Origin of the sequence: Micromonospora sp. NPDC048835, from assembly GCF_040649995.1 — a bacterium.
Lineage (GTDB): Bacteria > Actinomycetota > Actinomycetes > Mycobacteriales > Micromonosporaceae > Micromonospora.
Genome location: NZ_JBEZGM010000001.1, coordinates 461,373 through 572,563 on the forward strand (window position 1 = coordinate 461,373; position 111,191 = coordinate 572,563).

At 71.1% G+C, this 111,191-nt stretch carries 97 protein-coding genes and 2 pseudogenes (1 of these 99 only partly in view); 56 read left to right on the forward strand and 43 right to left on the reverse strand.

Annotated features, from left to right (window positions below; all coding sequences use genetic code 11):
- Positions 1-882: the 3' portion of an SdrD B-like domain-containing protein gene (locus AB0C15_RS01930; RefSeq protein WP_357347674.1), read on the forward strand. 69 nt of this gene lie to the left of the window's left edge; the window shows 882 of its 951 coding nt (coding positions 70-951); its start codon lies beyond the left edge, outside the window; its stop codon occupies positions 880-882.
- Positions 883-1,009: 127 nt separating this feature from the next.
- On the opposite strand, the gene AB0C15_RS01935 is transcribed toward AB0C15_RS01930, so the two are convergent.
- A complete protein-coding gene (locus tag AB0C15_RS01935) occupies positions 1,010-2,077 on the reverse strand; it encodes an FAD-dependent monooxygenase (RefSeq protein WP_357347676.1) in 1,068 nt (355 codons plus the stop codon).
- Between the two features lie 66 nt (positions 2,078-2,143).
- On the opposite strand from AB0C15_RS01935, the gene AB0C15_RS01940 reads away from it, so the two are divergent.
- The 3 genes from AB0C15_RS01940 to AB0C15_RS01950 all read left to right on the forward strand — a co-directional run bounded on the left by AB0C15_RS01940 (position 2,144) and on the right by AB0C15_RS01950 (position 4,061).
- Positions 2,144-2,707, forward strand: coding sequence for a TetR/AcrR family transcriptional regulator (locus AB0C15_RS01940; protein WP_357347678.1), 564 nt, complete (start codon positions 2,144-2,146; stop codon positions 2,705-2,707).
- 116 nt (positions 2,708-2,823) lie between these two features.
- Complete coding sequence (locus AB0C15_RS01945; protein ID WP_357347680.1) at positions 2,824-3,336, forward strand: tetratricopeptide repeat protein; 513 nt, start codon at positions 2,824-2,826, stop codon at positions 3,334-3,336.
- Positions 3,337-3,473: 137 nt separating this feature from the next.
- Entirely contained in the window at positions 3,474-4,061 is a 588-nt protein-coding gene (locus tag AB0C15_RS01950; RefSeq protein ID WP_357347682.1) for a dihydrofolate reductase family protein, read from the forward strand.
- Positions 4,062-4,106: 45 nt separating this feature from the next.
- Here the strand turns inward: AB0C15_RS01950 and AB0C15_RS01955 are convergent, their stop codons facing one another.
- Positions 4,107-5,126, reverse strand: coding sequence for an RNA polymerase subunit sigma-70 (locus AB0C15_RS01955; protein ID WP_357347684.1), 1,020 nt, complete (start codon positions 5,124-5,126; stop codon positions 4,107-4,109).
- 128 nt (positions 5,127-5,254) lie between these two features.
- On the opposite strand from AB0C15_RS01955, the gene AB0C15_RS01960 reads away from it, so the two are divergent.
- Both AB0C15_RS01960 and AB0C15_RS01965 read left to right on the forward strand, forming a co-directional pair.
- A complete protein-coding gene (locus AB0C15_RS01960) occupies positions 5,255-6,040 on the forward strand; it encodes a maleylpyruvate isomerase family mycothiol-dependent enzyme (RefSeq protein ID WP_357347686.1) in 786 nt (261 codons plus the stop codon).
- Positions 6,041-6,095: 55 nt separating this feature from the next.
- Complete coding sequence (locus tag AB0C15_RS01965; protein ID WP_357347688.1) at positions 6,096-7,622, forward strand: hypothetical protein; 1,527 nt, start codon at positions 6,096-6,098, stop codon at positions 7,620-7,622.
- A 223-nt stretch (positions 7,623-7,845) separates the two neighbouring features.
- On the opposite strand, the gene AB0C15_RS01970 is transcribed toward AB0C15_RS01965, so the two are convergent.
- The 4 genes and pseudogenes from AB0C15_RS01970 to AB0C15_RS01985 form a co-directional block, all read right to left on the reverse strand.
- Positions 7,846-9,195 (reverse strand): cellulose binding domain-containing protein, encoded by a 1,350-nt coding sequence (locus AB0C15_RS01970; RefSeq protein WP_357347690.1) that lies wholly within the window; start codon positions 9,193-9,195, stop codon positions 7,846-7,848.
- A 71-nt stretch (positions 9,196-9,266) separates the two neighbouring features.
- A pseudogene (locus AB0C15_RS01975) lies at positions 9,267-9,818 on the reverse strand (glycoside hydrolase family 44 protein); the annotation flags it as partial.
- Positions 9,819-9,871: 53 nt separating this feature from the next.
- Positions 9,872-10,720, reverse strand: a complete 849-nt coding sequence (locus AB0C15_RS01980; RefSeq protein ID WP_357347692.1) for a PhzF family phenazine biosynthesis isomerase — start codon at positions 10,718-10,720, stop codon at positions 9,872-9,874.
- Positions 10,720-11,067 carry a helix-turn-helix domain-containing protein gene (locus AB0C15_RS01985; protein WP_357347694.1) on the reverse strand — a complete coding sequence of 116 codons (348 nt, stop codon included), beginning with the start codon at positions 11,065-11,067 and terminating at the stop codon, positions 10,720-10,722. Before AB0C15_RS01985 ends, AB0C15_RS01980 begins: the two co-directional genes overlap by 1 nt.
- Before the next feature lie 90 nt (positions 11,068-11,157).
- On the opposite strand from AB0C15_RS01985, the gene AB0C15_RS01990 reads away from it, so the two are divergent.
- Together AB0C15_RS01990 and AB0C15_RS01995 are read left to right on the forward strand one after the other, a co-directional pair.
- Positions 11,158-12,162 (forward strand): nitronate monooxygenase, encoded by a 1,005-nt coding sequence (locus AB0C15_RS01990; protein ID WP_357347696.1) that lies wholly within the window; start codon positions 11,158-11,160, stop codon positions 12,160-12,162.
- Positions 12,162-12,695, forward strand: a pseudogene (locus AB0C15_RS01995) (HAD-IA family hydrolase); the annotation flags it as partial. The gene AB0C15_RS01990 and the pseudogene AB0C15_RS01995, both read left to right, overlap by 1 nt.
- A 52-nt stretch (positions 12,696-12,747) precedes the next feature.
- On the opposite strand, the gene AB0C15_RS02000 reads toward AB0C15_RS01995, so the two are convergent.
- The gene (locus tag AB0C15_RS02000) at positions 12,748-15,885 is read right to left on the reverse strand and encodes a hypothetical protein (protein ID WP_357347698.1); all 3,138 of its coding nucleotides are present in this window, start codon (positions 15,883-15,885) and stop codon (positions 12,748-12,750) included.
- Between the two features lie 105 nt (positions 15,886-15,990).
- Positions 15,991-17,211 (reverse strand): MFS transporter, encoded by a 1,221-nt coding sequence (locus AB0C15_RS02005; RefSeq protein WP_357347700.1) that lies wholly within the window; start codon positions 17,209-17,211, stop codon positions 15,991-15,993.
- Positions 17,212-17,252: 41 nt separating this feature from the next.
- On the opposite strand from AB0C15_RS02005, the gene AB0C15_RS02010 reads away from it, so the two are divergent.
- Positions 17,253-18,110, forward strand: coding sequence for an SUKH-4 family immunity protein (locus AB0C15_RS02010; RefSeq protein WP_357347702.1), 858 nt, complete (start codon positions 17,253-17,255; stop codon positions 18,108-18,110).
- 142 nt (positions 18,111-18,252) lie between these two features.
- Here the strand turns inward: AB0C15_RS02010 and AB0C15_RS02015 are convergent, their stop codons facing one another.
- The 8 genes from AB0C15_RS02015 to AB0C15_RS02050 all read right to left on the reverse strand — a co-directional run bounded on the left by AB0C15_RS02015 (position 18,253) and on the right by AB0C15_RS02050 (position 28,620).
- Positions 18,253-20,148: a hypothetical protein gene (locus AB0C15_RS02015; RefSeq protein ID WP_357347704.1), complete on the reverse strand. Its 1,896-nt coding sequence runs from the start codon at positions 20,146-20,148 to the stop codon at positions 18,253-18,255.
- Positions 20,149-20,302: 154 nt separating this feature from the next.
- Positions 20,303-21,538, reverse strand: a complete 1,236-nt coding sequence (locus AB0C15_RS02020; RefSeq protein WP_357347706.1) for an iron-containing alcohol dehydrogenase — start codon at positions 21,536-21,538, stop codon at positions 20,303-20,305.
- A gap of 64 nt (positions 21,539-21,602) precedes the next feature.
- The gene (locus AB0C15_RS02025; protein ID WP_357347708.1) at positions 21,603-23,063 is read right to left on the reverse strand and encodes an NAD-dependent succinate-semialdehyde dehydrogenase; all 1,461 of its coding nucleotides are present in this window, start codon (positions 23,061-23,063) and stop codon (positions 21,603-21,605) included.
- A 173-nt stretch (positions 23,064-23,236) separates the two neighbouring features.
- The gene (locus tag AB0C15_RS02030) at positions 23,237-24,313 is read right to left on the reverse strand and encodes an ABC transporter ATP-binding protein (protein WP_357347710.1); all 1,077 of its coding nucleotides are present in this window, start codon (positions 24,311-24,313) and stop codon (positions 23,237-23,239) included.
- Complete coding sequence (locus AB0C15_RS02035) at positions 24,313-25,380, reverse strand: ATP-binding cassette domain-containing protein (protein ID WP_357347712.1); 1,068 nt, start codon at positions 25,378-25,380, stop codon at positions 24,313-24,315. The genes AB0C15_RS02030 and AB0C15_RS02035 overlap by 1 nt, the downstream gene beginning before the upstream one ends.
- Complete coding sequence (locus AB0C15_RS02040) at positions 25,380-26,291, reverse strand: carbohydrate ABC transporter permease (protein WP_357347713.1); 912 nt, start codon at positions 26,289-26,291, stop codon at positions 25,380-25,382. Before AB0C15_RS02040 ends, AB0C15_RS02035 begins: the two co-directional genes overlap by 1 nt.
- On the reverse strand, positions 26,291-27,238 hold the full coding sequence (locus AB0C15_RS02045; protein ID WP_357347715.1) for a sugar ABC transporter permease: 948 nt from the start codon (positions 27,236-27,238) through the stop codon (positions 26,291-26,293). The genes AB0C15_RS02040 and AB0C15_RS02045 overlap by 1 nt, the downstream gene beginning before the upstream one ends.
- Positions 27,235-28,620, reverse strand: coding sequence for an extracellular solute-binding protein (locus tag AB0C15_RS02050; RefSeq protein WP_357347717.1), 1,386 nt, complete (start codon positions 28,618-28,620; stop codon positions 27,235-27,237). The genes AB0C15_RS02045 and AB0C15_RS02050 overlap by 4 nt, the downstream gene beginning before the upstream one ends.
- 386 nt (positions 28,621-29,006) lie before the next feature.
- On the opposite strand from AB0C15_RS02050, the gene AB0C15_RS02055 reads away from it, so the two are divergent.
- The 3 genes from AB0C15_RS02055 to AB0C15_RS02065 all read left to right on the forward strand — a co-directional run bounded on the left by AB0C15_RS02055 (position 29,007) and on the right by AB0C15_RS02065 (position 31,249).
- Positions 29,007-29,750, forward strand: a complete 744-nt coding sequence (locus tag AB0C15_RS02055; protein ID WP_357347719.1) for a GntR family transcriptional regulator — start codon at positions 29,007-29,009, stop codon at positions 29,748-29,750.
- A gap of 88 nt (positions 29,751-29,838) precedes the next feature.
- Complete coding sequence (locus AB0C15_RS02060) at positions 29,839-30,408, forward strand: DJ-1/PfpI family protein (RefSeq protein ID WP_357347721.1); 570 nt, start codon at positions 29,839-29,841, stop codon at positions 30,406-30,408.
- Between the two features lie 19 nt (positions 30,409-30,427).
- Entirely contained in the window at positions 30,428-31,249 is an 822-nt protein-coding gene (locus tag AB0C15_RS02065; RefSeq protein ID WP_357347723.1) for an alpha/beta hydrolase, read from the forward strand.
- Positions 31,250-31,286: 37 nt separating this feature from the next.
- On the opposite strand, the gene AB0C15_RS02070 is transcribed toward AB0C15_RS02065, so the two are convergent.
- A complete protein-coding gene (locus AB0C15_RS02070) occupies positions 31,287-34,499 on the reverse strand; it encodes a BTAD domain-containing putative transcriptional regulator (protein WP_357347725.1) in 3,213 nt (1,070 codons plus the stop codon).
- Positions 34,500-34,607: 108 nt separating this feature from the next.
- Between AB0C15_RS02070 and AB0C15_RS02075 the strand changes: the two genes are divergently transcribed.
- Positions 34,608-36,344, forward strand: coding sequence for a BTAD domain-containing putative transcriptional regulator (locus tag AB0C15_RS02075; RefSeq protein WP_357347727.1), 1,737 nt, complete (start codon positions 34,608-34,610; stop codon positions 36,342-36,344).
- Here AB0C15_RS02075 and AB0C15_RS02080 read toward each other — a convergent pair.
- Positions 36,293-37,537 carry a hypothetical protein gene (locus AB0C15_RS02080; RefSeq protein ID WP_357347729.1) on the reverse strand — a complete coding sequence of 415 codons (1,245 nt, stop codon included), beginning with the start codon at positions 37,535-37,537 and terminating at the stop codon, positions 36,293-36,295. The two genes, AB0C15_RS02075 and AB0C15_RS02080, sit on opposite strands and share 52 nt — an antisense overlap.
- Positions 37,538-37,554: 17 nt before the next feature.
- Positions 37,555-38,907, reverse strand: a complete 1,353-nt coding sequence (locus AB0C15_RS02085) for a hypothetical protein (RefSeq protein WP_357347731.1) — start codon at positions 38,905-38,907, stop codon at positions 37,555-37,557.
- Between the two features lie 152 nt (positions 38,908-39,059).
- Between AB0C15_RS02085 and AB0C15_RS02090 the strand changes: the two genes are divergently transcribed.
- From AB0C15_RS02090 to AB0C15_RS02100, 3 genes are all read left to right on the forward strand, one after another.
- On the forward strand, positions 39,060-40,400 hold the full coding sequence (locus tag AB0C15_RS02090; RefSeq protein WP_357347733.1) for a peptidoglycan DD-metalloendopeptidase family protein: 1,341 nt from the start codon (positions 39,060-39,062) through the stop codon (positions 40,398-40,400).
- Between the two features lie 226 nt (positions 40,401-40,626).
- Complete coding sequence (locus tag AB0C15_RS02095) at positions 40,627-41,856, forward strand: cytochrome P450 (RefSeq protein WP_357347735.1); 1,230 nt, start codon at positions 40,627-40,629, stop codon at positions 41,854-41,856.
- On the forward strand, positions 41,853-42,080 hold the full coding sequence (locus AB0C15_RS02100; protein ID WP_357347737.1) for a ferredoxin: 228 nt from the start codon (positions 41,853-41,855) through the stop codon (positions 42,078-42,080). The genes AB0C15_RS02095 and AB0C15_RS02100 overlap by 4 nt, the downstream gene beginning before the upstream one ends.
- 91 nt (positions 42,081-42,171) lie before the next feature.
- Here AB0C15_RS02100 and AB0C15_RS02105 read toward each other — a convergent pair whose 3' ends face one another.
- From AB0C15_RS02105 to AB0C15_RS02115, 3 genes are all read right to left on the reverse strand, one after another.
- Positions 42,172-42,972, reverse strand: coding sequence for an IclR family transcriptional regulator C-terminal domain-containing protein (locus tag AB0C15_RS02105; RefSeq protein WP_357347739.1), 801 nt, complete (start codon positions 42,970-42,972; stop codon positions 42,172-42,174).
- A gap of 89 nt (positions 42,973-43,061) precedes the next feature.
- On the reverse strand, positions 43,062-43,805 hold the full coding sequence (locus AB0C15_RS02110) for a CoA-transferase (protein ID WP_357347898.1): 744 nt from the start codon (positions 43,803-43,805) through the stop codon (positions 43,062-43,064).
- A gap of 47 nt (positions 43,806-43,852) precedes the next feature.
- Positions 43,853-44,677, reverse strand: a complete 825-nt coding sequence (locus AB0C15_RS02115) for a CoA-transferase (RefSeq protein ID WP_357347741.1) — start codon at positions 44,675-44,677, stop codon at positions 43,853-43,855.
- A 225-nt stretch (positions 44,678-44,902) separates the two neighbouring features.
- Here AB0C15_RS02115 and pcaH point away from each other — a divergent pair, with 225 nt between their 5' ends.
- The 7 genes from pcaH (at position 44,903) to AB0C15_RS02150 (ending at position 51,286) form a co-directional block, all read left to right on the forward strand.
- Positions 44,903-45,619: a protocatechuate 3,4-dioxygenase subunit beta gene (pcaH, locus tag AB0C15_RS02120; RefSeq protein WP_357347743.1), complete on the forward strand. Its 717-nt coding sequence runs from the start codon at positions 44,903-44,905 to the stop codon at positions 45,617-45,619.
- Positions 45,609-46,163 carry a protocatechuate 3,4-dioxygenase subunit alpha gene (gene pcaG / locus AB0C15_RS02125; protein ID WP_357347746.1) on the forward strand — a complete coding sequence of 185 codons (555 nt, stop codon included), beginning with the start codon at positions 45,609-45,611 and terminating at the stop codon, positions 46,161-46,163. Before pcaH ends, pcaG begins: the two co-directional genes overlap by 11 nt.
- The gene (locus tag AB0C15_RS02130) at positions 46,156-47,277 is read left to right on the forward strand and encodes a lyase family protein (protein WP_357347748.1); all 1,122 of its coding nucleotides are present in this window, start codon (positions 46,156-46,158) and stop codon (positions 47,275-47,277) included. Before pcaG ends, AB0C15_RS02130 begins: the two co-directional genes overlap by 8 nt.
- On the forward strand, positions 47,261-48,028 hold the full coding sequence (pcaD, locus tag AB0C15_RS02135) for a 3-oxoadipate enol-lactonase (protein ID WP_357347750.1): 768 nt from the start codon (positions 47,261-47,263) through the stop codon (positions 48,026-48,028). The genes AB0C15_RS02130 and pcaD overlap by 17 nt, the downstream gene beginning before the upstream one ends.
- Complete coding sequence (gene pcaC / locus AB0C15_RS02140; protein WP_357347752.1) at positions 48,025-48,423, forward strand: 4-carboxymuconolactone decarboxylase; 399 nt, start codon at positions 48,025-48,027, stop codon at positions 48,421-48,423. The genes pcaD and pcaC overlap by 4 nt, the downstream gene beginning before the upstream one ends.
- A gap of 22 nt (positions 48,424-48,445) precedes the next feature.
- On the forward strand, positions 48,446-49,618 hold the full coding sequence (gene pobA, locus AB0C15_RS02145; RefSeq protein ID WP_357347754.1) for a 4-hydroxybenzoate 3-monooxygenase: 1,173 nt from the start codon (positions 48,446-48,448) through the stop codon (positions 49,616-49,618).
- Positions 49,619-49,780: 162 nt separating this feature from the next.
- On the forward strand, positions 49,781-51,286 hold the full coding sequence (locus tag AB0C15_RS02150; RefSeq protein ID WP_357347756.1) for an APC family permease: 1,506 nt from the start codon (positions 49,781-49,783) through the stop codon (positions 51,284-51,286).
- Positions 51,287-51,352: 66 nt separating this feature from the next.
- Here the strand turns inward: AB0C15_RS02150 and AB0C15_RS02155 are convergent, their stop codons facing one another.
- On the reverse strand, positions 51,353-51,976 hold the full coding sequence (locus AB0C15_RS02155) for a hypothetical protein (RefSeq protein WP_357347758.1): 624 nt from the start codon (positions 51,974-51,976) through the stop codon (positions 51,353-51,355).
- A gap of 607 nt (positions 51,977-52,583) precedes the next feature.
- Between AB0C15_RS02155 and AB0C15_RS02160 the strand changes: the two genes are divergently transcribed.
- Positions 52,584-53,795: a histidine decarboxylase gene (locus AB0C15_RS02160; protein ID WP_357347760.1), complete on the forward strand. Its 1,212-nt coding sequence runs from the start codon at positions 52,584-52,586 to the stop codon at positions 53,793-53,795.
- Here the strand turns inward: AB0C15_RS02160 and AB0C15_RS02165 are convergent.
- On the reverse strand, positions 53,769-56,678 hold the full coding sequence (locus AB0C15_RS02165) for a BTAD domain-containing putative transcriptional regulator (protein WP_357347763.1): 2,910 nt from the start codon (positions 56,676-56,678) through the stop codon (positions 53,769-53,771). The genes AB0C15_RS02160 and AB0C15_RS02165 overlap by 27 nt on opposite strands.
- 185 nt (positions 56,679-56,863) lie before the next feature.
- Here AB0C15_RS02165 and AB0C15_RS02170 point away from each other — a divergent pair, with 185 nt between their 5' ends.
- From AB0C15_RS02170 to AB0C15_RS02230, 13 genes are all read left to right on the forward strand, one after another.
- Positions 56,864-57,718, forward strand: a complete 855-nt coding sequence (locus AB0C15_RS02170; protein WP_357347765.1) for a hypothetical protein — start codon at positions 56,864-56,866, stop codon at positions 57,716-57,718.
- A gap of 414 nt (positions 57,719-58,132) precedes the next feature.
- Positions 58,133-58,912, forward strand: coding sequence for a hypothetical protein (locus tag AB0C15_RS02175; protein WP_357347767.1), 780 nt, complete (start codon positions 58,133-58,135; stop codon positions 58,910-58,912).
- 121 nt (positions 58,913-59,033) lie between these two features.
- Positions 59,034-59,387, forward strand: coding sequence for a hypothetical protein (locus AB0C15_RS02180; protein ID WP_357347769.1), 354 nt, complete (start codon positions 59,034-59,036; stop codon positions 59,385-59,387).
- Positions 59,384-61,885, forward strand: coding sequence for a hypothetical protein (locus tag AB0C15_RS02185; RefSeq protein WP_357347771.1), 2,502 nt, complete (start codon positions 59,384-59,386; stop codon positions 61,883-61,885). Before AB0C15_RS02180 ends, AB0C15_RS02185 begins: the two co-directional genes overlap by 4 nt.
- A 178-nt stretch (positions 61,886-62,063) precedes the next feature.
- Positions 62,064-62,825: a DeoR/GlpR family DNA-binding transcription regulator gene (locus AB0C15_RS02190; protein WP_357347773.1), complete on the forward strand. Its 762-nt coding sequence runs from the start codon at positions 62,064-62,066 to the stop codon at positions 62,823-62,825.
- A gap of 13 nt (positions 62,826-62,838) precedes the next feature.
- The gene (pfkB, locus tag AB0C15_RS02195; protein WP_357347775.1) at positions 62,839-63,747 is read left to right on the forward strand and encodes a 1-phosphofructokinase; all 909 of its coding nucleotides are present in this window, start codon (positions 62,839-62,841) and stop codon (positions 63,745-63,747) included.
- A 58-nt stretch (positions 63,748-63,805) separates the two neighbouring features.
- Positions 63,806-64,984 (forward strand): PTS mannitol transporter subunit IICB, encoded by a 1,179-nt coding sequence (locus AB0C15_RS02200; RefSeq protein WP_357347777.1) that lies wholly within the window; start codon positions 63,806-63,808, stop codon positions 64,982-64,984.
- 4 nt (positions 64,985-64,988) lie between these two features.
- A complete protein-coding gene (locus tag AB0C15_RS02205; RefSeq protein WP_179779917.1) occupies positions 64,989-65,297 on the forward strand; it encodes a PTS lactose transporter subunit IIB in 309 nt (102 codons plus the stop codon).
- Positions 65,290-65,724: a PTS sugar transporter subunit IIA gene (locus tag AB0C15_RS02210; RefSeq protein WP_357347779.1), complete on the forward strand. Its 435-nt coding sequence runs from the start codon at positions 65,290-65,292 to the stop codon at positions 65,722-65,724. Before AB0C15_RS02205 ends, AB0C15_RS02210 begins: the two co-directional genes overlap by 8 nt.
- The gene (locus tag AB0C15_RS02215; protein ID WP_357347781.1) at positions 65,721-66,761 is read left to right on the forward strand and encodes a zinc-dependent dehydrogenase; all 1,041 of its coding nucleotides are present in this window, start codon (positions 65,721-65,723) and stop codon (positions 66,759-66,761) included. The genes AB0C15_RS02210 and AB0C15_RS02215 overlap by 4 nt, the downstream gene beginning before the upstream one ends.
- A gap of 9 nt (positions 66,762-66,770) precedes the next feature.
- Positions 66,771-67,046 carry an HPr family phosphocarrier protein gene (locus tag AB0C15_RS02220; RefSeq protein WP_357347783.1) on the forward strand — a complete coding sequence of 92 codons (276 nt, stop codon included), beginning with the start codon at positions 66,771-66,773 and terminating at the stop codon, positions 67,044-67,046.
- Positions 67,039-68,712: a phosphoenolpyruvate--protein phosphotransferase gene (gene ptsP, locus AB0C15_RS02225; RefSeq protein ID WP_357347785.1), complete on the forward strand. Its 1,674-nt coding sequence runs from the start codon at positions 67,039-67,041 to the stop codon at positions 68,710-68,712. Before AB0C15_RS02220 ends, ptsP begins: the two co-directional genes overlap by 8 nt.
- 129 nt (positions 68,713-68,841) lie before the next feature.
- Positions 68,842-71,994, forward strand: a complete 3,153-nt coding sequence (locus AB0C15_RS02230; RefSeq protein WP_357347787.1) for a BTAD domain-containing putative transcriptional regulator — start codon at positions 68,842-68,844, stop codon at positions 71,992-71,994.
- Between the two features lie 21 nt (positions 71,995-72,015).
- Here AB0C15_RS02230 and AB0C15_RS02235 read toward each other — a convergent pair whose 3' ends face one another.
- Entirely contained in the window at positions 72,016-72,912 is an 897-nt protein-coding gene (locus AB0C15_RS02235; protein ID WP_357347789.1) for a hypothetical protein, read from the reverse strand.
- A 193-nt stretch (positions 72,913-73,105) separates the two neighbouring features.
- On the opposite strand from AB0C15_RS02235, the gene AB0C15_RS02240 reads away from it, so the two are divergent.
- Together AB0C15_RS02240 and AB0C15_RS02245 are read left to right on the forward strand one after the other, a co-directional pair.
- Positions 73,106-73,615, forward strand: a complete 510-nt coding sequence (locus tag AB0C15_RS02240) for a hypothetical protein (RefSeq protein ID WP_357347791.1) — start codon at positions 73,106-73,108, stop codon at positions 73,613-73,615.
- A 167-nt stretch (positions 73,616-73,782) separates the two neighbouring features.
- Positions 73,783-74,985, forward strand: coding sequence for a low temperature requirement protein A (locus AB0C15_RS02245; RefSeq protein WP_357347793.1), 1,203 nt, complete (start codon positions 73,783-73,785; stop codon positions 74,983-74,985).
- Between the two features lie 26 nt (positions 74,986-75,011).
- Here the strand turns inward: AB0C15_RS02245 and AB0C15_RS02250 are convergent, their stop codons facing one another.
- Complete coding sequence (locus AB0C15_RS02250) at positions 75,012-75,542, reverse strand: YfbM family protein (RefSeq protein WP_357347795.1); 531 nt, start codon at positions 75,540-75,542, stop codon at positions 75,012-75,014.
- Positions 75,543-75,783: 241 nt separating this feature from the next.
- Between AB0C15_RS02250 and AB0C15_RS02255 the strand changes: the two genes are divergently transcribed.
- Positions 75,784-76,536 (forward strand): SDR family oxidoreductase, encoded by a 753-nt coding sequence (locus AB0C15_RS02255; RefSeq protein WP_357347797.1) that lies wholly within the window; start codon positions 75,784-75,786, stop codon positions 76,534-76,536.
- Positions 76,537-76,547: 11 nt separating this feature from the next.
- On the opposite strand, the gene AB0C15_RS02260 is transcribed toward AB0C15_RS02255, so the two are convergent.
- Positions 76,548-77,993, reverse strand: coding sequence for a PLP-dependent aminotransferase family protein (locus AB0C15_RS02260; RefSeq protein ID WP_357347799.1), 1,446 nt, complete (start codon positions 77,991-77,993; stop codon positions 76,548-76,550).
- A gap of 123 nt (positions 77,994-78,116) precedes the next feature.
- Here AB0C15_RS02260 and AB0C15_RS02265 point away from each other — a divergent pair, with 123 nt between their 5' ends.
- Complete coding sequence (locus AB0C15_RS02265; RefSeq protein WP_357347801.1) at positions 78,117-78,929, forward strand: MBL fold metallo-hydrolase; 813 nt, start codon at positions 78,117-78,119, stop codon at positions 78,927-78,929.
- Between the two features lie 40 nt (positions 78,930-78,969).
- Here AB0C15_RS02265 and AB0C15_RS02270 read toward each other — a convergent pair whose 3' ends face one another.
- Positions 78,970-79,560, reverse strand: a complete 591-nt coding sequence (locus AB0C15_RS02270; protein WP_357347803.1) for a hypothetical protein — start codon at positions 79,558-79,560, stop codon at positions 78,970-78,972.
- Between the two features lie 52 nt (positions 79,561-79,612).
- Positions 79,613-80,413 carry a helix-turn-helix transcriptional regulator gene (locus AB0C15_RS02275; RefSeq protein ID WP_357347805.1) on the reverse strand — a complete coding sequence of 267 codons (801 nt, stop codon included), beginning with the start codon at positions 80,411-80,413 and terminating at the stop codon, positions 79,613-79,615.
- A gap of 101 nt (positions 80,414-80,514) precedes the next feature.
- Between AB0C15_RS02275 and AB0C15_RS02280 the strand changes: the two genes are divergently transcribed.
- Together AB0C15_RS02280 and AB0C15_RS02285 are read left to right on the forward strand one after the other, a co-directional pair.
- Positions 80,515-80,982 carry a VOC family protein gene (locus tag AB0C15_RS02280; protein WP_357347807.1) on the forward strand — a complete coding sequence of 156 codons (468 nt, stop codon included), beginning with the start codon at positions 80,515-80,517 and terminating at the stop codon, positions 80,980-80,982.
- Positions 80,983-81,029: 47 nt separating this feature from the next.
- Entirely contained in the window at positions 81,030-83,726 is a 2,697-nt protein-coding gene (locus AB0C15_RS02285; protein WP_357347809.1) for an AAA family ATPase, read from the forward strand.
- A gap of 66 nt (positions 83,727-83,792) precedes the next feature.
- Here the strand turns inward: AB0C15_RS02285 and AB0C15_RS02290 are convergent, their stop codons facing one another.
- The 7 genes from AB0C15_RS02290 to AB0C15_RS02320 form a co-directional block, all read right to left on the reverse strand.
- Complete coding sequence (locus tag AB0C15_RS02290) at positions 83,793-84,425, reverse strand: SRPBCC family protein (RefSeq protein WP_357347811.1); 633 nt, start codon at positions 84,423-84,425, stop codon at positions 83,793-83,795.
- Positions 84,425-84,898 (reverse strand): SRPBCC family protein, encoded by a 474-nt coding sequence (locus tag AB0C15_RS02295; protein ID WP_357347813.1) that lies wholly within the window; start codon positions 84,896-84,898, stop codon positions 84,425-84,427. The genes AB0C15_RS02290 and AB0C15_RS02295 overlap by 1 nt, the downstream gene beginning before the upstream one ends.
- Before the next feature lie 126 nt (positions 84,899-85,024).
- On the reverse strand, positions 85,025-85,744 hold the full coding sequence (locus AB0C15_RS02300; RefSeq protein ID WP_357347815.1) for a hypothetical protein: 720 nt from the start codon (positions 85,742-85,744) through the stop codon (positions 85,025-85,027).
- A 5-nt stretch (positions 85,745-85,749) separates the two neighbouring features.
- Entirely contained in the window at positions 85,750-87,360 is a 1,611-nt protein-coding gene (locus AB0C15_RS02305; protein WP_357347817.1) for a hypothetical protein, read from the reverse strand.
- Positions 87,357-88,223 (reverse strand): ATP-binding cassette domain-containing protein, encoded by an 867-nt coding sequence (locus AB0C15_RS02310; RefSeq protein ID WP_357347819.1) that lies wholly within the window; start codon positions 88,221-88,223, stop codon positions 87,357-87,359. The genes AB0C15_RS02305 and AB0C15_RS02310 overlap by 4 nt, the downstream gene beginning before the upstream one ends.
- On the reverse strand, positions 88,220-89,047 hold the full coding sequence (locus AB0C15_RS02315; protein ID WP_357347821.1) for a hypothetical protein: 828 nt from the start codon (positions 89,045-89,047) through the stop codon (positions 88,220-88,222). Before AB0C15_RS02315 ends, AB0C15_RS02310 begins: the two co-directional genes overlap by 4 nt.
- Positions 89,044-89,586, reverse strand: a complete 543-nt coding sequence (locus AB0C15_RS02320) for an RNA polymerase sigma factor (protein ID WP_357347823.1) — start codon at positions 89,584-89,586, stop codon at positions 89,044-89,046. The genes AB0C15_RS02315 and AB0C15_RS02320 overlap by 4 nt, the downstream gene beginning before the upstream one ends.
- A gap of 149 nt (positions 89,587-89,735) precedes the next feature.
- On the opposite strand from AB0C15_RS02320, the gene AB0C15_RS02325 reads away from it, so the two are divergent.
- The 3 genes from AB0C15_RS02325 to AB0C15_RS02335 are packed head-to-tail and all read left to right on the forward strand — an operon-like array spanning position 89,736 to position 92,238.
- Positions 89,736-90,851: an acyltransferase gene (locus AB0C15_RS02325; protein WP_357347825.1), complete on the forward strand. Its 1,116-nt coding sequence runs from the start codon at positions 89,736-89,738 to the stop codon at positions 90,849-90,851.
- Between the two features lie 35 nt (positions 90,852-90,886).
- Positions 90,887-91,456 carry a sigma-70 family RNA polymerase sigma factor gene (locus AB0C15_RS02330; RefSeq protein WP_357347827.1) on the forward strand — a complete coding sequence of 190 codons (570 nt, stop codon included), beginning with the start codon at positions 90,887-90,889 and terminating at the stop codon, positions 91,454-91,456.
- Positions 91,453-92,238, forward strand: coding sequence for a hypothetical protein (locus AB0C15_RS02335; protein WP_357347829.1), 786 nt, complete (start codon positions 91,453-91,455; stop codon positions 92,236-92,238). The genes AB0C15_RS02330 and AB0C15_RS02335 overlap by 4 nt, the downstream gene beginning before the upstream one ends.
- Before the next feature lie 67 nt (positions 92,239-92,305).
- On the opposite strand, the gene AB0C15_RS02340 is transcribed toward AB0C15_RS02335, so the two are convergent.
- A complete protein-coding gene (locus tag AB0C15_RS02340) occupies positions 92,306-93,661 on the reverse strand; it encodes a glycosyl hydrolase family 18 protein (RefSeq protein ID WP_357347831.1) in 1,356 nt (451 codons plus the stop codon).
- A 136-nt stretch (positions 93,662-93,797) separates the two neighbouring features.
- On the opposite strand from AB0C15_RS02340, the gene AB0C15_RS02345 reads away from it, so the two are divergent.
- On the forward strand, positions 93,798-94,247 hold the full coding sequence (locus tag AB0C15_RS02345) for a cupin domain-containing protein (RefSeq protein WP_357347833.1): 450 nt from the start codon (positions 93,798-93,800) through the stop codon (positions 94,245-94,247).
- Positions 94,248-94,540: 293 nt separating this feature from the next.
- Positions 94,541-95,020 carry a hypothetical protein gene (locus AB0C15_RS02350; RefSeq protein WP_357347835.1) on the forward strand — a complete coding sequence of 160 codons (480 nt, stop codon included), beginning with the start codon at positions 94,541-94,543 and terminating at the stop codon, positions 95,018-95,020.
- Here AB0C15_RS02350 and AB0C15_RS02355 read toward each other — a convergent pair.
- From AB0C15_RS02355 to AB0C15_RS02365, 3 genes are read right to left on the reverse strand one after another with little or no spacing between them, the layout of a single operon-like run.
- Positions 95,017-95,697, reverse strand: a complete 681-nt coding sequence (locus tag AB0C15_RS02355; protein ID WP_357347837.1) for a GPP34 family phosphoprotein — start codon at positions 95,695-95,697, stop codon at positions 95,017-95,019. The two genes, AB0C15_RS02350 and AB0C15_RS02355, sit on opposite strands and share 4 nt — an antisense overlap.
- Positions 95,694-96,413, reverse strand: a complete 720-nt coding sequence (locus AB0C15_RS02360) for an ABC transporter permease (protein WP_357347839.1) — start codon at positions 96,411-96,413, stop codon at positions 95,694-95,696. Before AB0C15_RS02360 ends, AB0C15_RS02355 begins: the two co-directional genes overlap by 4 nt.
- Before the next feature lie 26 nt (positions 96,414-96,439).
- Positions 96,440-97,321, reverse strand: a complete 882-nt coding sequence (locus tag AB0C15_RS02365; RefSeq protein WP_357347841.1) for an ABC transporter ATP-binding protein — start codon at positions 97,319-97,321, stop codon at positions 96,440-96,442.
- Positions 97,322-97,428: 107 nt separating this feature from the next.
- Between AB0C15_RS02365 and AB0C15_RS02370 the strand changes: the two genes are divergently transcribed.
- From AB0C15_RS02370 to AB0C15_RS02390, 5 genes are all read left to right on the forward strand, one after another.
- On the forward strand, positions 97,429-98,571 hold the full coding sequence (locus AB0C15_RS02370) for a histidine kinase (RefSeq protein ID WP_357347843.1): 1,143 nt from the start codon (positions 97,429-97,431) through the stop codon (positions 98,569-98,571).
- The gene (locus AB0C15_RS02375) at positions 98,568-99,170 is read left to right on the forward strand and encodes a response regulator transcription factor (RefSeq protein WP_357347845.1); all 603 of its coding nucleotides are present in this window, start codon (positions 98,568-98,570) and stop codon (positions 99,168-99,170) included. The genes AB0C15_RS02370 and AB0C15_RS02375 overlap by 4 nt, the downstream gene beginning before the upstream one ends.
- A gap of 63 nt (positions 99,171-99,233) precedes the next feature.
- On the forward strand, positions 99,234-99,815 hold the full coding sequence (locus AB0C15_RS02380; protein WP_357347848.1) for a hypothetical protein: 582 nt from the start codon (positions 99,234-99,236) through the stop codon (positions 99,813-99,815).
- Positions 99,816-99,951: 136 nt separating this feature from the next.
- Positions 99,952-101,190, forward strand: a complete 1,239-nt coding sequence (locus AB0C15_RS02385; protein WP_357347850.1) for a hypothetical protein — start codon at positions 99,952-99,954, stop codon at positions 101,188-101,190.
- A gap of 513 nt (positions 101,191-101,703) precedes the next feature.
- Positions 101,704-102,978 carry a hypothetical protein gene (locus tag AB0C15_RS02390; RefSeq protein WP_357347852.1) on the forward strand — a complete coding sequence of 425 codons (1,275 nt, stop codon included), beginning with the start codon at positions 101,704-101,706 and terminating at the stop codon, positions 102,976-102,978.
- Positions 102,979-102,981: 3 nt separating this feature from the next.
- On the opposite strand, the gene AB0C15_RS02395 is transcribed toward AB0C15_RS02390, so the two are convergent.
- Entirely contained in the window at positions 102,982-103,350 is a 369-nt protein-coding gene (locus tag AB0C15_RS02395; RefSeq protein WP_357347854.1) for a hypothetical protein, read from the reverse strand.
- Between the two features lie 305 nt (positions 103,351-103,655).
- Between AB0C15_RS02395 and AB0C15_RS02400 the strand changes: the two genes are divergently transcribed.
- The 3 genes from AB0C15_RS02400 (at position 103,656) to AB0C15_RS02410 (ending at position 108,466) form a co-directional block, all read left to right on the forward strand.
- The gene (locus AB0C15_RS02400; protein ID WP_357347856.1) at positions 103,656-106,856 is read left to right on the forward strand and encodes a penicillin acylase family protein; all 3,201 of its coding nucleotides are present in this window, start codon (positions 103,656-103,658) and stop codon (positions 106,854-106,856) included.
- A 146-nt stretch (positions 106,857-107,002) separates the two neighbouring features.
- Positions 107,003-107,842 (forward strand): TIGR02452 family protein, encoded by an 840-nt coding sequence (locus tag AB0C15_RS02405; RefSeq protein WP_357347858.1) that lies wholly within the window; start codon positions 107,003-107,005, stop codon positions 107,840-107,842.
- Between the two features lie 9 nt (positions 107,843-107,851).
- Entirely contained in the window at positions 107,852-108,466 is a 615-nt protein-coding gene (locus AB0C15_RS02410; protein WP_357347860.1) for a hypothetical protein, read from the forward strand.
- A gap of 164 nt (positions 108,467-108,630) precedes the next feature.
- Here the strand turns inward: AB0C15_RS02410 and AB0C15_RS02415 are convergent, their stop codons facing one another.
- On the reverse strand, positions 108,631-110,031 hold the full coding sequence (locus AB0C15_RS02415; protein ID WP_357347862.1) for a ricin-type beta-trefoil lectin domain protein: 1,401 nt from the start codon (positions 110,029-110,031) through the stop codon (positions 108,631-108,633).
- Positions 110,032-110,118: 87 nt separating this feature from the next.
- Positions 110,119-111,191 (reverse strand): non-reducing end alpha-L-arabinofuranosidase family hydrolase (locus AB0C15_RS02420; RefSeq protein ID WP_357347863.1); only part of this gene is annotated, 1,073 nt, incomplete at its 5' end.

The window sequence follows — 111,191 nt, forward strand, 5'->3', positions numbered from 1 at the left end:
GCCGCCGACCCGAAGCCGGACATCGCGGTGACCTCCGCCGCCGACAAGGCCAACTACGCCGAGGGCGAGACCTTCACCATCACGGTCACGGTGCAGAACAAGAGTTCCGTCGACGCCAAGCGCGTGCACTACACCGGCGGCGACAGCGAGGGCGTCGACGGTGTCACCTACGGTGTGCTGTCGACCGGCTTCGACCTCGCCGCCGGAGCCACCAGGACCGTTCAGCTCACCGGCAAGACCAACCATGTGGCGTGGCAGACCGGCCGCGGATACGTCGCTTTCGCACTCGCCGCCGACAACGGCGAGGCCAACGACGCCGACAACGACACCATCGCGCGGCTGCCGGTGGCGGGCGCCTTCGGTGATCTCGGCGGCTACGTCTACCAGGGTGAGTCCTTCGACGCCGAGTGGACGCCCCAGACGCCCGGCATCCCGGGTGTCAAGGTCGTCGTCAGCAGTACCGACGGCAAGACGACGTACGCCGACGCCGTCACGGACGCCAAGGGCCTGTTCCGTCTCGCTCACCTCCCCGCCGGCGACGTCGTGCTGACGTTCACTGTCCCGGCGGGCTGGAAGATCCTGGCCGGCGAGAACGGCGAGGACGACCACACTCGGACGCAGATCAGCGCCGACGACAGCGACGAGCCGCGCGTCTTCGTGCCGGCGAAGAAGGTCGCCGTGGGCTCGCCGTCGCCGTCCCCGTCGGCGTCGGCGTCATCGCCGTCAACGCCCGCGCCGTCGCCGTCGTCGAGCGCCGGTCCGGGCCTGCCGATCACCGGTGACAACACCATGCTGCTCGTCGGCGCGGCTGCGGTCGCCGTCGCGGTCGGCACCGTGCTGGTGCTCGCCGTACGGCGCCGCCGCGTACACCTGCAGGCCTGATCGACCGAGCACCCGCAGGTCGTACCGTTGTCGAGCAGAGCGACGGGCGTCGAGGCTTCAGCATCCTGCTGGAGCCTCGGCGCCGCGACTACGCCCTGAACGCGGATCCCCGGCGTCCAGGTGACGATCAACCGGGTGGGCCGGCCAGCATGCTCGCGCGCAGGAGTTGGTCGCGAACCGGTATCGCGTACCGCAGGTGAGTCATCCGTGCGGCCAGGCCAGCCATGCGGGCCAGCCTCTGCGTGGCTGGCCGACGCCGACGATCGTAATCGTGCAGGGCCTGCTCGACCGTGAGCGTCTCACGCAGGTGGGCGGCCAGCGCGACCGCATCGATGATCGCCTCGCACGCGCCGCGCCCCAGGTCGGGTGTCATGGCGTGGGCGGCGTCGCCGAGGAAAGCCACCGTGCCGTGGGTGAAGGACGGTAGCGGCGGCGTCACGTACACGTCGTGTCGCAGCACGGCGGACTCGTTGATCGCGTCCAGGACGGCATGGACCGGCGGCGCCCAACGGCCGAACATCTTCCGTAGTTCGGCAAGTTCCTTGCCCGGATGGAACTGGCCCTCCGGTGCCGCCGCGGACGCGTACCAGTTGGTGCGACCGCCCTCCTGCGGTGTCACGCCGAACTTGAGGCCCCGCCCCCACACCTCCACGAAACAGTCGGTGGGCATGTCTTCCACCACGCCGCGCCACGCCGTGCTGCCGGAGAACCGTGCTCGGTAGGCCGGGCCGAACACCTTTTCGCGGGCTTGGCTGAACACGCCGTCGGCCACCACGACCAGATCCACGTCGCCCACCTCGGTAGCGTCGTGCACCGGATCGCCGGTCCGTAGCTCGACCCCGGCCTCCGTCGCCGTCTCGTGCAGGATGGCGAGCAGTCCCGGCCGGGACAACAGGTAGACATGGTCGCCGGTGCGCCGGTGTAGCCGTTCGACGTCGATCGAAGCGATGCGGGAGCCGTCCGGACGAAGAAAGACCCCGGCCTGCTGTCGTCGCCCCGCCCGGCGGACCATGTCGCCGACCCCGATCGCGTCAAGCGCGCGCAGCGCCCCGGGCCACATGCCGAGCGCCGTGCCCGTGATCGGCAGGCTCCTGTCCCGCTCCCGGACGGTGATCCGCCAGCCTGCGCGCCGCAGCGCGATGGCCGCGGTCAGCCCACCAATGCCTCCGCCAATGATCACCGCACGTCTCTCCATTGTCGCCACGCTACAACATCTGTTGTTCTTAAACTACGGATGTTGTGTATCGAATAAGGTGTCGGCGTGCCATCCCGCGAAGAAGACCTGCTCGATGCCGCCATCGGCGTCCTCGGAAGCCAAGGCGTACGGGCGTTGACCCATCGTGCGGTCGACGCGGCCGCCGCGGTGCCAACCGGCTCCACGGCGAACTACTTCAAGACCCGCGACATGCTGATCAGCGCCGTGGTCGACCGATTCGCCGACCGCGATCGTGCCACCTGGCAGGCGATCGCGGGTTTCGTCCGCCCCACGACCGCGGTCGAACTGGCGGCTGCGCTCGCCGCATACGTGCACCGTGCGCTCGGCCCGGATCGCGCCCTGACCATCGCCCGATACGGTCTGTTCGTCGAGGCCGCGGTGCGCCCGAAACTGCAAGCGCGACTTGCCGAGGCGGCCGACTCGATCCGGATGTGGGGCACGGAGTGGCTGCGCGTGATCGGCTCCACCGACCCGGAGGGCGAATGCGCGGCAATCCTCGACTACCTGGAAGGTCTCATCTTCCACCAGCTCACGTTCCCCGGTCCGGTCGACCAGTTGGAGGCGGCGATCACGCAGACGGTGGGCCGACTGTGCACCACCGCGGCGTGACCAGCGAACGGCCCGCCGAATGACCATACGGGTGCCTCCCGGGGTGCGACACGGTGCCGACGAGGCTGCGATAGCGTGAGTGGATCTTCGAACTCGTACCTGTGGGGGACAGAGCGGTGGCCACCGACGTGACGCCCGAACTGGCCGAGGCGATCCAGCGCGGCTACGACCAGCGCGACCGGGCGAACATGGCGCCGACGATCGCCTACTTCCAGGCGCTGCTCGCCGAACACCCTGACCACCCCGTCCTGGTGTACGAGGTGGGTGGCGCCTACGACACCGCGGGCCAGGAGGAGATGGCGCGCGGCTACTACGAGCGGGCGCTCGCTCTCGGCCTCGACGGCGACGTCAGACGTCGGTGCCTGTGCCAGTACGCCAGTACTCTGCGGTGGCTGGGCGAGTTGAGCGAATCACTCGCGGTGCTCGACCGGGCCCGCAGCGAGTTCCCCGACTCCGACTCCGTACGCGTCTTCCGGGCGCTGACCCTCAACGACGCCCACCGGTCGGACGAGGCGGTGGCCGAGTTGCTCACCGTCGTCACCGGGCACGCGGAGGTCACCGACCTCGGGCGGTGGGCGGTCGGGCTGCGTGGCCTGGCCCAGTGGCTCACCGACGGCCGCCCCGAATAGCCGTTTCGGGAGCCCGCTCGCGATGGGACGGGCTCCGGGAACGCGAGGAGTACCCGCTGGTGTAGATCGCGCACCGATGAGGTTTCCGCGCCGCGCCCGTCTGTACCTGTGTCATCGACGTACGGGAGGCTGGCAGGATGCGGAAACTGACCTTCGGCATGAATGTGACCCTGGACGGCTACATCGCCGCGCCCGGCGACGACCTCGGCTGGAGCGGGGGTGACGGGCCGGACGGATCGGCGAACGACGAGTTGTTCCAGTGGTGGTCCGACCGGGTGGGGGCGACCGGCCTGGCGCTGTACGGGCGTAAGCTGTGGGAGACGATGAGTTCCCACTGGCCGACCGCCGACCAGCAGCCCGGCGCCACACCGGCAGAGGTCGAGTTCGCCCGCCGCTGGCGGGACATGCCGAAGGTGGTGTTCTCCTCGACGACGCGCACTGTCGACTGGAACACGCGCCTGGTCACCGGAGACGCGGTCACCGAGATCACCCGGCTCAGGGCCGAGGACGACGGCGGGCCGATGGACATCGTCGGCGCGACGCTTGCCGCGGCGGTCATGCGGGCCGGGTTGATCGACGAGTACGCCCTGGTCACCCACCCGGTCCTGGTGGGCGGCGGCACGCCGTTCTTCACGACACTGGACACCTGGGTGAACCTCAACCTGGTGGAGACGCGGGCCTTCCCCGGCGGCCAGTTGCTGACCCGGTACGAGACGAGGCGATGACGCCGGCCCGTGCGCCGGGCTCGACGACGGTGGTGGCGTGGGCGATCACAGTGTCGGGGGCAGGTCCAGCCATGGTTTGTCGGTGGCGTCGAATCCGGTCAGCTCGGCGATCTTCCCGTCGACGATGCGCAGGACCGCCATGGTGAACAACCGGTACGTCGGGTCGTCGGGGGTGCGGAGGTACAGCACGGCCGCGGGCATCCGGTTGACTGTCGTGGTGGTGCAGCGCCAGTCGTCGAAGCCGCGCTTGAAGAGCCCGTGGGAGACCCAACCCTGCACCGCGTCGCTGGCCGTGACGATCGGGGTGATCTGCCCGGGGAGCATCACGAAACGCAGGTCGTCGCGGAGCAGGGCCTTCAGCCCGTCGAGGTCGTTGCGCTCATGAGCGTCGGTGTACGACTTCACCACCGCTCGCTCGTCGTCCGACAGCTCGTGCGTCGCCGGGATGCGCCAGTCGAGGCGGCGCTCGGGCAGCCGCTCGCGCATCGTCACGCGCGCCCGCTGCAGTGCACTTGTCACCGACGCGACGGTCAGCTCGAGGGCGTCGGCGACCGTCGACGCCGGCCAGCCGAGGACGTCGCGCAGGATGAACACCGCCCGCTGCCGTGGCGGCAGGTGCTGGACGGCGACGATGAAGGCCAGCTCGATCGTCTCCCGCGCCACCACCGACTCCTGCGGGTCCTCCGGGAGCATCCGGTCCGGGTAGGGCTGCAGGTGTCGCAGTTCCGAGCCCGAGCCCGGATCCGCGCCCGGCAGCTCGGCGGTCACGAGTGTGCGGTCGTTGCGCTTCCTGAGGAAGTCGAGGCAAGCGTTCGTCGCGATCCGGTAGAGCCAGGTCCGCAGGGTCGCGTTCCCCTTGAACGACTCTCGCCTGCGCCATGCCCGCAGGAACGTCTCCTGCGTCATGTCCTGCGCGTCCTCGTAGTTCGCGAGCATCCGGTAACAGTGCAGCTGCAACTCGCGGCGGTGACGCTCCGTGAATCGTGCGAACCGTGCCGCGTCGCCTGAGCGGGCCGCCGCGATGAACGTGGCCTCATCGGTGCCCAGCAGTCCAGCGTCGGTCATGGTCAGCGATCCTTCCATCGGTACGAGGGGTCCACCAGGACCGACGACGTGGCGCAGGATTTCCAATCGGTGAGCGCGACTGCGAAAACCGCTGTCCGACCACCGGAGCGCGGTGGTAGACAACCCGCGTGGAAGCGAATCTTGAGTTCCCGGACCTGCTGCGACTGATCGACGAACGGTCGACCGCCTTCCGTGCCGCGGTCGCCGCCGCGCCCAGCCTCGACGCGCAGGTGCCGACCTGCCCCGAGTGGACGCTCTCCGACCTGGTGAAGCACCTGGGTGGGGGAGACCGCTTCTGGGCCGCCATCGTCGGTGCGGGGCCGGCCGACGCTCCGCCGGCCGACGCCGCCGCCGCGCGCGCCGCGCTGGAGGTGCCGCAGGAGCGGGAGGCCCTGCTGGCCTGGCTCGCCGCGTCGACGCAGCTACTGCTCGGCGCCCTGAGCGAGGCGGGACCGGGGCGCGGTTGCTGGACGTGGTGGCCGGCGTCGCAGTCACCGCAGACCTCCGGCGCTGTCGCCCGCCACCGGGCCCAGGAGAGCGCGGTGCACACGTACGACGTCCAGCTCACCGCGGGCGCCCCGCAGCCGCTGCCGGTCGAGGTGGCGCTCGACGGTGTGGAGGAGTTCCTGTTCACCGTCTGCGCCACGTCGAGTGCGTGGCCGCACCAGCCCACCGCCTTCGACTTCCACAGCGCCGAGGGCCGCTCCTGGCGCCTCACCGTCGACGGTGCCGGCGCACGCGCCGCCCGTATTTCCGCCACCGGCGGGGGCCTGGACGCAGCCGGCGTCGCCGTCCGTGGCACAGCCAGTGAGCTGGTCCTCTACCTCTACGACCGCATCCCGGCCGGGTCCCTACACGTTGACGGGGACGCAGGGCTGCTCGACCTGCTCCGTGCCTGGGAGCCGGAGGCGTAGCACGCACGGGCCCCGGGCGTGGTGCGGTCGGCCATAGGATCCGGGAGTGGCCGATGTGACTGACGCAGATCACCGGAGTCCGGCACCCGGGGGCCTGTGGACGGAGCTGTCCGTCAGCTACTGCCAGTACGACGTGTCGGCCGTGCCGGGCGCGTCCGGCATGGGGATCTACGTTCTGGGTGACGACCTCATCCACGTCGGCGGGCCATTTCAGTTCACCGGCTTCTGCGGCACACACACCGGCTCGGTCGAAGCACGCGTCCGTGTCCTGCCCGGGCCACCGCTGGAGGTGGACAGCGGTTGGGACGCGATCAGTGAGGCACCCCTGTGGAGCCCCAGCGGCAGGCTGTCGGTCGTCGGCCTGATGGGCGGCGCCGCGGAGGGCCTCACCGACATCGCTGTGCCGCGCGGGCTGATCCGGGTGCGGGTGCACGCGCGCAACCGCCTGCACGAGTCCGTACGCACCGACGACGACCCGCCCGAGCAGCACGAGCTGCACATCTGGGCGGTCACCGAGGAGACGCCGTGGCGCACGGTGCTGGCCGACCCGGCTGGCCGCGCCTTCGAGCAGAAGCCGGCGAAGGCCGCCGAGTGGGGGATGTTGTCACTGGTACCGCGCCCGTCTGGTCGTCCGTCGACCCTGCCACCTGACCCGTACGAGGACGACGCCGGCCTGCCCCGGGTGGCGGTGGTCCGTCACTGGCCCGCACCTGTCGACGTCCCGGTGGGTGTGCTGCCCGCCGGCGACCTCGAGGTCCGGCTCGAGCGGGTCGACGACGAGACCCGGCGGTGGTCGTGGTCCAGCGCCGACGAACCGATCTTCCCGCACCCGCTGACGACGCTGCCGGACGACGAGCCGAGTGCCGTACGGCTGACGTCCGGCCCCGATGGTTTCGTCCTGCGGCACGAGGGCGTGCTGGGCCGGCACGCCTTCGCCCTCGGCCTGATCTGGGACCACCTGCTCGACGGTGCCGGCTCGCATCCGTGGGCGACGACGTTGCACAGTCAGGCGGCCGAGGCGACCGCCTTGGCCGAGAAGCACCGCCGCCTGCAGGCCGAACGCGGTGCCAAGCGGTGGGGCGGCCCTCCACCGTCGGATCGTGTCCGCGCACTCCGCGGGCAGGCGAAGTCCCTGGCCCGCCTCGACCGGCGGCTGCTCGACCGCATCGACGCGCTGCCCGCCACCCGTCAGCGGCAGGCAGCCTGCTGGGCGGCCCGCCGCGCGATGCGGGTGGCGGGGCTCGAGCAGATCGGGTGGGTCGCCGACGCGCTCGCCGACGCCGAGGCCGACCGTCCGCTGCCCCGGTCCTTCACCGAGCAGGGCGGCGCCGCCGCGTTCCAACGGCTCCTGGCCGACCCCGAGGTGCCCCGGACCACCGTGACGCTCGGCCCGGACCCACGGGTCTTCAGCACGATCGCCGCCACCGAGATGCTCCAGCAGGCCGCCGCGTTCCCCGCCCTGCTCGCCCTGACGAACGACGACCCGCTGGCCGCGGCGATCGACGCCGTCTACAACGCCGCGATCGCCCACGGCGACGAGAAGGACCGCTTCCTCACCGACGCCCACCTCGCCCTGCGCTGAGCCCTCGGGGTCCCGGCGGGGCCCGCCGCGCGCCGAGTCGCAGGAGGCCGCCCCCGGGACCACAGCTCACCGGATGACCGGGAGTCGTGGGACCACCAATGACCCTCACCCGCGCAGGTCGTCGTGCACCTGGTGGTCACCCACGAGCGAGGGGGCCGGTGCCCATGCGGCCCGGCCCCCTCCGGCTGCTCCGCCGGGGTGCGGCGGCGGAGGGTCGTTCAGGTCACCCGCAGCGTTGACCGTTGAGGGTGAAGGCGGTCGGCGCCGGGTTGGTGCCACTCCACGTGCCGTTGAAGCCGATGCTCGTGGACGCGCCGGCGGCGAGTCTGCCGTTCCAGCTCATGCTGTCAGCGGTGACGCTCGTGCCGCTCTGTCTCCAGGTGGCCGACCAGCCCTGGTCGACCTTCTGGCCGGCGGTGGGGAAGTCGAAGCCGAGTTTCCATCCGTCGATCACGGAGGTACCGGCGTTCTTGATCGTCACCGTCGCGGTGAAGCCGCCCGGCCAACTGTTCGCCGTGTAGGCGACCGCACAATGGCCGGTCGGGGTGGTGGGCGCGGTTCGCACGGCCAGGCCGGGAGAGGCCGCCGAGACGTTGCCCGCCGCGTCGCGGGCGGTCACCACGAAGGTGTACGGGGTGTCCGGCGTCAACCCGGCCACGGTGTACGTGGTGCCGGTGGTGCTGCCCACCTTCACCGGGCCGGTGGTGTCGACCCGGTGCACGTCGTAGCCGGTGACGGCGGTGTCGTCGGTGGACGGGGTCCAGGCCAGCGCGACGCTGTCGGCGGTGATGGTGCCGGCGGTCGGCTTGCCCGGCGCGGTCGGCGCCTGGGTGTCGCCGGGACTGGTGTCGCGCGGCAGCACCAGATGGGTGATCGAGTTGGCCGGGAAGGTGGCCGTGAGGCCGCTGGCGCTGACCGGCTGGTCGGCCTCCCGGACGACACCGGTGAGGTTCGCCCCGCTGTAGCGGTAGACCTGGGCGGTGCGGGCGGAGGCGCCGGTGAGGGCGACCTGGCTGGTCAGGTCGTCGCCGGTCTTGTTGACGACCACCACGGTGAGCGCCTTGTCGGCGCTGCGCTCGGCGGCGTACACGGCCAGCTTGCCCTGATCGGCGCTCGTCGCCCGGACGGAGGTCTCGCCGAACGCGCCGCCCCTGCCGTCGTAGTTGCGGTAGACGCGGAAGGCGTTCGCCACCGGCTGGTCGGCAGTGGGCGCGGTCCAGAGGGTGGCCAGGTCGAGCCCTTCGCGGCCGAAGATGCCGAGGACGTCGGCCTGGGCGAGCGCGCCGTTGAGCGACCCGAATCCACCCCAGTTGTATTCGGTCATCGCGACCTTCGTGCCCGGGTAGTGCTGGTCGACCAGTTCACGCAGGCGCGGGATGAACCGGACCGGGCTGTTGATCCAGCTCTCGTCCACGTAGGTCGGGTCCCAGAGCTGGCGGGTCGAGCGCAGTCGCAGCGCCTGGGTGGCGGCGTCGCCGGCCGCGTCGCCGAGCACGCCGGACTGCTGCGGGTAGAGGTGGACGTCGAAGTAGTCCAGGATGCGGGTGCCGTGCTGCTGCTCGTACTCCCGCATCCGGTCCAGGTGAACTGCCCCTTGAGGTGGTCGACGAAGTCGGTGACGTACTCCGGACCGACGGCGATGCTGGTGTCCGTCGGATCGTTGCCGGTGACCAGCGACCCGTCCGGCTTCTTGCCGTTGCCGCAGTCCGGCGCCCACTGGTCGGTGGACTCCTGCGGGCCGTACTTGGCGACGCTGAAGCCACACGCCCGCGACCGATCCTTGGCGATCCAGCCGAGCATCGGCACCGTCATGACGGTGGCCGCGCCGGTGGCCTTGTTCCGCTGCACGAAACGGTCGGTTTCCGAGCCCTGTGGGAGGTCTTGCGGGCTCGGGTTGTCGTTGGGGATGTTCTCGAAGTACCAGTCCGCCGCACGGTTGGTGGTGTCGGCACGGAAGTTGTAGCGGGTGGTGGCGTTGCCGCCGTAGCGGTGCACGGGCAGCCGCAGGTCGCGGGCGAGGGCCTCGTCGGCGAAGTTCATGCCGTAGACGTACGGGCTGATCTGGTGTCGGGCGGCGGTGGTGTCCACGGCCAGCGCCGGGCCGGCCGCGGCCAGGGCGGGCTGCGGCAGGGCCAGGCCGCCGAGGGCCGTGGCGAGCACGACCGGGAGTAGAGCGGTGGTGGGTCGCACGAGCATTCCTTTCGGATAGAAGCTCGACGATGGGAGCGCTTCCAAAGGATTGCGTTTTCCTAGCAACGAGTCAACGCTCCCACCACTCCGCCGATTCTGGCGACGATGCCCTCCGCGGTGTGTGTCGCGCTTGCGGACACGGATGATGGGCTCTGCAGCCGGTCGCCCTGATGGATGTCGATCGCGCCGCTGCCGGTCGTGTCGAGCAGGTGTGCGGCGAGGCAGCCGACGCTGTTGGCGTTCGCGATGTCCTCGTCGACGCCGATCGCCGGGGCGAACATCCGGGCGACGCCAGTCCTTCCGGTCGGCGACAGCGCGTAGGCGAAGCAGCCGAGATAACCGAGTCGCCGACACTCGGCGGCCAGCCGAACGTGGTCGGGCTGTATGGACAGCAGCTTCAGGCGATCCCGGACGGGGACGAGGAGTCGTGGCGCGCCGCTCGACGCGACCCGTAGGTCGGCGGCGATGTCCGTACGTTGCAGGCCGAGGGCGGCGATGATGCCACCGCCGGTCGCGTCGGCGCCGTCCGGCAGGGCGATGACGCCCTGGTCGAACCAGACCTCGATGCCGTCGTGGCGCCGAATGGCGCTCGTGGCGAAGACACGGCCCGCGGTGAGCTGGCGGCCGTGGTGCTCGGTGCCGCCGCTGCGCTGTAGCAGGACGGCCTGCGCGGCGATGGTGCCATGCCCGCAGTTCGTGAGTTCTCCGGCGCTGGTGAAGAACCGCACCCTGGAGACATCGGCGGTGCCGGTGTCGACGAAGGCGGTATGGGAGGTGCCGGCCCTCCGGGCGATGGCGTGCCGGTCGTCGTCGGTGAGCACGGCATCGTCGATCACGACCGTGGTGGGGCTGCCGCCCGTTCCGTGGCGGGTGCAGGCGTTCACCACCGTCAGCGCCGGCCCGGCCATCAGCAGGCCCTGTCGTCCGCGCTCTGGACCGCGGCCCAGGCGTCGGACCAGCGAACGAGCGGCCGCAGGGCCTGGTAGGCGCCGAGGCCGAGGTCGGTGAGCGCGTAGGCCGTGTCTGGCTGCTGGGCGACGAGGTGGGCGTCGACAAGTTCGGTCAGCCGCTGCCGGAGGACGCTTGACGACATGTTGTCGCAGCGCTGCTGTAGCGCGCGGAAGCCGACCGGCCCGTGTCGCAACTCCCAGACGATGCGTAGGTTCCAGCGACGCCCGAACAGGTCGAGGGCGGCCATGAGGGGTTGTCCGGTGCTCGATCCGCGTACCGGCTGGCCCGGTCTGGGTGCCGTCATCGCCTGTGCCGCCCCTCTTGATGCTTCGATATCCGATACAGTACCGTCCGGTGGAACGATTCGATTTTCGAAGCGATCGGGGGAGGCTTCGTGAGGCGACTACGCACTGCGCTGTGTGACCGGTTGGGCGTCGATCTGCCAATCATTCAGGCGCCTGTGGGTTCCGCCGCCGCACCGGAACTGGTGGCGGCGGTGTCCCAGGCCGGCGGTCTCGGCATGCTGGCGTTGACCTGGCAGGGCCCCGATCAGGCACGGCGGAGCATCAGGCGGACCCGGCAGCTCACCACCCGGCCGTTCGGCGCGAACCTGGTTCTCGACTTCCCGGTGGACGATCTGCTCGCGGTGTGCCTGGAGGAGAATCTGCCGATCATCTCCACCTTCTGGGGCGACCCGTCGCCGGTGCACGGCCGGATCGAGCAGGCCGGCGCGCTGCACCTGCACACGATCGGTGACCTCGCCGAGGCCGTACACGCCGTCACGGCCGGCGTGGACGTCGTGGTGGCGCAAGGGTGGGAGGCGGGCGGTCACGTCCGCGGCGGCACGACAACCATGTCACTGGTGCCGGCCGTCATCGACGCGGTCGGGCCGGTGCCGGTCGTGGCCGCCGGTGGGATCGCGGACGGGCGCGGCGTGGCGGCCGCGCTCGCGCTCGGCGCCCAGGCCGCCATGCTTGGCACCCGCTTCCTCGCCGCCACCGAAGCAGCCACCCATGAGGTGTACCGGCAGCACCTGATCGCGGCCACCGCGGCGGACACCGCGCACACTCTCTGCTTCGACGGCGGATGGCCGAACGCCACCCATCGCGCGCTGCGCAACACGACCCTGCGGCGTTGGCAGGCGGCCGGCTCGCCGCCCGCCCCACTGCGGCCCGGCGAGGGTGACGTCGTCGCCGCTGACGCGTCCGGCAAGGGCCATCGCCGATACGAGGACCTGATGCCGCTGCCCGGGATGACCGGTGACCTGGCCGCCATGGCCCTGTACGCCGGCCAGTCCGTGGGCCTCGTCCGCGACGTCTCGCCCGCCGCCCGCCTGCTCCGCGACATCGCCGGCCAGGCCGCTGCCACCATCGACAGGCTGCAGAGCCCGGTGATCTGATGTCCCTCCAGTCCGCGGTGTTGTTCGACGTCGACGGCGTGCTCGTCGACTCCTACCCGGCATACCGCCGGATCTGGAGCCGGTGGGCGACGCTGCGCCACCTCGACCCGGACCTCGTCTGGTCCCACACCCACGGCCGCCGGCCCGTCGACACCATCACCGTGGTGGCCCCGCACCTCGACGCTGACACCGAGTACTCGCTCGTCCGAGAGATCATGGCGGCCGAAGGCGACGCCTTCCCCGTCTACCCCGACGCCGCGGCCGTGTTGAGGCTGCTCGACGGTCACCTGTGGGGTGTCGTGACATCGGGCCGGACGTCGACGGTGCTGCAGCGGCTGCGCGCGGGCGGGCTGCCGGACCCTCCCGTTCTGGTGGACAGCAGCCAGGTCCGGCGCGGCAAGCCCGGCCCCGAATGCTATCTGCGCGCGGCGCACCTTCTCGAGACCACCGCGGCGAACTGCCTCGTCGTCGAGGACGCTCCCGCCGGCATCGAAGCGGCCCGGGCTGCCGGCATGACGGTCATCGCCGTCCGCACCACACACCCCGCCCACGAACTGACCGCCGCACACCACTGTGTCGACACCCTCAGCGACACGGTTCCCCTCTTGACGGACTGGCTGAACAGGGCTCGACCCGGTGCGCCTGAGGCTCCGGCCCGCCCCGGCCGAGGGACAGGAGCAGGCCGGCGGTGGCCAGCGCGGTTCCGGCGGCGGCCGTGTAGGCGGGAAGTTGAGTGGGGACGCCGAGGTGGACCGTGATGCCGAGGATGCGGGACAGGCCCCAGGGCAGCAGCGCGAGCTGGTCGTTCCACACCGTCAGCGCGCGTTCCAGGCCCACCGCCGCGACCACCGCGGACAGCACGCCGAGGGGCACACCGGCGGCGGTGAGGGTCAGCCCGACAGCGCTGCGCCGGCGCAGACCGTACCGGTCCCGCAGAACCACGGCGACCGCCACGAACAGCCAGCCGAACGCCGCGAACGCGACGGTGACGTACGCCGCCCGCAGCCCCGGCTCAGTCCAGAAGGCGAACCAGTACCCGCCCGGTCCGCGTCCGGCGAGCGCCGCCAGCAGCAGCACGCTGCGCAGCAGCGCGACCCCGCCGACCACGGCCCACAGGTGGAACGGATCACGGCGGCCGACGACGAGGCGTACGACGAGGGCGAACAGCGCCCACCCACCGACCGTGAGCAGCAGGTGCGCCGGTGCGGCGAACCAGGTCGACACGAGCCGGCTCGCCACCAGCACCACGCCCGGGACCAGCCACACCAACACCCGGTCCGCCCGCGTCCCGGGCGTCGGCAGCGCGGCGACCCGCCAGGGCCGCAACGCGCCGAGCAGCAACCCGCGTGCGGCGGCTGCCCCGAACCCGCGCCCGTACCGGCCGAGCAGCACAACCAGCAGGATCGCGCCGAGCAGCACCCGGGCCGCCCACGCCATCGCCGGGTCCCGGTCGGCGCGCTGTGCGCCGAGGTCGGCGGCGGTGAAGTTGTACGCGGGCAGGTCCAGGTCGGCGCCGTAGCGCTGCCGGTGCGCGTCGCGTGCGTCCCGGTACGCCGCGGTGGCCAGCCGCCAGTCGTGCCGGGCCGCCGGGGCACCCGTGTCCAACCACTGCGCGTGCCGCAGCACCATGGTCCGGTAGGCGCTGAGCGTCTCGAACAGGTCGACCTGGTAGTCGAGCGTCGCGGTGAAGCGCCCGCGCAGTTCGGCGTCCCGCCAGGTCGCCGGGTTGGTCGCGGCGACCACGTCGCGCATGCGTCGGGCCAGCACCACGGCCTCCGTGCCCTCCTCGATCGCCTCGTCGACCCGACCGCCGGTCACCGCGTAGATGCTGCTCAACGCGGCGGAGTCACCGGTCGGGATGTCCCACTCGAAGATCCACATCATGGGTGGCGGTTCCAGCCCGAGCGCCCGCACCGACCGGTCGGCGTACGGGCCGATGTAGAGGCCCTTGGTGACCGCTTGCCGGGACAGCGCCATGGCCTGCCCGATCGCCGCGACGGTGTCTGGGTCGCCGGAGAAGGTGCGGTACGCCCAGTCCGCCGTGACCTGCGCCGGGTCGGTGTCCGGATCCCCGGCCAGCCGGCCGACGGCGTACGTGTTGAGGTCGTAGAGCTGCCAGAACCCGGCGCGCAGGTACAGCGACATGGGCCCGGCGTGCAGTGGCCCGCCGTCCTGGGTCCAGTTCCAGACACCCTCGACGTTCGGGTTGGCGGCGAGGAACGCGCGCAGCGCCTGGCGGTGCAGCGGGCCGAGGTCGTTGGGCAGCGAGCCGAACCCCTCGAACTCGCGCCGGGCCTGGAACTCCACGATCCGGCGGTGACCACCACCGAGCAGGGTGGTGTTCAGCGGTAGGTGGCTGTAGAAGTCGCCAAGCGCGTACTTGGTGGACACGATCAGGTGCGGGTCGTCGAGCCCGTCGAGGACCTGGGCGTACGAGTCGGGGTTGGTGTGCAGGTCGCCGACCGCGCCGACGCCCACCGTCCACGTACGGAAGATGATCTCTTTCCCGGCGGGGCCCGCGGTGTCCAGCAGCGCCCGCAGCATCGCGCGGACGGACGCCGCCGTGGTGACCGCGAGCCGCGACGAGTAGTCCCAGCCGGTCCCCGCGTACACCTCGCCACCCTCGCCGACGCGGACCATCAGACCGTCGACGAACGGCATGGTCTCGAACAGCTCGGCCAGCCCGGCCTGGTAGATGGCCCACAATCGAGGGTCGGCGACGTCGAGGCCGCCGACGGTCCGGATCAGGTACGCCTGCAACGGCGGCGACACCGCGAGCATGTCGGTCAGCAGGAAGACGCGCACGCCCATGTCCTCGGCGTACCTGAAGACGGGGCCGAACGCCGCGACCATCGCCCGTGCCCGGTCGACGTGCGGGTCGCCGGGTGGGTAGACCGCGCGCCCGTCGCCGACCCTCGCGAAGGTGACGTACTCCAGGAAGCCGGGCACGACGACGCCGTTGAACCCCTGCGCCACGGAGTGGTCGACGAACTGCCGAAACTGGGTGTCGATGCGGGCCACCGCGTCGGCGTCCACCCACGGCGCGTCAGGCAGCACCGCCGACCTGACCACGTCGGTGTTCAGGCCGTAGTCGTCGCCGGCGGCGAAGACGGCCGGGTCGGGCTCGCGCCCCACCGAACCCGCGTCGGTCAACCGCAGGCCGAGCCGGGGGACGACCACCCGACCCGCATCCGCGGCGGGGAGCACGTCGGCACCGGAGCGGATCCGGTCGGCCAGCCGGTACAACCCGGCCGTCACGCCCGCGACGTCGCCGCCCTGGACGGCCAGTTCGGCGCCGCGCACGTCCAGCCGGTACGACTCGGGCGACGCGCTCAGGGTGGCCAGCACGCCCGCGCGTAGCGTGGTCACCGCCGACAGGTCCCGAACCGCCCCGGTGCCCGACACGGCCGTCGCGGACCCGCCCGGCTTCGCCGGGGCGAGCACCGGCCGGGGCAGACCGCGCAGGACGACCGCGTCGGCGACGGCGGCGGCCGCCTTCCTGACCCGCACATCGTCGGGTACGACGAGGGACGCCAACGGCGGGACCGGCGCGGGCGTCCGTGCTGGTGCGGCGACGGTCTCCTCGCGCGGCACGGCGGCGGGGGAGTGGCTCAACCCCAGCGTGTCACCGACGGCCCAGGCCGTGGCGGCACCGAGCGCCACCAGGACCGCCAGGGCGGCGAGCAGCGGGTACGGTCGGCGAACCTGGGCAACGTGAGCCACGCTCGGATGGTAGTGGCCCCACCGGACTTCGTCTGCGACGTGCGCGGGCGGGCGTGGTGGCTGTTCATCGCCCGGGTTCGGTGGCGGCATCGGCGGATGGGTGCGTCAGCGGGCGAGCTCGTCCTCGACGAACGCGGGCCTGGCGAGCGTGATCGCCGGGATGGTCGACACGAGGGCGACAGCGAGCAGAAACAGCAGCGGGAGGGTCCACCCGCCGCTCGCGTCGTGCAGCAGCCCGACGAGCAGCGGACCGAGCGCGCCGAGCGCGTACGCGACGCCCTGGGCGAAGCCGCTCAGCGCGACGGTGCCGCCCTGGGATCGGGTGCGAACGTTGATGAGCACGAGGCAGACCGGGAACAGGATCGACCCCGAACCGATGAGCAGCACCCAGAGCAGTGTGAGTGTCACGGGTGCGAGCAGCAGGCCGAGGTAGCCAAGCACGAAGCTCGCGATTCCGGCGGCGATCAGCCAACCGACGTTGCGCAGCCGCGCGACGAGCAGAGGCGCGATGAGTGCGCCGGGCACGCTGATGATGCCGGTGACGGCGAGCAGCACGCCGGCCTCGGTCGGTGTCGCGCCGGCGACGTCGCCGAGGATCTCGGGCAGCCACGCGAAAGCCGCGTAGGTGCAGATCGTGCTTGTCGAGAACACGACGGTGATCGACAGGGCCACGCGTGACCGCCACAGTCGCCTGACGACGGCGGGAGGCGAGGACCCGCCAGCGACGTCGTCCGAGAGTCGCTTGCGGCGCTCGCGCGCGACGACGACGAGCCACGGAGCGAGCGCGACCACCGAGGTCACCGACCAGATACCCAGCGAGAACCGCCAGCCGATCCGCTCGGCGACCGGAGCGGCGACCGCAGCGGGCACGGCCGTGCTCACGCCCACGACGCAGACGTAGACGGCGGTCAACAGCGCTACCCGGTCGGGGAAGTAGCGCCGCACGATCGGCGGCAGCAGGACGTTGCCGATGCCCGTCCCGGCGAGCGCGACGACACTGCCGACGAGCAGCACCGCAAAGCCCGGGGCGACGGCGCGCACGAGATGGCCAAGGGTCATGAGTAGCAGCGCGAGCATGATGCCGCCGTCCAGGCCGAGGCCGCGGGCGACGCGCGGCGCGATGAACCCGGACGTCGCCAACAGGATCGGAGGCAACGTGCCGAGCAGCCCGACGCCGATGTCCGATATCGGGATGTCCACCCGGATGTCGTCGAGGATCGGCGATATCGCCGCGACAGCCTGGCGCAGGGTGAGTGCGACGAGCACGATGCCCAGCAGCGCGGCCGTGCGTCCCGCCCACAGCGGCAAGGGCCGGTGCTCGGACATCCGCCGAGCCTAGTACTCCAGCAGGGGATCGTGATCATGGCGTGGCGGCTGAACATCACCTGGGCCCGGTGGCGGCGTTGGCGGAGGGATCCGAAGAGGACGACGGGCCGGTGGACGGTGGACGAGCCGTACGCTGGGTGGCCCGCCGACGGGCCCGCCCGTGGGCGGTCGAGGAACAGGGCGGCGGCTACGATTCTCTTCCAGCCGAAGATGGGGTTGCCGAGGTGCCAAGCCTGCACGACGCAATGGTGGCCATGCTCGCTGCGCCGCTGTCCTCCTTGATCGAGTTACAGGCTCAGGTTCGATTCGGTGCGGTCACTGATCAGTGGGATCTGCCGACGTCAGATCGCTTGACGCTGCGGAGGTTCGGCCTGCCTGTCGGTCCGTTGCTACGCGCAGCGCCGCAGGCCGAGACGAGCCCGGCGTTGACGCCCAACGTCGCTGGCGATCTCGAACGTCGGCTCATCTCAGCAGATCACAGGCTGTATCTCCTAGGCGTCTACGGAGCCGCCTTCGACACCAACCTCTCGATTCGCGTGGGAGCTGTTGCTGGTACCGGACGCGTGCTGGGCATCCGAGGTCGGCCGCTGACCACCGATGACATCCCCGAACAGTTGCGCCCCTACCACCCGAACCTCTATCACCCGGCCGTGTGCTACTTCAACTCCTCCGTGGCGGCGTTTGTGGAGATCGCCTGGCGGTGGCGTGCGGCCGTCGAACTGCTTCGCGCATACCCCGAACCGCACTACACCGCTCCTCTGCACGAGCACGAACACCACCACGCCGAAGTGGACCGCTTCCGCGCCACCTTCCTGGAGAACATGACCAGGATTGATCCCACGCTCGGCGACCGAGACCTCGACTCCCCCTGGGTAGAAACGATCACCGAGGACCTCTGACGAGGCCAGCGCATGGTTCGTCCGCTGTCCGCAGCGCAGGCCCTGGCCGCCGCGATGGCCGCACAGTTCGAGCGGATCCAGCGTGAGGCGACCGGCGGCTAGCGCTTCGAATGCGGGTGACGCCGCGCCCCGGCGAGGAGACCTACGGACCCGTGATGGCGACGTCGCCGTCGCCGGGTCGGTACATCAGGAGCCGGTCCGGGCGACCCTCGTGGTCCATGTCGTAGCTGATCATCTGGTCCGAGGCGTCCCCCAGGTTGAACCCTGCCACGCCCTGACGTGCCCGAAACACGGCCGCGAAGGTGTCGTCGGGTCGGTGTTGGACGACGAACAGGATGCCGGTTTCGGGCCGGTAGAGCGCCAGGTGGTCGGGGTTGCCGGTGTGCTGGTGGTCGAAGGCGACGATCCGGTCCTGCGGTTTGTTCAGGTTGAAGCCGCCGATGCCGCCGGAGGCGCTGCGGTGTACGGGCCACATGGTGCCGTCGGGTGCGCGGGTGACGATGAAGACCGCGCCCTGTCCGGGCCGGTAGAGCACGAGCGTGTCCAGCTTGCCGGTGTGGTAGTAGTCGTAGGCGATCACCTGGTCCTGTGGCCCCTTGAGGTCGAAGCCCCCGATGCCGGTCGTGGAGGTGAACACGGGCGCGAAGGTCCCGTCGGGTCTGCGTTCGACGATCCACACGATGCCGGTGCCCGGCCGGTAGATCAGCAGGTGATCGAGTTTCCCCCGGTGCAGGTAGTCGAAGGCGACGATCCGGTCCTGCGTCTTGTTCAGATCGAAGCCGCCGATGCCCGAACCCGCAGAGGTGAACGAGGGCCGCCAGTCCGGGTAGGTCAGCGTGTCGGAAACCGCGTCATAGAGTTCCTGGTCCTTCGGGACGTACTCCTCGTCGACGATGCCGTACTCGCACGCCGGTTCACCGGGGCACCCCGACACATCGCTGAACGTGAACAGGAACAGCGGCCCGGTGTACGGCAATGAGCGCCAGAGCTTGATTCCGTTGACCATCCAGTCCCGGAACAACGCGGCGGGCTGGTTGAGATCGCCGCGTTTGCCGATGTTGTAGCCCCACTCGGTGGCCCAGATCTTCCGCGTCGTGTCACCATGTCGGACCATGACGTCGTGAAGCCGGGCAAGCTCGCCGCAGAGCCGGCCCTGCGCGTCGGGGTATGGCGGGCCGAATGCGTTGAGCCACGGCTGGGCGCAGTTCGGCTCGTCGGCGGCGTGGAAATCCGAGTAGGGATGGTGGGCCACCGCGTCGAACGAGTTGCCGAAACCGTTCTCGTACGCCCAGTCGAGCCAGGCCGAAGACGTCCGGTCCGGGTGCCCCGTCATCTCATGGAGCCCGCCGGACCCACCGGCCACCACGACACAGCTCGCGCATCGTGCGTGCACGGCCCGGTAGGCGACATCGACCAGCTGCCAGTACCGCAACCGGATGGCGTCGTAGTCGGCGCTGTCGAACGTGCCGTCGCCGTTGCCGTCCCACTTGCCGAAACCAGTCAGGTTCGGCTCGTTCCACACCTCGAAGGCGTCGATAAGTGGCGTTCCGTCCGGCGCGGTCAGGCGCGCCATGGTGCGGTCGATGATGCTCCGCCAGTCCTCGTCACGGAGTGGGAGCCACAGCTCCGGCTGCTTCTCGTCGTTGCGGTGGCCGTTGGCCCAGGGCGCGGAGAGGCCGAACATCAGCATCACCCGCATACCGCGGGCCCGCGCCATTGCCACCTGGCGCTCGACGCGGTCCCACCGTAGTTCACCCGGGGCCCCCTCGACGTACCACCAGTCGAACCACACCCGCACGATCGGCGACCGCCCGGGCACGAACTCGGCCATCTTGTCGAGGTGCCGTGCGACCTCCTGGTCGCTGTCCACGTGGGGCATCAGGCTGGACTCGGCGAACCCGACGTCCTGGTTGGTGAAGGTGTCGGGCGTGGCCGCTGCGGCGGCCGGAGCCGACGCCGCCTGCGGCGCGACGACGAGACCGCACGCGATCAGGGACGCGGTGAGAACGGCGATCAGCCGTGCAGGACGCCATGCCATGAGTTGGTCCCCCGGTACCTCGGACGGTGCCAAGGCGCGAACGCGCTCTCGGTCCGCTTTCTCTGCTCCCGCACTTCGCTTGCAGATTGTTGATCCTAGGCCGCCGGGGTCAGCCGGTGGGGTTGGTCGGTCGGTCCGTTTCGATGGCGGTGGGTCAGCGGCGGTCGTCCGTCAGGACGTGTCGGCTCCGGTCCCCGGTCCAGGCCGCTTCGAGGATCGCGGTCAGGCTTGCGGTGTCGGTCGGACCAGGGTGGTTCTGGATCAGGCGGGTGACGCCGCTTGCCATCTCCGCGAAGCGGGGTAGGTCGGCGCGGGCCACCCCGATGTCCGCCAGGGTGGGAGGGATGCCGATGTCGGCGAGGAGCCCGTCGAGCCAGGTGAGGAACTCCTCGGCCGCCTCGGTGTCCGAGGCGTCGGTCACGTCGAGCCCGCACACCCTGGCGAGGGCGGCCAACCGGTCGTCGACGGCGTCCCCGGCCGCGCGCAGCGCGTACGGCAGGAGCAGCCCGACGCCCAGGCCGTGCGGCGTGTGCGTGGCCGCGCCGATGGGGTACTGGAGAGCGTGCGGGGCAGCGTTGCCCGCGTGCGAGAAGGCGAGCCCGGCGAGCATGGACCCGTAGGACATGTCCGCGCGAGCTTCCGTGTCGCCGCCGTTCCTGACCGCGCGACGCAGGCTCCGGGCGATGCGCTCCGCGGCCAGCAGCGCGTAGTGGTCGGTGATCGGGTTGCGGCCGAGAAAGACCTGTTCCACCGGGTCGCGCGGGCCGTGGGGCCGGGGTCGCGCGGTGTAGCTCTCCACCGCGTGACAGAACGCGTCGATGCCGGAGTGGGCGGTGACGGTGGCCGGGCAGGTGTAGGTGAGTTCGGGGTCGACGATGGCGAAGTCGGGAACGATGTGGACGCTCGAGACCCCCACCTTCAGCGCGCGGTCCGGGTCGGTCAACACCGAGACGGGTGTCAGCTCGGAGCCGGTGCCGGACGTCGTCGGGACCGCCACGAGGGGGATCGTCGGCCCGGGCACCTTCGACTCGCCGTAGAAGTCGCGCGGCGTGCCACCGTGACGTCGGATGACGCCGACAATCTTGGCGAGGTCGATCACCGTGCCACCCCCGATCGCGAGGATCACGTCGGCGTCCACCTTGGCGGCGGCCGACACGGCCAGGGCGACATCGGTCAGCGGCACATCGGGGGTGGCGTCCGAGAACACCTCGACGACGTCGACCTTCTCCCGCACGGCGGCGACGATCCCGGCCACGCCCGGCTGCCCCAGCAGAACCCGGTCGGTCACGATGAGGACCCGCGAGCCACTCTCGGCGACCACTCGGGGGATGTTCTGTGCGACCCCTTCGCCCACTATGAGCTGGCGTGGTCCGCGGACGGTCTCAAGCATGTCGGTGCCTCTCTCGGAACGTCGGCGACGATGTGCGGGGCGTGCGCTCAGAGCCGGAGGCCGGTCAGGGCAGGTCGATCGCCGCGTAGGTGACGTCGAGGTACTCGAGGATGCCCTCGTGCGACCCCTCCTTGCCGATCCCGGACTGTTTCACGCCTCCGAACGGCGCCGACGGGTCCGATATGAGACCACGGTTGATGCCGATCATCCCCGTCTCCAACCCCTCGGCGAACCGGAGCGCCCGCCCCAGGTCGCGGGTGAACACGTATCCGACCAGGCCGTGTTCGGTGTCGTTGGCCTTCGCCAGCACCTCGTCGTCGGACGTGAACGAGATGATCGGCGCCACCGGGCCGAAGATCTCGGTCTTGAGCATCCGCGCGTCGTCGGGCACGTCGACGAGGACCGTGGGCGGGTAGAAGTGGCCCGGCCCGTCCGGACGCTCGCCACCGACCAGGACCCGGGCGCCACGACCGACCGCGTCGGCGACGAGGTCGTCGATCGTGTCGACCGAGGCCTCGTCGATCAACGCCCCGACGTCCACGCCGTCGTCGAGCCCATGGCCCACCGACAGCGCCCCCATCCGCTCGGCGAAGCGCGCCGTGAACTCCTCGCGCACCGGTTCCTCGACGTAGATCCGGTTGGCCGCGATGCAGGACTCCCCGATGTTGCGCATCTTGGCCACCATCGCGCCGTCGACAGCGACGTCCAGGTCGGCGTCCGCACACACGATCAGGGCCGCGTTGCCGCCCAGTTCCATCGAGGTACGCAGCACGTTGTCCGCAGCCTGGCGGAGCAGCACGCGCCCGACCTCGGTCGACCCGGTGAAGGAGAGCTTGCGGGTCCGGGAGTCGGCGAGCAGCGTGGAGACCACCGCGCCGGAGCGCTTGGTGGTCACCACGTTGACGACCCCCGGGGGTACGCCGACCTCCTCCATGATGCGGGCCAGCAACAGCATGGTGAGGGGCGTCTGACCGGCCGGCTTGGTGATCGTCGTGCAGCCGGCGGCCAGCGCCGGAGCGATCTTGCGGGCACCCATGGCCAACGGAAAGTTCCAGGGCGTCACGAAGACACACGGTCCGACCGGCTTGGGCACGGTGAGGACGCGGTACCCACCGGCGGGAGCGGTGCTGTAGCGGCCCTCGACGCGTACCGCCTCCTCGGCGAACCACCTGAAGAACTCGGCGCCGTACGCGACCTCCGCCCGAGCCTCGGCGAGCGGCTTGCCCATCTCGAGCGTGATCAGCCGGGCGATCTCCTCGGATCGCTCGGTGAGGGCCCGGTACGTCGCGGTCAACAACTCCGACCGTTTCCGCGGCGGGGTCGCCGCCCACTGCGCCGCTGCCGCGCTCGCCGCGTCCAACGCGGCGAGCCCGTCGCCGACGTCGGCGTCCGCCACCTCGGCGATGGTCTTGCCGGTGGCCGGGTCCTCGACGGCAAAGGTGGCTCCGCTCGCGGCGTCGCGCCAGGCGTCGCCGATCCGGAGCCGCCGGTGCTCGGGGGCCAGGACGTTCATCGGGTCACTCACTGCGCCGCCTCCTGTGATCTTCTTGCTGATGTCCGGCGTGCCCGCACCATCGCGCGGTGCGCGTGGACGGACGGGTCACCCGCGCTCGGCGGGGTGAGGTCGCCGGGCGGCGACGGTCCGTCGAGGCTGTACCGCCAGGTGCGGACGCCTGGTCCCGTCACCGCCCGGCGCGGTTACCGCCCCGCCTCGGACAACGACAGCCCGGTGTCCGCGTCGAACAGGTGCGCACGGTCCAGGTCGACCGTGACGTGCAGCTGCTCGCCCGGCGTACCGGTGACGGTGGGTCGTGCCTTCACCTTGAGGATCTCCGTTCCCACTCGGACGTCGACCACCGTCCGGTCACCGAGCGGCTCGAGCCCGTAGAGCTCTCCCGACAGTGACGCGTGCCCACGCTGCTCGACGGACAGGTCCTCCGCGCGGAGGCCCAGCAGCAGCGCACGACCCTCCTCGGCAGTGCTCCAGTGGGGCCGAGGCAACGTCCAGCCGTCCGCACCGACCAGGCGATCTCCCTCGGCGCGGCAGGCGAGCAGGCTGATCGGCGGGCTCCCGACGAACCCGGCGACCCACTTGTTGGCGGGCCGCTCGTACACCTCGGTCGGTGTGCCGACCTGTTGCACGGTCCCCTCCTTGAGGACCGCTACCTGATCGGCCATGGACAGGGCCTCGACCTGGTCGTTCGTCACGTAGACGAAGGTCGCGCCGAGGCTGCGGTGGATGCGGGTGAGCTCGGTGCGCATCTCGACGCGGAGCTTGAGGTCGAGGTTCGTCAGCGGCTCGTCCATCAGGAACGCGCGCGGGCTGCGGACCAGCGCCCGGGCCAGGGCGACCCGCTGCATCTCACCGCCCGACAACTGCGCGGGGCGCCGTTGCAGCAGCCGTTCGATGTGCAGCAGGTTCGACATCCGCTCGACGGCGGTGGCGATCTCGCTCGACGAACAGCGGCGTGCCCGCAGCGGCGACGCGATGTTGTCGTACACCGTGTGCCGCGGGTAGAGGGCGTAGTTCTGGAAGACCATGGCCAGGTCCCGTGCGGCCGGGGTGTCCCCGGTGGCGTCCCGCCCGTCCAGGTGCACCGACCCGGCGTCGAGCTTCTCCAGGCCGGCGATCGCCCGCAGGGTCGTCGTCTTGCCCGCCCCGGATGGCCCGAGGACGACGAAGAACGAGCCGTCCGGCACGTCGAGCGTCACCCCGTCCAGGGCCTGGACCTTGCCGAAGGACTTCTTCAGCCCCTGTGCTGCCACGGTTCCCATCAGGCCACCAGCTCTTCCGTGCTCACGTCGTAGACCGCCGGGGTCCCGCCGGTGTGCCGCAGCCCGACCGATGCGTCAGCGGCGAAACGGACAGTCGGTGGCATCCGCACTCGGACGTCGCGCTCACCGCTGTGGTCGACCACGTAGATGATCTCGTCGCCCAGCCACTCCGCGGAGACCACGCGGGCCGGAACCGAGTGCTCCGCCCCGGGTGCGGTGACTTCGAGCGCCTCCGGGCGGACGCCCGCGACCAGGCGACGGTCGCGGGGCAGGCCGGGCGGTGGGGTGAGGACCAACCCGCCCTGACCGCGCAGCTTCCCGTCGGCCACCTCCACCTCGACCAGGTTCATCGGCGGAGAGCCGATGAACGCGGCGCAGAAGAGACTCGCCGGGCGGTCGTAGACCTCCAGCGGGGTGCCGATCTGCTCGACGCGGCCCTTGTTGAGGATGGCGATCCGGTGACCGAGCGACATCGCCTCGACCTGGTCGTGGGTGACGTAGACCATCGTCGTGCCGAGTTCCCCCTGCAGGTGCTTGATCTCCGTCCGCATGTCCGCCCTCAGCTCCGCGTCCAGGTTGGTGAGGGGTTCGTCCATGAGGAATGCGCGTGGTCGTCGCACCAGGGCACGAGCAAGCGCGACGCGCTGCTGCTCCCCGCCGGACAGGTGACGCGGTCGCCGGTCCAGCAGCGGCTCGAGGCGCATCAGCCGGGCGGCCTCGGCGACCCGCTCCTGCACCTCGGACTTGGGCAGCCCCTCGGCCCGCAGTGGGAACGCCAGGTTGTCGCGGGTCCTCAGGTGCGGGTAGAGGGCGTAGAACTGGAACACCATGGCGATGTCGCGCTCGGCGGGCGGCAGGTCGTTGACGAGCGTGTCACCGATGCGGATGTCGCCCGAGGTCTGCCTCTCCAGGCCGGCGATGGCCCGCAGCGTGGTCGTCTTGCCACAACCCGACGGGCCGAGCATGACGAACAGTTCGCCGTCGCCGATGGACAGGTCCACGTGTTCGACCGCGACCGTCCCGTCCGGGTAGCGCTTGTGCAACGCGGTTACCTCGATGCCCGCCATCAGCGTCGCACCGCCCCGAGCGTCACACCGGCGATGAGGTGCTTGCGGACCAGGTACGCGAAGACGAGCACCGGCAGGGCGAACACCACGGAGGCGGCGGCCACGAGGCCCCAGTCCGTGGTGGTGCCACCGATGAGCCCGGCGATGGCCGGTGGTGCCGTCCGCACTTCGTCGCTTGAGGTGAGGAAGATGGCGAACACGAACTCGTTCCAGGAGAAGATGAGTGCGAAGACCGCCGTCGCGGCGATGCCGGGCACGAGCAGGGGAAGGGTGAACCGCCAGAACGCCTGCAACCGGGTGTAGCCGTCGAGCATGGCGGCGTCCTCGTACTCCGCGGGCACCTCGTCGACGAAGCCCTTCATCATCCAGATCGTGAACGGGACGTTGAACGCGGCGTAGATGAGGATCAGACCGAGCTTGCTGTCGATGAGCCCGACCTGGCGGTACATGAGGAAGATCGGGATCACGACGACCACCGGCGGCATGAAGCGGGTGGACAGGATGAAGAAGAGCTGGTCCTTCTTGGCCTTCACGGCGAAGCGTGAGTAGGCCCAGGCCGCCGGCACCCCCAGGACGGTGGCCAGCACCGTGGAGACCCCGGCGACCACGGCGGAGTTGAGGAACGAGACGGACAGGGCCGAGCGACCGCCGCCGGGAGCGACGAACACGTCCTTGAAGTGCTCCAGGGTGACCTGGAAGCCGAAGAACTTGGCCGGAATGGCGTAGACGTCCCGGTTCTCCTTGATTGACGTCTCGATCATCCACAGCACCGGAAAGAGCATCACGACGGCCAGCAGGACCAGCAGCGCGACCTCCAACCCGGAGCGGCCCCGGCCACCCCGGCGGCGTGTGGGGGGTGAGTGGTCCCGGGCAGGACCTGTGGACACGGCCTCGTCGACGGAGACGGCCATCAGTCCTCCTTGAGCTTGTTCAGGTAGCGCAGGTAGAACTGCGTGAGGACGATGACGACGAGGACCATGAGGATTCCGTACGCCGAGGCGGTTCCGGTGTTGAAGCCCAGGAACGCGACCTTGTAGACGTGGAACGACAGCGTCTCGGTGGAGACTCCCGGGCCTCCGTTGGTGAGGATGTAGACGAGGTCGAACAACCGGAAGGCCTCGATCGCCCTGAACATCACGGCAATGAGGAGCAGCGGCCACACCAGTGGAAGGGTGATGGTGCGGAACTTGAACCACTCGGACGCCCGGTCGATCGAGGCCGCCTCGTAGAGGTACTTGGGAACCGCGGTGAGGCCCGCGAGCGCGATGAGCATGATGAACGGCGTCCACTGCCAGGTGTCGACCACGATCAGGGAGACCAGGGCCGTCCGCTGCCGGGTGAGCCACTCCACCTGCCCCAGGCCGACCGAGCCGAGCATGCTGTTGACCACGCCGAACTGCGCGTCGAGCATGAACCGCCAGAACAGCCCGACCACGACCGGTGACAGCATCATCGGCACCAGGAACAGCGTGGTCAGCACTCCTCGCCCGTGCGTGCGCCGGGAGATCAGGTAGGCGATGGTGAAGCCGAGCACGGTCTGCAGGCCGACCGCGCCGATCACGTAGATCACCGTGGTCAGGACCCTCTGGTGGACCTGCGCCGACGTCAGGATCGCGGTGTAGTTCCCGAACCCGATGAATTCCGCGGGCCCACCACGGGTGGCCGAGTAGTCGGTGAACGACAGGTACAGCGCCCACAGCAACGGGAACACCGACATGGCGAGCAACAGCAGCAGCGCGGGGGAGGTGAAGGCCACGGCGAGCCCGCGGTCGGTCAGCCGCCGGGACCGACCCGGTGCAGGTGGCGTCGTGGACGCCACCTGCCCGGGACGGTCCGTCGTCAGAGGGGCGTCACTCACAGTCCGCCGCCGCCCTTACGGCTGCTGGAGTCGAGCACGCTCTGCTGCTCCTTGGCGATGTCGTCGAGCGCGTCCTTCGGCTTCTTCGCGCCGTTGAGAGCCGCGTTGACGTTGGTGTTCTCGATGTCGACGAGACGCGCGTACTCGGGCACGTTCCACATGTCCCGCATCCGCGGGACCGAGTCGGCGTACACCTTGTTGAACGGCCCGGCGTTGAGGAACTCGGGTGACTGGATCGCGTCCGTACGCGACGGCACGCCACCGGCCGCGGCCCACTTCTTCTGGATGTCAGCCTGCTCGAACCACTTCATGAAGTTCAGGGCCTCGGCCTGGTTGTCCTTGGCCGAGTAGGCGGACACGTGCATCCCCATGCCGCCGAGCGGGACCAGGTTCGTCTTCTGGCTCGGCAGGGTGGCGAAGCCCAGCTTGCTGAGAATCTGCTCCCGCGTGGTGCCGAGCGTCGACTGCTTCGGGTCGAGCAGGCCGCCGCTCGCGGCGATCCAGTTGAACGCGATGCAGGCCTTGCCCTGGGCGACGGCCGCGTTCACCTCGTCGATGAACCAGTTGCCGGAGCCCTTGGCGGTCAGCGGCTTCATCTTGTTGACCAGGACGTCCATCGCCTCCTGGCCGGCAGCGTCGTTGAGGACACCGTCGATCTTGCGCGCCTTGGCGTCCCACAGGTTGCCGCCGTAGACGCCGTTGACGGTGTTGTAGGTGACGGCTGCGGCGTCGGAGCCGTTGGCCTGGTGGAAGGCCAGCCCGCTGACGCCGGGGTTGTCCGCCTGGCACTTCGTGGCGGCTGCGATCATCTCGTCCCAGGTCTGCGGCGGCTTGTCGCCGATCAGGTCCTTGCGGTAGATCATCGTCCAGGTGTCGCCGAGCAGCGGCAGCCCGTACAGGCTGGCGTTCTCGTCGCGCTTGCCGGTCTCCGCCTGGGGGAACTGGCCGTAGGCCGCCAGCAGGTAGGGGTCGTAGGCAGCGACCTCGATATTGCTCTTGACGAAGTCGGTGAGGTCGAGGATGTTGCCGTTCGTCACGGCCTCGCCGATGTGTTGCGAGTCCAGGATCGCGATGTCGAAGTCGGTCTTGCGCGCGGCGAACTGGGTGAACATGGCGTCGTGCCAGTTCGCGTTCGGCACGGTGTTGACCTTGATGGTCGCGTTCGGCCGCTCTTTCTTGTACTCCGCGTTCGCGAAGGCTTCCAGCGCCTTGGCGGGAGGCCAGTCGAACCAGATGAAGCTGAGGGTCAGCGGGTCCTTGGTGAGCTCCGGGATGGCCGCCGGCGCCTTGGGGGCGCTCGCCTTCTCGCCGTCGTCCTTGCTGTCGCCGCAAGCCGTCACGGTCGTGGCCAGCAGCAGCATGGCCGCCGCCGCCAGTTGCACCCTTCGTCCGGTACCGGACGCTCGCCCTGTTCGCTGGGTATACCGCATATTTTTGCCTGCTTTCTGGGTAGGAACTTCTAAGCCTCGCTATGTGCTTCGCCGAGCAGTTACCTGGTTGTTCAGACGTGTCGCCGGGCTGTCGCGGGGGACGACCCGCGGACCGGCGTCACGAGTGCGCCGCGAGGTACCGGGTCGCCATGCCGTCGAGCTTGCTCACGGACGCTCCAGGTGATCGGAGTAGAGCAGTGGCGGTGGTTCCGCGGTGGTGCAGGATGGCGGTCGTCCGACACTTTTCCTATACGATCGTGCGGGGGCGTCAGCATGTCGCAGTGGGGTGACTGATGTCAACAGGTTCCCGAAGGCGTAAGAGAGGACCTCACGTCACAATGGACGACGAAGCGATGGTCTCGCGGGGCCGGCGGGCCGTGACGGGTGGAACGTCACCGGGAAGAGCCGGCGGCCGACTTGCCGACGAGGTGTACGACACGCTGCTCGGACAGCTGATGTCGCTACGGATCGAGCCTGGCTCCCGCGTCACGATCGACGTCCTGGCGCGAGAGCTGGGGGTCTCGCAGACGCCGATCCGGGACGCTCTCAACCGGATGGAGGCCGAGGGTCTGGTCGTGCGGGTACCCCACGCCGGTTACCGGATCCCTCCGCAGATCACCCGGCACCGATTCGAGGACATGCTCGAGGTTCGCCTGCTACTCGAGCCCGCGGCGGCGCGCAGATCCGCCGAACGCGCGTCCGCCGATCAGGTGGCCGGCCTGCGGCGGATGCTCGAGGAGATGGCGGAGCTGGAGGGGGGCGACGGGCCCACGGCCTACGGCGCCTTCGGGCTCCGTGACGCCGCCTTCCACGATCTCGTCGCCCTGAGCGCGGAGAACCAGGTCATCCGTGAGGTGCTCGCCCGCCTGCACAGCCACGTGCACCTCTTCCGGCTGCACCACGACACCCAGGTCACCCACCTGGCCATGGCTGAGCACGAGGACGTGGTGGCCGCGATCGCCGCGCGTGACCCGGACGCCGCCGCCTACGCGATGCGTCGACACATCCTGCGGTCCGGCGAGCGGTTCCGTCGATTGTTCGACGAGGTCGAGGGCGCCGACGCAATGGCGACGAAGGCTTGACGGGCGGGCTGGGTCGAGGAATGCTATCGCCACCGAATCGGATCGGATTGGATCCACCACCCCAGCCCCCACATGCGAGGAGAAGCAGGTGCCCAGAGCGCTGCTCCTGACCGGCGACGCAGCCGAGGAACTCGACACCATGTATCCCTACTACCGCGTGCAGGAGGGCGGCTGGGACGTCGACGTCTCGTCCCGGACGATGCGTGACGTGCAACTGGTGATCCACGAGTTCGACCCCAACTCCGACGCCTACGTGGAGAAGAACGGCCGGAAGCTGCCGGTCGACGTGCCCTGGGCCGACGTCGACGTCGAGCGCTACGACGCCCTCATCATTCCCGGCGGGCGTGCTCCCGAGTGGATCCGGGTCGACGCCGAGGTCAGGCGCATCACCGAGCACTTCTTCGCCCGCAACCTGCCCATCGCGCTGGTGTGCCACGGCGCGCAGGTGCCAGCGGTGTACGGGCTCCTGAAGGGCCGCAAGACCGCGTGCTTCCCGCCCATCACCGGAGACATGGAGAACGCGGGCGCGACGGTCATCGACGCTCCCGACGTGGTCGACGGCAACCTCGTCTCCTGCCGGGGATGGCCCGACATGCCGCAGTTCGGCCGGGCGATGATGGAGGTCTTCTCGAAGTCCGTCGACCCCGCATCGGCATGAGCACGTCCGGCCTGCCCCGGTGACGACACGTCGGACCGTCACCGTCGACGACTGTCCCGTCCACGTCCTGGAGAGCGGTGCCGGCCCCGCGGTGCTGATGCTGCACGGCTCCGGACCCGGTACGACCGGGTCCGGAGCCTGGGCGACGACGGCGCAGGCGCTGGGCACGTCCTGGCACGTGGTGGCCCCGGACCAGGCGGGCTTCGGCAGCACACCCGTCCCGGCGGGGTCCCGGGGCGGGCTCGCACTGTGGACGGAGCAGGCCGCCGGTCTGATGGATGCTCTCGGTGTCGAGGAGTACGCCGTGGTGGGGCACTCCATGGGTGGTGCCGTGGCGCTGGCGTTGGCGGCCGCGCGCCCCGAGCGGGTCACCCGTGTCGTGGCCGTCGCGACGATGGGCGCCCCGGGCGCCCCGCTCTCCGCCGATCTCGACGCGCTCTGGGCCGCCCCCGCCGACCCCGCCGGGGCACGAGACATGCTGAGTCGCCTCGTCCTCGACCAGGCGCTCGTGACCGAGGCGGCAGTCGATGCCCGTGCGACCGCGATGCGGGCCGGAGCGGCAGCCTTCGCGTCACTGTTTCCCGCACCCAGGGCACGATGGGTCGACGATCTGACCCTCTCGCCGCGGACCCTCGCCGCGGTCCGTGCGCCCGTGCTGCTCGTGCACGGCAACGAGGACCGCGTCACCCCGCTCGGGACGGCAACCGGGCCTCTGCTCGAACACCTCGCCGATGTCCGTCTGCACGTGCTCGCCCGATGCGGGCACGTGCCGGCGATCGAGCACCCGCACGAGTTCCGGCAACTGCTGTCCGCATTCCTTCGCCAGGGCCGGGCTCACTGACACCTGCGCCCACCGCCCGGGCCGCGCCGGTGAGTGCTCAGCGCACGGCAGTGCCCAGAATCTGATCGGCCTCCTCGGCAAGCGTGGTGAAGCCGGCCGTCACCGCCTCCTCGCGCATGGTTCGCGCCCGCCGCACGGCCTCGGCTTCCCGTCCGGTCCGCACCTCGACGTGGGCCAGCTTGAGGCCGGCCCGGATCCGTGGCATCGGATGACTCAGCTGCTCGCACAGGGCGTACGCCTCGACGAAGCAGCGCTCCGCCTCGGCCAGCGATTCCACGCTGAGCAGCGCGTTCCCCAGCGTCAGCAGCAACTCCGCCTGGGTCCGCTGGTCCCGGGTCGACCTGGCGAGCGCCAGCGCCCGACGGGCCGTGTCCACCGCGGCGTCGTGTTCGCCGAGCGTCGCGTGCATCTGGCTCAACTCGTCCAGCACGCAGAGCTGGCCGGTTGGTGAGTGGGCCTCGACGAAATAGGCCAACGCCTCCCGCAGGTGCTCCCGGGCCTCCGTCATCCGCCCCAGCATCCGCAGCGTCATTCCCAGGTTCGATCGGTTGCCCGCGGCGGACTGCCGACCGGCTGGCCGGCCCTCGTTGATCCGCAGGGCCGCCGCGAACAGCGCGGCCCCGTCCTCGATCCGGCCCTCGTCGACAAGCATCGTGCCCAGGTCGTTGAGGGTGGCCGCCTCGACATGGGTGCAGCCGTACGCCCGGCTGACGGTCAACGCCCGCTGATACCACGACCGGGCCTCCGGAAGTCGGCCCAGCAACTTCTGCACCAGGCCGATGTTGTGCAGCAGGTACGCCTCTCCTTCCGACCACCCGTGCCGTTCGGCGAGGGCCAGGGCACGCTCGTACTCCGTCAGCGCCTCGACGGCCTGACCGACCGACCAGAGTGCCTGCCCGATGGTCTGGTGCATCGCCGCCCGACCTCGTCCGTCCCCGGCCGCCTCGGCGGCGGCCAGGCCGGCCCGCCCGGTGGCCAACCAGGCGTGCGAGTGCCGGCGGACGAAGAAGTAGCCCCGCAACTGGTCGGCCAACTGCCAGGCGTACGCACGGTGGGCCCCTCGCGCGGCCGCTTCCTCGACCGCCGCGACGAGTGCGGGCAGCTCGGTGTCCAACCACGCGGTGGCATCGGCGGCGTCGCGGAAGGCGCCGACGTCCGCGCCCGACACCGGCAGTCGGACCATGCTCGGGTAGATCAGATCAGCGGCAGCGGCCACCCGGCCGAGGTAGCCGTCGAGCATCTTCCGCAGCGCCTCGGCCCGCCGGTCGGTGGGCTCCTCGGCGTCCACCCGCCCGAGAGCGAAGATCCGGAGCAGGTCGTGGTAGCGGTAGCGGGCGTCGGCGGCCGGTTGGAGCAGGTTCGCGTCGATCAGGTCGTCCAGCTCACGCACGGTGTCCGGGACGTCGAGGCCGAGGGCGGCGGCAGCGATCGGAGCGCCGAAGTCGGTGCCGGGCAGCAGAGCCAGCAGCCGGAAGGCGCGAGCCGTGCGTACCGGAAGCTCCAGATAGCTCAGCGCGAAGCTGGCCGCGACGCCGACGTCACCGACCTGGAACTCCGCAAGCCGGCCACGCTGGTCGTCCAGCCGGTCCACCAGGTCGCGAACCGTCCACGCCGGGCGGTTGGCCAGGCGTGCGCCGGCCACCCGCAGCGCGATCGGCAGCCCCGCGCAGGCGCTGGTCAACTCGGCGACCGCCTCCGGCTCCGCGGCCACCCGCTCGGCGCCGGCGGTCGCCGCGAGCAGCCTGACCGCCTCGTCCGGCGAGAACGGCACCAGGTCGATGACGGCAGCCCCGGCCAGGTCGGGCAGCCGCCACCGGCTGGTGACGACGGCGACGCTGCCGCCGGCGCCGGGCAACAACGGGCGGATCTGCGCCGCGTTCCGCGCGTTGTCCAGGATCACCAGCACCCGTCGCTCGGCGACGATGCTCCGGAAGAGCCCGGCACGTTCCTCCTGGTGCTTGGGGACGCGGCGGTCCTCGACACCGAGCGCGCGCAGGAAGCGCGCCAGCGACTCGGCCGGGGAGATCGGCCGGGCCCCCGCGCCGGCCAGGTCGATGTAGAGCTGGCCGTCCGGGTACGCGGAGCGGACCAACTGCGCCACCCGCAGCGCAAGCGTGGTCTTTCCGACTCCGGCCACCCCGGACACGAGGCAGACCGGCGCCGGCTGTAGGGACAGCAGCTCGAGGAGGGTGGTGACCTCGTTGGTCCGGTCGGTGAAGTCGGCGGGCGGCGCGGGGGCCTGCCACGGGCGGGGCGTCGCGTTCACCGCCGCCGTCTCGTCCGGTTCCTGTCGCAGTACCGCCCGATACGCCTCCACCAGCTCGGTCCCCGGGTCGACACCGAGTTCCTCGCTGAGCCGTCGCCGGATGTCGTGGTAGGCGGAGAGCGCTGCCGCCCGCCTACCGGTCGCGCCCAGCGCGGTGACCAGCCGGGCGTGCAGTGGCTCGTCGAGTGGCCGCCCGTGGGCCACCGCGGTCAGCCTCGGCAGCGCCAGGTCGCTGCGGGACAGTGCGTCGGCCAGGTCCGCGTGCCACACCGCGGCCCTCGCCCGTTCCTCCTGCAACGCTGCCGCGGCCGGGTGTCCCCGCACCTCCTCGATGTCCGCGCACGGCTCTCCGCGCCACAGCTCAAGCGCCTGGTCGAGCACGGTGAGCGCGGCCTCCGGCCGGTCGGCCGTCCGCGCGGCGCCGGTCAGTGCCCGGAACTTCGCCTGGTCGACGTCGTCGCCGCCCAGGTCCAGCCGGTAACCGCCGGCGGTCAACACGACGGCGCCCGGGAAGAGCAGCCGGCGCAGCCGGCTCACATGTGTCTGCACCAGATTGACGGCCGAGGGCGGCACCCGGTCGCCCCAGAGCAGGTCGATCAGCTCGTCGCGGGGTACCGCGACGCGCGGGGTGAGCGCGAGCCGGGCGAGCACCACCCGATGCCGTCCGGTGCCCAGCGCCACCTCGGTCGTGCCCCGATGCACCACCAGCGGCCCGAGCACACACACTCCGACTGGCGCGTGCGGATCGGCCGTACGCGCCGCCGGCCGGGCCGAACCGGCGGCGGCGCGAAAGGCCCTGGCCTCGGCCTGGTTCAGGCCGAGCGCGACGGCTATCGCGCGAGTCGACCCGCTTCGTGGTGTACGGCTACGCCGCTGCTCCAGGTCACAGATCGCGGCGGCACTCAGGCCGCTGCGGTCAGCGAGTTCTCGCTGGGTCAGACCGGCCGATTCCCGGTACGCCCTGAGCAGCGCAGCGAAGTCCACGGATGGGGACCTTAGTACGGCTGCGCTACGGGTAGCGACCCTCCAGCCCGGAGTCAGGTGATCACCGCAAGCTGTCCGTCTACTTAGGTGTGACGCTGGGGGGCGGGCATGGAGGTACGGGTACTGGGTTCGGTCGAGGTGGTGCTGGCGGAGGGGCCGGTGCCGCTGACCGCAGCCAAACAGCGGGCGCTGCTGGCGGCCTGCGCGCTCAACGCTGGCCGCGTGGTGAGCACCGCGCGGCTGGTGGACGCGGTGTGGGGGGAGGAGCCGCCGGCGACCGCCGAGGCACTGGTGCAGACGTACGTCTCGGCGTTGCGCCGGATGATCGGCCACCCCGAAACGATCGTCACACAGGCGCCGGGCTACCGGCTCGCGCTGTCGCCCGAGCGCTGCGACGCGCACCGTTTCGAGGCGCTGCTGGCCGAGGGGCGGGCGGCGGCCACGGCCGGCAACGACGAGGTCGCGGCCGACCGGCTGCGCCGGGCACTGAAGCTGTGGCGTGGCCCCGCGCTTGACGGCCTGCACAGTCCCTATCTGCGCGCGTACGGTGCCCAGTTGGACGAGCTGCGGCTCACCGCGATCGAGGACCGCGTCGCCGCCGAGCTGCGCCTGGGCCGCCTGCACGAGCTGGTCGGCGAGCTGTCCAAGCTGGTCTGCGCACACCCCCTGCGGGAGCGGCTGCGGGAACAGCTGATCCGGACGCTGTGGCAGGTGGGTCGTCGGGCGGACGCGCTGGCCGTCTTCCGGGAGGGGCGCCAGGCTCTGCGCACCGAACTCGGCATCGAACCCGGCCCGGTGCTGCAACGACTGCACCGCGAGGTGCTGGCGGCCGATGGGACACCGGCGTCGGAGGGAGCCCTGCCGCCCGTGGTCAGCCCGCTGATCGGGCGGGACGCGGAGGTCCGGCGACTGCGTCGGAGCCTGGGCACACCGGCGGGTGGGATGGTGGTTGCCGCCGTCTCCGGAATGGCGGGCGTCGGCAAGACCTCGTTGGCCGTGACGGTCGCGCAGACGGTCGCCGCGGACTATCCGGACGGCGTGCACTTCGTCGGCCTGCCGGAGCCGGACCCGCTGCACGGTGGCGCGCTGCCCGACCCGCGGCTGCGCCAGACTCTCGCCGACCGACGGGCCCTGCTGGTGCTCGACAACGTCGTCGACGAGGACCAGGTACGCGCGGCCCTGCCGCCGGGATTTCGTGGCGCCGTCCTGGTGACCGGCCGGCGGATGCTCACCGGGCTGGACTGCCACACCCGGGTCGACCTCGACGTGCTACCGCCTGCGGCGGCGGTGGCGCTGCTCGCCGCGGTGGCCGGTCGCGCCCGGACGAAGGCTGAGCCGGCGGCCGCGGCCGAGATCGCGCAGCACTGCGGCGGTCTGCCGCTCGCCCTGCGGGCGGCGGGCGGTTGGCTGGCGGGACGTCGTCGCTGGCCCCTACTGGCCTGCGCGACCCGGCTCCGCGACGAGCAGGGTCGCCTCGACCGGCTGGCCACCGGTGGGTTGGACGTCCGTACCGCCCTGGCCTCGAGCTTCACCGGTCTGGACGATGCCGAGCGCCAGGCGATGGCCCGGCTGGCGGCGTCGGGTCGCACCGAGTTCACCTCGGCTCTGCTGGCCGAGGTGGTCGGTCTGCCGATGGCGACCGCGGAGCGGCTGGCCGACCGGCTGCTCGACGCCAGGCTGCTCGACGCCGCCGGGGGAGGGTCCCCCGGCGGCGTCTGCTACCGGCTGCACGAATTGGTCCGGCTCGTCGCCCTGGAACGGGCGGCGGAGGACCGCACCGGGCTACCCGCTGATCAGGTGATCGCCCCGCCGAGGTCCTGCCAGGTCCAGGCGCCCTCGGTGTAGTAGTTCTGCCACAGCGCGCCGTCGGCGCCCCGGGCGAACACCCGGAGCACGGATCCGTGCATCACCGCCGACGGCGCGCTGGTGATCAGGCCGCCCAGGTCCTGCCAGGTCCAGTGGCCGTCGACCAGGTAGTTCTGCCACAGCGCGCCGTCAGCGGCCCGTGCGAAGACCCGCAGGGTGTTCCCCTGGACGACGGCCGTGGGCCCGCTGGTGATGCCGCCGCCGAGATCCTGGGTCTTCCACTCGCCGCCGCTCCAGTAGTACTGCCACAGGGCGCCGTCCGTGCCCCGGGCGAACACCCGGAGCATGCCGCCGTAGATCGCCGCGGCCGGCTGGCCGACGATCGCGCCACCGATCCGTTGCCAGGTCCAGTGACCGTCGACCAGGTAGTTCTGCCACAGCGCGCCGTCCGTGCCGCGAGCGAAGACCCGCAGGGTCGCGCCGTCCACGAGCGCGGACGGGCCGCTGGTGATGGCGCGGCCGAGGTCCTGCGTACGCCACGCCGTGCCGTCCCAGTAGTACTGCCAGAGAGCGCCGTCGGCGCCCCGGGCGAACGTCCGCAGCATGCCGTCGTGGTAGACCGCGCCGACGCCGGAGTTGGTGACGTCGTCGACGACGTTCTTGTAACGGTACGGCTTGTAGAGGCTGCGGCTGTATCCGGCGGCCGACCAGGTTCGGTGCTTGGTGTGCGGCGGGGTCTGCTCGTGGATGTAGAAGTTGCCGCCGACCGCACCGACCCAGCCGCCGAAGATCACGACATGCCCCTCCCAGGGGTTGTCGATGTGGTACATCAGGATGTCGCCGGGGCGCAGGTCGTTGTAGGACGACAGCCGGTTGGCCACCTGGTCGAGGTTGCCGGTGTTCAGGCTGTCCGGCAGGTTCCAGGCCATCGAGACGTATCCCGAGCAGTCGGTCCGGTAGCCGTTGTAGTACTTCTCCTGGCTGTACGGCACCTCGTCCCAGGTGCGCGCCCGGGCCAGTATCTCGCTGCGGGTGATTGCCGGCCCGGGCTCGACGGCCTGGACAGCCATCCTGGAGCCGCCCTGCGGGGCCGCGCCGGTGATCGGGTCGGCCGTCGGTGCGGGGCGTGGTCCGGCCGTCGCCGGTGTGGTGAGCGCCGGCAGGGCGGTCATCGCCAACGCGGTCACCACCACCAGTCCGGCCGTACGCAGAAGGTGTCTTCTTGTCTTCATGCTCTTGTCCCCGATCATCAGGTAATCGATCCGCCAATGCGCTGCCAGGTCCAGGCACCGCCGGTCCAGTAGTTCTGCCACAGCGCTCCGTCGTTGCCCCGCGCGAAGGCCCGCAGCACGTCACCGTGCATCACCCCGGACGGGGCACTGCTGATCCCGCCGCCGAGGTCCTGCCAGGTCCACTCACCGCCGGTGTAGTAGTTCTGCCAGAGCGCACCGTCGTTGGCCCGGGCGAACACCCGCAGTACCGACCCGTGCAGCACCGCCGACGGTGAACTGGTGATCGTGCCGCCCAGGTCCTGCCAGGTCCAGTGGCCGTCGACCAGGTAGTTCTGCCACAGCGCCCCGTCGGTGCCCCGGGCGAAGACCCGCACCACCGAACCGTGCACCACCGCGCCGGGTGCGCTGCTGATCGCCCCGCCGAGGTCCTGCCAGTTCCATTCACCGTTGGCCCAGTACGCCTGCCACAGCGCCCCGTCGTTGGCGCGGGCGAAGACCCGCAGCATCGAGCCGTGCACGACGGCGCTGGGCCCGCTGGTGATGCCACCACCGATCCGTTGCCAGGTCCAGTGGCCGTCGACCAGGTAGTTCTGCCAGAGCGCGCCGTCGTTGCCGCGGACGAAGACCCGGAGCGTGTTGCCGTGCACCACGGCGGCAGGTGTTCCGACGAAGCCACCGCCGAGGTCCTGGGTCTTCCACTCGGTGCCGGTCCAGTAGTACTGCCACAGCGCGCCGTCCGTGCCCCGGGCGAAGACGCGTAGCAGGTTGTCGTACACCACCGCGCCGACTCCCACCTCCGGGAAACCCCACATGGCGGCGGCGATCCGTACCCCGTCGGGCGCCTCCTCGCCGTAGCGTGCCGGGAACCCGGAATTCTGGATCGCCTGGCAGATCGGGCCGATCGCCCCGGTCGTCCAGGAGTTGTTCGGGTACTTCCGCAGCACCGCGTCGAGGAACGCGTTCGTGGCGTACACCGGGTCCTGTAGCTGCGCCGGCGTTCCCCAGCCCTGGCTCGGTCGCTGCTGGAAGAGACCCAGGCTGTCACGGTCGCCGTGGTCCAGGTTGGTGATCCCGCTCTCGACGATCGCCGTGGTGATCGCGATCTCGGCGGCCCGTTGCGGCAGGTTGCGTTGGCGGACGACGTTGACGATCACCCGGGTGCACGCGGCCCGGGTCGCGGTGAAGGCACCTCTGAGCTGCTCGGTCAGGACCTGGTTCATTCGTGCCGCGAACGCGGAGTCGGCCGCGGTCGGTGCCGCGGCCGTGCAGTTGGGCACCACGGATGCGGTCGCGGCCGGTGCCACCAGCACCGTGGCGGTCACCGCCGTAACGGCGAGGAGGCTGAGCCACCCCGCCCGGAATTGTCTCATCAGGCTTCCCCTTCAAGATCGGTCAATGCCTGGCAAGAGGCTGCGTGGCGACGCTGTAGTCCTGCTGCAGTCGAGGTGCAGCGGGACTACAGCGCGGACCCGGATGGTTCCGGGCGGCGGTCAGACCGGCCGCCCGATTCGAGGGGGAAACCATGGCGAAGAGGCCACTGCTGGCCGTTCTTGCCGCGATCACCTGCGCTCTGGGGGGCCTGGCGGTGGTGGCACCACCTGCTCAGGCGGCGGGACCGCGTCCGCTGTTCCAGCTCCCGTTCCAGTGTGGACAACGGTGGCAGCTGAGTACCTATCCGGGCCACGACGACTACGACATCGACATGATCCGGGTCGGCGGTACGACCGCGGGTCAGGACATCCTCGCGTCCTACGGCGGCACCGTCGAGTTCGCCGGGTGGGACGACGGCGCGGGCAACTACGTGAAGATCAACCATGGCAGCGGCTGGCAGACCATGTACCTGCACATGGTCGCGCGGCCGGTGGTCAGCACCGGCCAGCGCGTGGTGCAGGGCCAGTTGCTCGGTCGGGTCGGTAGCACGGGCCGGTCCTCGGGTCCGCACATGCACCACGAGCAGCGCCGTGACGGTCAGAAGGTGGAGTCCTGGTTCGATGGCGTCCCGTCCGGCATCACCAGTGACGACACGTCGGACGAGGTGATCCGGACCAGCAACAACTGCCCGGAGTCCCAGAACGCGTCGCTCCAGCGCGGCGTCAGCGCGGTGATGCACGGCTCGGTGCTTCGTGCCTTCGCCCGCGGCAACGACGGTGCGCTGTGGCAGAACTACTGGGCCGACGGCACGTGGACGTGGCAGCGGATCGGTGGGGCGATCGTCGGCGCACCCGCCGCGGTGTACTACGACGGCCTGCTGCGGGTCTTCGCCCGGGGCACGGACGGTGCGCTGTGGCAGTACTACTGGACCGGCTCCGAGTGGAAGACGCAGGACCTGGGCGGCACCATCACCAGTGCGCCGGCCGCTGTCGTCCAGGGAGACATGCTGCGGGTGTTCGCCCGGGGCAACGACGGTGCGCTCTGGCAGAACTATCTGGTCGACGGGCACTGGACGTGGCAGGACCTCGGCGGCGGCATCAGCAGCGCGCCCACGGCGCTGATGCACGGCAATGTGGTGCGACTCTTCGCCCGGGGCAACGACGGGTCGCTCTGGCAGAACTATCTGGTCGACGGGCACTGGACGTGGCAGGACCTCGGCGGCGGCATCAGCAGCGCTCCCTCGGCGGTGCTCGACGGCTCGATGCTGCGGGTCTTCGCGCGGGGTGACGACGGCTCGTTGTGGCAGAACTACTACACCGGCGGTCAGTGGGCCTGGCAGGACCTCGGCGGCGCGATCACCAGCGCGCCGGGCGCGGTGATGCACGGAAACGTGCCCCGCGTCTTCGCTCGCGGCGCGGACGGAGCGCTGTGGCAGGACTATCTGGTCGACGGGCACTGGACGTGGCAGGACCTGGGCGGCGGCATCAGCTGACGGTGCTGCGGTAACCCGTGGGAAGGGCGGACCGGCCCTTCCCACGGGCGCCGGCCGTCGGCGGTTCCGCCATGGCGATCATCGACATCTGCCGCTACGATCCGACATCGAGACATCGCCCAGCGTCAAATATCGGTGCCCGAAAGCCGTGAACGCTGGCAATTCGGCGCCGCTGCGCGCGTGGTGCCGGCCCGAAGGCCACGCCGTCTCGACGAAGGGAATCCGGATGACGGAGAGCGCCCAGACCACCGAGAGCCGAGCCGTTCCACCCGCGCGACCGTACCCGTTCAGTGTGCCCGACCGCCTCGTCGTCGATCCGACCTACGGCGAGTTGCGCGAGAACGAGCCGATGACCCGGGTGAAACTGCCCTACGGCGAGGAGGCGTGGCTCGCCACCCGGTACGAGGACGTCCGCACGGTCCTCGGCGACGTGCGGTTCGGCCGCGCCCCGGCCGTCCAGCGCGACGAGCCCAGGCTCACCCCGCGCCAGCAGTACAGCGGCATGCTGACGATGGACCCGCCCGATCACACCCGGCTGCGCCGACTGGTGGCGAAGGCGTTCACGGCACGTCGGGTGGAGGCGTTGCGCCCACGTGCCCAGGAGATCGCCGAAACGCTTGTCGACGACATGATCCGACTCGGTCCTCCGGCCGACCTGGTGGAGCACGTCGCCACGCCGTTGCCGATCCAGGTGATCTGCGAGCTGCTCGGGGTCCCGTACGCCGACCGCGACCGCTTCCACCTCTGGTCCGAGGCGATCGTCTCGACCACGTCGCTGCCCCTGGAGACGATCCAGGAGTACCTGAACAATCTCTGGGGCTACATCGGTGCTCTGGTCGCGGAGCGCCGCCGGGAGCCGGGCATCGACGACCTGCTCGGCGCGCTGGTGCGGGCCCGCGACGAGAACCAGGATCGGCTCAGCGAGACCGAGCTGGTGGAGCTGGCCGGGGGGTTGCTCGCGGCCGGCCACGAGACCACGGTGACCCAGATCCCCAATTTCGTCTACGTCCTGCTGCAGCATCCGGACCAGCTCGCTCGGCTGCGGGCCGACCCGTCGCTGGTGCCGGCCGCGGTCGAGGAGCTGTTGCGGTACGTGCCGCTCGGCGTCGGCTCCTCGTTCGCCAGGTACGCCAAGGAGGACGTCGAGGTCGGCGGAGTGCTGGTCCGGGCAGGAGAGCCGGTTCTCGGCTCCCTGTCGTCGGCGAACCGGGACGGGACCGTCTTCGCGGACCCGGACCGGCTGGATCTCGACCGTGGGCAGAACCCACACCTCGGCTTCGGGCACGGCGTGCACCACTGCGTCGGCGCGCAGTTGGCCCGCATGGAGTTGCAGGTCGCCGTCTCCACCCTGGTGACTCGCCTACCCGGGCTGCGGCTGGCCGTGCCGGAAGGCGAGCTGAAATGGAAGCGGGGCATGTTGGTGCGGGGCCTGCTGGCCATGCCGGTGATCTGGTGACTGACGCGTGGCGGATCGGGGTGGACTCGCGCCGTTGCATCGGTACGAGCATCTGCGCCGGTACCGCGCCCGAGCACTTCCGCCTTGTCGACGGCCGTTCCGCGCCGCTGGTCGAGGTCGTCGCCCCGGCTGAGGTCGTCCTCGACGCCGCCGACTCGTGCCCGGTGGAGGCGATCACGGTCCGCGACACCAGCGATGACCGGTTGATCGCCCCGCAGGAGTGACCCGACGAACGCGACCCGGCCCGCTCCTGACCCGGGCCACCCGCTGTCGCTCGGCGGCCAGGGGCGGCGCGGGTGCGTCGGGCGCGACGGGTCAGGCGCGGGCCCGCGTCGCCGGACCGGGCATGAGGCGAAGGTCCGCCTCGATGCGGGAGGCCGCGGCCACCAGTGCCGGCACCAGGTCGCGCCGGATGGAGTCGATGGAGTTCCGGCTCGCGTGGACCGGGATGTTGACCGCGGCGACGACCCCGCCGTTGCCGTCCCGGATGGGGGCCGCGACCGACCGCAACCCCTCCTCCAGCTCCTGGTCGACGATCGCGTAGCCCTGGTCGCGGATCCGGTGCAGCTCGGTCCGGAGCATCGAGGTGGACGCGACGGTGCGCGCGGTCGGCCGCGTGAGCGGCACCCGTTTCAGGTAGAGCTCGACCTCCTGCTCGGGCAGGTGGGCCAGGAGGACCCGGCCGACCGAGGTCAGGTAGGCCGGGAAGCGGGTGCCGACGGTTATCGACACGGTCATGATCCGGCTGGTGGGTACGCGGGCGACGTACACGATGTCGTCTCCGTCGAGCACGCAGACCGAGGACGATTCGTGCACCTCGTGGACCAGCCGCTTCAGGTGCGGTTGGGCGATGTCCGGCAGCCCGATGCTGGAGAGGTACGCGTAGCCCAACTCCAGGATGCGCGGGCCCAACCGGAACATCCGGCCGTCGCTCTGCACGTAGCCCAGGTCGACGAGCGTCAGCAGGAAACGCCGGGCCGCGGCGCGGGTGATGTCGCAGGCGCGGGCCACCTCGCTGAGGGTCAGTTCGGGGTGCGCGGCGTCGAAGACGCGGATGACCGCCAGCCCACGTTCCAGGGACTGCACGAAGTGTGTCTCGCGTGCCGGGTCGGCCATCGGTGGTCCTCCATGGTATCTTACCGCTGGATCAGCCTAGTCACGCCCGAGACCTCTCCCGCCGGGCGGCGCACGCCGACGACCTGGTGCTAAGGGGCGCCCGAGCCGATGGTGGCCCGCAGTGTCCGCAGCGCCGTCAGTTCGGTGGGCGTGGGTGCCGTGCTGGTCGTGGGTGCGGTGGCCACCCGCAGCGGCCAACCGGTTGCGGCACACACCTGGTCGACGTCCACGCCCTCATGGACCTGGGTCAGGGTCAGCTCGCAGGTGGTCGGGTCGGGCTCCAGGACGCCGAGGTTGGTGATCACTTGGACCGGACCGCGACCCCTGAGGTTGAGCGCTTCCCGGTCGCCTGGACCGCGGCCGTACCCCACCGAGGTGACGAAGTCGACGCGGTCCACGAAGGTGCGCGGGTCGTGCCGGGCGATCACGAACACCTCGCGGCACGACGCGGCGATCTCGGGCGCGCCACCGGCCCCAGGCAGTCGTACGGTCGGGTTGCGATAGTCCGCGCCGATGACCGTGGTGTTGATGTTGCCGTAGCGGTCGATCTGCGCGGCACCGAGGAAGCCGACGTCGATCCGCCCGGGTTGGAGCCAGTAGTTGAACAGCTCCGGAACGGAGACCACCGCGTCGGCCGTCTCCGCGAGGATGCCGTCCCCGATCGACAGCGGAAGGCGCGTGGGTTTGGCGCCGATGGTGCCGGACTCGTACACGAGGACCAGGTTGGGTGCGTGGGTGCCGCGTGCCAGGTTGGCCGCGACGCTCGGTCGGCCGATCCCGACGAAGCACCGCGTGCCGTCGCGCAGCGCTCGCGCCGCCGCGACGATCATCATCTCCTCGTCGGTCCAGGTCGCCGCGGCCTGACCGCTTCCATCGACGGTCACGGTGCGACGCCTCCGGTCGTCGCGAACACGGCCTCGTCCAACCACCGCTGGAACGCCGTACGACTGCGGCTGATCGAATCCCACGTCACGTAGAAGTCGTTGTCCCGGTCGCTGTGGCCGTGTGCGTACGACGGGTGCGCGCCGCCCGGAACCTCGGCCACCATCGTCACCGTCCAGTGCGGCAGGACCACCGCCCCCGGGCGCTCCCGCAACCGGTCCACGATCTTCTCGACGGTGACGAGGGAGCGCTTGGCGGCGAGGACGACCTCCTTGTGCACACCGGTGATGCCCCAGAACTGGACGTTGCCCGCGCGGTCCGCGCGCTGGGCGTGCACGATGCCGACGTCCGGGTTCAACGCCGGCACCGCGGTCAGTGTCTCTCCGGTGAAGGGGCACGTGATCGGCTTGACGGTGTCGGTCAGCCCGGCCAGATCGGTGCCGGCGTAACCCCGCAGCACCGCGAAGGGGAGCCCCGAGGCACCGGCGACGTACCGGTTCGCCATGCCGGCGTGGCTGTGCTCCTCGATCTCCAGCGGCACGGGCCAGGCGTTCTGCACGGCGTCGCGAAACCGCGGCAGTGAACCGACTCCAGGGTTTCCCGCCCACGAGAACACCAGTTTCCGGGCGCACCCGGCGCCGATCATCTGGTCGTAGACGATGTCCGGCGTCATCCGGACCAGGGTGAGGTTCCGACGCCGCTGGCGAATGATCTCCTGACCGGCCGCGACCGGGATGAGATGGGTGAACCCTTCCAATGCCACCGTGTCGCCGTCGTGCACCAGGGCGGCGATGGCAGCACGCAGGCTTGCGACTTCCCCCATCGAAACTCCTCTGTGCGCCAGGTGAACATCTGTGCGCTACGGCGACAGTACGGACGGGGCTGATACCCGTCAAACGTCCCTTGTGGTCCCACCTTGCCGTTGACCTCGCTGCCCGTCCGGACGTCGACGTGCATCGTTGACTGAACCAGTGGGGACCCGTACGTTCCCTCTGAGAACGATCGTGCGCATGAGGCACGAGGAACCTGATTCCCGCTAGGAGGGTTCATGCGCCTGCGGCTGCCCTCGTACCAGCGAACCGAGGGGTTGCACCCACCCCTCTACAGCCCGGCGTACCGCAGCACGGTGCTCCGCGCGCCGAGCCGACAGTTGGTGCTCCTGCCCCAGAACCTGACGGAGGTGACCGGCCCGTTGCTCGGTGCGGGCCGGGTGAGCGACACCGACGCCGACCTGACCGCCGCGCCGGGCGGCGAGCCGCAGGGCCAACGGATCATCGTGCACGGCCGTGTCCTCGACGGCGACGGCCGACCGATCCCGCACACGCTCGTCGAGATCTGGCAGGCCAACGCCGCCGGCCGCTACCGACACGCCAGGGACACCTGGCCGGCGCCGCTTGATCCCCACTTCACCGGCGTCGGTCGCGTGCTCACCGACGAGGCGGGCAGGTACCGGTTCGTGACGATCCGTCCGGGCGCCTATCCCTGGGGCAACCACGACAACGCCTGGCGGCCGGCGCACATCCACTTCTCGCTCTTCGGCCGGGCATTCACCCAGCGGCTGGTCACCCAGATGTACTTCGCCGACGACCCGCTCTTCCCGTACGACCCCATGCTCAACTCGATCCCGGACGAGAGGGCCCGCAAACGGTTGGTCGCACGCTTCGACCTCGACGCCACCGTCCCGCACTGGGCCCTGGGGTACGAGTTCGACATCGTGTTGCGCGGCAGCGCGGCGACACCGATGGAGGAGCCGCATGAGGAGTGAGCTGACCCCCTCCCAGACCGTGGGTCCCTTCCTGCACATCGGGCTGCCCTGGCCGGACGGGCCCGACGTGGTGCCACCGAACACACCGGGCGCGATCCTGATCAGCGGCAGGGTCACCGACGGCAACGGTGAGCCGGTCACCGACGCGCTGATCGAGACCTGGCAGGCCGACCCGGACGGCCGGTTCGCCCACCCCGACGACCCACGCGGCCCGGTCGGTGGTTTCCGAGGCTTCGGCCGCTGCCCGACCGACCCGGACGGGCTCTACCGGATCCGCACCGTCAAGCCCGGACCGCTGCCGACCCCGGACGGCGCGACCGAGGCCCCACACATCAACGTCTCCATCTTCGGCCGAGGGCTGCTCGACCGCCTCGTCACCCGGCTGTACTTCCCCGACGAAGCGGCAAACTCCACCGACCCGGTGCTCACCACCCTGCCCGACCCGGATCGGCGGGGGACGCTTGTCGCCGCCGCCACGTCCGACGGATACCTGTTCGACATCCGGCTGCGCGGCGCCTCCGAGACCGTCTTCTTCGATGTTTGACGCGATGTTCTGCACCCCGGCGGTCCTCTCGGCCACCGACGCCGACGCGTGGTTGCGGGAGATGCTGCGGGTGGAGGCGGCGCTGGCCCGGGCTGGGGCGACCGTCGGGCTCATTCCGGCAGATGACGCTGCGAGCATCGGGTCCGCCTGCGTACCGGAGCTGTTCGACGCCGCGGAGCTGGGTGCCCGCGCCGTCGCCTCGGCCACCCCCGTCGTGCCGTTGCTGCTGGATCTGCGGGCGCGGGTGCCCCAGGCGTCGGCCCGCTTCGTCCATCTCGGCGCGACCAGCCAGGACGTCATGGACACCGCCCTGGTGCTCATCGCCAGGCGCTGCGCGGATCTGATCCTCGGCGACCTGTGGGCGGTCGGTGACCTGTTGGCCGACCTCGCCGACCGGCACCGGGGCACCGCCCAGATCGGGCGTACGCTCCTGCGGCAGGCGGTACCGACAAGCTTCGGTGTGGTCTGCGCGGGATGGCTGGCCGGGGTGGACGAGGCGGTCGCCGGGCTCGTCCGCGCGCGCGGACGACTGCCCCTGCAGTACGGCGGACCGGTCGGCGTCCACGACACACTCGGTGCGGCGGGACCGCGGCTGGCCGAGGCGCTGGGGGAACTCCTCGGGCTGCCGGTGCCAACCCTGCCGTGGCACACCCGCCGGGGTCCTCTCGCGGAGCTGGGCGCCGCACTCGGCGCCGTCGGCGGCGCGCTCGCGACCATCGCGACGGCGATCGTCCTGCTGTCCCAGGACGAGGTCGCCGAGGTGGCCGAGGGGGCAGCCGGCGTCTCGTCAGCCATGCCGCACAAGCGGAACCCGGCCCGGTCCGCCCTGGTCCTCGCCTGCACCCACCAGATACCCGGCCTGGTCGCCACGGTCCTGGCCAGTCAACCTGTCGAGTTGCAGCGATCGGCCGGCCGTTGGCAGGCCGAGTGGCCGACACTCACCACGCTGCTGCGGCTGACCGCCGCCGCTGCCGGGCACGCCCGTGCCGCGCTGGGCTCGCTGAGGGTGGACGCGGAGCGCATGATCACCACCGCTGGGCGGCCGGTCCTGCCGGAGGCGGCAGATCTGCTCGTCGACCGCGTACTCGAGGAGCACCGTGCTGCTCGCCCATGAGGTCACCGGGCCGCCGGACTCCCCGGTGCTCGTGCTTGGCGGCTCGCTCGGCACGACCCGCGCCGTGTGGCGACCGCAGGTGACCGTGCTGTCCCGCTGGATGCGGGTCGTCGTGTACGACCACCGGGGCCACGGCCTCTCACCGGTCCCGGCGGGCCCGTACGACATCGCCGACCTCGGCCACGACCTGGTCGACCTCCTCGACCACCTCGGGCTCGACCGGGTCCACTACGGCGGCCTGTCCCTCGGCGGCATGGTGGGGATGTGGCTGGCCGCTCATCGACCCGAGCGGGTGGACCGGCTGGCGCTGCTCTGCACCGCCGCGTACCTGCCACCGCCCGAGGTGTGGCTCGCCCGTGCCGCCCACGTCCGCGCGCACGGCCCGGGGAGCCTGGCCGAGACGCTGGTGGACCGCTGGTTCACCGCCGACTTCGTCCGCAGTCGCCGCGCCGACGTGATCGCGCCGCTCGTCGCGGATCTGACGTCCACGCCGGGGGAGGGCTATGCGGGCTGTTGCGAGGCGATCGCGGCCATGGATCTGCGCCCGGTCCTGCCGGCGATCACCGCGCCGACGCTGGTGATCGCCGGGGCGGACGACCCGGCGACGCCACCAGAGCACGCCAGGGTCGTCAGTGCGGCGGTGGCCGACGCCCGACTGGAGATCCTGGGGCGGGCGGCGCACCTCGCCAACGTGCAACGGCCGACGGCGGTGACCGCACTCCTGCGCGAACACTGTCTGGGGGAACGATGAGCGAGCAGCACACGCGGGGGATGGCCGTGCGGCGGGCGGTCCTCGGTGACGCACACGTGGACCGGGCGGTCACCGACACCGACGCGTTCACCGCCGACTTCCAGGACCTGATCACGCGGTACGCCTGGGGCGAGATCTGGACCCGGCCGGGGTTGGACCACCGGACCCGCAGTTGCATCACGCTCACCGCGCTGGTGGCGCAGGGGCACCTGGCGGAGCTGGCGATGCACGTCCGGGCGGCGCTCCGCAACGGTCTCACTCCGGCCGAGATCAGCGAAGTGCTCCTACAGTGCGCGATCTACTGCGGGGTGCCCGCTGCCAACGCCGCTTTCGCCGTCGCCGCCGGGGTGCTGCGGGAGGAAGCCGCCGCGGAGCAGCCGAACGCGGGTGACTGAAGTGCCGAGACGAGGAGTGGACGTGCGTACCCAGGTCGCGATCGTGGGCGCGGGCCCCGCCGGGCTGCTCCTGTCCCACCTGCTGTACCTCAACGGCATCGACTCGGTCGTCGTCGAACGCCGTAGTCGCGACCACGTGGAGAAGCGGGTCCGCGCAGGTGTCCTGGAGCAGGGCACCGTCGACCTGCTCCGGGAGATCGGCCTCGCCGATCGGCTGGACCGGGAGGGGCTGGTGCACCGTGGCATCGAGCTGCTGTTCGACGGGGGGACGCACCGGATCCCGATGAGCGACCTGACCGGAGGTCGGGCCATCACCATCTACGGCCAGCAGCACGTCGTCCGGGATCTGACCGAGGCGCGGCTGGCCACCGGAGGCCAGGTCTTCTTCGAGGTGGACGACGTGGCGGTCGTCGACGTCGGGACGGCGGCACCGCGACTCCGCTTCACCGTCGAGGGTCGGCAGACCGAGCTGGCCTGCGACTTCGTCGCCGGCTGCGACGGCTCTCACGGCGTATCCCGCAGCGTGCTGCCCGCCTCGAGCCGTCAACTCCTGGAGCGTGACTACCCGTTCGCCTGGCTCGGCATTCTCGCCGAGGTCGCGCCCTCCTCCGACGAATTGATCTACGCCTACCACGAGCGGGGATTCGCGCTGCACAGCCTCCGCTCACCGACAATCAGTCGCCTCTACCTTCAGGTCGACCCCGACGAAGACCTCGCCAATTGGCCGGATCACCGTATCTGGGATGAACTCGGTACCAGGCTGGCACACGGCGGGTGGTCGCTCAATGAAGGGCCAGTCCTGGAGAAGGGCATCACCCCGATGCGCAGTTTCGTCTGCGAGCCGATGCGATTCGGTCGGCTGTTCCTCGCCGGGGACGCCGCCCACATCGTGCCGCCCACCGGCGCCAAGGGCCTCAACCTCGCGGTCCACGACGTGCACGTACTTGCCGACGCGCTCACCGATCACTACCGGACCGGGAGCGAGGCGTCGCTCGACGCGTACTCGGCCACCTGCCTCCGCCGGGTGTGGCGGGTGCAGCAGTTCTCCTGGTGGATGACCTCTATGCTGCACCGTTTCCCCGAGCACGACGCGTTCGAGCAGAACCTGCAGCTCTCGCAGTTGGAGTATCTGGTCGGCTCACCCGCGGCGGCGACGAGCCTCGCCGAGAACTACGTCGGACTGCCCTGGACCTGACGAATCAGACCTACCGATCATTGGCGGCTGACGCAATCACGTACCGCTGCGTGGGAGCGCTCAACTTCGCTCCTCATCGCTCTATCAACAGTGGAATGACCCTGTAAGGTCATCGAGTCCTGTCACCCGATCGATCTGCCTTAGGCATGGGGAGGCTCAGCTATGGTCACATCTCCTGTGACCCCCCTGACGGTGTCCGCCGAACGAGGGCTGGCACGCAAGACACTGCGGACGAGTTCGCTGGTGACGTTCGGGGCGACAGCATCGTCCCCAATGGCCGTTCTCGTCGGCGGTATCGTCGCCACCTATGCGACCACCGGCAATACCGCAGTAGCCGCGAGTTTCCTGCTCCTGGCCGCGGTGATGCTCCTCTGGGCACCGGGGTACATCGCCATCGCGAGGTACGTGCAGCCCAGCGGAATCTTCTACACCGCCCTCGCCGCCGGACTGTCCCGGCTCGTCGGTGTCGCGGGCGCGCCGGTCGTGCTGCTCGCCTACAACACCATTCAAATCTCGCTGTACGGTCTGCTCGGCTCGGTGGTCAGTGGCCTGGTCGGCGGTCCGTGGTGGATCGGGGCTCTCGTCGCGTGGGCCATCGTGGGGGCGTTCGGCCTGCAGCGTACGGGCGTCAGCACCGCCATGTTCGGCACCATCCTGATCGTCGAGGTCGCACTGCTGATCGTGTTCGTGCTGGTGGGCCTCGCCCACCCGGCCGGCGGTAACCTGACGGTCGAGGCGCTGAACCCGACGCAGTTGTTCAGCACCGGGGTGGTGGCCGGGCTCGCGGTCCTTCCGCTCGGCTTCGCCGCGTTCTTCGGCACCGAAACCATCGCGGCCTACGGTGCCGAGGCGCGCTCACCGCGGGCGGTCTCGCGCAGCATCATCTACGTGATCATCGGCCTCGGCCTGCTCTACGCCCTGTGCGCCTGGGCGATGGTGGCCACGGTGGGCGCCGACCGGGTCGTCGAGCTGGCCCGGGACCCGGCGGCGCCACTGCCGTTCGAGGTCTTCTCCGGCTCCCGCGCCGGCAGCGCCGGAGTGCTGTTGATGGCACTGGGCGGCCTGCTGTTGGTCAGCAGCGTCCTCGCGGCGATGATCAGTTTCCACAACAGCGTGGCGAGGTACCTGTTCGCCCTCGGCAAGGACCGGCTGCTGCCCGCCCGCCTCGCGACGATCCGGGAGGGCGGGTCCGGTGCGCCCCAGGGTGGATCGATCGCCCAGTCGGTCACCGCTCTGATCGTCATCCTGCTCTTCGCGGTCAGTGGCGCTGAGGCGCTGACCATGTTCACCTGGCTCTCCAACATCGCCGCGGTGAGCCTGATGCTGTTGATGGCGGTGAGCTCACTGGCCACCGTCCGCTTCTTCGCTCGCGGCGGCGGCCGCAGTGAGTCGCTGTGGGCGCGGGCGATCGCACCCACTCTCGGTGGGATCGCCATCGCGGTGATCCTCCTGCTCACACTGATCAACATCAGCGCGGCGCTCGGCACGCCACCGGGATCTCATCGAGCCTGGCTGGTGCCCGGTACGGTCGGCGCGTTCGTCGTGATCGGGGCGCTGTGGGCGATCAGCCTGCGGACCCGTAACCCGGACCTGCTCGCTGGTGTCGGGGAGCGCGAGACGAACCCCACGCGGCAGGTCGACGAGGATCTGGGCCACCTCACGCTCTGAGGAACCACCCACGACAGTAAGCAGGCGGAGCCGCTCAGCGGCTCCGCCTGCTTACTGTGACAGCGTCTACGCCTTGGCGCCCCGGCCCTTGCCGAGCCGTTGCGCGCCAACGTGAACAAGCGTCGCCAACTGGGCGATCCCGGTCCAGATCGGCGTGTCCGCCGGGTGGCTCTGCAACGCCCGCCACGACTCGTACGTCGGTGTCGTGGACTGGATCAGCGGCTTCTCCCACGGGTCGGCCGGCCGGTCGACGACGATCCGCGTCTCTTCTGGGTCCATCAGTTGGATGTAGAATCGGCCGGGGATCCGGTCCTCACCCTCCACCCGGCGCATCGTCTGCTCCCAGGTGCCCAGCGGACCATCAAGCGAGCTGACCGCGACGCCGATGAACGTCGAGTCCGCGTTGACCCGTTCGTCGACGCGGTTGCACATCTGTGGGGGCTGACGAGGATCCAGCCCGCCGTTGTCGAGGTAGTACCGCGCCGTCTCGGCGAGGTCGTAGAGCATCTTGGGCAGGTGCGACACGTCCTCGCCGGCCTTGTCCAGACGCGTCGCCGCCCCCACCTCGAAGACCGGACGCTCCAGTGTGGTGCCGACGATCGGTACCGCGTAGAGGAACGCGAAGCCGTAGGCGCACAACGGGTTACGTCGACGCTGGGTCCACGCGTGGCGGCCGTGCATCGTGTTCATCAGGCCGACCCGACTCAGCGCGGAGGACCGCAACGAGGCCCAGATCCGCCGCGTCTCGGGATCGCTGATCGGAGGCGCGGGCGGCGACTCGTGCACAGCCGGCGGTGGTTCGTGTTGAGGAGGCGGCTGCGCGGCGGGCGCCGAGTGCCAGGAGGCCGGCGGGTACTGCTCGACCGCCGGCGCCGGCACCGCGGCCGGAGGCGCGACCCAACCATGCCGTCCGTCCGGCGCCGGTGGGGGTGGTGGGGTGTGGCTGCCCGGCTGCTGGTCCCAGGGTGTCGGCGCTGTCCTTCGGCTGCTCGCCGCCGATGTCCAGTCCTCAGGGGCCCTCTCGCGAGGACCCAAATGGGCCGCTGGCCTGTCGTACGCCACAGTGTGTCCTCCCCGGAAACGTCGCCATAGCCTCTCATCGAACACACACTGCGATCAACTGCGCACCACGAGTCGGCTCGATCATTCGATGCGGAGGGCGGTTGCCTGGGCGTCGCCGTCATGGTCCACTTTTCGCTTAGTTGCCTATCGACGGAGTACCCGTGACCATCCCCTGCCAACGGCGATACCGCCTGCTGGTGCGTGATGCCGTGGACGCCACAATGGAACGTCCACGATGACCTCTCCCACGAGCATCCCCGACGACCTGTCGCTCGCCGCTCAGCTCGAGCAGCTGCACGCCACCCTGGCGGCGCACAGGTCGATCGGCTTCCCGGCCGCAATGGACATCGACTACGGGCCGGTCACGCCACTGTTCGGCATGCTGATCAACAATGTCGGCGACCCGGACACCGACCCCGACACCAGCCACACCAAGGCCTACGAGCGGGAGGTCGTCGACTGGCACGCGAACCTCTTCGGTGCCCCCGCCGACGATCGGTGGGGATACCTGACCAGCGGCGGCACCGAGGCGAACCAGGCGGCTGTCCTGCTCGCCCGCGACAGGTTCGCGGGCGCGAACCCCGTGCTCTACTACAGCGAGGCCACCCACGACTGGGTCCGCAAGACGGCCGGCATGCTGGGGCTTCCCGAGGTCGTCATCCGCACCGACGCCAACGGCGAGGTCGACTACGGCGATCTACGGGGCGAGTTGGCACGGCGACGGGACCGGCCAGCCATCGTCGTGGCCAACGCCGGCACGACCGTGACGGAGGCGGTGGACAATCCCGCCCGGGTTCGCCGAGTCATGTCCGAACTGGCGATCCGCAACTCTCACCTGCACGTCGACGGCGCGCTCGCCGGCGTCCCGTTGGCACTGCTGCCGGACCGGCCGGTGGCCATCGACCTCGGTAACGTGGTCGACTCTGTGGCCATCTCGTGCCACAAGTTCTACGGCACCACCATCCCCGGCGGCCTGGTGGTGACCCGCCGCTCGCTGCAGCGGGCGGCACGGCGAATCTCGTACACCGCCACGACCGACAGCACGGTCAGCGGCTCCCGCTGCGGCCAACTCGCCGTGCAGATGTGGTACGCGCTGCGACTGCTCGGCGAGGACGGGCACCGCGAGCGCGCCGAACGTGCCCGCGAGACGGCCCGCTTCGCCCACTCCCTGCTGGCGAGCGTCGGCTGGCCCGCCTGGCGCAACGTGCACGCCTTCACGGTGTACTTCACCACCCCGCCGGCGGCGATCGCCCGCCGCCACGGCCTCTCCAACGCCGACGGCGGCATCAGCCACCTGATCTGCATGCCGGGCGTCACCCGCCAGCAGATCGAGGCGCTCGCGGCCGACATCGCGACCGTCAAGGGCACCGAGCAGCCCAGCCCGAGCCGCGGCGTCCGGCGACTCGTGCCGGTCGCGCAGCTACCCCTCACCGCCGACCGGAGCTGACCGGCCCGCAGACGCCCGAGCGATGGTCGTACCCACGCCCTGCGCCTCGCCGCCCGTCGACGCCAGCGGGACGGCCGGCGCGGCCAGCTTGACCCGTGGACGGTCGGCGTCCGGATGGCGCAGCTCGTCGAAGATCGTCAGCGCCTCTCGCCACGCCCGGCGAGCGGCGGCGAGGTCACCGGCGGCCCGCAGACTGTCGCCCAGGTTGTCGAGCACCTCCGCCTCGTCGTACCGGTCGCCGAGTTCCCGGTGCAGCGCCAACGCCCGCCGGTAGCAGTCCGCGGCCCGGTCGTGGTCGCCCAGGCCGTGCCGGACGTAGCCGAGACTGTCCCAGGTCAGCGCCGCGCCGTGCCGGTCGCCGGTCTCCTCGTGCAGCCGCAGGGCCGCCTGGCAGCAGTGCAGCGCCGGCTCCGGCTCACCGAGCCGGGCGTGCATCCAACCCAGGTTGTTGAGCGCCTTGGCCTGCCCGACCCGGTAGTTGACCGCCCGGTACAGGTCGAGGGCCAACCGGGTCTCGTCGAGAGCCGCCCGCAGCCGGCCCTGCCTCGTGAGCACCCAGCTCACCCCGAGGTGGGTGTGCGCCCGTCCGGTGTCGTCGCCCAACTCGCGGTACAGCTCCAGGTCGCGTCGGTAGTGCTGGTGCGCCGCCTCGTGATCACCCGACCAGGTGCAGGCGATGGCGAGACCGCGGTGCGCCAGCGCCTGACCGGCCAGCTCACCCCGGCGCCGCGCCGCCGCCAGTGCGGTCCGCTGCGCGGCGGCCAGCTCCGGCCAGTGCCCGCTGCGATCGAGGTACGTGGTCAGGGCCGCCGCCAACGTCCACGCGTGGCGGTCCAGGCCGGTGCCCGCCGCCTGCTCCACACACGCCAGCAGCACGTGGTGCTCGGCGGCGAACCAGGCGGTGGCCCAGGCGTGCTCCGGGCGGTCGCCCACCGTCACCCCCGGGTCGACGGGAGGCAGCGCGGCCGGACGCGCCAACCGGTACGGGTCGAGCAGGTGGTCCGCCGCGTGCGTGGCGTGCAGGTAGTGGTCGAAGAGGCGACGTCGGGCGGCCTTCCGCTCGGCCTCGACGTCGGTGCCGTGACACAGTTCCGATGCGTACGCGCGAAGCAGGTCGTGCATCGCGTACCGGCCGGGAGCGCGTTCGGCGAGCAGGTTCGCCCGAGTGAGGTCGGCCAGCAGCGGGCCGACCCGGGCCGGCGGCAGGCCGGCGAGACTTGCCACCGCCACCCGTCCGGCGTCGGGGCCCGGGTGCAGCCCGAGGAGCCGGAACAGCCGGGCCGAGTCGGCGTCCAGTGCCCGGTACGACCAGGAGAAGACCGCCCGGACGTCGGTGCTGGGGTCGCCGGTGGCCAGGGCGCTGAGCCGGTCCGGGTCGGTGTCGGCCAGCTCGCCGGCGAGGGCCGCCAGCGGTATGTCGGGCTGCCCGACCGCGCGGGCCGCCACGACGGCCAGGGCCAGCGGCAGGCCGGCGCAGCGGAGCACGATCTCGTCGAGTGCCGCCGTTTCGCGCACGGCCCGCCGGCGTCCGAGCCGACCGGTCAGCAACTCCCGGGCCTCGGTCGGCGGAAGCACGTCGAGCGTCACCGGGTGGGCCCCGGCGTTGACCACCAGGCCGGTGAGCCGGTTGCGGCTGGTCACCACGACCAGGCTGGTCGAGGATCCCGGCAGCAGGGGGCGTACCTGCTCCTCGTCGCGAGCGTTGTCGAGCAGCACCAGCACGCGACGGTCGGCGAGCAGGGTCCGGAACAGGGCGGCCTGCCCGGGCAGGTCGGTGGGCACCCGTTGCGGTGGCACGTGCAGCGCCTCCAGGAAACCGCGCAGCGCCACGTCCGGCGACACGGCCCGGCCGTCAAGGTCGAATCCGCGCAGGTTGACGTAGAGCTGCCCGTCCGGGTAACGATGCGCGACCCGGTGGGCCCAGTGCACCGCGAGGGTCGTCTTGCCGACTCCTGCGGTGCCGGCGATTGCGGAGATGACCACCGCCCGGCCGGGGCCGTCGTGCCGGTCGGCTCCCGCCGGCCCGGTGGGCAGCAGCGCGTCCAGTTGCCGGAGCGCCACGGCGCGGCCGGTGAACCCGGCGGGGTCGCCGGGAAGCTGCGCCGGCGGCGGACCCACGGGCTCCGCAGGTGCGGGTTCGGCAGGTGTCTGCCCCCGCAGCACCCGCAGGTGGGCCCCGCTCAACTCGGGCCCGGGCTCCACGCCCAACTCGTCGACGAGGTGGCGGCGGGTCTCGGCGTAGAGCCGCAGCGCGGCGGCCTGCTGGCCGCAGCCGGCGAGGGCGAGCAGGTAACCGGCCACCAGCGGCTCCCGCAGGGGATGCTCGGCCACCAGGGGGCGCAGGGCGTTCGCGGTCGCGGCGTACCGGCCGAGGCCGAGTTCCACGGTGGCGAGCCGTTCGTACGCGAGCAGCCGCTGCTCGTCCAGACCGGCGGCGGCAGCGTCGACGAAGGCTCCGGCCGCGCCGGCCAGCGCCGGCCCCCGCCACAGCGCCAGGCCGTCGCGCAGCAACCGCGCCGCCTCCGCCTGCTGGCCCGCCGCCTCCGCGTCGCGGGCCCGCTCGACCGCCACGGTGAACTCGGCGAGGTCCAGTTCGCCCCCGCCTACGCCGAGCCGGTAGCCGCCGCCCTGCGTGGTCAGCAGCTCGCCCGCGCCCGCCTCCCGCAGGGCCGCCCGGATCCGGGAGACGCAGACCTGAACCTGGGTCCGGGCGCTGGTCGGAGGGTCGTCGGCCCAGAGCGCCGACACGAGCTGCCCGAGGGGCACCAGGCGGTCGGCGTTGAGGAGCAGCAGCGCGAGCACCGCGCGTTGCTGGGGGCGGTCGATGGGGAGGACCCGCCCCCCGGCGGTCACCTGGACGGGGCCGAGGAGGGACCACCGCATGGCTTTCCTCATCAGTCGTAATGGGACGACCACAGTCTATGGACGGTGGGACCGGCGCGGCCGGCGCCAAGCGGTCGGATAGCGGACGACAAGCGGCCCCGCCCAGGCTTTCCTCAGCCGCCGGACCCGCAGGTCCGGGGGGAGGGGGCTGGCTAAACGCCGGCCACTGTGGACAGGGGAGCGACATGCGAGTAACCAGGGGACGGGCAGTGCTGACCACCGTCGTGTCGACGGCCGCGGTGGTGGCCGGGCTGGGCTGGGCGGCGCCGGCCTCGGCGGTGCCGGCGGGGCTGGAGACGGTCACCCAGTCGGCGGCCGAGAGCAGCGCGGACAAGTCGGCGTTCGCGTCCTGCCCGGCCGGCAAGGTGGTCACCGGGGGCGGCGGCTTCCTCACCGCCGGCTCGTCGGCCGACGGACGGGTCGGGCTGGACCGGCTGGAGCCGCTGTCCAACGGCAGCGGCTTCTTCGTGACCATGCGGGAGGCGGGCCCGGTCAACTTCGCCGGCGACTGGGGGCTACAGGCCGTCGCCCAGTGCGCCACCACGCCGGCCGGGTACCAGGTCGTGGCTACGACCGGGGCGGTGGGGACGGAGTTCGTCACGGCGAGCTGCGGAACGAAGAAGGTCATCGGCATGGGTGGGCGGATCAACAGCGGCCTGGGTGATGTCGTGCTCGACCAGGTGGTGCCGTCGTCCGACCTGACGTCGGTGACCGTCCGGGCGGTCCCGGTGCAGGGCGCCTCGGCCACCGGCTGGAGCGCCACCTCCATCGCGGTCTGCGCCACCGGGCCCGCCGGGCTGGAGCGGGTCGCGTTGATCGGGACGAGCGCGAGCAACTCGTCGGACCACGCCGTCAAGTCGTGCCCGGCCGGCAAGGGCCTCTACAGCGCGGGCGCGGACATCAACGCCGGCAACGGTCAGGTGCTGCTGACCGCGATCAACATCACCGGGGGGAACACCGTGCGGGTGCGGGCGGACGAGGACGCCGACGGCTTCGCCGGCTCCTGGAGCCTCAACGGATACGGAATCTGCGGTAGCTGACCCAGGGCCGGGGTCGCCGGTGGCGGCCCCGGCCTTCGGCCGCCCCGGAAAGCACATCCCTGGCCTACCCCACGGCAGCGACGTCAGTCGATATTGCTGGAACGGCCACGGATGTGCTGGAATGGCTCCCATCGCCGCAGCACGGGGGCAACCGTGCTGGCAACGGGCAGCACGGGAGCAGCGCACTGCCGGCACAGCACCACGTCGGCGGACGTGCGCGCATCGCCGGGCCATCTCCACGACGACGGGCAGGTGTCTGTCGTACGTGCTCCGACAGGTATTCCCGCGACGCCGAAGAACCCCGCTCCTCACCACCTCACCGGACCGTGATCGGCGGAGCGGTGAGCAGCGGTAGCGGTGTCCGGGAAGGTATGCCGGCCCCGCCCACGCGGCAGGGGCCCAACATCATGGAGGATGACCATGCGCCGTTTCCTCGCGGTGTGCACCGCCGCCCTGATCCTCGGCACCACTGCCGGCAGCATCCCGGCCGCCGCGTCCGGTGCCTCCTCGCGCTCGTGCACCCGTGGCCTGCTCTTCTGTGAAGACTTCGAGCGGTTGCCGCGCGGCGGCGCCAGCACACTGGACTGGGGCGTCGACACCCGCAACGGCACGCTCACCGTCGAGCGGGCCCGTCACGGCAACCAGGTGCTGCACATCCACACGGTCGACAACGGTCGCGCCTTCCTGCGCGTCGACGACTTCGCCGCGCCGGGCAACCGTTTCTACGGCCGGATGCGGCTGCGCGTCGACGCGTTCCCGACCGCCCCCGACTGGGCGCACTTCACCCTGGTGGAGGCGACCGGCACCGGCAGCTCGGAGGTCGTCCGTCCGGTCGGTGGTCAGTACGCGCCGACCGTCCCGGGCATCTTCTGGGGTGTGGGCGCGGACGGCGGCCCGACCGGCGACTGGACCAACTGGCGCGAGTCCGCCCCGGTCACGGAGGACACCTGGCAGTGCGTCGAGTGGAAGCTCGACCCGACGGACAACCGCGTGACGACGTGGATCGACGGCGTGCCGAACCCGGAACTGAGCGCCTCCACGACCGAGCACGGCGGCAACGACGTGCCCTTCATCCTCCCGACGGTCAACACGGTGAAGGTCGGCTGGCAGCTCTACCAGGGCGGCACCACGCCCGGTGAGTTCGACCTCTGGATCGACGACATCGCCCTCTCTACCCGGAGGCTCGGCTGCTGAAGCCGTACCCAGGTCACGGCGGCCCACCACCCGGGGCCGCCGTGACCTGCCCGTCCGCTGGACGACAGGGGCCGCCGACAAACGCTGGCGCATTGCTTGACGCGCACGTCACGATGACACTATGAAGCCAAGTCGTCACGTGGTGCTGGTGGTGTCGGGTCTGCTGGTCGCCGTGCTGGCTACCGCCTTCGTCGTCCTGGGGTGGGACTCGGCCGACCGGATCGCGACCGCGGTGTCCGCGTTGGCGGCGCTTGCCGGTGTCGGGGTTGCCCTGTGGGCCGCGCTCCCGACAGCCCAGTCCGGAGTTCACGTCGGGCAGACGGGGACGACGCGGGCCCGGGGTACCGGTTACGCCAACTCGGGCATCGACGCCCCGGCCGGCGACGCCACGCCGATGGAGGTCCACCGCACCGGGGACGCCACGGCCGGCGACGGTGCACAGGCGATCAGCGGAATCGTTCGTCGCCCCCGATGACCCGCGATCACTCCGACGGCCCCGCCCCGCGCGGGTACGCCCTCACCAACACCGGCGACGCCTGGGCGGACGCCTCGGGCAGCATCGCCATCACCGGCTTCGTCGACGGTGACGTGACCCTCGGGCTGCCGCGCTATCGACTCACCGCCCTGGCCGACGAGGCGCCACGCCCGGCGGAGACCCTGCGCCTCGCCGAGCTGCTCGACGCACGACACCGGGTGGTCCCGTTCCTCGGCCGCGACGGGGAGCAGCGGCGGCTACAGGCGTGGTTGACCCCCAAGCACACCCGGACCGACCAGGCGGTGCAGCTGATCCACGCCCCGGGTGGCCAGGGGAAGACACGCCTGGCCGACCAGTTCGCGGACACCGCCCGCAGGGCCGGCTGGGAGGTGCTGCGGGGCAACCGTGATCCAGGCGAGCCGAACCGTTCCACGGTAGGTGGTCCGCGCCCCTCCACCGCCGGGCTCCTGGTGCTCGTCGACTACGGCGACTGGTGGCCCGCCGGCGACCTGCGGGCGCTCTTCACCGACCCGCAACTGCACCGCGAGGGCCCGGTCCGGGTGGTGGTGCTGGCCCGGTCGGTGGGGTACTGGTGGCAGGCGTTGCGGCACTGGCTGCGGGTCACCATGCGGATGGCCGTCGACGAGTTCGAGCTGGCCCCGTTGGCGCCCAACCCGGTGGCCAGGGAACAGCTCTTCCGCACCGCCGCCACCCGATTCGCCGCGCTCGTCCCGCACGCCCGACTCGATGCGGTGCGCGTACCGGAATTGACCGACCCGGCCTACGGGGCGGCGCTGAGCCTTCAACTGGCCGCGCTGGTCGCGGTGGCGGTCAGCCACGATCGGACTCTCCGGGCGCCGTCCACGTTGGTGGACATGTACGGATACCTGCTGGACCGGGAGGTCGGGCACTGGCAGCAGTTGCTGGCCGGGGCGGTCGTCACCAGCGCACCGGAGCGGCTCGACCGCGCCGTTCTCACCGCGGTGCTGGCCGGTCCCGTCCCGTACGGTCTGGGTCAGCCGGTCCTGGACTGCGCCGGTGTGGGCGGTGATCCGGGCAGGGTGTCGGAACTCCTGGCCGACCACTCGACCTGCTACCCACCCAGGGAGCCCGGGTGGGTGCTGGAGCCGTTGCAGCCCGACCGGCTCAGGGAGGCGTACCTGGCGCTGGCGCTTCCCGGTCACGCGTGGTCCTCGTACGCTCCGAGGCCCTGGGCGGTCGAGGTCGTCCGCGCACTGCTGCGCGGTACCGGCATGCCTTGCGCGCAGGCGGCCCGGGTCAGGGCTGCCACGCTCACGGTGCTCGTCGAGGTCGCGGCCGGCTGGCCGCACGTGGCCGCCACGGTGCTCCTCCCGCTCCTCCGGGACGATCCGGCGCTCGCCACCGCCGCCGGCGGGGCGGTGCTCACGAAGATCGTCGACCTGCCGGACGTCGAGGTCGGACTGCTGGCGCGGATCGAGCCCTTCCTGCCACCCCGACGTCATGTCGACTTCGACAACGTGGCACGCGAGGTGGTGGCCCGACTCACCGTGGAGGGCCTGGCCCGCGACCCGGACCCGGTCGAGCGGGCCCGGTTGCACATCGCGTACGGGCGCCGGTTGGCACATGTCGGCGACCGCGAGGCGGCGCTGGAGCAGGCAGATCTTGCCGTCGCGGCCGGCGAGGCCGCGGTTGCCGGCACCGCCTCGCCGGAGAGGGCCGCGCTGCTCGCCCTGGCGCTGCACCTGCGGGCGCACCGACTCGCCGCGCTGACCCGCTTCTCCGCGGCGTTGGCGAGTGCGCGGCGGGCCGTGGACCTGCTCACCCCACTCGCGCAGGGGCCGGGCGACGAGGCCGAGTCGTTCCGGTGGGCGCTCGCGGAGGCGCTGGACAATCTCGCCCTGCGGTTGTCGCACGTCAAGCAGCACGAGAAGGCCGAGGTGACAGGTCGACGGGCGGTCGAGTTGTTCACCGGTGGGCCGCGGTCGGCCCGCCGTGAGCGGGGTCTCGCCGGGGCGCTCACCAACCTGGCGGTGATCGAGGCACACCGGGGCCACGGCGCGCAGGCGCTGGCGACGGTCCGTGCCGCAGAGCGGATCTGGCGCCAGCTCAGCCACGACGAGCCGTCGGTGTACCGGCCCGAACTGGCACTCACGTTGAACACGGTCGGCCTGCGCCACGCCGAGCTGGGGCAGCTGGACGCCGCGGTGACGGCGGCCGAGGAGTCGGTGGTCATCTACCGCGACCTCGTCCGGGCCAACGCGGTGGCTTTCGAGCTCGACCTCGCCGCCGTGCTGGCGAACCTGAGCGGATACCTCTGGGAGTTGGGTCGGCGCGCCGAGGCGTTCCAGTACAACGCCGAGGCCGAGGAGGTCTTCGGCCGCTGGGGCGGGGCGAACCCGCAGGCGTTCTCCCTGCACCTGCGCCACCTTCGGGAGAACATCGCGGCGATGCGGGCCAAGCAGTCTCCGGTCGACCTGCGCCGCTGGGAGCTGGGCGCGCAGTCGTTCAACAGCTGACGACGTACCTCGCGCACCCGTACCGGACGCCAGACGAGGCCGCGGTGGCGCGACCCGGTTGATACCCGATCGCCCTACCGACCACGGTCCTATGTGGGTTTCTGTGGTCTGTCTCTTGACTTGCCCTGCAGTCGGGCGTAAACAAAGTAGAAGCAAAATGAAACGGCGGTGAAACAACATGTACGCCGAAGAGCGGCAGCAGGAGATCCTCCGCCTCGCCCGGGACGTGGGCCGGGTCGAGGTGGCTGGCCTGGCCGACGGGTTCAACGTCACGTCGGAGACGATCCGCCGCGATCTCACCATCCTGGAGCGGGCCGGGGTGCTGCGCCGGGTCCACGGTGGAGCGATCCCGGTCGAGCGGCTCGGGTTCGAGCCTGCGCTGGCGGCGCGGGACGCGGTGCTCATCGAGGAGAAGGAGCGCATCGCCAAGCTCGCCCTGAACGAGGTGCCGGAGGAGGGCGCGATCATCCTCGACGCCGGCACCACCACCGCCCGACTGGCCCGACTGCTGCCGGTCGACCGAGAGTTGACCGTCGTGGTCAACTCGCCGGTCATCGCCACGACCCTCGGCACCCATGCCAACCTCAACGTCCTGCTGTTGGGTGGACGGGTCCGTGGGAAGACCCTCGCGACCGTCGACGACTGGGCGCTGTCACCGCTGGCGAACCTCTACGTCGACGTCGCATTCCTCGGAACCAACGGCATCTCGGTCGAGCGCGGGCTGACCACCCCGGACCCGGCCGAGGCGGCGGTGAAGCGGGCGATGGTCCGGGCGGCCCGCCGCACGGTGGTGGTCGCCGATCACACCAAGCTCGGCAACGACTACCTGGCCCGCTTCGCCGAGCTGGCCGACGTCGACCTGCTCGTCACCGACAGCCGTGCCGACCTCGACCTGGTCGGTGACCTGGACTCCGCGGGCGTCCGGGTGGTACGCGCATGAGAGCCGGCCGGGCATGATCGTCACCGTCACCCTCAACCCCAGCCTCGACCGGGCCGTGGAGGTCGACTCGCTCACCCGGGGGAAGGTCATCCGGGCCGCCGCAGCCCACCTCGACCCCGGTGGCAAGGGCGTCAACGTGTCCCGTGCCCTGCTGGCCAACGGCGTGCCGTCGGTAGCGGTGGTGCCCTCCGGCGGTGACGAGGGCAACCAGCTCATCCGCCTCCTCGAGGCCGAGGGTGTGGAGGTCCTCGCCGTGTCGATCTCCGGAAGGACCCGTTCCAACATCACCCTGGCCGAGCCCGACGGCACGGTCACCAAAATCAACGAGCCGGGTCCGGCCATGTACCGGGCCGAGTTCGACGGGGTGATCGATCGGGTGCTCGCCAACGCCAGCGGTGCCGACTGGGTCGTGCTGTGCGGCAGCGTCCCGCCCGGCCTGCCCGCCGATGCCTACGCCCAGGTGTGCCGGAAGCTGCGCGCCGCAGGCGTCAGGGTCGCCGTCGACACCAGCGGTCCCGCTCTGCGCGAGGCGGCCCTGGCCGGGGCGACCCTACTCAAACCCAACCGCGAGGAACTGGCCGACGTGGTCGGCGCCCCGCTGACGGGCCTCGACGATGTGGTCGACGCCGCGCAGCGCCTGCGGGCGTGGGGAGCGGGCACCGTCGTGGTCAGCCTCGGCGCTGACGGCGCTGTCCTGGTCGACGCCGGAGGCGTCCACACCGGCACCTGTCCCGTTTCCCGGCCCCGTAGCACCGTCGGTGCAGGCGACGCGCTCCTCGCCGGGTTCCTCGCTGCCGGCGCAGAGGGTGCCGCCGCCCTCGCCGAGGGCCTGGCCTGGGGCGCCGCCGCGGTGAGCCTGCCCGGCAGCCGGATGCCCGGCCCCGCAGACCTGTTCCGCCACGACGTCACCATCCACACCTGATCGGACGAGCTTATTCCCCCTGCGGCCGTCTGGACCGCCCTCAAGAAGGAGATACCCCGTGACCTCCTCCTCCTACACACCAGAGGTAAAGGGCCAGGGCCTCAGAGCCACAGTGCAGCGACTCGGCGGCTACCTGGCCGCGATGGTCATGCCCAACATCGGCGCGTTCATCGCCTGGGGCCTGATCACCGCGCTGTTCATCCCGACCGGCTGGACCCCCAACGCGACCCTTGCCGAACTGGTCGGCCCGATGATCAGCATCCTGCTACCGGTGCTCATCGGCTACACCGGCGGCCGGCTGGTCCACGGCCAGCGCGGTGCCGTCGTGGGCGCGGTGGCCACCATGGGTCTCGTCGTCGGCGCGGACGTGCCGATGATCCTCGGTGCGATGATCATTGGGCCACTCACGGCCTATGTCCTCAAGCTGTTCGACGGCCTGGTCGAGGACAAGATCCGCCCCGGCTTCGAAATGCTCGTCGACAACTTCAGTGCCGGCATCATCGGCGCCGCCATGGCCATCGGCGGCGTCTACGGCATCGGCCCGGTGGTCGAATGGCTCACCAAGCAGGCCGGCTCGGGCGTCGACTGGCTGGTCGGCAAGGACCTGCTGCCGCTGACCTCGGTGCTCGTCGAACCCGCCAAGGTGCTCTTCCTCAACAACGCCATCAACCACGGCGTGTTCGGCCCGCTGGGCATTGCCGAGGCGGCCGACAAGGGCAAGTCGATCCTGTTCATGATCGAGTCGAACCCCGGCCCGGGCCTCGGTCTGCTGCTCGCCTTCATGGTCTTCGGCCCCCGCGCGCTGCGCCCCAGCGCCCCGGCCGCGATCATCGTGCAGTTCCTCGGCGGCATCCACGAGATCTACTTCCCGTACGTACTGATGAAGCCGAAGCTGATCCTCGCCATGATCGCCGGGGGCGCGGCCGGCGTCGGCACCTTCGTGATCACCGGCGCGGGCCTGGTCGCCACCCCCTCTCCGGGCAGCATCTTCGCCTACCTCGCCGTCACCCCCAAGGGCGGTCACGTCGGGGTCGTTCTCGGCGTCGTGATCGCCGCCGCCGTCACCTTCGCGGTCGCGTCCGCCCTGCTCGGCTTCGGGCGCGGCGAGCCCGCCGCGGACGCCGTCGGCCCGGACGAGGAGACGGTCGTCCGCCCAGCTCAAGAGAGTGCGGTCGACCCCGACACCGCTGTCGACCCCGACACCACCCCGAGCACGTCGGCGAAGCAGGAGGTCTGACCCCATGTCCACAATCAACGGCACCGAGATCAAGAAGGTGGTCGTCGCGTGCGACGCCGGCATGGGCAGCAGCGTGATGCTGGCGAGCCAACTTCGGCGGCAACTGGCGAAGAACGCGGTGACCGTCGAGCACACGCCGGTCAACTCGATCCCGGCGGACGCGGACGTGGTCATCTGCCACCAGGGGCTCGCCGCGCGGGCCCGGGTCAGCGCGCCCGACACGGTGATCGTGCCGATCCAGGTGTTCATCGGCGACCCGGCCGTCACCAGGGTCGTGAACGCGGTGCAGCGCGGTGGTGAGCTGAGTGGCTGAGCTGCTGGCCCGTGACGCGATCCGGCTCGACGAGCGGGCCGGGTCGCGGGACGAGGCGATCAGCCGTTGCGGCGCGGTACTCGTCGAGGTCGGCGCGGTCACCCCGGCGTACGTCGACGCGATGCTGGCCCGCGAGCAGAGCGTCTCCACGTACGTCGGGGAGGGCGTCGCCATCCCGCACGGCACGCTCGCGAGCAAGGAGTCGGTCCAGCGCGACGCCCTCGCGGTGCTGCGTTTCCCCGACGGCGTCGACTGGGACGGGTTCGACGTGCGGGTCTGCGTCGCCATCGCCGCGGCCGGTGACGGGCACGTGGACATCCTGGCCCAGCTCGCCTCGGTGCTGGTGGACCCGGCGCAGGCGCAGCGGCTACGGGGGGCGACGAGCGCCGATGACGTGATCACCATTCTTGAAGGGAAGCCCTCGTGAAGGTTGTCCGATTTCACGCACCCGGTGACGTCCGCTTCGAGGACGCGCCCGAGCCGACGCCGGGCCCCGCCGAGGTGAAGATCCGCGTCCGGGCCTGTTCCACCTGCGGCACCGACGTGAAGATCTCCCGCTTCGGCCACCACCACATCGCCCCGACGCGTGTGATGGGCCACGAGATCGCCGGCGAGATCACCGAAGTCGGTGGCGACGTCGCGGGCTGGCGAGTAGGGGACCGGGTCCAGGTCATCGCCGCCATCCCCTGCGGCGAGTGCGCCGAGTGCCGGCGCGGCCGGATGACGGTGTGCCCCAATCAGGTGTCGATGGGATACCACTTCGACGGCGGGTTCGCCGAGCACCTGATCGTGCCGCACAACGTCCTCGCCGTCGACGGGCTCAACCGGATCCCCGAGGGGCTCAGCTTCGCCGAGGCGTCCGTCGCCGAGCCCCTCGCCTGTGTGCTCAACGGGCAGACCCTCGCCGGTGTGGGGGAGGGCGACGATGTGGTCGTCGTCGGCTCCGGCCCGATCGGCTGCCTGCACGTCCGTCTGGCCCGGGCGCGCGGCGCGGCCCGGGTGTTCCTCATCGACCTCAACCGGGAACGCCTCGATCTGGCCGCCGACCTCGTGCAGCCGGACGCGGCGATCTGCGGCGCCGAGACCGACGTCGTCGACGCCGTTCTCAAGCTCACCGAGGGCCGGGGCGCCGACGTCGTCATCACCGCCACGGCCGCCGGTGTCGCCCAGGAGCAGGCGGTGCAGATGTCCGCGCGGCAGGGCCGGATCAGCTTCTTCGGCGGCCTGCCGAAGGACAAGCCGGTCATCTCCCTGGACTCCAACCTCGTGCACTACCGCGAGCTGACCATCGTCGGTGCCAACGGTTCCAGCCCGCAGCACAACAAGGAAGCGCTGCGACTCATCGCCGACGGCTTCGTGCCGGTCGCCGACCTCATCACCCACCGACTGCCGCTGGACCGTGCCCTCGACGCCTTCGGCATCGTGGCGCGCGGTGAAGCGATCAAGGTGACGATCGAACCCTAGGAGGATCAGTTGTTCAGCAGAACAGTCCTCGTCGGCTCCGCCAGCGGCTTGCACGCCCGCCCTGCGGCGCTGTTCGTCGCCGAGGCGGCGAAGCAGCCGGTGCCGGTCACCATCCGTACCGGCGACAGGAAGCCGGTGCCGGCCCGCAGCATGCTCGCCGTGCTGTCGCTCGGTGCCAAGAAGGGCACCGAGGTGACCCTGGAGGCCGACGGCGACGACGCGCAGGCAGCCGTCGACGCCCTGGCCGACCTCCTCGAACGTGACCTGGACGCCGTCGATGCGTGAACTGCGGGGGATCGGGGCCAGCCCCGGTGGTGCGGCGGGGCCGGTCCACCGGTTGGCCCCGCCTCCGGCCCTGCCGCCAGCGGTGCAGAACCCCGATCCCGAAGCCGAGAAGGCGACCGCGCGGGCGGCGGTCGACGCCGTCGCCGCCGACCTGACCCGTCGCGCCGACGCCACACCGGACGCGACCGCCGCCGAGGTCCTGCGCGCACAGGTCATGATGGTGCAGGACGAGACGCTCATCGATGCGGCCGACGTCGCCATCGACGGCGGCGCGGACGCTCCGCACGCGATCACCGACGTGCTCGCCGAGCACCGGGCCGCCTTCGAGGCCGCCGGCGGGTACCTGGCCGAGCGGGTCAGCGACCTCGACGACCTGCGGGACCGCCTGGTCGCGGCGTGCCTGGGGCTGCCCATGCCGGGCCTGCCGGACCCCGGGCACCCGTACCTGCTCATCGCCGGTGACCTGGCGCCCGCCGACACCGCCGGCCTCGAACCTGCCCTGGTGCTGGGTTTGATCACGGCCGAGGGTGGGCCGACAAGCCACACCGCGATCCTGGCCCGGACACTCGGTATCCCGGCCGTGGTGCGCTGCGCTGGCATCCTGGACCTGCCCGACGGCGCGCTTGCCAGTCTCGACGGGGCAAGTGGCGTCGTGGTGGCCGGCGTCTCCGCCGAAACGGTGACCGCCGTCAACGCGGACCGGTTCGCCGAGATCGAACGACGCGCCCGCTCCCACGGCCCCGGGCGGACCGCGGACGGCCATCCCGTCGCGCTGCTGGCCAACATCGGCTCCGCCCGTGACCTCACCGGCGAGGTGGAGGGCGTCGGCCTGTTCCGCACCGAACTGCTCTACCTCGACCGCGGCGACCCTCCGTCGCACGAGGAGCAGGTCGCCGCGTACGGCGACGTCTTCGCCGCGCTACCCGGTCGCAAGATCGTCGTGCGTACCCTCGACGCCGGCGCCGACAAGCCGTTGCCGTTCCTGCGTCTGGCCGAGGAGCCCAACCCTGCGCTGGGCATCCGCGGCCTGCGGGTCGCGCGGCAGACACCCTCCGTACTCACCACGCAGTTGAACGCGATCGCGGCGGCGGCTGCGACGGCCGACGCCGACGTGTGGGTGATGGCGCCGATGGTCGCCACGGCGGCGGAGGCGGCCACGTTCACGCAGGCCTGCCGCGAGCACGGTCTGCCGACCGCCGGCGTGATGATCGAGGTGCCGGCCGCGGCCCTGCGCGCTGGCCAGCTCCTGAGCCACGCCGACTTCCTCAGCGTCGGCACCAACGACCTCAGCCAGTACACATTCGCCGCTGACCGGATGTGCGGCGACCTCGCTGACCTGCTCGACCCGTGGCAGCCCGCGCTGATCGCGCTCCTCGCCTCCTGCGCGGCAGCCGGCGTCGCGGCGGGCAAGCCAGTCGGTGTGTGTGGAGAGTCCGCCGCGGATCCCGACTTCGCCCTGGTCCTTGCGGGCCTGGGCATCACCAGCCTGTCCATGGCACCGCGCAGCATCCCGGCGGTGCGCGAGTCCCTGGCCCGGCACACACGTGACGAGTGCCGCCGGATCGCCGAGGCGGCCCTGGCCGCCGCCAGCCCGCAGGCGGCCCGGGCGGCGGCGGCCACCGTCTCGGTCCACCTCCGGGGCGGCGACGGCGGGTCCGTGCGGTGAGCTGAATCGGGTACGCGACCGACCGGGGCCTTGCCTCACCGAACGCCACAGGTGAACCCTTGGTTCACGGGCGCCGAACCACCCGTCCGGGATTCGTGCGGCACGGCCGGAGGGAATGCGGTGCATCCGTTGCGGGCAGGTCACCAGCGGGGGATCTGCTGCGTGGTGGCCGCCGCCGGTTACGGCAAGACCACCGCGCTGCGCCGCTGGTTCCCCCCAGCCGGCGCCCGTTGGTGCCGGGGGGACGAGGCACCAGTGCGTCAGCTCGTCGCCGACGCCGCAGCGGCCGGCGAACGGCTGATCGTGGTCGACGACCTGCCGCCGACCTCGGCGGAGCAGTTGCACCTGCTGCTCGACGAGGTCGGGCGACGGGCGGACGACATCAGAGTCGTCCTCGCCTCGCGGTGGCCGCCGCCGGCACCGGCCACCCGCTTTCTCGGCAGTGGCCTCTGGACCGAGCTGGGCCCGGCCGACCTGGCGCTCTCCCCGGAACGGATCGCCGACCTGATCACCGAGGAGTACGGCCTCTCCGCACCGGACCTCGCCGACCGGGTGTACGCGGCGACCGGCGGTTGGCCGGCGCTCGTGCACCTGTCCGCCGAGACCCTGCGGCTGGGTGGGGTGCCGCCCGGGCCGCTCGCTCCGATCCTCAGCGAGCCCGGTGGGCCGATCGCGCGGTACATCGCCGACGAGGTGCTCGCCGCGCTGCCGGCCGAGGCGACCCGGCTGCTCCGCCAGGTCGGCTCGCTGGCGCCGGTGAGCGTGGAGCTGTGCCGCGCGCTCGGTCATCGCGGCGCCCCGCGCATCGTCGACCGGCTACGCCGCACCGGTCTGCTGACCCGGCCGGCCTGGGCGGCAGCCGGGCCGGGCGCACCGGCGCCCGAGGAGCACCTCGTGCCGATCGTTGTCGAGACCGCCCGGCACGGGCACCGACCGCCGACCGCCGACCAGGTCCGCGACACGTCCGCCGCGGCCGCTGCCTGGTACGACGAGCACGGGCCGCCGGTCGCCGCGGCCCGGGAGTACCTGCGGGCCGGTGACCACACGGCGGCCGCCCGGGTGCTCGACGCACACGGCGACCGGATGATCGCGGCGGGTCGGTCCCTCGCGGTGACCGAGCTGGTCGGCGCGCTGCCCGAACGGCATCGCAGCCGGCGCGTGCGCCTGCTGCTCGGCGACGCGTTGCGCACCCTCGGCGACCTGGGCGCGGCCACCCGCGAGTACGACGCCGCCGCCGAGGAGGCCTGGGACGCCGGCCTGACCTGGCGGCTGGGTCGCATCCACTACCAGCGGGGTGACGCGCGGGCGGCCCTGGCGATCCTCGACCAGCCGCCCGCCCGGTCCACCCCGCCCGTCGACCGGGCGCTGCTGCTCGCCTGGACCGCACACGCGCACCTGCTGGCCGGCGACACCGAGGCCGCCACCGGCTGCGCGCGGCGGGCACTGGCCGCCGCGACCAGCGCCGGGCAGGACGATGTGCTGGCCACGACCCACCTCAGCGTCGCCCTGTGCCTCAGCGTGGCCGGCGACGTCGCGGGCAGCGAGGAACACTTCACCCTGGCGTTGCCGATCGCGGAACGCACAGGTGACGTCCTGCTGCTCACCCGGATCCACACCAACCGCACACACCAGTTCCTCCGCACCGGCCGGTACGCCGAGGCCCTGACGATGGCCGAGCGGTCCGCCCGGTACGCCGCGCTCGCGGGTGCGCCCAGCCTGCGCGCCATCGCGACGAGCAACCAGGCGGAGGCGCTGGCGATGCTCGGCCGGTACGACGAGGCGGTGCAGCGGTACGAGGCGGCGCTGGCGTTCTACCAGCAGAAGGGCTCCCGACGGTTCACCCACGCGCTGCTCGGACTGGCCGAGCTGTACCGCCGGCGAGGCTGGCGCGAGCAGGCGTGCGCCGCGTACGAGGAGACGATCCGGGTCACCGAGGAGACCGGCAACGCGCACGTGCTCGTGCCCGCGCTCGCCGGGCTGGCGTTGGTACGACTCGACGACGACGTGTCGGCCGCGGCGCGGCACGCCGACCGGGCCGCCGGGGACGTCCCGCACGAGATCGTCGTGCCGGCGCTACTGGCGCAGGGTTGGGTCGCGCTGCGGATGGCCGCGCCCGACCGGGCCACCACGCTCGCCGGCGAGGCGGCCCGCATCGCGCGCGCCCAGGGCGACCTGGCCGGGCTGGCCGACGCGCTCGAACTGCGGGCCGCGGCCGAGCAGGACCTCGGGCGGGCCCGCGAGGCGCTGCGCGAGGCGTACGCGATATGGGCGCGGGCCGGTGCGGCGGTCGAGGCGGCCCGGCTGCTCGTCGTCCGCGGGCGGTTGCCCGGGGCCCACATCGACGACCGGCTGGCCGGGCTGCTCGCGGCCGAACAGGTCGCCCTCGCCGGCGCCCTGGTCGACCGGACGGGCAGCTCCGGCGAGCGGACGCCCGGCGGGCCGGTCTACCAGCGGGTCGTGATCAGGGCCCTCGGGCGGTTCGAGGTGCACCTCGACGGCCACCCGGTGCCGGCCTCCCAGTGGCAGTCCCGCAAGGCGCGTGACCTGGTGCGGATCCTCGTCGCCCGGCGTGGCCGACCGGTTCCCCGAGGTGAGCTGTGCGAACTGCTCTGGCCGGACGACGACCCGGATCGCACCGGCCACCGGCTGTCGGTCCTGCTCTCGATCGTCCGCGGGGTGCTCGACCCGACGAAGACGTTCGCCCCCGACCACTTCCTCGTCGCCGACCAGGCGTGCATCGCGCTCGACGTCAACCGCCTGCGGGTGGACGTCGAGGAGTTCCTCGCGCACGTCGCGCACGCGCGCCGGCTGCTCGAACGCGGAGCCCTGGCGGAGGGGCGGACGGTTCTGCTGTCCGCCGACCGGCAGTACCGTGCCGACGCGTTCGAGGACGAGCCGTACGCCGACTGGTCCGGCCCGCTGCGCGAGGAGACCCGGGCGGCATACCTCGGCATGCTGCGCATGCTGGCCCAGGTCAGCCGGGCCACGGCGGGTCCGTCGGCGGCGGTGGCGTACCTGCTGCGGTTGTTGGAGCGGGATGCGTACGACCAGTCGGCGCACCGGGCGTTGGTGCGCGCCCTGGTCGCCGGCGGCCAGCACGGTGAGGCACGTCGGGCCCTCGCCCGGTACCGCGAGGCGATGCGGTCCATCGGCGTGCACCCGCCGGACGAGCTGATCCTCGCGCCCGCCCACCCGGTCCGGCAGCCGCAGGCCGTCGACCGCCGCGGTTCGCCGGCCACCGCCAACGGTCGGAAGCGTACGACCCCCGACTGCGGGCGTTGACCGGCGGCGACCGGTGGCCGGTCAGTGGAAGGCGGCCAGCTCGACGCCGGCGACGGTCACCGAGCCCTCGCCGTCTCCCTCCGCGCCGGCCCGAGCGGCGGCCGCCCCCGGCAACTGGCTGGCCTGGACGGCCTCGGCACCCGCCTGGCGCAGGGTCGGGCTGGGCACGAGCGCGCTGAGGAAGAACTCTCCCGCGCCCGTCACCCGGCCACCGACGCCGTACACGTGGGTCCCCGGCCCGGAATGGGCGGTGACGACCGTCTTCGGCCAGGTGTCGTCGAGGCCGCTGGCGGCCTCGACGCGGACGCCGGGCGGCCCGGTCGGCTGGGTCGGCTCCTTGCAGACCCCGACGGCGGTCAGACCCGCCGGGGCGGCGGTGCCGCCCGCGTGCACCCGGACCGTCCGCAGCCCGGGGCCGAACGTGACCTCGTCGACGTACGTCTGGTCCACGTCGCCTTCCAAACGGAAGCCGGTGCCGACCAACCTGGTGCTGTCCGGGCAGCTCACCTCCGCCGTCGACGCCGATCCGACGGTGGCCGTCGCCCGCACCGGTGGGCTACTCGACGTGTCGCACGTGGCGTAGGCCACCACCGACCACGCGCCCACGTGCCCCGTCCGCGCCGTCGCGGTGACGGTCACCGTGGTCAGCTCCGCGTCGGGCTCCATCGCGGTCAGCACGACACCGCCGTTCCCGTTCACGATCCGGGCGCCCGACCCGAAGACCGACCGCGCCCCCGGGCAGGTCACGGTGACGACCTTGCTGGCGCCACCGTCGTTCTCGCTGACCTCCTCGACCCGCACCGGTGCGAACCCTCCCGCCTGAGCGGGCCGGTCCGGTGGGACCGCCCCGGCCGCCGTACCCAGCGCGACGGCGACCGCGCCCGCCACCGTCCGTCGTGCGATGTCCTCCGTGCGCATGACGCTCCCTCACTCTCGCCGGCCCGCGCGGGTCGGGAAACACCATCGTCCGGGCGGACCTCAGGGTGGCGTCATGGTGCGTCAGCGCCGAACCGCGCCCCTGAGCGGATCGTGACGTGACCCTGAGGCCCCTGCCGAGACTCGATCTCAGACGCCGCGACGTGACCGCGGCGCGATCGAGGAGGAAGAAGACATGCGAATCAGCAGAACGGCGGCCCGGCTCCTGGTACTGCCCGTGGTGTGCGCAATCGCGCTGATCGGGGCGAGCCCGGCGCAGGCCGCGGTGCAGCGCACGGACCGGTTCTCCATCACCCAGCCGCACTTCGACTTCGGCGACGGCGACCTGGGCAACATCTCCGGAGATCCCAAGGCCGACGGCCGGCTGGAGTGGGATCTCGTCAACGGCGCCTGGGAGCCGCGGCTGCTCGGGCGGATCTACGTCAACAACGCCTCCGGCGAGTGCGTCCGGGTCCAGATGGTCGTCACCTACCAGAACGGCGTGGTGGTGCCCTACACCGACAGCGTGTCGGACTTCTGCGCCCCGAACGGGAAGACCTGGTACAACGACGTCGACTTCCGCCCGGTCAGCTCGATGTACGTGGCGAGCGTCGTGGTCAGGTTGCAGAGCGCGCCGGCGGGCGGTTGGTCGTTCTCGACCGAGGGAGCCTCCGCGCCGTACTTCGCGCCGTGGTGGCTGCCGTAGGCGTACCCGGTCAGGCAGGACGTTCGGCTGGGACACCCACCCAGCCGAACGTCGTGCGTGGGCGGGCGCCGGGAGGGCACCGTCGTCACGGTAACGACCTCGGAGACCCCTGCGGCGTGGTATCAATTCCCGGAGGAGGACCGAAACCGGCGAAATCGGGCGGCCGTATGTCAACGAGGGCGACAGCGCTGCTGCGTAAGCCGGGGCAACCGGAGCGGCCGAGCCTCCTCGAGCTCTTCTTCGACCTGGTGTTCGTCTTCGCCCTGAACCGGGTGTCCCACCGGCTGGTCGAGGACCTCACCGAGCGGCGGGCGGTCGTCACCGATGGGAGCGAGACGCTGCTGCTGCTGTTGGCGTTCCTCGTTCTCTGGTTCGTCACGGCGTGGGTCACCGACATCTACGACGCGCAGGCGCCGCAGCTTCAGGCGCTTGTCTACGTGGCGATGCTCGGGGCGATGGCCATGGCGGTCACGGTGCCCCGGGCGTTCGGCGACGGCAGCCTGGCGTTCGCCGGCGCCTACGTCGCCGTCCACATCATTCGGGGCCTCATCATCGTGCCGGCGCTGCGCGGTCACCCGGCCCAGCGCCGAGCCGCCGGGGTGCTCCTCTGGTTCTCACTGTCCGCAGTCCCGTGGATCGCCGGGGCGATTCTGCCGGACCCGGCGCGTGGGCTGCTGTGGGCGCTCGCCATCGTCATCGACGGCACGGCGCTGCTGCTCTTCTACCCCGCCCCGTGGACCCTTGCCACCCCGCAGCAGTGGCCGGTCTCCGCGGAGTACATCTCCGAGCGGTACCGGCAGTTCTTCATCATCGCGCTCGGCGAGCTCATTCTGACGACCGGCTCGGCCTACAGTGACACCTCGTTCCGGCAGGCCGGAGCCATCGCGGCCTTCGCCGTCTCGTTCGCCACCACCGTGCTGCTCTTCCGGGTCTACGTCTTCAAGGTGGGCCAACTCTTGCCCGAGGCGCTCGCCGGAGCGCGCGAACCAGCGCGCCTCATCCGGGAGGCGTTCATCGCGCACGTCCTCATGGTCACGGGCATCGTCGCGGTCGCCGTCGGCTTCGAGATCGTGATCAGGCACCCGTTCGGGCACACCGACGTGGCCTGGACCGTCGCCATCCTCGGCGGGCCGATCCTGTTCCTGATCGGGCGTGCCCTGGTGGAGCACGCGGTGTTCGCCCGGGTCTCGCGGTCCCGGATCATCGGCGCGCTCGTGCTCGTGGGGGTCTCGCCCGCCATGACCCTTGTGCCGCCACTGACGGTGGCCGTCGTGGCCGTCCTCGTCCTGGCTGGTATCGCCATCTCGGACATGATGCGCAGCCGAGCCAACCCCGCCGAGCGGCCTGCCGTGCCCCGCCCGGAACGGTGAGGAGAGGGTGCGGGCTCAGCCGTCGATCAGTCAAGCCAGCAGATCACCGCGGCACCATCCCTGGCCGCCGCGGCGAAGAAGTTCTGGACGCCTGGCAGATAGTGGGCCACCCAGGCAAGGGCACCGGGTCTGTCCCAGGTGTCGGGGTAGACGTCGGCGCGGGTCAACTCCTGCGGGTCGACGCCCCGGATGAGGCCCTCTTCGGTGAGCGCGGCCAGTCGCGAGGCCGCCGTCGCCACCTGGACCGGCGTCAGGTACGAGGGCGGCCCGTAACCCCAGTCGTCGTCGAGGTCCTCCAGGAAGTCGTACATCTCGTCGCTGTCGGGCTCGACGTCCGGCAGCTCCACGAACCGCTCCGCGCCGAGCACCAGCGGAATGTCGAAGCCGAGCCGATCGAGGAGGAATTCGAGCCCTTGCCACGCCTTGTCGGTGGCAGCCCACCGGTCGGAGTGGTCGTCCCGTTCCTGCATGGCAAGCTCGTAGGCCCAGTCGAGGTCGCTCTTGGCCTGCTCGAGTTCGCCCGGCGAGACGCGTAGCCAGTTGCCGTTGATGCTCACCGCGCGAGCCTAGATGTCGGCTACGACATTGTGATCGACTCGGGTTCCTGATGTCGGCCCCTCGCGCTCTCCCGAGGGTACGGCCAAACACGCCGACCCCACGGGCGTGGCCTCATACGGTTACTGTGCGTGGCTATTGCCGAGGTATGCTTGCTTGTACAAGCAATTATGGGCGAGGTTCGACGAGAGGTTGGTCGTCCCGGCGTCCATGGACATAGCACTAATAACGGGAGGTAGCGACATGAATCGTCTTGAGGGACGCGCTGCACTGGTCACCGGCTCGACAAGCGGCATCGGGCGCGGTGTGGCAGAGGCGATGGCCCGGGAGGGCGCCATCGTCATCGTGACCGGACTCGGCCCGGAGAGCGGAGCCCAGGTAGTCGACGGAATCACCGCGGAGGGCGGTGTCGCCCACTACGTAGAGGCCGACCTCTCCGCCGGTGGCTCCGAGATCCGCCGCCTCGCGCAGGAGGCGACGGCCCTGGCGGGTCGGCCGATCGACATCCTGGTCAACAACGCGGCCTTTCTCGTGCCGCCCCACCCGATGACGGAGTCGACCGACGAGCAGATCGACCGGGTGCTGGAGGTCAACATCAAGGCACCGTTCCTGCTGACGGCGGCCCTGGTCCCCGGCATGGTGGAGCAGGGCGGTGGCTCTGTGATCAACATGGGTTCGATCGGCGGCGTCGAGGGAATCAAATTCACCTCGCTGTACGGTGCCAGTAAGGCCGCTCTGCACTCGCTGACCAGGTCGTGGGCCGCGGAGTTGGCCGCCGACGGTGTGCGGGTGAACACCGTCGCCCCTGGACCCACCCTCACCGAGTCGAACGAAGACCTCCGTTCGCTCCTGGAGAAGATCGCCGAGGGCAACCCGGACCGGCGGACGGGCACCGTGCAGGACACCGCCGCGGCGGTGATCTTCCTTGCCAGCGCGGACGCGGCACACATCCACGGCGTCCTCCTCCCCGTGGACGGCGGAGCCCTCGCGGTCTGACCCGGGCCCGTTCACCGTCGCGCCGCGGCCAGTCGGCCCAGCACGCCGATCCCCTCGCGGATCTGCCGAATGGTCACATTCCCGAACCCGATGACAAGTGCGGGGGGAAAGGGGTCGCGGGGAGCCCCGTCGTCGGGTGTGACCCGGTAGTCGCTGACTCCCCGCACGGCGACGCCTGCCGCGCGTGCGTGGGCGACGGCGTGCTCCTCGTCCACCCCGGGCGGCAACCGGAGCAGGGCGTGGTGACCGGCGTCGAGACCGGTGATCGTCGCTCCCGCTATGCTCTCGGCCACGGCCGACACGAGGGTGTCGCGGCGTTGGCGGTAGCTGACCCGGACCTTGCGCAGGTGCCGGTCGAAACGGCCGGTCTGGATGAGACGTGCCAGAGCCGCCTGGTCGAGGTGGGGAACGCCACGGCAGGAGAGACGCTTCTCGGTCAGGATGTCGGCGCGGAATCGTGGCGGGGCGAAGACCCAACCGATGCGGAGGGCCGGCGCCAGGGTCTTGCTCACCGATCCCAGTGCCACCACCCGCTCAGGGGCGAGGCCCTGGAGCGAACCGACCGGCTGCCGGTCGTAGCGGAACTCGACGTCGTAGTCGTCCTCGACGATCACCCCGTCCACCTCGTGCGCCCACTGCACCAGTTCGTGGCGGCGGGCCGGGCTCAGCACCGCCCCGGTCGGGCACTGGTGGGCGGGCGTCAGCAGCACGGCCCGAGCGCCCGTCGCGCGCAGGCGGTCCACCCGGATACCGTCCGCGTCGACGGGGACGGCCGAGACCCGCAGGCCGGCCCGTCGGGCGATCTGGTCGTGGTCGCCCGGACCCGGGTCCTCCAGGCCGATCCACTCGATGCCGTGGCCGGCGAGAGCGCTGAGGACGAAGGTCAACCCCTGGCGGAATCCCGCCACGACGATCGTGTGGGCGGCATCGACGGACCCCGCCCGTACCCGCCGGTGGTAGCCGGCCAGGACGGCGCGGAGCTGCGGGTCTCCCTCCACAGCCCCGTCGCCGAGGTCGGCGGTCCGCATCGTCCTGATGGCATCGCCGAGCGCCCACAGCCAGTCGCGCGTGCAGAAAGCCCGTAGGTCGGGTACGCCGTAACCGAAATCGATGTGCGGCACCGGGCCCAGGCGCGCGGAGTCCACCTCGACAGCGTCGGACGGTGTGGAGGTGACCGCCGCGGTCACCGAGTCGGCGACCCGGGTGCCCGACCCGACGGTGGTGACGACGTACCCCTCGGCCAGCAACTGCTCGTACGCCGAGACCACCAGGCCGCGGGACACGCCCAGCTGGTCGGCCAGCTGACGGGAAGAGGGCAGACGTTCGCCGGAGCGCACCCGCCCGGACCGGATGGCGCTTCGCAGTGTGTCCTGGACCTGACGCCCCAACGGCACGTCGGCGGACCGGTCCACGTCGAGCGCGAGCTCCGGCACCGGCCCGGAGAAGTCGACCGTCACGCGCCGACCCTAACGCGCTGACCGACCAATTGGTCCATCCACGGGTGGGTTGAATGGACCTTCGCAACGGACCGCTTTCGACAGACGCTTGGCGCTCGGCGCTACGACGAGAAGGAGACACCCGTGCTGACACAGGTCGCGGAAGGTGTGCTGATCCACCAGAGCGAACTGCTCCAGAACAACGCCGTCGTCGTGCGGGGCCGGGCCGGGGCGTTGCTCGTCGATCCCGGGATCACCGACGACGAGATGCGCTGCCTCGCGTCCGACCTGTCCGATACGGGGCAGCACCCGGTCGCGGGTTTCGCGACCCACCCGGACTGGGATCACGTGCTCTGGCACGGCGAGTTCGGTGACGTGCCCCGGTACGGCACGGCTCGCTGTGCGGATGTCATGAGGGAGGTGCGATCCCGCGCGGACTGGAGAGCCCACGCCGCGGCGGGTCTGCCGCCGGAGATCGCCCAGGAGACACCGCTGGATCTGTTCGGCCTCATCACCGCTCTGCCCGCCGGAACCACGCACGTCCCCTGGGACGGCCCTGAGGTCCGGGTCATCGAACATCCGGCGCACTCCCCGGGCCACGCGGCACTCCTGATCGAGGATCGGGGTGTCCTCGTGGCCGGCGACATGCTGTCCGACATCTTCATTCCGATGCTCGACGACGTCGACGGCGCCAATGACCCGATCGAGGAGTACCTCACGGGGCTGAGTCTGCTTGAGGGCGTGGCGGACAGAGTCGATGTCCTCGTGCCGGGCCACGGGTCGGTCGCCGGTGCGGACCAGATACGCGTACGGATCGCGCAGGACCGCGCCTACCTGCACGCGCTGCGAGACGGCCGTGCTCCCGACGACCCGCGGATCGGTCCATCGGCTCCGCCTGGCTGGGAATGGGTGAGCGACATCCACGCCGGGCAGGCCCAGCGCCTCGCCGAACGGTAGGCGCGCCCGGGGAGTCGTCCCAGCACGGCTGGTGGACGACTTACCGAAGGCCGGCGGGCGGAGCCGCGTGAAGGCCCTGGCCACGCTCGATGTGCAAGCCGGCCTGGGCGATGAACCGCGCGGCGTGTGGCAGCACGGGGTGCGAGCCGACCGCGCTCACCGCCATCCGGCGAATGACCCGGTTGAGCGTGCCGGAGGCGCGGGTGACCGCCGCCCAGTTCCACGCGACGGGATCACCGAGTCGTGGCAGGGTCGTCGCCCACGCCGCGGCACGTTTCTCCGTGTTGTGGTTGGTGCGACTCCACCGCAACTGCTGCGCCCCGAAGGGCCCGCCGTAGTGGAGCTGGATGAGACCCCAGCCTTCGCAGCAGTACCGGAACGTCTTGTCGGCACAGACGCCCGGAAGAAAGTCGATCCGCCTGGTCGTGGGCTCCGGCCCGGACCCGACGACGAACAACGCCAGGCTTCGCCCCCGTGGGCCGTCGGGCACCTCAGCGGCGGCTCGAAACTCTCGCAGCTCGCGGTCCGGCTCCGAGTCGGACTCGAAGACACGGAACATCCCACGATCGAAGATGGCCTCGAGGACCGCGGTCCAGTCGTCGCCCGCGGCGTAGAAGACCAGGTTCGGCACCGACCCAGTATCCCCGCCCGGGGCGACACGACCCCGGCGTCAGCCGGCCCGGTCAACCGAGTCGGTCCAGCTTCTCGCGGGCGGTGGTGTCGGGCCGAGGCGTGAGGACAACGACGCGAAGGTCGGTGTCCTGAGTCGCCAGTACGCTGGCGTCGAGGGGGATGGCGCCGACTTCCGGGTGTACGGCGGTCTTGTGCGCGCTGTCATGATTGGCCACCGCGCGCAGCGCCCAGAGGCGGCGGAACCTGTCGTTCCCGGCCATGCGCTCGACAAGCGCCGCAACGTCGGGGTCGTTGGGGTAGCGGGCGCTGGTGGCACGGAGGTCGGCCACCAACGACTGCTCGAAGTAGGCACGCTCGGTGTCGGTCTGGCGGACGCGAGCGTTTCGGGACTCGAACTGGACGATCAGGGCGTTGCGATCCTCGGCGGCCGCACCGGTGGGGTCGCCGAAGACGGCCGCGAAGAGTGCGTTCCAGTGCAGAAGCCGCCACACGGCGTCGTAGACGGCCACCGGGGTGCCGCTGAGGTGGTCGATCACGCGGTGCAGGCTGCTGGGGATCAGGCAGGGTATCCGGTCCGGGGCCGGGGCGAAGCCGGCGAGGCGCATCAGGTGCGCCTCCTCCTCGTCGGAGAGCCGTAACGCGCGGGCGAGGGCGGCGCACACCTGCGCCGATGGAGTCCCGGCCCGGCCCTGTTCCAGGCGTGCGACATATTCGGGGGAGATGCCGGCCAGTGTCGCCAGCTCGCCGCGTCGTAGTCCGGCGACGCGGCGGGGGGATGCGTTCGCGAGGCCGACCGCGGCCGGCTCGGTACGGTCCCGCCAGACCCGCAGGGCAGCTCCGAGGTCACTCATGACCACATGATCCGCCATCGTCGTCGGAGCTGGGTGGTACCAGCGGTACGCGGAAGATCTGTGCCTTCCACCGCGCCGCCCCGCCCCGCACGATGGGGATCATGAGCGGAGTCACCAGAATGCACCACATTGGAGTGCCGGTAAGCGATCTGGAGCGGTCGGTGCGGTGGTACGAGGACGTCCTCGGCATTGCGCCGAACGGCGTGACGATCTCGGCCACGAACCCCGCGATCGGTGCGGTGGTGGAGGTCGAGAACCCGTCGATGCGGGCATCGTTCGCGCTGGCCGGTGACAATGTCCTGCTGGAACTCATCCAGTACGACAGCCCACAACCGATGCCCTTCACCGGGCGCAACTGCGACGTCGGGGTCATGCACCTGTGTTTCGAGGTCGACGATCTGGACGCGGCGCACCGTGACCTGGTGGAGCGGGGCGTGCACGTCAACGCGGATCCGGTCGTGCTCCAGGACGGCGACGGCGTCGAGGCGGGTGCCCTGGCCGGCACGAAGATCCTCTATCTCCGCGACCCCGACGGTATCCAGCTGGAGCTGTTCGAGCCCCCCGCCTGAGGCACCACTGTGGATACCATCGGTCGGCACGAACGACCGGAGGGAGCATGGTCGAGATCAGGTCGGGTTGGTTCGTCGCACGTAGGACGGAGCTGGACGAGATCGCCGCGGTGACGGTAGCTGCGGCGGCGGGCCGTGGCGGAGCGGTGCTCGTTCTCGGTGACGCGGGGATCGGCAAGTCGACGCTCGTCGACGAGGCCGCTGTGCCGCTCGACGAATGGCAGGTGCTGCGCGCCGGTGGTATCGAGTTCGAGAGCGAACTGCCCTTCTCAGCTCTGCACCAGCTGTGCGCGCCGGTGCTCGACCACCGTGCCGGGCTTCCCGCACCGCAGCGGAGCGCGCTCGACACGGTGTTCGGGCTGCACACCGGGGTCACGCCGCCTCCGATGCTCGTCGGCCTGGCCGTCCTGGGGCTGCTGAGTGCCGTCGGCCGGCGTCGGCCGGTGTTCTGCGCGGTCGACGACGTGCAGTGGATCGACGCCGGCTCGCGGCAGGTCCTGGCCTTCGTCGCGGCGCGCCTGGCGGTGGAGCGGGTCGCCATGGTCTTCGCGGCCCGTGACGCCGCCTCGGTGCCGGAGCTAGGACGCCTACCCACCCTCACTCTCACCGGGCTCACCGACTCGGAGGCCATCACCCTGCTGCGGTACCGGACGCCGTTCGGCCACGAGGCATCGATCGTGCAGCGAATCCTCTCCGAGGCGGCGGGCAACCCTCTCGCCCTGGTGGAGTTCGCCCGCGACGCCGGGCCGTTCGGGCTCCCCGGGGACGTCGGGCGCGGTGCGGTGGAGCACCGCTTCGTGAGTCGCTTCCTGCGGCTGCCGGCACCGACGCGCTCGGTCCTGGCGATGGCCGCGGCGGATCCGACCGGCGACCTCGCTCTGCTGCGGCGTGCCATGGCGACCCGAGGGCTGGACGCCGGGGACCTGGCCGGAGCCGAGGACAGCGGCCTGTTGGTGACAGGTGCCCGGGTGCATTTCCCACATCCGTTGGCACGTTCCGCGGTGTACCTCTCGATAGGTGCCGGGGCGCGACGGCACGCACACGCGGCACTCGCCGCCGGGACGGACGTCGACGTCGACCCCGACCGTCGCGCCTGGCACCAGGCGAACGCCATCAACGGCCCGGACGAGGAGACCGCGGCAGAGCTGGAGCGTTCGGCGGGACGGGCGCGGCGCCGCGGTGGACTCGCGGCCGCGGCCGCGTTCCTCGAGTGTGCGGCCCGACTGACACCGGGCCGGTCACGGCAGGCCCGCCGGTTGTTGTCGGCGGCTCGGGCACGGTTGAGGTCGGGGGCACACGCTGCCGCCCGGGAGTTGGTCGACGAGGCCGAGCGCCTTCAGCCGGAGCCGGCCGACCGTTGCAGCGCGCGGCTGCTGCGCGCGACGATCGACTATCACGTGGCGCGCAGTATCCCGGCCACGATCGCGCTCATCGACGCGGCGGACGGCATGGGACCCGATGAGGTCCGCGAGACCTACCTGGAAGCCTTCGCGTCGCTCATGTTCAGCGTCGACGAACCCGGGAGGTTGCGGCGGCTCGCCCTGCACATCCGGGAGCGGGTGCCGCAGAGTGTGTCCCCGCGTCCGGTCGACCTGCTGTTGCAGGCTCTTGTCGTGCAGAACCTCTGCCCGGTGGACGAGGCGATGCCCCTGATGCGCCGCACGGTCGACGCCTTCCGGGAGCACTCCCGCACGCCCGACGCGGATCCGTGGTGGATGGAACGAGCCTGCGTGTTGAGTGTCGACCTCGGCGACAGCGACGCCATGGAGGAGATCACCGACCGTCAGGTGGAACTCGCCCGGGCGCAGGCTGCCTACGCGATCCTTCCCCACGCGCTGCGTTTCCAGGCGACCGCCCGAATGATCGTGGGTCGCTTCGCCGACGCGTACGCCTGCATCACCGAGGCGCGTGCGGTCGACGAGGCCGCGGGGACGTCGAACCTCATCGGGTCCGACCTGATGCTCGCCGCGTGGAGCGGGGACACCGACCGGTTCCGGGAGATCCAGGAGAAGCTGCGTGGCTGGTTCGGGGTGAACTTCACCGCGCTGCACTACGCGAACGGCGTGCTGTGCAACGGCATCGGCGATCACGAGGCCGCGCTGGACGCGTTGCTTGTCGTGCGGGACCAGCAGGGGCGTGGCGCGTACGCCGTCACCGCCTCTCACCACGAACTGGTCGAGGCCGCCGTGTACGCCGGACGTCCCGAAGACGCCAAGGAGTCGGCCGAGTGGATCGGCACCGTGGCGCGGATCAACCCGAACGGGTGGACGACTGGCGCGCACCTGTTGGCGTGTGCGCTGCTCGATCCCGGGCTGGGCGCGCAGGCGCACTACCGTGCGGCGATCGACTGTTTCGCCGCAACCAGCTTGCGGGTCCACTACGCGCGTGCCCGCCTCCTGCACGGGGAGTGGCTGCGACGGGTCGGCCGCCGCGCCGAGGCGCGGGTGGAGTTGCGTGCCGCGCACGATCTGCTCGCCACCATCGGCGCGCGTGGGTTCGCCGCTCGCGCGGCCCGCGAGCTGGATGCCATCGGCGAACCGACCCTGGCCGACCACGCCGACCCGCTCGTGGGGCTGACCGCACGGGAGCTGCTGGTGGCCCGCAAGGTCGCCTCCGGAGCAGGCACCAAGGAGGTCGCCGCGCTGCTGTTCGTCAGCCCGCGCACGATCGACGCCCACCTGCGCAACCTCTACCGCAAGCTGGGCATCACCTCCCGCCGGCAGCTACGCGAACTGCTCCGCTGACCGAGCCGGTCCGTCGAGCGACGAACGGCCCCGCCGGCACGGGACCGACGGGGCCGTCGAGTCGCGTCAGCGTCGGGCCCGCTCACACTCCTGTTCGGCGAGCGTCTTCAGCTCCGTCAGCCACGTCTCCAGACCCGCGCGGAGAGCCGTGGTGGAGTACGCGACGTCCTGCTCGACCTGGCCACCGCGCCACGTCTCCTCGGTGCGCACGAGAACCCGGCCGTCGACCTCGGTGAAGGTCCACACGTGGTCCCCTTCGTCGATGCTCAGCCCCGCACCGATCGCCGGCCCGTTCCACCGAAGGCACCTCTGGTTCTCGAGCTGCCGGACGGTGGACGTGACGATGAGCGTCGTGGCGGGGCTCAACGGGGTCTCGGGCACCGGCGTCGTCCAACGGAACGATGACCCGGGACGCAGGGGGCCACGGTCGAGCCGCTTGCTGGAGAGGACAGCCGTCTGCCACACCGGCCAGCGTTCCACGTCGGTCTGGATCCTCCAGACCGTGCGTAGTGGAGCGGCGATCACCGTCTCGGTCCGATAGCGGATCTTCGCCGCGCTGTCGACGGTCTTTCCCGCGCACCGCAGCGCGGCGCGGTCGGGGCCGTCGTCACGAGCGGCCTCGGCCCGAGCTGGTGCGCCGGCGACGCCCAGAAGACCTGCCGCCACCACCGCCGCGACGGCGATCACACGGTGTCTCATCAGGCAGCCGCCTGCTCGGCGGTGCGCTTGAGTCGTTCCAGCCAATCGGCGAGGGTGACATCGAGACCCTCCTGGAACGACGCGGGGTCGGCGTCGACGGGCGGGCCCGCGAAGGATTCCTCGGTGGACACCTGCACGCCGGCGTCGACCGGAGTGAGCGCCCAGACGTGGACGCCGATGACGCCGTCCGGTCCGCCACCGTGTCCCCGCCACACGAGGCGTTCCCGTGACCGTACCTGGACAATCGTCGACTCGATCTCCATGCCCGCCGCCGACCAGCGGAACACGGAGCCCGGCGCCAACGGGCCGGACGTTTCGATGCGTGCGTACGGGACTTCCGGAAGCCAGGTCGTCCACGCGTCGACGTCCGTGAGGATCCGCCACACGGTCTCCGCCGAGGCGGTCACCGTGACGCGGTGGCGGCTGAGCACCGGGGCGGACAGGTCGATGCCTGCCTCCTCGGCCTCCGTCATGTTCTCCATCCTGAAGCCCTCTCTGCGGTCAGGGACGATCGGAACACCGGGCGTGGCTGAACCGCTGGATCCACGCCCGTCAGGTCCGATCGTGCCAAGACGGCAATGGCCGCACATCGGCAAGAATTACCTACTTCGCGGTGGGCCGGAGAGCCTCACGCTCAGCCTCGCCCGGGTAGACCGGCGGACGGTGAGCACCCCGACGGTCGCCACCGATGATCCTGCCAACAGCACCATCCAGCGGTCGTGGGCCGGGTCCCAGGTGTCGCCCATGCCGACGAGAAGGGCCACCGGGGTCGGCAGCAACGCGACCACGGTCACCCCGGACAACAGCATCGGGGCGGCGAGTGGACTGCCGATCCCGCGCGACGAACGCCGCCAGCCGACCGCCGCCGCGAGGAACGCGACCGCCGTGACTGTCGCGGCCTCGCGGGTCAGGTCCGCGTACGGCAGTGCCGCCGTCTCCCGCCCGGACCGGGTCACCAGCAGTGCCGCGGCCCAGCACGCGCCGCCGACGAGCGCGACGGCGACCGCTCGGACCAGCGCGCCGAGCCAGGCCGGCACCGGCAGGGTCTCCGTGGTGGGCTTTGCGGCGTCGTCGAGCGCGAACGTGACGCCGAGGCCGATGCAGGCCATCGCCAACCGCAGCAACGTGATGTGCTCGTCGAGGGGCAGGAGCGACCCGGTCACGGCCGGTGGGGTCACAATTGCCACCCCGGCGATCCCGGCCGCCAGCAGCGGGACAGTCCGCGTCGCCCGCAGCGTCGGCCAGACCAGCACCATTGCCGTCCGCAGTCGCCCGCCCCGCCCCGGCGCGGCAGCGCCGACGGGGTCTGCGCTGGACATTCGGCTCAGGCGGTGCACGGAAGCTCACCCTGATATTCGGACGGCGGCTGGACCGGCACCCCGAAGATGGCGCCGAAGCGCTCCAGCGGTGTGTCGGGTGCGGTCAGCTCGGCCCAGTGCCGCTCGACGAGCGGCACCACCACCTTGTCGTCAGCCGGCCGCTCCAACAGCGCCAACGCCGACGCCGCCGCCCGGTCCTGCGCCGAGATGCCGTACATGGCGGAGTAGTCGGCGAAGACGAGCGCGCCGGTGCTCGACTCGTCCAGCGAGCGCACTCCGGCCAGGGTGGTCGGCGACGCTCGCCCGACCAGCCACACCAGGAGCGCCCCCCGCGCCCCGCAGAGATAGTTCCCCCCGTCGTGCGCCTGCCCGGCCATCAGCCGGTACGCCACCCCCGAGGCGAGGACGGCGGCTGAGCGGTCGTCGCCCCACCCGGTGCCCACCCGCACCGCCTCCGGGGTGCCCGCCGCCGCGTCCTCGGCTTTCCACCCGGCCACCGTGCGCATGTCTTCGGCGACAGAACCGGCCTGCCCCTGTGCGGAGATCTCGTCGAGCGCGGTCCGTTGCCGCACCGCAAGCGGCGGCCCGGACACGGTGGCGCTGTCCGGTACGACCTTCCGTACCGAGGTCACCACCGACTCCCAGCCGGCGACGAATCCGTCGAATCCGTCGAAGTAGCAGTAGGTGACGTCGTCGCGCCTGACGCACGACTGGATGCTCGCCGCCCGGTCCTCGACAGTCGCGCGGGCCGCCGCGATGCCCGGGTCGGGTCGCGACTGGGCCAGCCCACCGCCGACGCCGAGGATCAGCCCGACGGCGAGCCCGGCCGCGACGACCGACCGCCGCGCCCTGGTCCGGGCCAGCACCGCCGTGACGAGCAGCACGGTGATCCCGACCAGGTAGACGAGGTGCCGGGCCGCCGGCCGGTCGGCGACGCCGGCGGGCACCGGAGCCAGGAACTCACTGATGTAGACCGGCAGCAGGAACCGCCACCCGGCGTCGATGATCGCCACGGTGATCGCCGCGAACTCCACCACCAGGACGAGCAACACGAGCAGTGGGGCGATCAGGGCGGAGCGGATCAGGACGCCGGCAAGCACCCCGGCCGCACCGAGGAGCAGGGTCAGCGCTGCTGGCGTCACCAACGTGGCGACGTCGGCGTTTCCGGCCGCGCCCGGCAGGACCGCGGAAACCCCGACCCGCACCCCGACGAGCACGAGGCTGAGGCCGGCCAGCGGGAGCAGCGCCAGCAGGAACCCGCCCACCCGCCACGCGGGCGGTAGCACCAGCACGTCGTAGGACGCGTCGACCCTGTGCCGGCTCGCCCGTAGCGTGACCAGGTTCGCCACGATCAGCGCCGACCCACCGAGGATCGGCAGCGCGAGCAGTTGGATGGTGATCAGCTCATCGGGGAGCACCGGATATCTGTTGGCCGAGCCGGACAGCCAGCCCCACAGCCACGGGCCGAGGAACAGGAGCGACGCTGCGATGGTGAGCGGGTGTCGCAGCATCCGGATCGACTCGAACCGGGCGAGTGCGAGGAGCGCCTTCCGACGCCCGTTGCTGGACGACGGCGTGGGACGGGTCGGCGCGTCCGCCGTCAGGGTCGCGGTCATCGCGCGCCGCCCGCGGTCACCGGCGCGTCCGCGCCGACAAGCGTCAGGTAGCCGTCCTCGATCGACGGCTCCACCAGCGCAGCCCCGGGTGGCGGGTCGCCGACGTGCCGGTGCAGCCCGGTGCCCGTGCGCCACGACGCCAACGCCCCGGCCTGCCGTTCCGCGCTCGTCCACACCCGCCCGGCGGCCAGTGCGGCCAGCTCCGCCGGGGTGCCCTCGAACCGCACCCGACCCCGGTCGAGGACGACGACCTCCTGGCACAGCGACATGACGTCCTCGGTCTGATGGGTGGAGAGCAGCACCGTCTTGCGCTCGCCGAGGTCCGCGATCAGCTCCCGGAACCGCAGCCGCTGCTCCGGATCGAGGCCGACCGTCGGCTCGTCGAGGATGACGAGGTCCGGGTCGCCGACCAGGGCGGCCGCCAGCGCGAGCCGCTGCCTCATGCCGCCGGACAGGGTCCGGATCCGGGATCGCCGTCGGTCGTCGAGGCCGACGGCGGAGAGCACCCGGGCGACCTCGGCGTGCCGCGCCGACCGGTGGGTGAGCTCCTTGAGGATCGCGACGTAGTCGACGAACTCGAACGCGGTGAACGACGGGTGGAAGCCGGGGTCCTGCGGCAGGTAGCCCAGCAGCCGCCGGACCGCGAGCCGCCCGGACGGTGTGCTCGGGTCGTGGTCGAAGACCCGCAGCGTGCCGCCGTCGGCCGGCAGGGCGGTCGCGACGATCCGCAGCAGCGTCGTCTTGCCCGCGCCGTTCGGACCGAGCAACCCGGTCACCCCGGTACGCAGTGTGAATGACACGTTCTCAAGCGCTGTGGTGCGCCCGTACCGCAGCGCCAGGCCGGCTGCCCGAACGGCAGTCATGGGATTCTCCTCATCAGGGTGGGGACGTGGTGACGGTCGTAGGTGCCGCGCTGACGGGACAGCGCCACGGCGGCGACTGCGCCGACCAGCACGGCGCCGACCTGCCCGGCCACTGTGAAGACGAGCCGTTCGCCGAAGGTGGCGGCGACCACCGTTGCCCAGCCGACGCCGACGACGACCGCTGCCGCTGCCGCGCCGAGCCGCGTCGACAGCAGCAGCGACAGCAGGGTCAGGGCGAGCGACGGCAGGAACCAACCGGTGGCGCGCAGGCCGTACTCGTAGATGAAGAGGCTGGCCACGGCGGACAGCGCGGTGGTCGCGGCCAGGACCGCGAGGCACCGCAGCAGCAGTAACCGGAACGAGCGGATCGGCGCGACCACCGCGATCTCGTGAGTGGGGTCGATGCCGGGAGCGAACGACACCGCGACCGCGACAAGCGGCAACAGCGGGGCCACGGCGAGGAACACGAGCGGATCGGTGAACATGGCGACCGTTGCCGTCGACACCGCCGTGACCGCGATCGCCACGAGCCACGACAGCCGCAGCGCCGGCGTCGCCGCGAGCAGCCGCGCGGTGTGGTCGGGAACGCCGACCGCGATCATCACCCGTTCGACAGGGCCGGGTCGCGGCGCGTCCAGGGCGGCGTCGAGGCGGGCCCAGCCTCCGTCGACCGCCGACCCCGGGCCGGCGGTGGCGGTGACGGCGAGGCGCTCGCGGCACGCACCGCACGCGGCCAGGTGGGCCTCCGTGGACCACAGACCAGGGGCGGTGAGGGTACGGCTGGCATAGGCGCGGATGTCCTCGTCGAGCAGGTGCCAGGTCATGTCAACTCCTCTCGCAGCTGCCGGCGGGCCCGCATCGCCCGCGTCTTGACGGTGCCGGTGGGGATGCCGAGCAGGACGGCGGCCTCGGCGGTGGAGAGGCCGTCGAGGACCGTGGCGCGGATGACCGCGCGCAACTCGGGCGAGAGGCGGGCGAGGGCACCGCCGAGGTCGCCGTGCTCGAGACCGATCAGCACCTGCTCCTCGGCGGACGACTCGTCGCCGCCGCGCAGGCGGGCCAGGAGCCGGCCGAGCCGGTCACGGGACGTGCGGCGACGCAGTGCGTCGATGAGTCGGCGCGACCCGATCCGCCACAGCCAGGCGGCAGGGTCGGTGTCGCGGGGTCGGAACGAGGCCGCGGCGCCGTTCCACACGGCCAGGAACGTCTCCTGTACGACGTCGTCGACGAGGGCGTCGTCGGCGCAGCGGTAGCACAGGCGCAGACGTAGCCACGGCGCGTGCCGGCGGTAGAACGCCTCGAACGCGTTCCGGTCGCCGCCTGCGGTCAGGGCCAGGAGGTCGGCGTCGTCCTGGGCGGTCATGCCTACCTATCGCAGCGGGACCGGGTTTCGGTTCGCGATACCGGCCCGGCTTCGTACGAGGGTGGTGACGGTGATCACCTGTAGCACTTGACGCGGTGCTGCACATGTCAGTCCTGGATGCAGTCGTGTGTCCAGGACAGGAGCAGAGTATGACGACCGCGATGCTCGACCGCGCGCCGACGCCGCTGCCGCTCCGCAGCCCTCCCGGGCGGGCGCCACGGTTGGCCGTGCTGGACGGGTTGCGGCTGATCTGTGCTCTCGCGGTGGCCGGATACCACTTCGGCGACTCCTGGAGGTTGGACGGGGTGCACCCGCCCGCATACTTCCTGCCGGACGCGGCACCGGTGCTGATCTATGGCTTCCTCGGCGTCGAGACGTTCTTTCTGATCAGCGGATTTGTGATCCTGATGAGCGGCTGGGGGCGCACCGTCCGCGAGTTCGCTGCCTCCCGCGCCGCGCGACTCTACCCGGCGTTCTGGGTGTGTGTGGTGACCACGACAGTCGTGACGGCAGTGCTGCCGATCAACGGCGGGCTGCCGTTTCCGCAGCAGCCGGACGGGTGGGGCGTGCTGGTCAACCTGACCATGTTGGCGGAGCCTCTCAACACGCCCCTGGTCGACACCGTGTACTGGACCCTCTGGATCGAGCTCCGGTTCTATCTGATCGCGGCGTGCGTCCTTGCCGCCAAGCTGACCGATCGGGGAGCAAAGATGTTCGGTGCCGTGTGGCTGGCCGTCGCCGTGATCATGCCCGCTTTCCGGGGTGCCGCCCTGGACGAGGTGGTGATGTCCGATTTCGCGCCGTACTTCGTCGCCGGAATCACCCTGTTCCTGCTTCGCCGCAACCGATCCGATCGATGGCTGTGGGTGCTGTTGCTCGCCGCGTGGCTGGTCAGCCTGCAGCGCGTGCACGAGCGGACCCTGGAGTTGAAGCCCGGCTTCGAGGTGCCCGTCTGGCCGGCACCGGTACTGCTCACCGCGGTGTACCTTTTGATGCTCATCATCGCGCTGGGCTACACCGACCGGGTGAGCATGCGCTGGCTGGCCACCGCTGGTGCGCTCAGCTACCCCTTCTACCTTCTGCACCCACGCATTGGATACAGCGTGATCCGCACCGCGTACGAGGAGACCGGCCTCCCCGCGTCGATACTGATCGGCGGCACCGTGCTCGGCCTGCTGGCGGCGGCCTGGCTCGTCCATCGGTTCGTCGAGCGCCCGCTCGCCCCCGTGGTCCGCGGGTTGGTTCTGGGCCGGCGACGACAGTGACCGGCAGACGCAACGCGCCGCCCAGGAGGAAGAGTGTGGATCCAACGAACGCGGATGCCGATGCCGCCTTCCGTGAGCTGTTCGAGGCCGCGTACGACGATCTGCTGCTCTTCGTCGAACGCCGTGCGCACCTCGCCGTAGCCGACGACGTGGTCGCCGAGACGTTCCTGATAGCGTGGCGCCGCTTGGATGACGTACCGGAATCACTCGACGAGGCCCGCGCCTGGTTGTTCACCGTCGCCCGCAATGTTCTGCGCAATCGGCAGCGCAGCGACCAGCGGCAGCAGAGCCTCGCGCTTCGTGTCCTGCGGGAACCCGATGCTCCGAGCAGCGCCGAGGCCGACCTCGCGGCTACCCGCGTCGACCTGGTCGAGGCGTGGCAGCGCCTGTCATCCGCCGATCAGGAAGTGCTGACGCTGACCGCGATCGAAGACCTCACCGGGCCGCAGGCAGCACACGTACTGGGCATTTCCCGGCCCGCGTTCAGCCTGCGCCTGCTGCGCGCCCGCCGCCGCCTGCGTCAGCATCTTGCTCAGCAGCCGACCAGCGAACCCGCACACGTCCCCGCACCAGCCGGCCCTTCCCGACGCGGAGGCTCCGCATGACCCACGACGATGCCCTCGACCAGGCAATCCGCTCTGCCGGGGTCCCGGTACCCGCCCGCGTCGGGCAGGAACCCGCGCGAGAACTGCTCGAGCGGATCGTCGCCACTGATCGGCGACCACGCCAAGCACCAGCGCGCGCGCCGCACCGTCGGCCTCGCCTGGCGCTCGCCGGCGCGGCCGGAGCGCTCGCCGCCGCTGTCGCCTTCACCCTGACACTCGTCAACGCTGGTCCCGCGTTCGCGTCGTGGACAGCCCAACCGAGCCCGATCTCGGATACCGAGGCACGCGACCTCGTCGGCAAATGCCTACCAGCCCAGGAGGCGAGCGTCGCGAGGGTGGTCATCGGTGAGAAACGCGGCGAGTACGCGTACGTGAACGCCGTGACGCCGGCTGGCAGCCAGACGTGCTTCCGCGATCGCGACGGAGTCGTGACAGATACCAGCATCCTCACCGTGTTGACCAGCGCCGAGCGGCTCGGCGCCGGGGGTGTCGAGCTGTACTCGTGGGGTCAACTACGCACCGACGAAGGTTACGTCCGGATCATGGCGGGACACGTTGGCGCACAGGTGACGAGTGTGGAGATCACCTTGTGGGCCGAGGACGGCGATTCGTCCCGGACGGCGCGGGCAACCGTTCACGACGGTTACTTCGGCGCCTGGTACCCCGAGGGCCTCGATGAGTCGAACAGCAACACGACCACACTGACCGTCCACCTTGCGGACGGCAGCGCGGTGGCCAACCTGTCCGCCAGGGAACTGTACGAACAGCCGAAGCTGGACTGAGCGGGTGTTTCGGCAGGGGTGGCCTACCGCCAGCCGTGAGGCCGGCTGGCGGTAGGCCAGTCGCCGGTCAGCGGCCCTGGAGGCGCTTCACGTTGTCGCCGAAGGTCCACCCCTTCGACCCGTCCCAGTTCGCCGACCAGGTCATCAGACCCTTGAGGCCGGGTACGGAGTTCCACGCCTGCGTGACCAATGACGTCGACAGGTGACCGCCGCCGGCCCCGATCTGCGCGGGCAGGCCCGGGACCTGCTTGTCGTACGGCACCCGGATGGTGGTGCCCTGGATGGTGAGCCCGTTGTTCAGGCACTGGGTCTGCACCGTGAAGCCCTGCACGGTGCCCGCCGGGTACGAGTCGCCGGCGCAGCCGTACATGCTGCCGTTGTAGTACTGCATGTTGAGCCACCAGAGCCGGCCGTTGTCCACGTACTTCTTGATGATCGGCAGGTACGAGCCCCAGATCGAGCCGTAGACCACGCTGCCGCCGGTGACGTAGGCCGTCTCGGGAGCCATGGTGAGGCCGAAGTTCGACGGCATCCGGGCCAGCACACCGTCGATGATCCGGATCAGGTTGGCCTGCGACGTGGACAGGGTGTTGATGTTGCCGCTGCCGGTCAGGCCGGTCTCGATGTCGATGTCGATGCCGTCGAAGTGGTAGGCCGTCAGGATCGGCACGATCGTCGCGACGAACCGGTCGGCGACCGCGCTGGAGCTCAGGTCGATGCCTGCGGCAGCTCCGCCGATCGACATCAGGATGGTGGCGCCGGCGGCTTTGGCCTGGCACATCTCGGCCGGGGTGGCCACCTTCACGCCGGCGTCCATGCCGTTCTCCCAGAGGACCGTGCCGTCCGAGCGGATCACCGGGAACGCCGCGTTGATCACGTTGTAGCCGTGCTGGACGAGCCGGCTGTCGGTGATCGGGATCCAGCCGAGGCCGGGGTGAACACCGTTGGAGGCGCCGTCCCAGTTCTCCCAGTAGCCCTGCAGCACCTTGCCGGTGGGCCGCGACTTCACCGCGCAGGTCCCACCTGTCGGCGGCGGCGTGGTCGGGGGAGGAGTGGTGGGTGGGGGCGTGGTGGGTGGCGGGGTCGTCGGCGGCGGCGTGGTGGGCGGCGGTGTGGTGGGCGGCGGTGTGCCTCCCGAGCACGCGCCCAGGTCCCGCCAGAGCGACGGGGTCGCGGCCGGGTTCCAGCCGGCGCCGGGGTGCGCGGTGTGCGTGACGAGTGCCTGGTAGAGCCGGCTGCTGTAGGTGACCTGGGCACCCGTCTGGTAGGTGGCGCCCTCGGCCCAGGCCGGTGCGGTGCAGGCGACCATCGGGCCGGCGTTGGCCGAGGAGACGGCCGCCATGCTGCTGGGGACGAAGGCGACGGCGGCGGTGAGAGTCATCGCCGCCCCGGCGACCACTGCGAAAATTCGACGGCTTCTCATGGCTGACTCCCCAGGCTTCGACGACCCGCGACCTCCACATATTGACGTTCGTAACGCCTAATATCAAGGGTTGTTTACAGATCCGGGGGAGTAGACGAGGGCAGGTGGAGTGGCGGTCCTGGTGGAGACTCGGTTCATGTCGATCACTCCCGCCACCCTGGCCGCCGTGAACCTGTCCGAGGCGCTTGCGTCCTTCGACGACGTCTACAGCCCGCGGATCGTGACCCGGATCAACGATTATGACGTGCGGATCGCCCACACCCGGGGCGAGCACGTCTGGCACGTGCACGAGGACACCGACGAGTTCTTCCTGGTGCTGGACGGCCAGTTCGATGTGGCCTACCGCGACGAGGGCGGGCAGGAACACACAGTCGTCCTGCGGCAGGGCGACACCTTCGTGGTTCCCAGGGGCACCCCACACAAGCCGTCCTCACCGGGCGGCTCGATCCTGATGTTCGAGCCGACCGGCACCTCCACCACCGGCGACCGCCACGAGGGTGCCATCCCTGATCACGTGGACAGCACCGCTGGACACGCACTGGCGACTCTGGACTCCGGCGTCTCCGACGGGCACGTTTCTGGTTAGCGCCCTGGTCGTGGCCTCCCTGCCGCGGCTCGTGGGCCGGCATCGCCGCTGGACCACCATCGCGTACTGGTGAGACGACTCCTCCCAGAGGTGGGAGAGAGCCCGGCGCGCGTCGCCACGGTCACCTGTCGACAACCCCGCCAGGAGCCGCGGCGTCTCCGGCCATGCTGACCCGGTCGGGGCACCGGGCGTCGGTGGTGCACGTGATGCCCCAACCACACCTCCCTCCCTGGAGGAGCGACGCCCCTCCAGGGAGGGAGGTGTCACGGCACTGGCACGGCGAGGGTGCGGACATGCCTGCCTGTAGAGGTCGTCGCTGGGCGTACGGTGCCCTCGCGTGGTTGATCTTCTTTGTGGTGTCCCACGTGATCCTGGTGTTCGTCCCCGGAGACGACCCCACCGGTGACGGGCCGTGGGACATGAGGGCCTACGTGATCTTCAACGTGGTGCTCATCTCGATGTCGGCGATCGGAGCAGCCGTCGTCCTCGCTACCGTCCGGCCGTGGGCTCGGCGCCTACCCCGGTGGTTGCTGCTGACGCCGCTGCTGTCCGGCAGCGCGCTGCTCGTCGTCCGGGGTGTTCCAGGAATGGTGGAGAACCTCCTGATGGTCACAGGTGTCCGGCGCGGCGGCTTCGTGGGAGTGGCGGACATTCCCACGGACGAGTTCTGGATCGGCGTCGGCATCAACACCTACTTCTTCGCAGGGGCCGTGTTGCTGGTGGGGACAACCGTCTCCTACGGCTGCCGACCTGCGGGAGGCGCGGGCCGCTAGCCTCGGGGAAGCACGGTGATGGCCGCGACGGCGTTGTTGACGACAGTGGCGGTCACGGTGCGGGTCACGGCCGCACCCGCGGCGTCGGCGCCCCAGTCGCCCTGCTCGAACTCCTTGGCCCGGCTGATCACCGGCGACGTCCACGGGATCTCCCGGTGGAACTGCGGGAGCGTCCCGCTCGCCGAGAGCAGCGCCGCGAGCGCGGCGACCCGGGCCTGCGGCTCAGCGCCGTCCACGAGGACCCGCCGAACGTCGGCGAGCAGGCGGGCCCGGCGCTCGGTCCGGCCGTCGCGTAGGGCCGTCGTCCGGAACAACCCGAGCACCCTACGGGGTTCCTGGTCGATGTCGCCCCGCGCGATGAGCCGTTCCAACACCGGCCCGCGCAGAGGCGGACCGATCGCGGCAAGTGCCGTCTGCACCCCTCGGGGTTTCTCGGCCAGGTAGTTCCACGCCGAGCGCAGGAGGTCGTCCGTCGGCGGGTGATCGGCCACGCTGCTGACCCGCCCTCGGTCCGTCGTGCTCAGGTGACCCCCGAGGGCGAGGTCCGCGAGGACGGCTCCGCCGAGGACGTAGAAGAGCGTGTTCTCTCCCGCGATGGTTCCGGATGCGGGTTGGAACAGCAGCAGGAGGAGATCCTCCACCAGGGTCGGGGTGTCCGACCGGGGCTCGATGGTCATCGGCGGGGCTCCCAGCGGAAGAGGCGGGTGGCGAGGGCGACGGCGATGACGACCCAGCCGAGCGTGGGCGCGAGCAGCAGCAGGGAGTCGGTCACGGCGACGCCGCCGTTCCACGCGTTCATGGTCAGTTCGGTGGTCGCTCCGCCGGGCAGCAGCCGCTTGAGCCAGGCGAGGTTCTCGGTGCCGGAGATGCCGACCCAGCTGGCCACGGCGATCACACCGAGGGTAACGGGCAGGGTGGTGACCTGGGCGTGTTCCGGGGAGTTCGTCAGCCCGGCCGTGGCCAGCGCCAACCCGACCATCATGGCCACGGTCGCGAGGACCGCCACCACCAGCAGGGCGACGTTCGCCGGTCCGCCGGCGACCACGGCCAGAGCGGTCAGGATCGCGGTCACCTGCACCACGGTGAGCAGGAGTACGGGCAGCAGCAGGCCGGCGAGGATGCCGGCATCGCCCTCGGCGGTGGAGCGCAGCCGCTTGAGGAAGAGATTCTGACGCCTGGAGGCCAGGGTCGTGACGGCCGTGGCGTAGAGCCCGAAGGCGGCCACGGTGAACATCACGATCGCGGCGATGTAGCCGAGGCTCCCGATGGCGGCGTAGGTCTCGTGCTGACGGACGAAGAACGCGGAGACCGCCGCCGGAATGATGAGGCTGGTGATCAGCACCAGCCGGTTGCGGAAAATCTGGATCAGCTCGCTGAACGCGATGGAGAACATCGTGGTGCACCTCTCGGAGAAGCGGATCAACTGTTGATGGCGCGGAAGACGTCGTCGAGCCGGGTCGGCCCCGCCGCCAGGTCGCGCAGGTCCACGGCCTCGTCCTGCGCCCAGCCGAGCAGGAGGTGCAGGTCCTTCTGCAACTCGAAGGTCTCGATGACGACCGCGCCGTCCGCGCCGACGGCGGCCCGCACCGGCAGCGTCGGCACCGGTGCCGACAGGGAGAAGCGGATGACCGCCGGCAGGGAGCGGGTCAGCTCCGAGACCGTGCCCTCCCGATGCAGGGCGCCCTGGTGCATGAGCCCGATGCGGTCCGCGCGCTGCTGCGCCTCCTCCAGGTAGTGCGTGGTGAGCACGATGGTCGCCCCGTTCTCGCGCAGCCGGTCCACGGTCGCCCAGACGGCGTCGCGGGACTGGATGTCGAGGCCGGTGGTCGGCTCGTCCAGGAAGATCAGCTCCGGGGTGCCGTAGACGGCGGTGGCGAAGTCCAGCCGCCGCTTCTCACCGCCGGACAACTGCGACACCTTGCGGCCGGCCCGGCCGGTGAGGTCGATCAGGTCGAGCACCCGGTCGACGTCGTCGGCGCGTCGGGTGAGCCGGCCGATCAGACCGACGGACTCGCGGACGGTGAGGTCCGGGGAGAATCCGCTCTCCTGGAGCATGACGCCCATCCGGGGACGTACCGCTCGCCGGTCGTCGGGGCTGTGCCCGAAGACGCGTACCGAGCCCGACGTCGGCCGCCGGTGTCCCTCGACGACCTCCAGGGTCGAGGTCTTCCCGGCCCCGTTGGTGCCCAGCAGCGCGTACAGCTCTCCGGGCCGTACCTCGAAGGAAACATCCTTCACGGCGTGGAAGTCACCATAGGTGAGGTTCAGCCGCTCGACTTCGATGACAGGTGTGGTGGACATGCACCCATGACAGCGCGGGCGCGGCCCACCCGTCAGTGGCGTCATGTCATCACCCCATGTGACGCGGTGTCACTGGTCGGGGTCCCTGGCTGCCGGATACTGAGGTGGTGACCGCGACAGCGCCGCGCTTCACCGAGTCGACGCAGGGAAGGCTGCGCCGACTCAACCTCGCCACGTCACTACCACCTGTGGTGTTCGCCGCGGTGATCCTGCTCTGGACCGACGCGCGTACCTGGTGGCACCTGATCATCCTGGCGCCGGGGGCCGCGGCGGCGGTGGTGGCCTTCGAACGCTGGACGGCAAACGACCTCGCCCGAGTCGCGCTGCCCTGCCTGGCCGTGGCGGCGGCGGTCTGGCCCCTCGGTGTGCTGGTGAGCGGCAGCCCCAACGCCTACTGGGGCGTCTGCGCCGTGGGCTCGCTCGCGATGCGCGAGGTGCGACGGCACCGGAAGCTGGTGCTGGCCGGGCTGTTCGGCTACGTCGCCACCGTCGGCGCGGCGCGGCTCCTGGTGCAGCGGGACGACGTCGGCCACGTCCTGGTCACGTACGTTCTCGTCCCGACCGCCCTCACCATCGTCGTCACGGTCTTCACCATCGTGGGCGAGCGGTTCTACGACCTCATCCGGGAGCTCGAACAGACCCGGGAGAGCGCGGCAGAGCTGGCCGTGGTCCGGGAGCGCGTACGGTTCGCCAGCGACCTGCACGACATCCAGGGCCACACCCTGCACGTGGTCAAGCTGAAGATCGCCCTGGCCCGGCGACTGCTGCTCAGCGACAGCGCTCGGGCGGAGAAAGAGTTGGGGGAGACGTATGCGCTCGTCAGCGACACCATCGCGCAGACCAAGGAGCTCGCCTACGCGCAACGTCGGCTCAACCTGACCGCGGAGATCGAGAACGCGAAGAACCTGTTCGAGGCCGCCGGCATCCGGGTCCGGGTGACCCGGGAGGCCGAGGTCGACACCCGCGTCGGCGAACTGCTCGGCCAGGTGCTGCGCGAGACGACCACGAACATCCTGCGACACGCCCAGGCCACCCAGGTGCAGATCACACTCGCCACGTCGGGCATCACCATCGTCAACGACGGCGCGGCCGCCACCGCGCACCCCGAACTGAGGGGACTGGCGGCACTGCGGCAACGGATCGCCGGTGACGGAGGGGAGCTGGCCGTGGAACAGCAGCAGGGACGGTTCCGCACGGCGGCGACGTTCCCCGCCGTGCGGGCCGGCGCGGAACGGAGTGACGGCCGATGACCACCATCGTGCTCGCCGACGACGAGGCGCTGTTGCGTACGGCCCTGGCCGCGCTGCTGCCGATGGAGGGCGACGTCACCGTCCTCGCCGAGGCGTCCGACGGCCGTAGTGCTGTCGAGGCCACCCTGCGGCACGGGCCCGACGTGCTGGTCATCGACCTGGAGATGCCGGGCGTGGACGGCCTCGGCGCGGTCGCCGAGATCCGCCGCACGAAACCGGAGCAGGTCATCCTCATGCTGACCCGGCACGCCCGCCCCGGCGTGCTGCGCAAGGCGCTGAAGCTCGGCGTCCAGGGCTTCGTCAGCAAGTCCGCCGAACCGGCGCACATCTCATCCGTCATCGCCACCCTGCACGCGGGAAAGCGCTGGATCGACCCGGACGTGTCCGCGCTCGCCGTCACCGAGGACAACCCCCTCACCGACCGTGAAGCCGACGTCCTGCGGGTCACCGGCGAGGGCTACTCGGTCGTCGACATCGCCGCTCGGCTCCACCTGGCTCCGGGCACCGTCCGCAACTACCTCTCCAACGCCATGCGCAAGACGCAGACCCGGACCCGCCACGAAGCGGCCCGTTACGCCCGCGAACACGACTGGTTGTGACGGCCCCGCGCCGCCCTGGTCGACGTCGGGCACGCTCGCCCCGACCCTCTACCCTCGGACCTTGTGATATCTGATCTGGCGGATGTCGTGGCGGCGTGCGGCTCCGCGGTCGCGGTCGTCGTGACGGTCGTCTTCGCCCTACGTCAGCTGCGCTCGGCGCAGACCGCCAACCAGACTCTCGTCGCGATCGAACTGCTGACCCGAGACCGGTCCACCGACGAGTTCCTTCGCGCTGAGGACTTCGTCCTCAACGAGTTGCCCGTCCGGCACCCGGCACCTGGTCCCAGCGTCAGCGACCTCCCGGCCGAGGCCCGCCACCAGGTGGTCCGGCTGTCCCTGTACTACAACGGTCTGGGCCAGATGCTGGCCTTCGCGGCGGTCGACCCGCGGCTTCTGGTGGGGACGGTCAGCTATCGCTCCCGGCAGGCATGGCGCATCCTGGAGCCCTACATCCTCGCCGGACGCGCCCAGCGCGGTGAGACGTATCTGTCCCACTTCGAGCACCTGGTCCACGTGGCCACACACAACCCGTGGGCCGTGGCGGTGCGGAAGTTCGGCCTCAAGCGCTTCGACAGCTATCCGGCCGAGCTGGGGATGCGGGACGGGTCGACGACAGCGTTGCCGCGTGAGCACGAAGACGCCTGATCTGGACGGTCCCGGTCGGGACATGGTCACGGCGGTGTGGGTACGGCCGAACCGAGCTGGCAAGCCGACACTCACGGAGGTCGATTCCCGATAGCGTTCTCAGGGAGACTGTCCCCCCGCACTGAAAGGTGCTGCAATGCGTTCTGGTCACCGGCGGCTTCTGCGAACTGTCGCCGCCACGCTGTTCCTCCTCGGTGGGCTGGCCGTCCTCGCCGTCCCCGCCATGGCCGCGAAGAGAGGGCCGGACCTCGTTGTCGACGCCTCCGGGACTCGGATCCCGCTGGGGGTCGACAGGAAGGTCGTCTACCTGAAGATCAGCAATCTGGGCGACGCGACCCCAAGCGAGGTGATCGTCAATGTCCGCCAGCCGCCGGGTGGCCCTGATCCCATGCCGGTTGCCCTGCTGTGGCACTCGGCGGGTGGCGTGGGTGAGTGCGACGGCGATTTCGGCGGGTTCTACTGCCAACTGTCCCCGGAGTTGATTCCGGGGCCGGGCGAGACCGCCGACGTTCCCATCGACGCGATCGTCCGCGCGACGGCACCCTATCTGAGCAGGTTCGAGGTTTCGGTCACCATCCGGCCCGAGCAGGACGCGAATCCGGCCGACAACACGAGGCAGTTCCCGCTGACGCTTGTCGACGAGCCCGGTGCGGACCTCTCGGTGGTGGCCCGAGATGTGCGGAAGTCGGTGCGGGTCGGCGCGGACGGCATCCCCGAGCCCACCGGAACGCTGACCCCGGGGGATACGGGTGCCGTCTGGCACACCGTCGCCAACCAGGGCCGGAAGGCGGTCAACGGAGTACGGGTCACGCTCCGGCTGCCCAGGGGGGTGACCTTCACCAGGCAGCCGGCCCAGTGTGTGCTCGGCGACGCCGGGCGGTCGGCAGTCTGCACCTACCGGAGCCTCACACTTGTTCCGGCAGCCGATGACACCGACCCGAACGACAGCGTCCACTCAGCGGTCGAGCTGTACAACCTGGTGACGACTGCGCGAGCCGCCACCGCCCCGGCCACGATGCGGGGCGCGAGCGTGCGGGTGGAGAGCCTCGCCGAGCAGGCGAAGAACAGCCGCTCCACGTCTGCGCGGACCGAGCTGCCCGCGAACGCCGTCGCCGTGCGGGTGACCGACGTGGACCCTGGTGACAATCAGGACGGGTTCGCCGTGGTGCTGGCCGCGAAGAGCGGCGGGGATGCCGGTGGCGGTGGCGGTGACGGTGACGGTGACGGTGGGTTGCCGGTCACCGGGCCGCAGGCCGGTCTGGTCGGCGGGGTCGGCATCGCGGCGCTGCTGGTCGGAGGCGTGTTGGTGTTCGCTGCCCGCCGTCGCCGGATGATCCTGGTGACCCCCGAGGGCACCGGGTCCGCCCGCGGCTGAGACATCAGGGCGACCGGGCCGCCTCCACGATGGTCACGGCAGGCGGCCCGGTCGGCCAGGGCGGGAGGAGCTTGCCTCGTTCGCGGGCATGCGTCTACCGACGATCTGCTCGGGCTGGCCAGCCATGGTGGCAGGCGATGCGGCTGGGCTGTGCACAGTGCGAGGGCCATGAGAACGTGCCGCGCTGGCTGGCCGAGGGGTTCTACGAGGTCTCCCACGTCGTTCCGGAGTGGACCGGGCACCCGGGCTTTCCCCGGCCTACGATGTATTCGGCCCAGCCGGTGCTGGCCCGTCGGAGGACGATCGTGATCGGGCGTGGCGATGGACTTTGCCCACTTCAACCGCCGCAACATGATTCCAGACATCACCGAAGCCGCAGAAGTTCCGCAACCTCCAAGAGCGCCGGAGGTCTCAGCACCGCCGGAGCGCCCTGCGCGATGGCCCCTGGCTCCGCGGCATTCCCTCCACGACCAGCCCGCTGATGCGGTTGTTGACGATGGAGTGTGGGGCCTGGTGGACCTGTCCGGTGACGCGGTCGTTGCTGACGACGGGCCGCCAGATCTGGAGGACCACCTGCCTGGTAACGCCTTCGCAGAGGTCGACGACGGCAGCGCACTGGCAGACCTGCAGACCGAGATCGTTTGTCCGTACGACGAGCCGGGCCGCCTTGACCAGCCGGAGCAACTGGAGTTGGAGCGGATCGTGGTCACGCGGACCATGGGTGACGACCTGGTCAGGCCCGTTCTGGAGGTTGCGCCCTCACAGGTGGTTGCGGACGCCGTGACCGACCTGGACCTCACCGCCGAGTGGCACCGGCTGGTGGACAGGCGGATGTCCCAGGTGGAGGAGCTCGTCGAGCGGGTCCGGGCACTGCCGGCGGTACGGGTCACCGCGGACCTCGCCGACGAGCTGCGTGAGCTGCATCCGACCGACCCGGAGGCGTGCCTGCGTACCGTCAGCTGCGTGCTGGCCGAGGCCCTCGCCCTCCAGCGGGCACCTGCGGGCGCGGACACCTTCGACGAGTGGCTGACAACACTTGTCGCGCTGGCCGACGATGTCGAGCGGCTACGGCCGACCGCGGTGGTGGCGCCGGACGCACGGGGTGAGATCGACGGGCACATGCCAGCCGGCCCGGTGTCTGACGTGCAGGTCCGCGACTCCGTCGGCGTGCTGTGGGGAGCGCACAATCGGCTGAGGGTCGAGCACCGGTGCGTGGTGGAGAGCCCGATCATCGAGGTGGCCGAACTCATCGACATGGACGGTGCGGACCCGGTCTGGAACTGGACGGCCTGGCAGCGCAGCAGCCCGCAACCCGCTCGCGAGTCAGCCGACGTGACGCTGGAGGCGGCCTCGACGCTTCACCAGGATCACTGGGTGAACCTGTGGAACTGTCGTGGAGTCACCATCGGCGACCGCAACAGCCTGGACCTGACGTACGTCTACCGCATGACGTCGTGCCAGGTGAATCTGGTGCCACTGCTGTCCAACGCGGCGGTGCGCGAGGAGTTGGCGCGGTGCCGCGACGGCTCCCCGGAGAACGCTGAGCAGGCGCGCGAGGCTCGCCATCGGCTGCCGAGCACCGTCGCGAACGCGGTGCGGGCGATCGACCTCAGCAAGCTGGTGCGCGAGGAGGAGATCGCCGCGCTGGCGGCTCGGACGCGTCAGCCGAGCGTCCGTGGAGGATCCGCCAGCCTCGTCGTCACACACGGCGTCGGGGTGGCGATCGGGACTGACCCCTCGGTGTCCTGGCGTCGCAGGACCCGGGTCGGCAGACCCCGGGTCAGGTGACCGTCACCCGTTGAAGGTGACGTGGTTCTCGTTGCCGTCGCCCACCACGATCCCCTTGCTGTTCGAGATGAACACCTGGTGGCCGTGTGGCTTCGGAGCCCTGGCCAACAGCGCTCGGGCCGCGGCGAGGACGTCCTCGTCCCGGTCGGCACCGACCTCGGTCAGATCGCGGCGGATCGCCGTCACCCAACGGTTGGGGTCCTGCTCGTTCGAGTCGAGCGCCTGTTGCGCGAAGGGCCGCCCGACGAGCCGGGTGCGCAGCAGATCCCGCAGCGCGGCGTAGGCATCCTGGACCGCCTCGCTGGCCGCTCCCGACGCACCAGCGAGCGCTCCAGCCGCCAGCGCCGCCGTGATGAGGTCGATCTCGGACATTTCCGCCTCCATCCGGTGCGCGGTCAGCCTGCTCGTCGAGCGCCAATGGTAATCCAGCCTCACGAATGTCGGCTGGTGGCTCGCGATGCCGGCGGCCTCCGCCGGTGATCGCCGGGCGAAACGTCGGCATTGGCGCGTGGTGAACGACGGCTATCCCGATCAGTGGTGTTGCGTCGATCATTGCCCGGAGATCGATATGAGTCATTCTCACCTCCGGGTGGAACGCCCGGGCGCGGGGGCGAGACGTCGGCACCGGAATCCGGGCGAGACCGAACGGCCCGACTCCGCGTCCCCGGAGGATCGCCATGCCCCGTCCCGCTCTCCGTACCCGGCTCGCGGCGTTCACCGCCGCCGCCCTGACCGCGAGCGTCCTGACGGTGACCCCGCCGTCACCGGCGCCGGCCGCCCCCGCCCCCGCCGCGAGCACCTTCGCCGCCAACGACTACTGCCTCGGTCAGTGCGCCGACATCCTGCCTCCCGGGCAGAACGGCAACGCCACGCTCGTCGCCATCCTGGCGCACCAGGCGCTCGGCACCCGCCCGGCGCACTCAAGCGACCAGCTCGACGAGTACGCGAACCTGGTCTACAACTACGCCGGGCTGACCGACGAGCAGATCGCCCACTTCTACAACGACGCCTCGTTCGGCGTCCCGGCCGCGCAGGTCGAGAGCACCGTCTCCCCACGCGCGGACGTCACCATCGTGCGGGACAAGGCCACCGGCGTCCCGCACATCACCGGCACCACCCGCGCCGGCACCATGTTCGGCGCCGGCTACGCCGGAGCCCAGGACCGACTCTGGGTGATGGACCTGCTGCGGCACGTCGGTCGCGGCAACGTCACCTCGTTCGCCGGCGGAGCGCCGGGCAACCGGGAGTTGGAACAGAGCGTCTGGGCCAACTCGCCCTACACCGAGGCGGACCTGCAGGCCCAGGTGGACGCGCTGCGTACCAAGGGCGCCCGGGGCCAGCAGCTCTACACCGACGTGATCGACTACATCGCCGGCATCAACGCCTACATTGACAGGTCGATCGCCGAGGACAACTACCCGGGCGAGTACGTGCTCGCCGGCGCCGGCAAGCCGAAGCACTTCACCATGACCGACCTGATCGCCACCGCCGGCGTGATCGGCGGCCTCTTCGGCGGGGGCGGCGGCAGCGAGATGCAGTCCGCGCTGGTCCGGGTGGCGGCCCGCGCCAAGTACGGGGCGACCGAGGGCGACCGGGTGTGGGCGGCGTTCCGCTCGCAGAACGACCCGGAGACCGTCCTCACCCTGCACGACGGGCAGAGCTTCCCGTACGGGGCGACGCCGCCAGGCGCGACGAGCGCGGTGCTCCCCGACGCCGGGACGGTGGTCGCCGAGCCGCTCGCCTTCGACCAGACCGGCGGGGCAGCCTCCCGCACCGGCGCCAGCACCGCCACCAAGGAACTGCTCGGCGGCCTGTCCAACCTGCGCGCACACGGCATGTCCAACGCGGTCGTGGTCTCCGGACGGCACACCACCACCGGCAACCCGGTCGCCGTGTTCGGCCCGCAGACCGGCTACTTCGCGCCGCAACTGCTGATGCTCCAGGAGTTGCAGGGGCCGGGCATCAGCGCCCGCGGCGCGGCGTTCGCCGGGCTCAACCTCTACGTGCTGCTCGGCCGGGGCCAGGACTACGCGTGGAGCGCGACCTCCGCCTCGCAGGACCTCACCGACACGTACGCGGTCCCGCTGTGCACCACCGACGGCAGCACGCCGACGTTGCGCACCAACCGCTACCTCTACCACGGGCAGTGCCTCGCCATGGAGGCGCTGGAGCAGCGCAACTCCTGGTCGCCGACGCTTGCCGACTCCACCCCGGCCGGCTCCTACACGCTGCGCGCGCTGCGCACGAAGTACGGGTTGGTCTCCTATCGGGGCCTGGTGAACGGGAAGCCGACCGCGTTCACCAAACTGCGCTCGACCTACCGGCACGAGGCCGACTCGGCCATCGGCTTCCAGGCCTTCAACGACCCGGCGGCGATGGGCAGCGCGGCGGCCTTCCAGGGGTCCGCGGCAGACGTCGGGTACGCGTTCAACTGGTTCTACGTCAACTCGACCGAGGCGGCGTACTACAACTCCGGCGCGAACCCGGTCCGTCCGGCCACCGCCGACCCGAACCTGCCCACCAGGGCCGAGCCGGCCTACGAGTGGGCCGGCTGGAACCCGGACACCAACGACGCCACCCACACCCCGGCGTCGGCGCACCCGCAGTCGGTCAACCAGGACTACTACGTCAGCTGGAACAACAAGCAGGCGCGCGACTTCGGGGCGGCCGACGGCAACTTCAGCTTCGGCTCCGTACACCGGGCTCAGTTGCTCGACGGCCCGGTGCGGGCCGCGATCGCCCAGCGCAAGCTCGGCCGCGCCGACGTTGTGAAGATCATGGCGGACGCGGCGGTGACCGACCTGCGCGGCCAGCAGGTTCTCGACGACCTGCTGCGGGTGCTGGACAGCACGGCTCTCACCGACCCGGCGCTTGCCGACGCGGTGGGCAAGCTGCGCGCCTGGCAGCAGGCCGGGGCCCGCCGGGTGGAGACGTCGCCCGGCTCGAAGGTCTACCAGCACGCCGACGCCATCCGGATCTTCGACGCCTGGTGGCCGCTGCTGGCCTCGGCGCAGTTCCGCCCCGGCCTCGGGCCGGACCTCTACGCCGCGCTTGTCGACGCCATCGAGGTCAACGAGGCGCCGTCGGGCGGCCAGAACGGCGGGCGTGACGGCACCGCGAGCTGGGCGTTGCAGGGCCAGGCGCACAAGGGCTCGTCGTTCCAACACGGCTGGTGGGGCTACGTCGACAAGGACCTGCGCACCGTGCTCGGTGACCCGGTGGCCGGCGGGCCGGGTCGCGGCTACTGCGGCAACGGCAACCTCGGCGCGTGCCGGCAGGCCCTGCTCGACACGCTCGGTCAGGCCGCGGCGGTGCCGGCCACCACCGTCTACCCCGGCGACAAGTCCTGCGGGGCGGGCGACCAGTGGTGCGCCGACGCGATCGTCCACTCCGGGCTCGGCGGCATCACCCACCCGGTGATCGCCTGGCAGAACCGCCCCACCTACCAGCAGGTCGTCTCGTTCCCGGCCCGCCGGGGTGACGACGTCACGAACCTGGCCCAGGGCCGCCCGGCGGCCGCGTCGAGCACCCAGTTCCTGACCAGCTACACGCCGGACAAGGCGGTCGACGGCAGCCTGAGCAGTCGGTGGGCCAGCAGCTACAACGACAACCAGTGGCTCCGGGTCGATCTTGGCGCGGCCCGTACCGTCAGCCGGGCGGTGCTGCGCTGGGAGGCCGCGTACGGCACGTCGTACCGGATCGAGGTCTCCGCCGACGGCAGCTCCTGGACGCCGGTTTTCAGCACCACCACCGGCAACGGTGGCGTCGACACCGCCACCTTCGCCCCGGTCACCGCCCGCTACGTGCGGGTGTACGGGGCGAAGCGGGCAACCTCGTACGGGTTCTCGCTCTACGAGTTCGAGCTGTACGGACGGTGAACCTGCCCGGGAGGGGCCGGCGGGACCACCCGCCGGCCCCTCACGTGGGGTGCCGCAGGATGGGGAAAGTGCTTGTCCCCGGCGGCCGGCCTGCCTAGCCTGCTGGCTGTGCACACCCTCTACCTCTCGGCTCACCGGGCGTCCGGATGAGCGGCCGTCTTCGTGAGATCGCTCGGCAGACGGTCGCGATCGCCGAGTCGGGCCGTTACCGCAACGGCACCGGCGCCGAGGTCGACATCGGCGAGGCGGTACGCGCCGCGGTCGCCGGCACTCGTCACCACCTGCCCGACGAGGTGCTCGCGGCGCGGAACGCGGAGCCCGGCGCCGGCACCGTGGAGGTGACGGGCGAGTCGACGTTGCAGGCGGCCCACCGGCTCGGGCCGGGCGCCGCATGTCTGGTGTTCGCGTCGGCGAAGAACCCCGGTGGCGGGTTCCTGAGTGGGGCCAAGGCACAGGAGGAGAGCGTCGCCCGCGCGTCGGCGCTGTACCCGTGTCTGCGCGCCGCCGGGGACTTCTACGCGTTCCACCGGGGGCAACAGGATCTGCGGTACAGCGACCGGGTCATCTTCTCGCCGCACGTGCCGGTGTTCCGGGACGACGAGGGCAACCTGCTCGACCAGCCGTACACCACGTCGTTCCTGACCGCCGCGGCGCCGAACCTCGGCGCGATCGTGCGCAACCAGCCCACGCACGCGGCGGACGTGCCGGCTGTGCTGGCCCGCCGAGCGCGACGGGTGCTGGAGGTCGCGGCCGCGCACGGGTGTCGAACGGTCGTGTTGGGCGCGTGGGGGTGCGGGGTGTTCCGCAACGACCCCGCCGTGGTGGCCGACGCGTTCGCCGAAGCGCTGCGCGTGGTCGACAGGTTCGACCACGTGGTGTTCGCCATCCGTGACGGCCTACCGGGTACGCCGGTCCACCGCACGTTCGTGGAACGCTTCCTGGGTACGCCTGTGGGCTCGCCGGCTGCTGAGGGTGACGACAGGTAGGAGCTGGCGGTGGAGATGGTCGAGCAACTCACTGCCCGGGCGGATGCCGCCTACCAGGGGTGGTTGACCTCGGTCACCGACGACGTCGTCGCTGATTCGGTGGTCGTGTACTGCCGGACGTCCCTGCCGGAGCGCAACACGACCTACGAGATCGGCGAGTGGCTCGCCGGCTACCTCATGATCGGGCAGGATGGCGACCGGGGATTCTTCCTCAAATGCGACGGTGCCGCGGGCCCGGTGTTCTCGGCGGACCTGGGCGGTCTCGGCGTTGCCGACCTCACTGTTGTCGCCCCAGTGTTCGAGGTGTGGCTGCGGTCCGGTTTCCCCCTGCCCCCCGAACCGCAGCCGGACCTGCCGCCGATCGCCGACGTCTACCTGGACAGGATTCCTGTCGATGGGGTTCAGCTGCTGGCACGGGTGAGGAAGCTGCTGGGTACGGATTGGCGGTTCGGGGACTTCCGGGCACTGCTCGCCGCCCAACCGTTCCTGGCGGCGAGGTCAGCACACCTGTACGCGCTGTGCCGCGCCCTGGAACACGCTCCCGAGTTGCGGCCGTACCTCTTCTACGTCACCGACCGAGGCCTGGAGGCGGTATGGCCGACCGGCAGCCCCGAAGGCCGGTGACGTGGCACAGCGCGGCACCCGCTGACCCGCCTCACCGGCCGGGATGACCCGGGCGGGCCCGGCGATACGCCGAGCCCGCCCGTTGCGCCACGACACGTCTCAGCCGGGTCGGACCTCGTCCGGCAGCCGGTAGATCGGCACGCCGTCGCGCAGGCCGTCCGTGATCAACCTGCGAGAGGCGAGAGCCGGAACTGCTGGTTGGTCTGGCCGTGGCAGTCGTAGAGCTGGATCTGGGCGCCGTTGGCGGTGCTCCAGACGTCCAGGCAGCGCCCGGACTGCACGCCGCTGATGGTGCCGTTGGAGTTGACGTTCCACTGTTGGTTGGTCTGGCTGTGGCAGCTGTAGATCTGCACCGCGGCGCCGTTGCCGGAGCCTGCGGCGTCGAGGCACATGTTTCCGTACACCTGGAGTTGTTTGTTCGAGGTGTAGGTCCAGGCCTGGTTGGTCTGCTTGTTGCAGCCGTAGAGCTGCACCCGGGTGCCGTTGGTCCGCGAGGCGTTTGTCACGTCGACGCACCGGCCGGACTGGGTGCCGATGATCTCGCTGGCCGAGCCGGGTGGGACGGTGGGAGTGGGGGTGGGCGTCGGCGGGTCGGTGGGGGTCGGCGTCGGGGTGGTCGGCGTCGACGGCAGCAACGGGCAGGTGCTGCGGTAGGTGACCACGCCGCTGTTGTCCAGCAGCGGGCACAGGAACTGGCTGTAGCGGGCGTCGTTGTCGACGAACATCTTGACGAACGGCAACATGGTCCGGACCATCACCGGGTTCGACCGCCCGACCATGAACCCGTGGTCAGCGCCGGCGACCTCCACGTAGGCGCTCTCCGTCGTGGTCGGGAGGCTGTTGTACAGGCCGGTGGCGTAGGACGGGGTGACCACCGTGTCCGCCTGCCCGGCGAAGATCATGGTGGGCACCCGGTCGTTGGCCAGGTTGGACGACGGTGAGTACGGCGCGATGCCGACGACCGCCTTCAACGACGGACGCCGGATGGCCGCGCTCAACGCGCCACCGCCGCCCATCGAGTGACCCGCGACCGCCAACCGGGTGGGGTCGACCCGGTCGCGGACCGGGCTCTGCTGGGTGAGGTAGTCCAGTGCGGCGAGCAACTGGGTGCCTCGGGCCGTGTCGAAGTCGTTGCGGCTGTTGGTCTCGATGCCGATCACCACGAAGCCGTGCGAGGCCAGCCACGGGCCCATCCAGGCCAGCTCGGCGGAGAACAGCGCCGTGTACCCCGGCGAGATCGCGATGGCCCCGAAGGTGCCCTGGCTGGTGTCGGTCGGGTAGTAGATCCGGCCGCCGTTGAAGCCGTAGCCGGTCGGCACGCTCACCGAGGTGTTGGCGAACGGGCCGTTGACGGCGGTGACGCTGCTCCGGGTCGGGTCCGGGCCCCGCTGGTACGGGTTGTCGGCGGCCGAGGCGGACCCGGTCGTCATCGTCATGGTGAGCAGCCCGACCGCGGCGGCGAGCCCGACCGCGGCGAGCTTGAACAGTCGTCCCCGCCGGTCCTGCCGCACCGGTTCGGCGGTGGCGGGCCCCGAGGGCGGGGGGTTGTGCGCGTCGTTACGCACTGTCGGTACCTCCTGGTGGTGGGGGAGCGAGGGGCGAGCGGGCTCGGCAGGTGCCGGGCCCGCTCGCCCCCGGGTGCTCTCCGATGGTCAGCGTTGCAGGGTCAGCAGACCCGGCCGGTACGGCAGCAGGCCGTAGTCGACGCCGTCGGAGCTGGGGGAACGGCCCTGGTAGAGCAGTTGCAGGTTGCACGCGTCGACGGTCATGGTCTGGTCGGCGTTGGTGCGCAGCAGCTCACCGTGGCTGATGTCGTTGGTCCAGGTGGCACCGCTGTTGGCCTTGCCCGCGAACGGGTTGCTCTCGCTGGTGGCCTGCGGCGTCCACGAACCACCCAGGCTGCTGGCGGTGAACGAGCGGAAGTAGCGCCCGTTCGCGCCGATCGCCTCGACGATCATGAGGTACTTGTTCAGGCCCTGGAGCTTGTAGACCTGGACTGCCTCGAACAGGTTGTTCGTCGAGTCGGTCATGATGGTCGTGTAGTTCGAGCCGAAGCTGCCCGGGAAGTTCCCGATCGGCATGCTGGCCCGGTAGATCCGCCCGTTGTCGCCGGCGAAGAACAGGTACATGTTCTGGTCGTCACCGATGAGGGCCTGGTCGATCGGGCCGGTGTTGGAGTTGGAGATGCTGCCGGTGAACAGTGTCTGCGCCGACGACCACCCGTTCGGGTTGGTTGGGTCGCTGGAGGTCCGGTACGAGAACGCCGTGCCACCCCACTGGTACGCGAGCACCCAGATGTTGCGCGGCGCGAAGTAGAACAGCGACGGCGCGACGGTGCCGGAGTTCATCGCGTTCTGGCTGGCCGAGCCCATCTGGTTGTAGTTGCTGAAGAGCCCGAAGTTCATCGAACCCCAGCTGGTGCCGAAGTCGTGGGTGGTGGCGTAGACGAGCTGCTGGCCGTTGTACGGGGCGACGGTGAAGTCCTTCAGCGACACCCAACCCGACCTCGGCTGCGCCAGCGCACCCGTCGACGACCACCGGTACGACGACGGCAGGTCACACGTGCCGCCGGTCGGCGGGGGCGTGGTCGGCGTGGTGGTGGGCGTCGGGGTGGTACCGCCGAGAGCGGCGAGCCGGAACTGCTGGTTGGTCTGGCCGTGGCAGTCGTAGAGCTGGATCTGGGCGCCGTTGGCGGTGCTCCAGACGTCCAGGCAGCGCCCGGACT

Excerpts from the sequence above, each read along its gene's own strand:
- AB0C15_RS01935 (WP_357347676.1), bottom strand. The coding sequence starts at position 2,077 with ATGGAGAGACGTGCGGTGATCATTGGCGGAGGCATTGGTGGGCTGACC.
- AB0C15_RS01950 (WP_357347682.1), top strand. The coding sequence starts at position 3,474 with ATGCGGAAACTGACCTTCGGCATGAATGTGACCCTGGACGGCTACATC.
- AB0C15_RS01955 (WP_357347684.1), bottom strand. The coding sequence starts at position 5,126 with ATGACCGACGCTGGACTGCTGGGCACCGATGAGGCCACGTTCATCGCG.
- AB0C15_RS01970 (WP_357347690.1), bottom strand. The coding sequence starts at position 9,195 with ATGCGGGAGTACGAGCAGCAGCACGGCACCCGCATCCTGGACTACTTC.
- AB0C15_RS01980 (WP_357347692.1), bottom strand. The coding sequence starts at position 10,720 with ATGGCCGGGCCGGCGCTGACGGTGGTGAACGCCTGCACCCGCCACGGA.
- AB0C15_RS01985 (WP_357347694.1), bottom strand. The coding sequence starts at position 11,067 with ATGACGGCACCCAGACCGGGCCAGCCGGTACGCGGATCGAGCACCGGA.
- AB0C15_RS02005 (WP_357347700.1), bottom strand. The coding sequence starts at position 17,211 with ATGTCCGAGCACCGGCCCTTGCCGCTGTGGGCGGGACGCACGGCCGCG.
- AB0C15_RS02015 (WP_357347704.1), bottom strand. The coding sequence starts at position 20,148 with ATGGCATGGCGTCCTGCACGGCTGATCGCCGTTCTCACCGCGTCCCTG.
- AB0C15_RS02020 (WP_357347706.1), bottom strand. The coding sequence starts at position 21,538 with ATGCTTGAGACCGTCCGCGGACCACGCCAGCTCATAGTGGGCGAAGGG.
- AB0C15_RS02030 (WP_357347710.1), bottom strand. The coding sequence starts at position 24,313 with ATGGGAACCGTGGCAGCACAGGGGCTGAAGAAGTCCTTCGGCAAGGTC.
- AB0C15_RS02035 (WP_357347712.1), bottom strand. The coding sequence starts at position 25,380 with ATGGCGGGCATCGAGGTAACCGCGTTGCACAAGCGCTACCCGGACGGG.
- AB0C15_RS02040 (WP_357347713.1), bottom strand. The coding sequence starts at position 26,291 with ATGGCCGTCTCCGTCGACGAGGCCGTGTCCACAGGTCCTGCCCGGGAC.
- AB0C15_RS02055 (WP_357347719.1), top strand. The coding sequence starts at position 29,007 with ATGGACGACGAAGCGATGGTCTCGCGGGGCCGGCGGGCCGTGACGGGT.
- AB0C15_RS02075 (WP_357347727.1), top strand. The coding sequence starts at position 34,608 with ATGGAGGTACGGGTACTGGGTTCGGTCGAGGTGGTGCTGGCGGAGGGG.
- AB0C15_RS02080 (WP_357347729.1), bottom strand. The coding sequence starts at position 37,537 with ATGAAGACAAGAAGACACCTTCTGCGTACGGCCGGACTGGTGGTGGTG.
- AB0C15_RS02085 (WP_357347731.1), bottom strand. The coding sequence starts at position 38,907 with ATGAGACAATTCCGGGCGGGGTGGCTCAGCCTCCTCGCCGTTACGGCG.
- AB0C15_RS02090 (WP_357347733.1), top strand. The coding sequence starts at position 39,060 with ATGGCGAAGAGGCCACTGCTGGCCGTTCTTGCCGCGATCACCTGCGCT.
- AB0C15_RS02095 (WP_357347735.1), top strand. The coding sequence starts at position 40,627 with ATGACGGAGAGCGCCCAGACCACCGAGAGCCGAGCCGTTCCACCCGCG.
- AB0C15_RS02105 (WP_357347739.1), bottom strand. The coding sequence starts at position 42,972 with ATGGCCGACCCGGCACGCGAGACACACTTCGTGCAGTCCCTGGAACGT.
- AB0C15_RS02110 (WP_357347898.1), bottom strand. The coding sequence starts at position 43,805 with ATGATGATCGTCGCGGCGGCGCGAGCGCTGCGCGACGGCACGCGGTGC.
- AB0C15_RS02115 (WP_357347741.1), bottom strand. The coding sequence starts at position 44,677 with ATGGGGGAAGTCGCAAGCCTGCGTGCTGCCATCGCCGCCCTGGTGCAC.
- pcaH (WP_357347743.1), top strand. The coding sequence starts at position 44,903 with ATGCGCCTGCGGCTGCCCTCGTACCAGCGAACCGAGGGGTTGCACCCA.
- pcaG (WP_357347746.1), top strand. The coding sequence starts at position 45,609 with ATGAGGAGTGAGCTGACCCCCTCCCAGACCGTGGGTCCCTTCCTGCAC.
- AB0C15_RS02130 (WP_357347748.1), top strand. The coding sequence starts at position 46,156 with ATGTTTGACGCGATGTTCTGCACCCCGGCGGTCCTCTCGGCCACCGAC.
- pcaC (WP_357347752.1), top strand. The coding sequence starts at position 48,025 with ATGAGCGAGCAGCACACGCGGGGGATGGCCGTGCGGCGGGCGGTCCTC.
- AB0C15_RS02150 (WP_357347756.1), top strand. The coding sequence starts at position 49,781 with ATGGTCACATCTCCTGTGACCCCCCTGACGGTGTCCGCCGAACGAGGG.
- AB0C15_RS02155 (WP_357347758.1), bottom strand. The coding sequence starts at position 51,976 with ATGAACACGATGCACGGCCGCCACGCGTGGACCCAGCGTCGACGTAAC.
- AB0C15_RS02160 (WP_357347760.1), top strand. The coding sequence starts at position 52,584 with ATGACCTCTCCCACGAGCATCCCCGACGACCTGTCGCTCGCCGCTCAG.
- AB0C15_RS02165 (WP_357347763.1), bottom strand. The coding sequence starts at position 56,678 with ATGCGGTGGTCCCTCCTCGGCCCCGTCCAGGTGACCGCCGGGGGGCGG.
- AB0C15_RS02170 (WP_357347765.1), top strand. The coding sequence starts at position 56,864 with ATGCGAGTAACCAGGGGACGGGCAGTGCTGACCACCGTCGTGTCGACG.
- AB0C15_RS02175 (WP_357347767.1), top strand. The coding sequence starts at position 58,133 with ATGACCATGCGCCGTTTCCTCGCGGTGTGCACCGCCGCCCTGATCCTC.
- AB0C15_RS02180 (WP_357347769.1), top strand. The coding sequence starts at position 59,034 with ATGAAGCCAAGTCGTCACGTGGTGCTGGTGGTGTCGGGTCTGCTGGTC.
- AB0C15_RS02185 (WP_357347771.1), top strand. The coding sequence starts at position 59,384 with ATGACCCGCGATCACTCCGACGGCCCCGCCCCGCGCGGGTACGCCCTC.
- AB0C15_RS02190 (WP_357347773.1), top strand. The coding sequence starts at position 62,064 with ATGTACGCCGAAGAGCGGCAGCAGGAGATCCTCCGCCTCGCCCGGGAC.
- pfkB (WP_357347775.1), top strand. The coding sequence starts at position 62,839 with ATGATCGTCACCGTCACCCTCAACCCCAGCCTCGACCGGGCCGTGGAG.
- AB0C15_RS02205 (WP_179779917.1), top strand. The coding sequence starts at position 64,989 with ATGTCCACAATCAACGGCACCGAGATCAAGAAGGTGGTCGTCGCGTGC.
- ptsP (WP_357347785.1), top strand. The coding sequence starts at position 67,039 with ATGCGTGAACTGCGGGGGATCGGGGCCAGCCCCGGTGGTGCGGCGGGG.
- AB0C15_RS02235 (WP_357347789.1), bottom strand. The coding sequence starts at position 72,912 with ATGCGCACGGAGGACATCGCACGACGGACGGTGGCGGGCGCGGTCGCC.
- AB0C15_RS02240 (WP_357347791.1), top strand. The coding sequence starts at position 73,106 with ATGCGAATCAGCAGAACGGCGGCCCGGCTCCTGGTACTGCCCGTGGTG.
- AB0C15_RS02245 (WP_357347793.1), top strand. The coding sequence starts at position 73,783 with ATGTCAACGAGGGCGACAGCGCTGCTGCGTAAGCCGGGGCAACCGGAG.
- AB0C15_RS02255 (WP_357347797.1), top strand. The coding sequence starts at position 75,784 with ATGAATCGTCTTGAGGGACGCGCTGCACTGGTCACCGGCTCGACAAGC.
- AB0C15_RS02275 (WP_357347805.1), bottom strand. The coding sequence starts at position 80,413 with ATGAGTGACCTCGGAGCTGCCCTGCGGGTCTGGCGGGACCGTACCGAG.
- AB0C15_RS02280 (WP_357347807.1), top strand. The coding sequence starts at position 80,515 with ATGAGCGGAGTCACCAGAATGCACCACATTGGAGTGCCGGTAAGCGAT.
- AB0C15_RS02285 (WP_357347809.1), top strand. The coding sequence starts at position 81,030 with ATGGTCGAGATCAGGTCGGGTTGGTTCGTCGCACGTAGGACGGAGCTG.
- AB0C15_RS02290 (WP_357347811.1), bottom strand. The coding sequence starts at position 84,425 with ATGAGACACCGTGTGATCGCCGTCGCGGCGGTGGTGGCGGCAGGTCTT.
- AB0C15_RS02295 (WP_357347813.1), bottom strand. The coding sequence starts at position 84,898 with ATGACGGAGGCCGAGGAGGCAGGCATCGACCTGTCCGCCCCGGTGCTC.
- AB0C15_RS02300 (WP_357347815.1), bottom strand. The coding sequence starts at position 85,744 with ATGTCCAGCGCAGACCCCGTCGGCGCTGCCGCGCCGGGGCGGGGCGGG.
- AB0C15_RS02305 (WP_357347817.1), bottom strand. The coding sequence starts at position 87,360 with ATGACCGCGACCCTGACGGCGGACGCGCCGACCCGTCCCACGCCGTCG.
- AB0C15_RS02310 (WP_357347819.1), bottom strand. The coding sequence starts at position 88,223 with ATGACTGCCGTTCGGGCAGCCGGCCTGGCGCTGCGGTACGGGCGCACC.
- AB0C15_RS02315 (WP_357347821.1), bottom strand. The coding sequence starts at position 89,047 with ATGACCTGGCACCTGCTCGACGAGGACATCCGCGCCTATGCCAGCCGT.
- AB0C15_RS02320 (WP_357347823.1), bottom strand. The coding sequence starts at position 89,586 with ATGACCGCCCAGGACGACGCCGACCTCCTGGCCCTGACCGCAGGCGGC.
- AB0C15_RS02325 (WP_357347825.1), top strand. The coding sequence starts at position 89,736 with ATGACGACCGCGATGCTCGACCGCGCGCCGACGCCGCTGCCGCTCCGC.
- AB0C15_RS02335 (WP_357347829.1), top strand. The coding sequence starts at position 91,453 with ATGACCCACGACGATGCCCTCGACCAGGCAATCCGCTCTGCCGGGGTC.
- AB0C15_RS02340 (WP_357347831.1), bottom strand. The coding sequence starts at position 93,661 with ATGAGAAGCCGTCGAATTTTCGCAGTGGTCGCCGGGGCGGCGATGACT.
- AB0C15_RS02345 (WP_357347833.1), top strand. The coding sequence starts at position 93,798 with ATGTCGATCACTCCCGCCACCCTGGCCGCCGTGAACCTGTCCGAGGCG.
- AB0C15_RS02350 (WP_357347835.1), top strand. The coding sequence starts at position 94,541 with ATGCCTGCCTGTAGAGGTCGTCGCTGGGCGTACGGTGCCCTCGCGTGG.
- AB0C15_RS02355 (WP_357347837.1), bottom strand. The coding sequence starts at position 95,697 with ATGACCATCGAGCCCCGGTCGGACACCCCGACCCTGGTGGAGGATCTC.
- AB0C15_RS02360 (WP_357347839.1), bottom strand. The coding sequence starts at position 96,413 with ATGTTCTCCATCGCGTTCAGCGAGCTGATCCAGATTTTCCGCAACCGG.
- AB0C15_RS02365 (WP_357347841.1), bottom strand. The coding sequence starts at position 97,321 with ATGTCCACCACACCTGTCATCGAAGTCGAGCGGCTGAACCTCACCTAT.
- AB0C15_RS02375 (WP_357347845.1), top strand. The coding sequence starts at position 98,568 with ATGACCACCATCGTGCTCGCCGACGACGAGGCGCTGTTGCGTACGGCC.
- AB0C15_RS02385 (WP_357347850.1), top strand. The coding sequence starts at position 99,952 with ATGCGTTCTGGTCACCGGCGGCTTCTGCGAACTGTCGCCGCCACGCTG.
- AB0C15_RS02395 (WP_357347854.1), bottom strand. The coding sequence starts at position 103,350 with ATGTCCGAGATCGACCTCATCACGGCGGCGCTGGCGGCTGGAGCGCTC.
- AB0C15_RS02400 (WP_357347856.1), top strand. The coding sequence starts at position 103,656 with ATGCCCCGTCCCGCTCTCCGTACCCGGCTCGCGGCGTTCACCGCCGCC.
- AB0C15_RS02405 (WP_357347858.1), top strand. The coding sequence starts at position 107,003 with ATGAGCGGCCGTCTTCGTGAGATCGCTCGGCAGACGGTCGCGATCGCC.